The following is a 115343-nucleotide window of genomic DNA, read 5'->3' as shown; positions in this document are numbered from 1 at the left end:
GGTGTCGATCAGGCGTCATAGGTCGAGCCCGTCAGCGGGCGCGGGCGGAGGTGAGGAGGCCCGGTCGACGGCAGCTCGGCTCGTCGCAGTCAGTGCCATCGACGCGTCCCCGACGTAGAGCACGGTCGCGCCTCCTTCGAGGACCGTTCCGCGCACGGTGGGCCCGACGAGCGTCAGGAAAGCGACCGGCCGGAACGGGAACGCATCCCACAGCTGCGATCGGAGAACGTTGTTCTGCGCGACGAGGTCGCCGTGTCCCGCCAGCGCGAGCACCCGGTCCATGCCACGGGCCGACCTGACCTGTGCCCACGCCGTACTGATTCGACTGGCGATGTTGCCGGCGGCGAGAGTGTGCACCGAGGTTTCCGCGAGCGGAGCGGATGCCGGTTCACGTGAGAGAACTCTGAAGGCTCGGCTGACTGCTGATTGCGCCGCCTGCGACGTCGCGGCGCGCGCTGACGCGTCGAACGCGTCCACCGCCCGGGCGAGAACCCGCCCCGCCCCGAACGACGCGAGCCCCACCACCCCCATGGCGACGTTGAACCAGTCCTCTCCGTCGCCGCTCTTCAGGGCCAGCGCGAGGTCCGCGACGAGCGTCACGGTGCCCGCGACCACGGCCGCCGCCATGATGACCTGGCCGACGACGGGTACCCAGCCGAGCAGCAGCGAGGCGACGCCGAGGCCGGCGCTGATGTTCCCCGCCCACGTCGACACGGTCTGCGCGACGTCCGCACCCCAGTCCTCCCACCACCCGTCGTGGAGGGTGTCGTCCATGCCGGTGTCGAGCTCGTCCATGGCACGCGCGGCGGCGGCGTCACGGCGTTCGACGGCTTCGTCGAGGGCGAGCCGGGCGCGCGTGAGGTCGATCTCGGCGTCGGAGCGTTCCGTGCGGGCGGTGGTCAGGGCGCGCTGCTGGGTCGTGGTGTCCTCGCCGAGGTCGGTGGCGTCCTCGAGCAGGGTCCGCGAGCGGCGGACGGCGTCCTCGGCGAGGTCCAGGGAGTGCTGTGCGGACCGGGCGGTGTGCAGGGCGTCGAGGGACTGGGTCTGGGCGAGGTCGAGCTGGATCGAGTACCGCACCAGGGCGTCGCCCGCGGCGTCATACCTGGCGTGCGCCCGGCGGATGCGGTCGGCGACGGCGTGGGTGCGGTCGCGGATCGCGTCGACCGCTTCGGAGACTGCGTCCTGGGCGTCGACCAATGCGCGCAGGACCCGCTCGGCGTCGCCGATGGCGGTGGCGACCTGGCGGTAGTGGTCGCCAACGGAGCGGACGACCGCCGGGTCGCCGGGGACGGGGTCGCTGGATGCCAATGGGTACCAGGAGTACGGCCTGCTCACACGTCACCGCGCAGTGCTGCGGCGAACTCCGTGTCGATGCGCTCGAAGTTGTCGCCGATGCCGGTGCACGCGTCGGCGAGGCGGGCGATCTCCTCGAGCATCTCGGCACGGTGGCCGTCCCAACCGTGTGCGAAGTCCCGGACCTTGGCGGCCAGGCCCGGGTGCCCGACGGCCTCGGCGACGCCGTCGCTGGTCGCGTTGGCGTCCTCGAACTCGCGCGCCACGGTGCGCAGGTCGGTGCCGACGGCGATCAGCTCGTCGGTGCTCAGCCGCAGGTGCCCCATGGCCGGGGAACGTATCGGAAGAATCCGGACGCGCGGGGGCGTCGTCCACAGGTCCGAGGTGCCGCGGCTGGTGCTCGGCGATCAGCGCGACGTGGGGTAGCCGCGTGCGCACGGAGATCCGGCGCCGCCCGTGGCAAGGCGCGTCAGCAGTCTCGTCCCGTGGTGACGACGCTCACGGGCGCTGCCATGCCCGCCTGCCGGCCCGCTATCCACCGATCAGCGCCTATGGATGGATAACGCGCTGGCGAGCCCATCCCTCCCAAGGACGCGGGTGAGCCGGGGCGCACGTGGGTGCCGTGGCCGGCGGCGGCCGGGTCTCAGCAGTCCGGTGGCTTGGGCTTGTCGGTGCAGAGGTCGGAGACGAGGCGGCTGGTGCGTTCTTCGATGGTGAAGGGGTTGGTGGTGGCGGTGGTGGTGGCGGTGCCGTTGATGTCGCGCCAGGTGGGGTTGCCGTCGATCTGGTAGCGGCCGGTCCATTCGGCGGTGAGGGTGATGGCGGAGGTGCCGGGTTGTTCGTACTCGTGGAAGACGTCGTGGTCGGGGTAGGTGTGGCCGGGGGAGGTGGTGGTCAGGGTGTGGCCGTCGCCGTAGTCGTAGGTCCAGCGGGTGGGGGTGGCTTCGACGGTGATGCCGTAGCCGAGCAGGTCGGTGCGCAGGGTGATGGGTGCGGGGTCGGTGTAGGTGATGGTCTCGATGTTGATCAGGACCCACCCGCGGTCCGGTTGCATGGTCAGGGTCGGGGCGGGCAGGGGCAGGCGGCGGAAGTCCGCCTCGGTCAGCACGGGGAGCAGGTCGACGCCGCAACCGCCGGGGTCGATGTTGGTCCACTCGCTCCAGGCGGAGGCGGGGGTCGCGCGTTCGCGTCGCCACATCGGCATGACGACGGTGTCACCCTCCTCGCACTGCACGGGCGCCTGGGCCAGGTCCGCGCCGGTGGCGCAGGTGCCGTCGGCGAAGCCCATGACCCATGTCGCCGCGGCCTCGCGGCAGTACGGGGCGCGCTCGTACTCGACGAGTCGCTCCTCAGGCGGAAGTGCGCGCACGCGCTGGACGTCGCGTTCCCGGAGCCACGACAGGGCTTCGAATGCCTGAGTGTCGTCACTGACGCGGGCCTTGTTCCCCCGCTCCGGGGGTGCCGCCGACGCCTGCGGCGCCATGACGACGACGCCGATCACGAGAGCAACCGTGCCGCGCATCACGAGATGCTGCTGACGTCGACCGCGTCGACGGACCAGTCCGCGCCGGTCCACCGCATCGCGACCAGGCCGGTGAACCGGCCGCCTTCCGATGCCGCGACCGCCGCTCCGGATCCGTCCAGCTCTTGTGACGGGGCTTCGCTGAAGTGGACGAACACCGAGAAGAGCGCGCCGGCCTCGACCTCGTCGCTCTGTGCGTCGGTGATCTCGATGGCACCGCCCGTGACGCGGTGCCCGGCATCGGTCAGACGAGAGACATCGTCGCGCGTCTTGGAGCAGTAGATGCACGTCGGCGCGGCGAGCCTGTCCCACTCGGCGAGGTCGCCGGTCCAGTAGACGTACGGGTAGAGCTGGAGGAAGTACGTCGCGGTGTCCTGCGCACTGCCCGCGGTGGGTGAAGCTGCGTCACTGGGCGGTGATGGCGCCACGATCGCGTCTAGTGTCGTCGTCGACGCCGAGGGAGTCGGAGACGACGACGCGCCGGTCGCGGCGTTCGACTTCGTCGCCCCCGCCTCGGCGGGATCGGACCCGCCGGTGCACCCGGCAGCGAGCATCCCGATCAGCACCACCGCTGCAGCCGCGGACCACCTGCTTTGAGTGCGTACGCGCATGCCGGGAACCTACCGGTTCGTCCCATCCGTGGAGCAGCTCACAGCCACCCTGTGGACGACCCGGTCACCCCCCCACCCGCACCAGCCCTGTCTCGTACGCCACCACCACGGCCTGCACGCGGTCCCGCACCCCGAGCTTGGCGAGGATCCGCCCGACATGCGTCTTCACGGTCGCCTCGGACAGGAAAAGCCGGTCGGCGATCTCCGCGTTCGACAGCCCTTCGGCGACCTCGCGCAGCACCTCCACCTCGCGCGGGGTGAGCGCGGCGAGGCGGGGGTGCGGGGCCCCGGGATCGACGGCCTCGCCGGCCGCCGGCAGGTGCTCGGCGAACAGCTCGAGCATGCGCCGCGTGATCCGCGCGGACACCACCGCCTCGCCGGACGCGACGGTCCGCACGGCGGCGGCCAGCTCGGCGGGCGCCGCGTCCTTCAGCAGGAACCCGCTGGCCCCGGCGCGCAGCGCCGCGAACGCGTACTCGTCGAGGTCGAAGGTCGTGAGCACCAGGACGCGCACGTCGGGCTGCGCCTCGACGATGCGCGCGGTGGCGTCGATGCCGTTGACGCCGGGCATGCGCACGTCCATCAGCACCACGTCGGGACGCAGCGCGGCGGCCTGCTCGATCGCGGACTGCCCGTCCTGGGCCTCGCCGACGACCTCGAGGTCGTCGGCGCTCTCGATGAGCATGCGGAAGCCCATGCGGATGAGCGCCTGGTCGTCGACCAGCAGGACGCGGGTCATGCCTCTCCTTCGGTCGTCGGTGCAGCGGCGTGCGCCGCGGTGCCTGCCATGACGTCGGCGGGCTGCGGCAGCACCGCCCGCACGCGCCAGCCGGGCCCGTGCGGCCCGGCCTCGAGGGTCCCGCCGAACGCGGCGGCCCGCCCCGTCATCCCGACGACGCCCCGCCCGGACCCGGGGGAGGGAGCGACCTCGGTGCCCGGGCCGTGGTCGGTGACGACGACCTCGACCGCGTCGTCGCGCCGCCGCACGGCCACCTCGACGCCGGCGGTGCCGGGCGCGTGCCGCAGCGTGTTCGTCAGGGACTCCTGCACGATGCGGTAGACCGCGAGCTGCAGGGTCGCGTCGAGCGCGTCGAGCCCCGCGACGGCCAGGCCCGTGGTGCGCACCGGCAGGCCCGCGGTGCGGAAGCGGTCGACGAGGCGCGCGAGGTCCTCGACGCCGGGCTGCGGGGCCATCGGCACGGCGCCCGACGACGCGTCCTCGCCCGACGCGTCCTCAGCCGCAGGGCCCTGCGCCGCGTCCTGACGCCCGTCCCGGCCCGCGTCAGGCCCCGCGTGCAGCACCCCCAGGATCCGCCGCACGTCCTCCAGCGCCCCCCGTCCGGTGTCGACGAGCTCGTCGAGCGCGCGGCGCGCCTGGTCGGGTGACCGGTCGAGCGCCGCGGCGGCGCCCCCGCCCAGCGCGACCATCACGGTGATGGAGTGCGCGATGACGTCGTGCATCTCCCGGGCGACGCGGGCGCGCTCGGTGGCGTCGGTGACGCGGGCCCGCTGCTCCTCCTCGGCGGCGCGCGCGGCGGCGGCCTCGGCGAGCGCGGCGGTCCGCAGCCGGGCGGTGCGCACGAGCGTGCCGAACGCGATGCCGAGCAGCGCGAGCACCACGACGGGCAGGACGGTGACGACCCATGACGGCGGCAGCGCCTCGCCCAGCAGGCCGGGCAGGTGGAAGCGGCTGACGGGGTCCGTCTCGTCGGGGCCGTCGCCCGCCGCGAGGGCCCCGACGAGCGCGACGCGCGGTGCGACGCGTGCGGCGACGAGGACGGGGACGACGACGGCGGTGGCGACGGCCCACGTCGTGCGGGGGGTCCGCGCGACGGCGACGGCGAACAGCGTGGCCGCGATCGCGAGCTCGTACCCGTTGGCGGCCCCGGCGACGACGAGCGTCACGATCGCGAGCGCCCCGGTCAGGCCCGCGACGAGCACCGGACGGCGGTGCCGCGCGAGCAGGACGGCCGCACCGACGAACGTCAGGAGCACCGAGCCGACAGCCATCGCGTCGGCCTGCTGCTGCCCGACGTACCGGCTGAGCACGTACATCGACTCGGCGCCCACGGCGAAGACGACACCCCACGTCAGGAACACCCCGACCAGCGCGATCGTGCCCAGCACCCGCAGCCACGCGCGCGCGGGTGCGATGCGGTGCACGAAGCGGTCGGCGAGCCGCGTGACCAGGCGCCCGCGACGGGCGGGCACGGTGGCCCGCCCGTCGTGCGTCGTGTCGCTCATCTGCGCATCCTCCCAGGTCACGGGTCAGGCGTCCCGACGGCGCAGCAGCACCGCTGCGACGGTGAGCGTCACGGCGACCCACACGAGCAGCACCCCGTACCCGCCCCACGGGGTCAGGGTCGTGACACCCGAGCCCGTGACGATCGACCCGAGGGAGTCGGACGTGACCAGCCGTGCGCCCGCTGCCGTCGGCAGGTACGCGGCGAACTGCTGCAGCGGCTCGAACGGGATGTACGCGAACGCGGGCTCGACGACGAACACGAGCCCCAGCACCGACGTGATGCCGGCGGCCGCGCTGCGGATGATCGAGCCGATGCCGAACGCGAGGGCCGCCATGGCAGCCAGGTACAGGGGCACGCCGAGCATGAGGCGCACGTGCTCGGCGTCGGTGAGGTCGACGGTCATGCCGATCTCGTCGAACCACGGCGCGGCCGCGGCCCACCCGGTGAGCACGCCGACGGTCGACGTCGCGAGGACGACGCCGACGACGACGGTCAGCTTCGCCCACAGCGCCGGCAGCCGCGTCGGTGCGGCGACGAGCGTGGAGCGGATCTGGCCGGTGCGGTACTCCCCGGTGACCGCGACGACCGCCAGACCGCACAGGACGAGCAGCGCGAGGGTGACCCCGGAGGTCACGTACGCGGGCCCGACGAAGGAGCCGGGGGGCGCCTGGTCCGCGATCGTCGCGATGCTCGAGGACCGCATCGCGGCGAGCAGGGGGAAGAACGCGAGCGCGAGGGCGAGCGCCCACCACGTCGAGCGCAGCGAGCGCAGCTTCACCCACTCGGAGGCGACGAGCCGGGGGAACGTCACCGGCTGCAGCGGCGTCCGGGGACGTGTGCGGGCGGCGGGGGTGGGAGAGAAGGACGTGGTGCTCATCGGGGTGCTCCTGCCGTGTTCCGGGTGCGGGGGCCGGCGGTCGTGGAGCGGTACTCCACGTCGTCGCCGGTGAGCTGCAGGTACGCGTCCTCGAGGGACGCCTGGACGGGCGCGAGCTCGTGCAGCACGACACCCGCGCTCGCGGCCGCGGCGGCGACCTGGGGGGCGGTGGCACCGCTGATGTCCAGCAGGTCCGGGCCGGTCGACGTCAGCTCGACGCCGGGTGCGGTGGCCAGCAGCGCGGCGAGGCGTCGCACGTCCGGCGTGCGGACCCGCACCAGCGGCGGACCGGCCAGGGCCACGACGTCCGCGACGGGTGCGTCGGCGACGACCCTGCCGCGCCCGATGACGATCAGGTGGTCCGCCGTCAGTGCCATCTCCGACATGAGGTGCGACGACAGGAAGACGGTGCGCCCCTCGGCGGCCAGGCCACGCAGCAGGGTGCGCACCCACAGGACCCCCTCGGGGTCCAGGCCGTTGACGGGTTCGTCGAGGATGAGCGTCTGCGGGTCGCCCAGCAGGGCCGCCGCGATGCCGAGGCGCTGCCCCATGCCGAGGGAGAACTGCCCCGCACGCTTGCGGGCGACGGGGCCCAGGCCCGTCAGCTCGATGACCTCGTCGACACGCCGTCGGCCGATGCCGTGCGTCAGGGCCTGCGCCAGCAGGTGCTCCCGGGCGGGACGCCCGCCGTGCACGGCCTTGGCGTCGAGCAGCACGCCGACCTCTCCCAGCGGCGCGCGGTGCTGCGCGTACGGCCTGCCGTTGACGATGACACGGCCCGAGCTGGGGTGGTCGAGCCCCACGATCATGCGCATGGTCGTGGACTTGCCCGCGCCGTTCGGCCCCAGGAAGCCGGTGACCTTGCCGGGCTGGACCGTGAACGTCATGGCATCGACGACCGTCTTGTCGCCGTACCGCTTGGTCAGACCATCGGCCTGGATCATGCGTCCTCCTCGTTCGGGTGTGACTCGAACCTACGGAGGGGCCCGCGGCACCGGGACGCCCGTGAGGACCATCTGCCGGGGCCGTCGGCATACGCCGTGAGGATGACTTCGGCCACCGCAGGGGGTGTGACCTTCGTCCCTGGTCAGAGGGCTCATGCGGGCCGGTCGGGTGGCCGATGGGCCTCTGGTCCAGCCGCTCCGACGACATGCAGAGGTGACCACCAGCATGAGCACGAACGACTCCGGGATGGTTCCGCCACCCCCGGGCCAGACGGGCCCGGCCGGCCCTCCGCCGGCACCCGCGCCGCCCGCACCGGACCTGGTGGCTCCCGCCCCGGGCTCGGCGCCGCACGGCACGTCCGCCCCGCAGCCCTCCGCCCAGGAGCCGCACGCCGCCCCCGCGGCGCCGGCCTTCGGCTCTCCGGCGGCGTCCCCCTTCGGCGCGCCCGCGCCCGGCGCGCCCGCTCCCCAGCAGTACGGCGGTCACCCGTCGGTCCCGACGCTCCCGCCGCACGCCGCGTACGGCCCCGGCCCGGGTGGCGCCCAGGCGGGCCAGAAGAAGGGCCTCGTCATCGCGGCCCTCGTCGTCTCGATCGTCGCCCTGCTGCTGAGCTGGGTGCCGTTCGTCAACTACTTCGCCGCGTTCCTCGCGGTCGTCGGCCTCGTGCTCGGCATCATCGGGCTGGTCGGCGCCGTGCGCCACGGCCGGCCGGGCAAGGGCATGGCCATCGCGGCGGTCGCCGTCTCGGTCGTGTCGCTGCTGGTCGTCGTGCTCACGGGCATCGCCTACAGCCTCGTGATCGACGAGGTCGTGGGCGGCCTCGAGGAGAGCGCGGCGCAGCTCGAGACGCAGACGGACGAGCCCGCCGTCGCCGACGACGAGCAGGACGCCCCCGCTGCCGGTGGGTCCGCCGTCGCCGACCTCGGGGTCGTCGAGGCCGCGTTCGGGCAGAGCTCGTACGACCCCTCGACGTGGTGGTACGTGATCATCGTCGAGAACCCGAACCCCGAGCACGCCCTGCGCTTCGCCGGGTTCGACATCGAGGCGGTCGGAGCCGACGGCCTGATCCTCGACACGGGCTCGAACTACGTGGACGTGCTGCCGGGGCGCACCGCCCTGACGGGCATGTTCACCAAGGTCGGCACCCACACGATCGACCACCTCGAGGTCCGCGGCCCCGACATCGCCGAGGCGGAGCACGAGCCCGACCTGGGCGCGTTCACGGTCACGGACGTGGCGGGGACGAGCGACGAGTGGTCGACGACGGTCGGCGGCACGCTCTCGGGCACGTTCGCCGAGGAGCTCACCAGCGTGCGGATCGAGGTCGTGGTCCGTGACGCGGCCGGGCAGATCGTCGGGTCCGACAGCACGTACGTCGACCGGCTGCCGGCCGGCGGCCAGGCGCGGTTCGAGGCCATGTTCCTCGACCCGCTGCCCGAGGGCACGACGTTCGAGGTCTTCGCGCAGCTGTGACGGGCGCGCCCGTGCGACGGGGCGCACCGCGCGACAGCCGTCGCGCGGCGTGGCACCATCGGTGCCCACCGATGTGAGGGAGGTCACCGATGTCCGTCCCCGACGACACCGTCACCCCGACGCCCGACGAGGTCCCCGACCCGGTCGACGCCACGGCCCCGCGGGCCAAGCCGGCACCGGGTGAGGACGAGGACGCGCAGCCGGCCGAGCAGGGCACGATCCTGCCGATCCCGGGCAACCGGGCCAGCGGCGGCTTCGCCTGACACGTCCGGCACGACGACGGTGGCGCCCCCTGAGGGCGCCACCGTCTCGTCGTCCCGGGACGGGCTCAGGCGCGGCGCCGCAGCGCGAGCGCCGCCCCGACGAGCGCGGCCACCGCCCACGCGAGCAGCACGACGAGCGAGCGTGCCGGCATCGCGAACACGTCCTGCGCGAGCCCGGCGCGCATCAGCTGCGCCATCGGCTCGATCGGCAGCCACTCGTGCGCCGACTGCAGCCACGCGGGCATGCGCTCGGACGGGTAGGACACCGGCGAGAACAGCATGACGATGAACACCAGCGCCTGCGTCAGCAGCATCGCGAGCTGCGGCGGCAGCAGCGTGGCCATCGCGTAGCCGACGGCGGCGGCCGTCAGCGACACCAGCACGGTCGCGGGCGCGAACCAGGGGGCGACCGACAGGTCGACGTCGAACCGCAGGATGCCCGCCACGATCCCCAGCGCCATGCCCGGGAGCGCGATGAGGGTCCACACCAGCAGGTCGGACAGCAGGAACCCGACGCGCGGCACGGGCAGCGTCCGCATCCAGTCGAGCGACCCCTCGATCCGTGACTGCCCCACCATCTGCGGCACCATGACGAGCCCGATGGTGATGAGCGTGACGGTGGGTGCGCCGGTGGCCAGGTACAGCGCGACGACGGGGTCCGGGTCGCCGACGAGCAACCCGTACCCGACGACTGTCGCGACCGCCATGAACACCTGGACGACGACCATGAGCGGCAGGAACTGCGCCTGCCGGCGCAGCTGCCACTGCGCGAGCAGCAGGGTCTGCTGCGCACCTTCGGCGATCGCGGTCATGCGACCCGCACCTCCTGCTCCTGTCCCGCACCGACGAGCTGCACGTACACGTCCTCGAGGGACGCCGGGGCCAGCGCGTAGCGCTCGAGCCGCCCCGAGTCGACCTCGCCCTGCGCCCACCGCACGACGTCGGAGGCCGCGTCGGCCGGGACGGTCGCGGTGGCGCGCAGGTGCCCGCCGGCCGCACCCGTCGCAGCGGGGTGCCAGCGCACGGCCTCGCCGGGCGCCGTGTCGACCTCGATCGTCAGGCTCCCGCGCAGGCGGGAGGTCAGGCCGGCGGGGGTGTCGGCGGCAATGACGACGCCCTTGTCGAGCACTGCGAGGTGGTCGACGACGCGTTCGGCCTCGCGCACGTTGTGGGTGACCAGCAGGACACCGTGACCGGCGTCCGCCAGGCCGCGGATCTGCTGCCACAGCAGGCGCCGGCGCACGGGGTCGACGTCGTTGGTCGGCTCGTCGAGGACCACGAGGCGCCCCGGGTGCACCGCGGTCATGGCGAACGCGGTGAGGCGGGCGACGCCGCCGGACACCTTCTCGGCCGGGGTGTCGGCCCACGGGCCGAGGTCGAGCGCGTCGAGGAGGTCCCCGGCGCGGCGGCGGACGTCGGCCGGCGCGGCGCCGCGGATGCGCCCGACGAGCTCGACGGCCCGGCGGGGTGTCAGGCCGCTGATGGGGACGTTGGCCTGGGCCTGGATCGATACGAGACGTCGGGCCTGGTCGGGGTGCGCGACGGCGTCGACGCCCGTCACGGTGATCGTGCCCGCGTCGGGCCGGACGAGGCCGACCACCTGGTGCACGAGCGTCGTCTTGCCCGCGCCGTTGTGGCCGAGCAGGCCCACGACCTGGCCGGCCGCGACGTCGAGGTCGATGCCGTCGTTCGCCTGCACGCCGCGCCGTCCGCGGTACCGCTTGCGCAGCCCGCGCACGGTGAGCACCTCTGCCGGTCCCATGTCGCCTCCAACCAGATACCGATGAGTACATCCGCGACAGTACGGCTAAATACCGCCTGGTATCAACCGTTCGGTATATCGGCGCGTATCCTGGAGGCATGCCCGACGACCGCGATCCCCTCGGCGCGGCGAGCCGCGCGCTCGCCGACGCCGCCGCGCAGCTCAGCCGTGCGCTCGGCGCGCAGGCCCGCAACGCCGTCCCCGAGGTCAGCGAGGCCATCGCGCACGGCCTGCGCGAGGCCGCACGCGGGATCGCCGACGCCTCCGAGTCGCTCGCCGGATCGTCCGACGACACCGAGCAGCGTCGCCGCCGCAAGGTGGACCGCACCCGTGCCGACCTGCTCGACGCGGCGGCGCGGGTCTTCGCCGCCCGCGGCTTCGAGGGCGCGTCCGTCGACGACGTCGCGGCCGAGGCCGGCTACACCAAGGGCGCCGTGTACTCGCACTTCGGCTCGAAGCGGGAGCTGTTCCTCGCGGTGGCGCGCGACCGGCTCGCCGATGCACAGGAGCCGTCGGGCCCGGTGCTGCCGGGGGTGGGCGCCGACGGGGTCGACGTCGCTGCCCTGACGGACGCGCTCACCCGCAGCGCCGACGACCCCCGGCTGCTGCTCGCCGTCGAGTTCCTCGCCTACGCGCTGCGCCACCCGGGGGAGTCCGCCGAGCTGGCGGCGGTCTACGCCCGCGCGTTCGAGGCACTCGTCGAGCACGTCGCCGGCCTGCGTCGCGCCCGCGACGCACGTGACGGTCGCGCGTCGGACCCCGGCACCACGCAGGACGACCGCGACGCGGCTCTCGGCGTCGTCGCCGTCGTCAACTTCGCCCCGCTCGGCGCCCGGCTGCTCGGCGACGAGCACATCACCACGGCGTCCGGGGCGCGCCTGATCGCCAGGCTCCTCGCCTGACCGACGCGGACCGGGACCCCCGGCCCTGGCCTCCACCGCTCCCGCACGCCAGGATCGGCCCGTCGGCGACACGGGCAGGGGGCCACGATGGGTCGGTTCGCACAGTGGCAGGCGACGCGCCTGCGGCGGCACTACGCGGGTGGACGCGGGGACGCGTTCGCGCGCCTCGCCGCCCGCTTCTACGCCGCGCTGCACGGGACGTGGCTGACGCCCCGGCGCTGGGTGACCCTCGAGGTCCCCGGCCGACGCACCGGCAACCTCACGCGGTTCCCGCTCGGCATGGCCGACGTCGACGGGCACTGGTACCTGGTGTCGATGCTGGGGGAGTGCGCGTGGGTCTGGAACGTGCGGGCCGCCGACGGGCACGCCGTGCTGCGGCACGGCCGGGCGCGGCCGGTGCGGCTCGTCGAGGTACCCGTCGAGGAGCGGGCGCCCATGATCCGTCGGCTGGTGCAGGTGGCGCCCGGGGCGCGGCCGCACGTGCGCGTCGACCGGGCTGAGCCCGTCGCCGCGTTCGAGGCCGTCGCCGCCGACCACCCCGTCTTCCGGGTCCTGCCCGCGACACCGTAGGGCGGGTCGTCGGGGCGTGCCGCCTGGCGTCGCGGCGACGTGTGGGCGACGATGCGCAGCGGTGCCGACGACGCCGCCGCGTGGCCCGACCGACCGCGCCCGATCGCCCCGGCGGCACCCCAGGAGGCCCTCGTTGTCCGGACCCGACGTCCCCCTCGCTCCGCCCGTGCGTGCCGGTGACCCGGCCACGCGCCTCGACGGCCTGCCGGTCACCCGCCGCCACGTCCGGCTGCTCCTGGGGTCCGGCGTCGGCTGGACGTTCGACGCGATGGACGTCGGGCTCATCTCGTTCGTCATCGCGCAGCTCGCCGTCGTGTGGGGCACCGACGCGACGGCCCTGGGGTGGGTGGCGTCCGCGGGGTTCGTCGGCATGGCCGTGGGGGCGGCGCTCGGCGGGTTGCTGGCGGACCGCATCGGCCGGCGCCAGGTCTTCGCGCTGACGCTGCTCGTGTACGGCGTCGCGACCGGTGCGTCGGCGCTCGCGGGCAGCGTCGCGGTGCTCATGGTGCTGCGGTTCGTCGTGGGGCTGGGGCTCGGGGCCGAGCTGCCGGTCGCGTCCACGCTGGTCAGCGAGTTCGCGCCGCCGCGGATCCGCGGCCGCGCGGTCGTGGTCCTCGAGTCGTTCTGGGCCGTCGGCTGGATCCTCGCCGCGCTCGTGGGGTACCTCGTCGTGCCGTCCGGGGAGAACGGGTGGCGGTGGGCGCTCGCGCTCGGTGCGCTGCCCGCCGTGTACGCCGTCGTGGTGCGCCGTGGGCTGCCGGAGTCGGTGCGCTTCCTGCAGGCGCGCGGCCGGCACGCCGAGGCCGACCGTGTCGTGGCCGAGCTCGAGGCGTCACGGGCCGTCGGCCACGGCGGACTGACCGGCGCGCAGGTGCGTGACGGCGGCCGGAGCGACGGGGCGGGGGCGGGCGGCCCGGTGGCCGCAACCGCCGTCGAGACCGGCGCCGACGCCGCGGTCGCGCCCGCCGTCGAGACCGCGGCCGACGCCCCGGCCGCGGGTGGCCGCCCGCGACTGGCCGAGCTGTGGGCGCCGACGCTGCGCCGACGCACGGCTGCCCTGTGGCTCGTGTGGTTCGCCGTGAACTTCTCGTACTACGGCGCGTTCATCTGGCTGCCGTCGCTGCTGGCGGCCGACGGGCACACGCTCGTCCGGTCGTTCGAGTACACGCTGATCATCACGCTCGGCCAGCTGCCGGGGTACGCCGCGGCGGCCGTGCTCGTCGAGACGTGGGGCCGGCGACGCACCCTGGCCGCGTTCCTCGCCGGGTCGGCGCTCGCGGCGGGCCTGTTCGCGGCCGCGTCGGGCGACGCGCAGATCGTCGGTGCCGGGCTGCTGCTGTCGTTCTTCAACCTCGGGGCGTGGGGCGCGCTGTACGCCGTGACGCCCGAGCTGTACCCGACGCGCGTGCGGACCACGGGCGCGGGGTGGGCCGCCGGCATCGGGCGCACGGCGTCCGTGCTCGCGCCGCTCGCCGTGCCGCAGCTGCGCGAGGCGGGCGGCACGGGGCTGCTGTTCACGGTGTTCGCCGCGGTCTTCGTCGTGGCGGCCCTGGGTGCCCTGGCGCTCCCGGAGCGCACGGGCGAGACGCTCACCTGACGCGTCCGCCTGACGCGTCCGCCGCGAGCGCGGTACTCGACCATCGAGCGCGGGGGAAACGAGTACCGCGCTCGGCGGCCGTGTGCCGCGCTCGGCGGCTGGGGGAGGTAGGGGTCAGCGGCGCTTCTGCTTGTCGAGCTGGTCCTTCGCGGCGTCGACGATGCGGTCGACCTTCGCGTCCGTCGCCGGGTCCGTGCGCGTCTTGACCGCGTCGGCCGCCTTGTCCAGCGCGTCCTTCGCCTGCTCCTCGCGCCCGGCCAGCGCGCCCTTGGCCTTCTTCACCATGTCGTCGAGACCCATCGGTCCCCTCCGTCCGCTCCGCCGGGCGCCGACGGACCGGCGCCCGGACACAGTGTGCGTCCGCCCGCCGCGGACGGCGACCCGCCGCCGGCAGCGTGTGCCACGTCATGCGCCGCGACCCTCACGCAGATGGGTGAACGTGCCGATCAGCAGGGACGTGACGACACCAGAGGGACCCCCGCCGGGGTGGTACGACGACGGGGTGACCCCGGACGTCCAGCGTTGGTTCGACGGGACGGACTGGACCGAGCACACCCGGCCGCTGCCGGAGTCCGTCCTGCGGCAGGCGCGGGCGAGGTCCGCGACGCCCGAGGCGACGCGCCGAGCGGGCGGCGGCGCTGCGCACGCGGCCACCGGGTCGTGGGCAGGGGCGTCGGGCACCGTGTGGCTGCCCGCCGAGCCGTCCGACGAGATGGTCCCCGAGCCGGAGCCGGACGCGATGACCCCCGGCTGGTGGGGGCCGGGCGGCGCGAGCCCGTCCCTGGGACGGTCCCGCTTCGGGACGCTCTAGCCGCGGCCGTCGCCGGCGTCAGTCGCCGCGCTCGACCCTGCCGATCCTGTCGTCGGATCCCTCGCCGCCCGCGGTGACATGGCTGACGTCGGTGCCGTCGGCCTGCTCGACGTGCGCCGTCGGCTCGGGTGCGCCCTGGTCCTCCTCGTCGGTCCAGACGATGTCGTCCGGGTACTCCCCGTCGACGACCGCGGTGACCTCGGCCGTGCCCGCCGGGGGGACGTCGGCCGGCTCCTCGGGGTCGAGGGCGCCCGCGTCGGCGTCGGCGTCCTGCGGGCTCTGCGCGGCGTCGAGGTCCCGCGCGACGCGGTCGTCCTCCGTCGCGCCGTCCGGCGCGGCGTCCACGTCGTCGGCGACGGTGTCGTCCGGCGCGTCCTCGACGTCGTGCCGGAGCGCCTCGCTGCGGGCCTCGAGCTCGTCGCGCTGCTGCGCGATGGCCTCGCGGATGCGGTCGGCCTGCGTCGCGAGCTCCGTGCGCACGTGCTCGACGCTCGCGTCGACGGCCGCCCGCGCCTCGGCGTCGATCCGCTCGAACTCCTGCGCCAGCGCCTGCTCCTCGGTGCGCAGCGACCTGCGTACGCGCTCGAACTCCTCGTCCACGCCCATGGTTCCTCCGCCTCGTCGTCGTGCCGTCGCGCCGTGGTGGCCCACGGGCCGGCGCCATGCCCGACGCTACGTGCCCACGGGCGGCGCCACGACCGAGCGGGTGGTCAGTCCCACGAACGCGCCGAGCCGTTCGAGCGACTCGGGGCGGTGCGGCAGGGTCCGCGTGAGCCGCGAGGAGCGGACGACGAAGGCCGCCCACTGCCCGCGGGACACCGCGACGTTCAGCCGGTTGCGGTCGAGCAGGAAGTCGAGGCCGCGGGGCACGTGCGCCGGCGACGACGCGGCGGTCGTGACCAGCACGACCGGTGCCTCCTGGCCCTGGAACCTGTCGACCGTCCCGACGCGCGTGCCGGTGAACCCGGCCGCGTCGAGCGCCTGCCGGACCGTCCAGACCTGGGCGTTGTAGGCGGCGACCACGAGCACGTCCTGCGGCGCCAGGGCCCGCTCGGGCTGCGGGGCGCGCGGGTCGCGCCACGTGCGCCCGACGAGGTCGGCGACGAGCCGTACGACGACGTCCGCCTCCTGCGGGGAGGCGACGGCGTTGCCGTCGTGGTCGACGAGGACGCCGTGCACGCCGGGCGGCACGCCGTCGAGCGAGCGGTCCGCCGCGCAGGGGGCGGCGGTCAGGCGTCCCTCGTAGGCGAGCGTGGAGACCGCCTCGCACAGGACCGGGTGCAGCCGGTACGTCACGGGCAGGAAGTACCCGAGGTCGGCGGGCAGGGTGTCGTGCCCGTCCGTGAGCCAGCCGAGCGCGCTGCGGTCGACCGGCTCGGGGTGCGTGCCCTGGCTGACCTGCGGCAGCTGCTGCGGGTCGCCCAGGAGCAGGAGGTTGCGGGCTGCGCCGGCGACGGCGAACGTGTTCGCGAGGGCGAACTGGCCCGCCTCGTCCACGACGAGGAGGTCGAGCGGCGCGGCGGGCAGCCGCTTGGCGCTGACGAGGTCCCACGCGGTGCCGCCGAGCACGGCGCCGGCCCCCGGGGCACCGCCGCGGTGCGCCGCCCAGAAGGCCCCGAACCCCGCGTCCGGCACCCAGGTCCACGGGGCCGTCGGGTCGGCGGTGCGGCCGTCGGAGGAGCCCGGCGCCTTCTTGGCGATCGCGTCGGCCGGGACGCCCGCACCCGCGACGCCGCGCAGCATGTTCTCCACCACGGCGTGCGACTGCGCGACGACCCCCACGCGCCACCCGCGTACGACGAGCGCGGCGATGACGCGCGCGCCGGTGTACGTCTTGCCCGTCCCGGGCGGGCCCTGCACGGCGAGGTAGGAGTCGTCGAGGTCGAGCACGGCGCGCGTCAGGACGTCGACCAGGTCGTCGCCGGTCGGCAGCGGGCCGCCGGAGCGGGTGCGCGGCGGTGTGCGGCGCGCCAGGTCGAGGACGGCGGTGCGCGGCAGCGCCACGTCGGCGTCGTCGGGGACGGGGGTGCGCACCGCGGCGAGCACGTCCTCCGCGAGCCCGCGGATGGCCTCCCGCAGCGGGGCGGTGCCGATGGGACCCGACGGCGCGAGCGCCATCGGCAGCTCGGTGAACGGCGCCGACCCGCGCGGTCGGGTCTCGGCGACCAGCAGCACGTCGCGCACGCGGGACCCGTCCGCCTCGGCGGTGACGTCCAGCACCGTCATGCGCTCGCACCAGCCGCGCGGCGCGTCGACCGACCGCTTGACGCACTCCGGCAGCGGCGCGTCGTACAGGCCCACGGCCTGCGCACCTGGCCGCAGGTCGCTGCCCGGCTCCAGGCGGCCCGTCATGCGCAGCACGCGGCGCTCGACCTGCTTGCCGGGCGGCAGGTGCCAGTCCGTGACGACCTCGACGTCCCCCGGCCTGTCGGCCAGCAGCACGTTGCGCCGCTCGGTCCAGTCCGACGGGTGCGCGCCGAGCCGGTCGAAGTGGCCCCACCAGTACGGCTTGTCCTCCCGCTGGTGGTACCGCAGCGCGGCGCCGACCAGCGCGACGGCCTGCCGGCCCGGCGTGCGCACGACGCCCTCGCCGGGCCCGGGCCCCGCGACGGCGAGCAGGTCGTCCTCCACCGGGTCCGGCGCCGAGAGCTCCGCGGCGCGGGCCTCCGCCTCCGGGTCGAGCACGACGGCCCGGCACGGGGCCACGCCCACCTCGTCGAGCCGGGCCAGCAGCCAGTTGCGCAGGCCGAGCGTCGAGTCGCAGTCGTAGTGGTTGTAGACCTCGATGGACTTGATGCGCTCGGTCCAGTCGTCGAGGCGGCCCGCGTCACGGGCGGCGACGGCCTCGGCGTACTCCACGATCGAGTCGGCCGCGTTCGTCACGCCGTCGCCACGCCCCGTCGCCATGTACAGCGGCTCGAGCTTCTTCAGCGAGTAGGACCGCTGCCCGGTGCGCACGCCCGCCTTCACGGCGGCGTACAGGTCGACCAGCAGGCCCTCGCGCAGCATCGCGTCGACCTGGGCCTCGCCCTCGCCGTGGCGCGCGGCGAGGCGCCGCAGCGTCGACTTCTCGTACGCCGCGTAGTGGTAGACGTGCATGCCGGGGTGCTCCTGCCGGCGGCGCGCGAGGTAGGCGAGGAAGTCCCGCAGCGCGACGCGCTCGGCCGCGCGGTCGTGCGCCCAGAACGCGACGAACGGGGCCTCCGCACCGGGTGCGGGTGCGTTCTCCACGACGCCGAACAGGTACTCCAGGCCCCACGCGTCCGGCTCGCCCGCCATCGCCGCGTCGTACCACAGCGGGTCGCCCTCGAAGTCGAAGAAGATGTCGCCCGGGTCCGCCGGCGGCAGCAGCTCGGCGATCCGCTCGGGGTGCGTCACGGCCCAGGGGACGTCCGTGGGGTGCGTGGGATCGGGGTTGCGGCGTTCCTGCGCCAGCTGCAGGCGGGCCTGCAGCTGGGCCTTCTCGACGACCGCCGGGCTCAGTCCGTCGACCTCCAGGCCGTCCGGGGCGGCCGCGAGCGCGTCGATCGTGCCGATCCCGGCAGCCAGGAGGGCCGTGCGCTGGCGCTCGTAGACGCCCGCGACGAGCGTGACGTCGCGCCGCGCCTCGAGCTCGGCCGTGCACAGCGAGCACCTGCCGCACGCGGACCACCGGTCGTCGCCCCACGCGACGGGGCCGTCCTGCGCGCGGTGCGTGTCGAGGACCTCCTGCAGCCGTGCGCGCCGCTCCAGGTACACCGGGACGAGGTCGGCGACGGCGTGCCGCGTCACCGCACCGTCGCCGAGCACGAGCTGGACCTCGCGCGCCACCGGCAGGCCCGCGCGCACGAGCTGGTCGGCGTACGCGGCGACCTGCAGCAGCGCCGTCGGCTGGGCGTTGCGCGCCAGCTTGGCGTCGCGGACCGACCACGCGCCGTCGTCCTCGCGGACCAGGAAGTCCGCGCGGCCGACGAAGCGCCCGTCGAAGAACGCGGCCTGGTGCACGACGTCCGCCGAGGCGAGCCGGTCGGTGGTCGCGGCCTGCGCCGCCTCCAGGTGCGCGCGCACCGCGGGGTCGCCCGTGCCCGGCACCTGCGCGAGCCCGCCGCGCGCGCCCGGGTGCCACACGCCGTACTGCCGGACGAGCCCGCGCAGCACCCGCTGCTCGTGCTCGTCACCGAGGTGCGCGACGCGTGCGAGCACCACGTCCGCGTCCGGCTCGGCCGCCGGCCCGCGGCCCAGGTGCGCGTCGAGCGCACGCAGGACGGCGTACTCGCACTGCGCGGCGGACGTCAGGTCGCCGGCCGAGTACGTGAGGGTCGCGTCGTCGAGCAGGATCACACCGGCGAGGTTACGGCGCCCCGCCCACACCGGACGGCTCCCGGGATGCGCGCGGGCGCGCCATGGCCGACGGTGGACGCCGGGCGGCGCTCCCCGCCGCCGCGGGCCCCGGCCCGCGTTCCGAGCACCAGCAGGAGGACACATGGCCCGCACGGTCTCCGAGCTCATGACCACCCACCCCACCGTCGTCGAGGTCACCGACACGCTGCGCGCGGTGGCCGAGACCATGGCGACGCAGGACGTCGGCGCGCTCGTGGTCGCCGAGGACGGCGTCGTCACCGGCATCGTCACCGACCGCGACCTCGTGGTCCGGGGGCTCGCCACGGGCATCGGCCTGGACGCGCCGGTCGGTCAGCTGGCGACCGGCGACCCGCTCACCGTCGCCCCCGACGACGACCTCGTGGACGTCGTGCGGATCATGCGCGAGCAGGCGGTCCGGCGCGTGCCCGTCGTCGAGGGGGGCCAGGCCGTCGGCATCCTCAGCATCGGGGACCTCGCCGTGGCGCTCGACCCCGACTCGGCCCTGGCCGACATCTCCGAGGCGCCGCCGAACGACTGACCCGGCCCGCGCCCGCCGGCCACCGCCCGCACGGGGCGGTGGCCGGCGCCGTCCCGGTTCCACCCGCCGTCTCCGGATGCCGGGCGGCCGGCTTCCGACCACCATGGGGTGATGGCTGACCAGACGACACCCCAGGACCCGACCACCCAGCACCCCGACCCGGAGTCGCAGACCGCGGAGCAGATCGAGCACCCGGGGCGCACCGAGGACATGCGCCAGGAGCCCGACCACGGCGAGGAGTCGTACCGGGGCTCCGGGCGGCTCGAGGGCCGCCGCGCGCTCATCACCGGCGGTGACTCCGGCATCGGCCGCGCCGTCGCCATCGCGTTCGCCCGCGAGGGCGCCGACGTCGCGATCTCCTACCTCCCCGAGGAGGAGGAGGACGCGCGCGTGACGCTCGACTGGATCGAGAAGGCGGGCCGCCGCGGCCTGCTCCTGCCCGGCGACATCCGCGACGAGGCGCTCGCGCGCTCGCTGCCCGACCGCGTCGTCCAGGAGCTCGGCGGGCTGGACGTCCTCGTCAACAACGCCGCGTACCAGATGGCGCAGACCGGCGGGCTGGCCGACATCACGACCGAGCAGCTCGACCGCGTGCTGAAGACCAACATCTACGCGATGTTCTGGATCACGCAGGCGGCGCTGCCGCACCTGACCAGCGGCGCGTCGATCATCAACACCTCCTCGATCCAGGCGTTCGACCCCAGCCCGCCGCTGCTGGACTACGCGTCGACCAAGGCCGCGATCTACAACTTCTCGAAGGGCCTCGCCCAGCAGCTCGCCGAGGACGGCATCCGCGTGAACGCGGTCTGCCCGGGGCCGATCTGGACCCCGCTGATCCCGGCGACGATGAACTCCGAGAAGGTCGAGAGCTTCGGCTCCGACACGCCGCTGGGCCGCGCGGGCCAGCCGGCCGAGCTCGCGCCCGCCTACGTGTTCCTGGCGTCGCAGGAGTCGTCGTACGTGACCGGCGACCGGATCCTGGTGACCGGCGGGCGCTCCTGATGCGCGTCGTCGTCGTGGGCGGCCACGGCAAGATCGCGCGGCTCCTCGCGCCGCTGCTGGTCGCCCGCGGCGACGTCGTCGTGCCGCTGGTCCGCAAGCCCGAGCACGCCGACGAGCTGGCGGCGCTCGGCACCCAGCCGGCGCTGCTGGACATCGAGGCGTCCGACGCGGACGACTTCGCGGCCGTCCTGACGGGTGCCGACGCCGTGGTCTTCGCGGCCGGTGCCGGCGCCGACGGCCGCGCGGACCGCAAGCGCGCCGTCGACCTGGAGGGCTCGCTGAAGTCGCAGGACGGCGCGCGGCTGGCGGGCGTCCGGCGGTTCGTGCAGATCTCCGCGATCGGCGTCGACGAGCCGATCACGGACGACATGCGTGCCGTGTGGGCCGCGTACGTCGTCGCCAAGCGGGACGCCGACGAGGCGTTGCGCGACTCCGGCCTGGACTGGACGATCCTGCGCCCCGGCGGCCTGACCGACGAGCCCGGCACCGGGCGGGTCCGGCTGGCCGAGCACGTCGAGCGCGGCACGGTGCCGCGTGCCGACGTCGCGGAGGTCGTGGCGGCGGCGCTCGTCACGGACACGAGCATCGGCCGGCAGTGGGAGCTCGTCTCCGGGGACACCCCGGTCGCGGAGGCCGTCGCCACGGCGTGAGGTGCGCGCGGGGCGCGGGGGTGAGCCGGCCGCCGCTGCCCGCGCCTCCGTCGTCCTGACGAGGCGGTGACCCGCGGTTCCGTCGTCCGGAGGAGGCGGCATCCCCGGGGCGATGCCTAGCGTCGGCGCCATGACGGCGGCGACCACCACCACCACGCCCGGCACGGGCGTGCCGTTCCCGCGCACCGGCACCGCGCTGGCGGTGACCGGCGCGGTGGTCGCGGCCGCCGCCCTGGCCACCGTGCTCGCGGCCGCCCCCGACGGGCTGCGGGCCTCGGCCGACCCGGGCGCGCCGACCGTGCCGTACCTCGTGGTCCTCGGACCCACCGTGCTGGCGCTGGCCCTCACGTGGGCGCTGCCCCGGCGTGCCCCGGTGCTCGCGCCGCGCGTGGCCGACCGGCGCCGGGTGCTGCTCGCGGTGATGCTCCTGCTCGCGTGCGCGGCGGCCTTCCCGCTGGTGGTGGCGGCGACCGGGGTGGCGGCCTCGGCCGACTACCACCTCGTCAAGATCGTGCTGCTGGTCGCCGTGCCGGGGGGCGTCGTGCTCGCGACCCGGGGGCTGCGGACCGGGTGGCCCCGCGCCGCGTGGCGGTGGTGGGCCCCGCTCGTCGTCGTCGGCGTGTGGACGGCTGTCGCCCGGGCCGCTCCGTGGGTGCAGGAGCCGGACTACGGCGAGGTCCCGGTCGACCTCCTGGTCACGGCGGCGGTGGCCACGGCGGTCACGGCCGGCGTGGGGGAGGAGCTGTTCTTCCGGGTGTGGCTGCAGACGCGGCTGGAGGCGCTGCTGGGCCGCTGGGGCGGCATCACCGTCGCGACGCTCGCGTTCGCGCTGATGCACGTCGGGTCCCGGCAGCACGGGGGTGCCCTCGTCGAGGTGTCGGGGGCGATCGTCGTGCAGGGCCTCGGTTTCGGGCTGGTGGCGGCCTGCCTGTGGAGCCGGTACCGCAACGCGTGGCTCGTCGTGCTGCTGCACGTGCTGGCCAACGGGTTCGGCATCGCCGTGCTGCTGCTCGGCTGACGGGGCCGACGGTCAGGCCGGCGCCCGTTCGGCCACCAGCACGTGGTGCGGGTGCACGCGCCCGGCGTCGAGCCGCGTGGCGGTCACGGTCAGCCCGTCCTCGCGCAGCCAGCCGGCCATGACGGAGGGGTCGACGAACGTGAAGGTCGCCGACCCCTCCGTGATGCGCAGGACGCGTACCGACAGCGTCTCCTGCCAGCGGTTCCAGCGGACCTTCCACGCCGGGGACGCACCCATCTCCTTGACGACCAGACGTCCGCCCGGGGCCACCTGCGCCGCGGCGGCCGCCAGGAGGGCGCGCTGGGCGTCGGCGGGCAGCAGGTACAGCACGTCGACGACGACCACCGCCGCCCACGGCCCGGCGGGGACCGCGCCGTCGGGCGCGACCGTCAGCTCGAGGTTGGGCACCCGTGCGGCGGCCACCGCGCCCGCCGCGATCTTGTCCGCGTCGATGTCCACCCCGACGACGTGCCGCCGCTCGCCGGACAACGCCGCGTAGGCGCTGAACAGCCCGTGCCCGCAGCCGATCTCCAGCACCGGCCCGGCCTCGGGCAGCAGCGTCACGAGCCGCCGGAACGGGGCGCTCCACCACCGCACGTGCACATGGGCGCGCTCCTGCCACGGGGCGTCGCGGTACAGCGCGAGCGCGCGCCGGCCGGCGGCGTCGGGGCGTCGCCCGGTCACCGACGTCCTCCCGCGTCCGCGGCGCCCAGCCCTGCGAAGCCCGTCAGGCGGTAGCCGCACGCCTCGACGGTCGCGCGGGTGCGGGCCGACGTGAGCGCCGCCAGCTCGTCCGCCCACCGGTAGCCCCAGGCGAAGCGCGCGGTGTGCGGGTCGTCGGCGACGCCGGGGTGGGCGTTGACCTCCAGGGTGCGGGCGCCGCGCGCGGCGGCCGCCTGCAGGGTCGCCACCAGACGGTCCTCGTCCATCGCACCGGCCTCGTCGAGGCCCGCGTAGTCGTCGGTCGTCGCCAGGCCCGCGCGCTCGAGGCGTCGGCGCAGGCCGCGGCCCAGGACGCCGACGCCCACGCCGGCCACCCCGACCGCGCGGCTGCGCGGCAGGCGGACGGCCGGGACGCCCGCCGCGAGCGCGAGCTCGGTGACGACGCGCCCCACGACGGGCCACAGGTGCGTGTGCTGGTGGGTGTCGACGTGCGTGACGGGCAGCCCGACGCCCCGCACGCGCTCGAGCTGCGCGGTCAGCTCGCGCCGCACGTCGTCGGGGTCGATGCGTCCCGCGAGACCGCGCGCGACGACCGTGCGGTAGCCCAGGGGGAACCGGCCGTCGCGGTCGACCAGCGTCGGGACCTCGCGTGCGGACAGCAGCGGGGGGTCCTCGCCGACGAGCGCCAGGTGCGCACCGACCTCGAGGGTCGGGTGGTCGCGCAGGACGCGGGCGGCGTCGTCGAACGCCGTGCCCACGGCCAGCAGCGACGTGGCCGTGACGACGCCGTCGACGTGGCCGCGGCGCACCGCCTCGTTGACGCCGGCGGTGAGCCCGAGGTCGTCGGCGGTGACGACGAGCAGACGCGTCACGACGTCGGCCGCGGCGGCAGGGTCCGCAGCTCGCGACGCAGGGTCCACATCTCCGCGACCATCGTGCGGATCACCCCCCAGGACGACAGGGTCGACACCCCGCGGGTCCGCGGGAAGTAGTCGACACCGATCTGCAGCACCTGGAAGCCGGCCTTCTGCGCGCGCACCAGCAGCTCGGCGTCGATGAACGACCCCTCGCTGCGCAGGGCGACGTGGTCGAGCACCTCCCGCCGGACGAGCTTGAACGCGAAGTTCACGTCCCGCACCCGGGTGCCGAACAGTGTGCGGACCAGCCCGTTGTAGAGGAACGAGTAGACGGCGCGGCGCGGGCCCTCGCCCGTGCGGTCCAGGCGGTAGGCGCTGACGATGTCGACCTCGTACGTCTGCAGCACCCGCAGCGCCCGCACGAGCTCGCGCATCTCGAACGGCAGGTCCGCGTCGGTGTAGAGCACGACGTCGCCGGTGGCGGCCTCGAAGCCGGAGCGCATCGAGCCGCCCAGCTTGCGGTTGACCGGGTGGTGCACGACGCGCACGTGCGGGTCGGCGGCGGCCAGCGCGTCGGCGAGCTGCGGTGTGCGGTCCGTCGACGCGTCGTCGACGACGATCACCTCGTACTCCAGGACCTGCCCGGAGTCGACGAGCTCGCGGCAGGTCACGGACGCCGCCGTGACCGCGCGCTCGATGTACTCCTCCTCGTTCCACATCGGGAAGAAGATCGACAGGCGCTTGAGCGGTCCGGGACCGCGGGTGGACGTCATGAGACGGCGACTCCTCTGCCGAACAGGTACGTCAGGACGACGAGCAGGACCCCGCTCACGACGAGCGCGACGGGCACGGCCCAGCGGCGCTGCCGGGTCGCGAGGAAGTCGGCCGCGGCGGCCATCACGGGGAAGGCCACGAGCACGTAGCGCCCGGTACCCATGAAGTCCTTGGTGCCCAGGATCGGGATGAGGAGCACCACGGCCGCGAAGGCCGCGTACCCCCACCCGAACAGCCGCTGCACGCGTCGCATCAGCAGGACCGCGCACAGGCAGGCCAGGGCCTGGAGGGTCAGCAGCAGCGCGATGTCGTACGGCCCCTTCACCAGCGTGCCGAGGTAGACGACCTTGAACCACGTGCGCGGGCCGACGCCCTGGTTCCACCCGGGCGCGGACTCCACCTCGACGAACGCGAGCGGGTTGCCGAACTCGGCCCACAGGTAGACGCACCAGGCGAGCAGCCCGAGCCCCGACGCGAGGACCCCGGCGTGCCGCGGGCGCACGTCGCGCACCGCGGCGACCACGTCGCGCCACCCGGGCCACGTGCGCGCCACGGCCACGTCGTGCGCCTCCGGCCCGTCGTGCGCCTCCGGCCCGTCGTCCCCTCCTTCGGCGCGTGCCGCGCGACGGTCCTCCGCGACGATCTCGAGCGTCCGCACGACCAGGCCCACCGCGACCGCCACGCCGACCGGCCGTCCGGCCGTGGCGACCGCGCCCACCAGGCCCGCCGCGAGGTACCAGCGCCGCTCGAGCAGGGCGAACGCGCCGATGGCGCTGAGCAGGAACAGCGCGTCGGCGTACATGGGGCCGTAGAGGAAGAACGCGTAGGGATACAGCATCAGCACGGCCACCGCGAGGACGGCCGTGCGGCGCGGCAGCCGCCGGCGCGCCCACAGCGCGAACAGCACGACGGCGGCCAGCCCGCACAGCACGGTCAGCAGGTGGCCCGCGACCTGGTGGTCCCCGAGGACGTCGCCCAGGCCGCGCACCGTCAGCGGGTAGGCGGGGAAGAACGCGACGGACGACTGCTGCCCGGGCAGGTACGAGTAGCCCGCGCGCACGATCTCGAGGTACCACCCCGCGTCGTACTGGAACCACCCGTCCATCCACGACGGCCCGAGGAGCTCGGGGTCCTGGCGCACGTGCTCGCGCGCGGCGAGCGCGACGACCGCCGACAGGGCGACGACGAGGCCGGCGAACGCGCCGGCCACGGCCAGCGCGTACCGCCACACGTCCCGCCGCGTGCCGGAGGGCTGGTCCGTCCTCGTCATGGCCGACTGCACGCGCACCCCCGTCCTCCCGCTCGGACGCCCCCGGCGGCGGCCAGGGCGAGCATAGGGTGAGACGCACGGGCGCCGGGGAGGGTTGGGGCCCGACCGGGTGATCGTCCTGAGCCGGGGTCGTGCAGGTACGGAGGTGACGGGTGCTCGGTCTGCTCGCGGTCGCCGGTGCGGCGCTGTGCTCGGGGGCCGCGGTGGTGCTGCAGGCCGTCGCGGTGCGTCGTCTGCCGCGCGACGCGGGGCTGGGTGCAGGCCTCGGCCGGCTGCTCGCCTCGCCCGCCTACCTCGCGGGTCTCGCGCTCGTGGCCCTGGGGTTCGGGCTGTCGTTCGTGGCGCTGCGCAGCCTGCCGCTGTTCCTCGTGCAGGCCGGCCGGGCGTCGGGCCTGGCGGTCGCGGCGGTCCTGGCCGTCGTGGTCCTGGGTGCGCGGGCCACCGCGCGTGACGCGTGGGGGCTCGCCGCGCTCGGTCTGGGTCTCGTGGGCCTCGCGCTGAGCGTGGCCGCGGCGCCCGTGACGACGACCCCGGCGGGCGTCGGCGTCGGGCTGCTGGCCGCGGCCGCGGCGCTGGCCGTCGTGGCGTGGCGCGTCGCCGCGCGGCCGCCGTCGGTGCGCACGGGCCTCGCCCTCGCCGTCGCCGCCGGCTGCGGGTACGCGCTGCTCGCCCTCGCGGCGCACGTCGTCGACCTGAGCCGCCCGGTGCGCCTGCTGCTGGACCCGGCGCTGTGGGCGGGCGGGCTCGGCGGCGTCCTGGCCCTCGCGCTGACCGCCCTCGCGCTGCGTCGCGCGCCCGTCGTCGCCGTGACCGCTGCGACCGTGGCCACGGAGACGTGCGTGGGCGCCCTGCTCGGGGTGCTGGTGGGCGACCGGGCGCTGCCCGGGCGCGGGCTGCTGGCGGCGGGGGCGTTCGCGCTGGTGCTCACCGGTGCGCTCACCGTCGCACGGTTCGGTGCGCCGGAGTCGCTCGCGCAGGCCGAGCAGGTCAGCGCCCGGGACTGACCGGTGCACCACGTGCCGCCCTCCACGCGCTGCGCAGCACGTCGTCCAGGTCCCGCGCGGCCTGCCAGCCGAGCCGGTCGCGGGCGCGGCCCACGGCGGCGACGACGACCGCGGGGTCGCCGGCCCGTCGCGGCAGCACCTCGACCCGGGTCGGGCGCCCGTCGAGCGCGCAGAGCCGGTCGACGACCTGGCGGACCGACGCCCCCGTCCCCGTGCCGAGGTTGAGCACCTCGGTGGCCGCAGGCCCGGCCGCGACCTCGAGCGCACGCAGCGCGGCGAGGTGCGCGTCGGCGACGTCGCGGACGTCGACGAGGTCGCGGACGCACGTGCCGTCGGGCGTGGGGTAGTCGGTGCCGTTGATCTGCGGCGGCTCCCCGCGCGCGAGCCGCCCCAGCACCGTCGTCACGAGGTTGGCCTCCTCGTCGTCCCGCAGGCGCCACGACGCCGCACCCGCGACGTTGAAGTAGCGCAGCGCGAACGAGCGGATCCCCTGCGCCGCACCGGCCGCGACGAGCGCCTCCGCCTGCAGCTTCGTGGACCCGTACGGGCTGACGGGGTCGGGCAGCACGTCCTCGTCGACGGAGGCGACGTCGGGGGAGCCGTACACGGCGGCGGACGACGAGAACACCAGGTGCGCGACGCCCGTGGCCGTCATGGCCGCGAGCACGTGCGCGGTCCCGCCCACGTTCTGGGAGCGGTACCACGTCGGCCGTGCCACGGACTCGGCGACCTTCTTGCGCCCGGCCAGGTGCACGACGGCCGTGACGCCCCAGCGCTCGACCGCCGCGACGAGGACGGGCACCGCGTCGGGGGAGGCCAGGTCGGTCTGCACCAGCGGCACCCCCGGCACCCGGTCCGCCCGCCCTGTGGACAGGTCGTCGACCACCACGACGTGTCGCCCGGCACCGAGCAGCGCATCGACCACGTGCCCGCCGATGTAGCCCGCACCGCCTGTCACCAGCACGCTCACGAGGCGAGAGTAGGGGCGGGGCATGGCCGGCGAGTCCTCCTCCAGGAGGACAACGGTCGTGTCAGGGGATGAAGTCGCGCGCCCGCCGGAGCACGGCGTCCAGCATCGCGGGGGTCAGGCGCCCCGTGAAGGTGTTCTGCTGGCTCACGTGGTAGCACCCGAGCAGCGTGAGCTCACGCGGCTCGGCGCCGTGGCGCAGCGTCACCTCGACGCCGTGCCCGAACACGGGACGCGGCCGCGGCACGGACCAGCCCTGCTCGGCGAGCGTCGTGAGCAGCGCCTGCCAGCCGAAGCCGCCGAGGACGACCGCGACCCGCGGCGCCACGAGCTCGAGCTCCCGCGCGAGCCACGGGCCGCAGGTCCGGCGCTCGGCGGGTGTCGGTGCGTTGGCCGGGGGAGCGCACCGCACGGGGGCGGTCACGCGCGCGTCGTGCAGGGTCAGGCCGTCGTCCGCGGACGTCGACGTGGGCTGCGACGCCATGCCGACCCGGTGCATGGCCGCGAACAGGAAGTCCCCGGACCGGTCGCCGGTGAACATGCGGCCGGTGCGGTTGGCGCCCTGCGCGGCCGGTGCCAGGCCGACGACCACGACGCGCGCCCGCGGGTCCCCGAAGCCGGGGACGGGCCGCGCCCAGTACGTCTGCCCGCGGTACCGGGCGGGCGGGTCCGCCGCGACGGCCTCGCGCCACGCGACGAGCCGGGGGCAGGCGCGGCACGTCGTCGACACGCGCTCGAGCGCCGCGAGGTCCCCCGCGGACGCCGCCGCGGCGACCACGTCCGCCGGCGACGTCGGCACGCCACCGTCGGGTGCGCCGTCGGGCGTCACGACGAGCCCCGCCTCAGAACCGCGACGCGTCGCCCGCGCCCTCGCGGACGACCTCGGGGGCGCCGGACGTCCAGTCGACGACCGTCGTCGGCTCGGTGCCGCGGTCGCCCGCGTCGACCACCGCGTCGAGCACGTCGTCCAGCTCCTCCTTGATCTGCCAGCCCTCGGTCATGGGCCAGTCGTGGCCGGGCATCAGCAGCGACGACGACAGCAGGGGCTCGCCCAGCTCGCGCAGGATCGCGCCGGCCACCGGGTCGTCGGGGATGCGCACCCCGACGGACCGCTTCTTGGCGTGCGCGAGCCGGCGCGGGACCTCCGGCGTCGCGGGCAGGATGAACGTGTACGGCCCCGGGGTCGCCGCCTTGATCGCGCGGAACGCGCTGTTGTCGAGGTGCACGAGCTGCCCGAGCTGGGCGAAGTCGCAGCACACCAGCGTGAAGTGGTGGCGGTCGTCGAGGTGCCGGATGCGGCGGATGCGCTCGGCGCCGTCGTGGTTGTCCATGCGCGTGCCCAGGGCGTACATCGAGTCCGTGGGGTACGCGATGACGGCGTCGTCCCGCAGCATCGCGACGACCTGCGCGATCGAGCGCGGCTGCGGGTCGGTGGGGTGCACGTCGAGGTACCGGGCCATGCGTCTCAGCGTAGGAGGCCGTCGGGCGGTGCGCCCGCCTACCCGGCCGCGCCCAGCAGCCGTCCCGTCAGGCCGGTGAGCAGGGCCGGCTGCGCCGCGAGCGCGAGCCCCGCGCCGAGGACCACGGCCCCCGCGACGGAACCGACGTGGCGCAGACGTGCGGACATGGTGCGGACCTCCGGCTCGGAGCCGCCCACGTGGCGGCGTCGGGACCAGCGTGCGCGTGACGGCGTGTCCCGCACATCGGGGACGACCCTGCGTCCGACCCCGGTCTGCCCCTGGGACGCGGCCCCCCGGGACGGGCCGCCGGAGCGTGTGCGACGCCGTGACCAGGACGTACGTCCTCGGGGTGTCCCCTGAGAGACGTGTGCCGGCGGATCAGGGTCGGTTCCGGGTCGGGCCCGGGTCCCCCGGCGTCCGTCACTGGAGGACGATCGTCCTGTGACCACCACCGACAGCAGCCCGGCCGACGCCCCGATCGCCACCGCCCGGGGCCTCGTCCGTACCTACGGGTCCGGCCCGACCGCCGTGCACGCGCTCGCGGGCGTCGACCTCGACATCCAGCGCGGCCGCCTGACCGCCACCATGGGCCCCTCGGGGTCGGGCAAGTCGACCCTCATGCACTGCCTGGCGGGGCTCGACCGTCCGACGTCGGGGACCGTCGTCGTCGACGGCCAGGAGGTCTCGGCGATGTCCGAGCGGCACCTGACCCGGCTGCGGCGCGACCGCATCGGCTTCGTCTTCCAGGCGTTCAACCTGGTGCCCACGCTCACGGCGCTGGAGAACATCACGCTGCCGTTCGACATCGCCCGCCGTCCCGTCGACCGCGACCACCTGGACGCGGTCGTGCAGGCCGTGGGCCTGGCGGACCGGCTGCACCACAAGCCCGGCGAGCTGTCGGGTGGGCAGCAGCAGCGCGTCGCGTGCGCGCGGGCGCTCGTCACGCGGCCGGCGGTGGTGTTCGCCGACGAGCCGACCGGCAACCTCGACTCGACGTCCGCGCACGAGGTGCTGTCGTTCCTGCGGCGCAGCGTCGACGACCTGGGGCAGTCCGTCGTGATGGTGACGCACGACCCCACGGCCGCGTCCTACGCCGACCGTGTGCTGTTCCTCGCCGACGGCCGCATCGTCGACGAGCTCGCGGACCCCACGCCGGACACCGTGCTGGAGCGGCTCGCCGCGCTCACGCGCCGCCCGTCCGCGGCCCCCGTCGAGGTGCGCTGATGCTCCGCGTCACGCTGCGCGGCGTGCGCGCCCACGCGGTGCGCTTCGCCCTGTCGGTGCTCGCGGTCGCGCTCGGCGTCGCCTTCGTCACCGGGACGTTCTCGCTGCGCACCATGCTGTCCGGCACGTTCCACGGGATCATCGACGCGAGCGCCCCTGCCGACGTGTACGTGCAGGGTGACGAGACGGTGCCCGGAGGCACCTCGATGGGCGGCGGCCTCATGGTCGGCGAGCAGCGCACGGGCGTCCCGTACGAGCTGGCCGACGAGCTGTCCGCGGTCGACGGCGTGGACGTCGCGATCGCCGACGTCACGGGCCAGATCGTGCTCGTCGGCGCCGACGGCACGGCCGTGCAGTCCACGCAGGCGCCGTCGTTCGGGCTGGCGTTCGACGAGCGCGACCCCGGGCTGTCCCTGCTGGACGGGCGCGCACCGACCGCCGCCGACGAGATCGCGGTCGAGTCCGCCACGCTCGCGTCGTCCGGGCTGGCGATCGGGGACGGCACGCGGGTCGTGCTGGCCGGCGAGGTGCACGAGGTCACGGTCGTCGGCGAGGTCGACGGCGGCGGCCCGATGGCCGGCGCGACCCTCGTCTTCCTCCCCGTGGACGTGGCGCTGGCGACCTACGCGCCCGAGGGCACGGTGTCGACCATCGCGGTGTACGGGCCGGGGGACGTCGACGAGGAGGCGCTCGCCGCCACCGTGGGTGCCGCGCTGGCCGACGGGACGCTCACCGGTGCCGACGGCGCCGAGGCCGTCACCGGCCAGTCCTTGCGCGACTCCCTGACGTCCGACATCGACGAGATGCTGGGCTTCGTCACCGCGTTCCTGCTGATCTTCGCGGCCATCTCGCTGTTCGTCGGCGGGTACCTCATCACCAACACGTTCGCCATGTCCGTGCGTCAGCGGGTCCGGGAGTTCGCGCTGCTGCGGGCCGTGGGCGCGTCGCCCGCGCAGGTGTTCGGCGTCGTCGTCGGCCAGGCGGCCGTCGTGGGGCTCGTGGGCTCCGCGCTCGGCGTGGCCGGCGGGCTGGGGCTGGTCAGCGTCCTGCGCGTCGGCCTGGAGCAGGTCGGCATGGACCTCGTCGGGGACATCCCGCTCGAGACGTCGACCGTCGTGCTGTGCCTCGTCCTCGGGACCGTCGTGTCGATGGTCGCCGCCGCCGTGCCCGGCCGCCGCGCGGCGCTGGTCGCCCCGGTCGAGGCGATGCGCGGGGACGTGTCCGTGCCGGAGCGCTCGCTGCGCCTGCGCGGCGTGCTCGGCGGCGCCGTGGTCGCCCTCGGCGCGCTCGCGGTCGGGGTCGCGGCCCTGTGGCCCGACGCGACGGGGGCCGAGCCGCTGCTGGGACTGGGCGCCGCCGTCACGGTCGCCGGCGTGCTGGTCGCGGCCCCGGCGCTGGCGCGCTCGGTGCTGCGGGTGCTCGCCGTGCCGTTCGTGCGGTGGCTGCCGCCGCTCGGCCGGCTCGCGCGCGGCAACGTCGTGCGCAACCCGCGCCGCACGGCCAGCACCGCCGGTGCGCTGGTCATCGGCATGACGCTGGTCGGTGCGGTGTCCGTCATCGCGGCGACGGGGCAGGCGTCGCTCTCGCGCGTCGTGGAGAGCACGACGAACGCGGACCTCGTGCTGCGGTCGGTCACGAACGTCGTGCCCGAGGGCGCCGTCGACGACGTCATGGCGCTGCCCGAGGTCGGCCGCGCCGACGCGCTGGCGTTCACCATCGGTGGCACGTCCCCCGAGCCCGGGGTCGCCCCGGCGCCCGAGGACATGGGCGTGATCGCCGCCGTCGGGCCCGGCGTCCTCGGCGGCTCCGTCGTCGTGGACGTGGTCGCGGGCGACGTCGACGACCTGGACGACACGCACGTCGTCGTCAACCAGCGCGTCATCGGCGAGGGCTGGGACGTCGGCGACGAGGTCACGGCCGCCACCGCCGCGGGCACGCGGACGTTCACGGTCGCCGCGGTCATCGACACGCGGGTGCTCGGCGGGGCGGTGCTCGTCACGCCGGCCGTGCTCGACGAGCTGGCGCCCGGTGCCGCGCAGTCGACGGACACGGTGTTCGTCGACGCGGGCGCGGGCGTCACGGTCGACGAGCTGCGGGCCGCGGTGGCCGACGCCGTCGCGCCGTACGTGGTCGTGTCCGTGCAGGACCGCGACGAGTTCGTCGACCAGATGGCCGGACAGGTCGACCAGGTCCTGGTGATCCTGTACGCGCTGCTGGGCCTCTCGCTGGTGATCGCGGTGCTCGGCATCGTCAACACCCTCGCGCTGTCGGTCATCGAGCGCACCCGGGAGATCGGGCTGCTGCGCGCGGTGGGCCTGGGGCGGCTGCAGGTCGCCGGGGTGGTGACCGTCGAGTCCGTGCTGACGGCCGTGTTCGGCACCGTCGTCGGCCTCGCCCTCGGGGTCGGACTCGCGTCCGTGCTGCCGCGCGTGTACGCCGAGGAAGGGCTGGACCAGCTCGTCGTCCCGTGGGGCGGGCTCGGGCTCATGCTCGCGCTGGCGGTGGTCGTCGGCGTCCTGGCCGCGGTGTGGCCCGGCGCCCGCGCCGCCCGCCTGCGCGTCCTCGACGCCATCGCCACCCCGGACTGACCCCCACCCCGCCGAGCGCGGTACTCCGCCGCCGAGCGCGGTACTCGTATGTCCCGCGCTCGGCGGTCGAGTACCGCGCTCGGCGGGTGGGTCAGGGCTTGTGGGGGGCGACGCCGCGGACGTCCGCGGACGGGAAGCGGCGGTGGGAGTCCGCGAGCTTCGCGCGGGCGGCCGCACCCAGGTCGACGCCCAGCACGTCGGCCAGCCGGACCAGGTAGACCAGCACGTCGGCCATCTCCTCGCCCGCCCGCGCGCGCCGGTCGGGCACGGCGAACCGGTCGACCGCCTCGTCCGCCGGGACCCACTGGAACAGCTCGGCCAGCTCCCCGACCTCGCCCACCAGCGCGAGGACCAGCGACTTCGGGTCCTGGAACTGCTCCCAGTCCCGCTCCCGCGAGAACTCCCGCACCGCCGCCGTCAGCTCCGCGATCTCCGTCACGCGCCCATCATCGCCGCGGGCGGGCGCGCGCGTCACGCGGGGGTGAGGTGCTCCGGGCAGGGGGCGTAGTGGTCGTGGGCGACGACCAGGCTGCCGCGCCCGCCCGTCAGGGAACGCAGGTCCAGCACGTAGCGCTGCAGCTCGGCCTCGGGGACGGTGGCCTCGACGACCACCTCGCCGCCGTCGAGCGACACGGTGTCCGTGATGCGGCCGCGCCGCGCGGACAGGTCGCTCATGACGTCGCCCTGCGCGGACGTGGGCACGGTGATCTGCACCCGGCACACCGGCTCGAGCACGACGGTGCCGGCGGCGGCCAGCGCCTCCTTGAGCCCCACCGCCGCGGCGGTGCGGAACGCCATGTCCGACGAGTCGACCGAGTGCGCCTTGCCGTCGTACACCTCGACGCGCACGTCGACGACGGGGAAGCCGTGCGGGCCGCCCGCGGCCATCGCCTCGCGCACGCCGCGCTCGACGGCCGGCAGGTAGGACCGGGGGATCGCGCCGCCGACGACCGAGTCGACGAACTCGAACCCGGACCCCGGGGGCAGCGGCGACACCCGCAGCTGCACCACCGCGTACTGCCCGTGCCCGCCCGACTGCTTCTTGACCTTGCCCTCGGCCTCCACCGGCTTCGCGATCGTCTCGCGGTACCCGACGGGCACGGGCGACGTCGTGACGTGCACCCCGAACACGCGCGCGAGCCGCTCGAGCGCGACCGCCAGGTGCGTGTCGCCCAGCCCGCGCAGGACGGTGCGCTCACCCGTGCGGTCGACCGTCAGCGTCGGGTCCTCGGCGACGAGCCGGCCGAGGGCCGCGGACAGGCGGTCGTCGTCGGACTGGGTCACCGGGTCCAGCGCCAGGGCGTAGACGCCGGGCCGCTCGCGCGCCGGGCGCGCGGTCATCCCGACGCCCGGGGTGCCCTTGGCCGCCAGCAGCGACCCCGTGGGCGTGCCCGTGAGCTTGGCGACGGCGGCGACCTGCCCGGCCACGGCGACGTCCAGCGGCGTGTGCTCCTTGCCCCGCAGCCGGAACAGCCCGGGCACCCTCTCCTCGGTGCGGGTGGTGGTGTTGACGAGCCGGTCACCGGGCCGCAGCGTGCCGGACAGCACCCGCAGCACGGTGACCTGCCCGACGAACGGGTCGGCCACGGTGCGGAACGCGTGCACGAGCGTCGGCCCCCGGGGGTCGGGCGCGACCTGCACCTCGACGTCGCCCGCGAGGACGGTCGCCGGGCGCGCGCCGGGGCCGGGGCACAGCTCGCAGACCAGGTCGGCGAGCCGGTCGACGCCGACGCCCGTCGTCCCGGACGCGACGAGCACGGGGACCGCGAGCCCGTCGCACACCTCCTGCGCGAGGGTGTGCTCGAGGTCCGCGACCGACGGGACGTCGCCGGCCAGGTACCGCTCGAGCTGGTCGTCGTCGTGGGCGACGATGTCCTCGGTGACCGACTCGTGCAGCCGGTGCTCCTCCTCCGCCACGCCCGAGGGCAGCGGGCCGTCGTGGTGCCGGCCGTCGGCGTCGTAGACGTAGCCTCCTTCCGAGAGCACGTCGGCGACGCCGGTGAACCCCGCCTCGTCGCCGAACGGCAGCTCCAGGGGCACCAGCACGTCGCCGAACGCGTCGCGCAGCTGCGCGAGGACGCGGTGGAAGTCGGCGCGCGCGCGGTCCTCCTTGGTGACGACGACCAGCCGCGGCACGCCCGCCTCGCCGGCCGCCCGCCACGCCAGGTGCGTGCCGGCCTGCACGCCGTCGACGGCGCTGACGACGATCACCGCGAGGTCGGCGGCGCTCAGCGCCGCGTCGACCGCGCCGGCGAAGTCGAGGTACCCCGGGGTGTCGAGCAGCGTGACGTCGTACGTGCGGCCGTCGTCCGTCTGCCATCGGAACGGCGCGACGCCGAGCGCGAGCGAGATGCCGCGGGCGATCTCCTCGGGCTCGTGGTCGCTCACCGTGGTGCCGTCCTCGACGCGCCCGGCGCGGGGGATCGTCCCGGCGCGGTGCAGCAGGGCCTCGGTGAGGGTGGTCTTGCCGGATCCCGACGCGCCCAGCAGTGCGACCGTGCGGACGGCGGGCGACGGTGCCTGGTCCATGTGGACCCTCCCACAGGTGGGTGAACTTCTTCGGCCCAGCGTAGGACGACGCGCCCCACGGCGGCAGGACGAGGGTCCCTGGTGCCGACGACGACGGGCCGGACCCCCTCCCGGTGGTGGGAGGGGGTCCGGCCCGTGCGTCAGGTGCGGTGCGTCAGCTGGCCGCGATGATGTCCACGACGAAGACGAGGGTCGAGCCCGGGGGGATGCCCTCCTTCTCCTCGTCGCCGTAGCCCTTGTCCGGCGGCACGACGAGCATGACCTGGCTGCCGACCTTCTGGCCGACGAGGCCCTCGTTCCAGCCGGCGATGACGCCCGCCTGGCCGACGTTCTCGACGGGGAAGGGCATGCTGCGCTCCCACGAGGAGTCGAACTGCGTGCCGTCCCAGAGCCAGCCGGTGTAGTGCACCAGCGCGGTCTGGCCGGCGGCGATCTCCGGGCCCTCGCCCTCGATCAACGGCTGCGCGACGAGGGTCGTCGGCGCGTCGCCCTCGGCCGGCTCGAGCGCCGGTGCGCCGTTCTCCGCGAGCGTCACGGTGGGCAGGCCGTCCACGGGGGCGACGGCCGTGCCCGTGGCGCGCCCGGGCCGCTTGGCGACGATCTCGGCGACGGCCACCGTGGTGACGTCCTCACCCATCGGCTGGCCGAAGACGAAGCGCATGCCGACCTTGCCGTCGACCAGGATGTCGGCGAGCACCGGGGCCAGCGACGCCTCGGAGACGACGAGCTGCTCGGGCGCGGACGCCCACGTCGACTGCTGCGTCGTGCCGTCGGTGCCGTTCACCCACACCGAGTGCAGGTCGATCAGGTCGCCGTCGGCGACGGTCTCGCCCGTGCCCTCCTCGAGCACGAACGCGGTGGGCGCCGACAGGCTGAACGGGGTACTGGGGAGCACCACCTTGGGCTCCGCGCCGGCGGCGCCCTCGACGGCGACGGACTCCAGGGCGGCGATGTCCTCCGCCGACGCGGTCGGCTCCGCCGTGGAGGCGGCCGAGTCCTGCGCGGTGGGCGTCGTCGCGTCGTCGCTCGGTTCGTCGCCGGCGCAGGCGGCGAGGGTGAGGCTGAGCGCCAGCGCTGCGGCTGCGGCACGCAGCGCGGTGCGGGTCGTGGGGCGTCGCACGGAGGTCCTCCGGGGGTCGGGAGACCGGCCCGGAACGCCGGGACGGCCTCCGGCACCGTACGTGACGTTCCTGGACGTCGCCTGGGACAGCCGAGGACCGAAACGCTTCAGTGACGTGCCGGACGAGCAGGGCGGGGCCGCGCGGCCCCGCCCCGTCGACGCGTCGGCGCCGGTCAGAGCATGCGCCGGGAGCCGGGGTGCACCACGCGCAGCCACCGGCACCCGTACCCGTCGAGCTCGATCTCCACCCGGCCCTGGTCGTCCGTCGTGCGGTCGTCGTCCTCCAGGAGGTCGATGAGGCGGGTGCCGGCGCCGGCGTCGTCGAGGTGCAGCGGCACCCGCACGGCCTCCGAGCCCAGGTTGTGCAGCGCGACCATCGACGCGTCCTGCCACGTCGAGCGGTGCGCGAGGACCGCGGCGTGCGGCTGGTCGAGGATCTCGACGCGGGTCGTCCAGCCCAGCTCGGGGCTCTCGCGGTACCGGCGCGCGAGCTTCTGCACGAAGTTCAGCAGCGAGTCGGGGTCCCGGCGCTGGTCGGACACGTTGACGTGCTCGGGGGCGAAGGCCCCCTCGGTCACCGGCCCGGACAGCCGCGACGCGGCCGCCTGGGAGAACCCGCCGTTCTTGCCGGACGTCCACTGCATGGGCGTGCGGACCGCGAGCCGTCCCTCGGCGGCGAGGTTCTCGCCCATGCCGATCTCCTCGCCGTAGAACAGCACGGGCGTGCCCGGCAGGCTGAACAGCAGCGAGTAGACCATCCGCACGCGGCGCGGGTCGCCCTCGAGCATCGGGGGCAGGCGGCGGCGCAGCCCGCGGTCGTACAGCTGCATGTCCTTGTCGGGGCCGAAGGCGTCGAACACCTCCTGCCGCTCGTCGTCGGAGAGCTTGTCGAGCGTCAGCTCGTCGTGGTTGCGCACGAACGTCGCCCACTGGGCGTCGTGCGGGATCTCCGGGCGCGTGCGCAGCGTGTCCGCGATCGGTCCGGCGTCCTGGCGGGCCAGCGCCAGGTACATCTGCTGCATGAGCACGAAGTCGAACTGCAGGTTCAGCTCGGCGCCCTCGTGCTTGCCGTCGCCCGTGTGGTCGCCGAAGAACGTGCGCTGCTGCTCGTACGGCAGGTTGACCTCGCCCATGAGGATCGAGGCGCCCGTGCGCCGCGACAGGAACGCGCGCAGCTGCTGCAGGAACTCGTGCGGGTGGTCGACGTCGTCGCCCTTGCCCTTGTGCGCGTCGGCGAGGAAGAACGGCACGGCGTCGACGCGGAACCCGTCCAGGCCCATCTGCGCCCAGTAGCCCACGACCTTCGCGATCGCGTCGCGGACCTGCGGGTTCGCGGTGTTGAGGTCCGGCTGGTGCCGGTAGAACCGGTGCCGGTACCAGGCCTCCGCCTGGTCGTCGTACGTCCAGATGCCGTCCTCCTTGTCGGGGAAGACGACCTCCTTCGACGTGTCCGGCGGGGCGTCCTCGCGCCACACGTACCAGTCGCGGTACGGGCTGTCCTTCGAGCGCCGCGCGGAGCGGAACCACGGGTGGCGGTCCGACGTGTGGTTGACGACGAGGTCGGCGATGACGCGGATGCCGCGGTCGTGGGCCGTGCGGATCAGCTCGACGAGGTCACCGGCGTCACCGAGGCGCGGGTCGACGCCGTAGTAGTCGGTGATGTCGTAGCCGTCGTCGCGGTCGGCCGTCGGGTAGAACGGCATGAGCCACAGGCACGTCACCCCGAGCTCGGCGAGGTGGTCGATGCGCTGCACGAGGCCCGGCAGGTCGCCGATGCCGTCGTCGTCCCAGTCCATGTAGGTCTCGACGTCGAGGCAGTAGATGACGGCGGACTTCCACCACAGGTCACCGGTGTCGCGGATCCTCACGCGTGGGCCTCCTTCAGGGCGGGGAGCACGTGCTCGGCCGCCATGTCGACGAACGCCTCCAGCGACGACGACGGCCGCGTGGCCGTGGCGGCGGCGTCGGGGTGCTTGTCGTCGGACGGGACGACGTCGGTCGCGATCTGGTGCAGGTAGACGGCGTCGAAGCCGAGCTCCGCCAGGGCGACGAGCCGGTCGGCGAGCCGCTGCGGGTCGTGCTCGACGAGCACCGAGCCGCGCAGCAGGTCGTCGCTGACCTTGTCGGCGATCTGGTCGAACGCCTCGGGGGTGTCGAGGTCCCACGCGACGGGCGGGCCGATCGCGTTGCCCGCCCACTGCTCGCGCGCCAGTCGCAGCGCCTCGGCGTCGGTGGGGGCGAACGAGACGTGCACCTGCAGCGCGATCTCACCGCGTCCGCCGGCGTCGCGGTACTCGGCGATGATGCGCCGCAGCTTGTCCTCGGGCTGGTTCACGGTGACCAGCCCGTCGGCCCAGCGGGCGTGGTTGCGGGCCGTGGCGACCGAGACGGCCGGGCCGATGAGCAGCGGCTTCACGTCGGGGAGCGTCCACAGCTTGGCGCGGTCGACCTTCACCAGGCCGTCGTGCGTGACCTCCTCGCCGTCGAGCAGCGCGCGGATGACCTCGACGCACTCCAGCAGGCGCGCGTCGCGCACGGGCTTGGGCAGCCACCCGTCGCCGGTGATGTGCTCGTTCATGTTCTCGCCGGACCCGAGCGCGACCCAGAACCGGCCCGGGTACATCGCGGCCAGCGTGGCCGCGGCCTGGGCGATGATCGCCGGGTGGTACCGCTGGCCGGGGGCGTTCACGACGCCGAACGGCAGCCGGGTCGTCGCCAGCGCCGAGCCCAGCCACGTCCACGCGAACCCGGAGTGGCCCTGCGTGGACTGCCACGGTGCCCAGTGGTCGGAGCACATCGCGGCGTCGAACCCGCGCTGCTCGGCCAGCCGGGTCGCGGCGAGCAACGCGGAGGGATGGACCTGCTCGTGTGAGTTGTGGAATCCGACGCGCACCATGGGGCACTTTCCTACCGGTTGGACGCCTGTCCCGCTCGGTGAGCGGACGACGCGTGTGCGTCGTGGCTCAGCGCCGCGCGTCGCGCGCCAGCACCCCCGCCTGCAGTCGCGTCCGCACGCCGAGCTTGCCCAGCACGTGGCTGACGTGGGACTTCACCGTCGTCTCCGACACCACGAGCCGCGCCGCGATGTCCGCGTTCGACAGCCCGTCGCCCAGGGCGTCGAGGACGTCGCGCTCGCGCGCGGTCAGGGCGGCGAGGCGGTCGTCGGCCTCTGCTGGGACCGGGGCTGCGGGGACGGGTTGCGACGCGACCGCGTCGAGCAGGCGGCGCGTGACCTCGGGCGCCAGCACGCCCTCGCCGGCGGCCACCCGGCACACCGCGTCGACCAGCTCGTGCGCGCCGACGGTCTTCAGGAGGAACCCGGCGGCCCCCGCCCGCACCATGCCGAGCACGTACTCGTCGAGGTCGAACGTCGTCAGCGCCACCACGTCGGCCAGCCGCTCGCCGACGATCGCGGCCGTCGCGGCGATGCCGTCGGTCCCCGGCATGCGCACGTCCATCAGCACGACGTCGGGGCGCAGCGCACGCGCCTGACGCACCGCGACGTCGCCGTCCGCCGCCTCCCCGACGACCTGCACCCGGCCGGACTGCTCGAGCATGATCCGCAGGCCGGCGCGGATCGCCGCGTGGTCGTCGGCCAGCAGCACCCGGACGGCGGGGTGTGCAGCGTTCGGGACCTCCAGCGTCACCACCGCTGCACACTCCCTCGTCGCAGCGGCAGGTGGGCGCGGACCCGCCAGGTGTCGCCCCGCGGGCCGGCCTCGACGGCGCCGCCCAGGGCCGCCGCGCGCTCGTGCATCGTCTGCAGGCCCGCCGACGACGTCAGGGCCGGGTCCACCGGGCCGGCGTCGGTGGCCAGCGGGTTGTCGACGACGAGCACGAGAGCGTCGTCGTCGGCCGTGACGCGCACCGCCGCGCGCCCGCCGCCGTGCTTGTGCGCGTTCGTCGCGGCCTCCTGCAGGATGCGGAACGCCGCGTGGTCGACGGCCGTGGGCACTCCCGTCGGCACGTCGCCGACGACGTCCACGTCGAGGTCCGCGACCCGCGCCAGACCGGCCGGTGCGGTGGCCGCGTCGGCGTCCGCGCCCTCGCGCAGCACGAGGATCATCGAGCGCATCTCCGCCAGCGCGTCGAGCGACCCGGCACGCGCCGCCGTCAGCGCCGCGCGGTCCCGCGACTCGTCCGGTGGGGCGGCGAGCGCGGCCTCGGCGTGGATGGCGACCGCGGACAGGTGCCCGGCGACCACGTCGTGCAGGTCGCGGGCCACACGCGCGCGCTCGTCCTGCACCGCCCGGTCCCGGTCGAGCGCGGCGATGCGTGCGACGTCGTCGGCGTGCGCGCGGGCCAGGTCGGCCCGGGCACGCTCGGCGTCGGCGCGACGCGACTGCTCGGCCGTCAGCACCTCCGAGCGGCGCACGTCCGAGCCCCACCACCACGGCGGCAGCAGCAGCGACCCGGCGACGAGCGTCAGCTGGACGACGTCCCGCGCCGACATGCCCGCCACGACCGTCGCGACCATCACCCCGAGCACGAGGGCGACCAGCACCCCCAGCACGACCGCGCGGGCACGCGGTGCCGCGCCACGCGCCACCGTGAAGAGCGCGTCGAACAGCACCAGGTACATGCCCAGGCTGCCGCCGAGCACCACGTCGACCGCGAGCAGCGCGGTGACGACCACGAGGACAAGCACCGGGTGCCGGCGCTTGTACAGCAGCGCGGTCGTCCCCAGCAGGAGCACGCCCACCTGCCACGGCAGCGTGCCGCCCGGCACGTCGGCGAGCGGCTGGTCCACGCCGAGCATGCGCACGTCGAGCACCAGCAGGACCAGCCCGACGACGAGCAGCGCCACCGAGTACGCGCGGTCCGCCGCAGGCCCGCGCGGCGGCGTGCGCACCCACCGCGCGAGGGCGGCGAGACGGGAGGTCATGCACCCATCCCAGCACGTCCGTGACCTGCGGCTCTCGTCCGAACGGACGAGACGGCGCGCGCGGTTCGGTCCGAACGCCGGACGCGCCCGCCCGGGCCGCCGCGGGACCGTCGGGGCATGGAGATCGTCGAGTGGGTCCGCGACCACCCCGTCGCCGCGCTGGTGATCACGTGCGAGGTGGCCTTCTGGGTGTTCCTCGCCGCGGCCGTCGTCGCGCGCTACGTGCTCCGCCGCCGGCGGCTGTCGACCGTGCTGCTGCTGTGCGAGCCGCTCATCGAGGTCGTCCTGCTGGTCGCCACGGTCACCGACCTGCTGCGCGGCGCCGAGGCGACGTGGACCCACGGGCTGGCGGCGCTCTACCTCGGGTTCACGGTCGCGTTCGGCAGGTACACCGTCCACAAGGTCGACGGGTGGGTCGCGTGGCGGCTCTTCGACGGGCCGCGACCGCCGCGCGTGCCGTCGGGCGGGCGCGCCAAGGTCGTGCACGAGTGGAAGCTGTGGCTGCGGGTGCTGCTGGCGTGGGCCGTGGCGGTCGCGGTGCTCGGGGTGCTCCTGCTCATCGCCGACGACCCCGCGCAGCGGCAGGTGCTGCTCGGCTGGGCGGGACGGGCGACGCTCGTCATGGGCATCTGGTTCCTCGCCGGACCGGTGTGGCAGGTCTTCGCCGACTCCGCGGGCGAGGACGACGCCCCGGACACGGACGACGCCCCGGAGACGCCGGCCGACCACCCCACCTCCCACCCGGCCCACCCCACCCCCTGACCCCGCGCCCCCGGGCGCACCCCGTCGACGGAGATGTCCACCCACCGGGACGACGCTCCCGCGAGACCGGGCTCAGGTCGCTCGAGCCCTGCCATGAACGACCTCAGCCCGGTCTCGCGGGGCCGGCGTCCCGCGAAGCGGACGACGGGGGACGGGGCCGGGTGGGACGGAGGGACGGCGTCAGCGGGTCGGGGTCGTGGCTCGGCGGTCCCTCACAGGGCGTCGGACCAGGGCTCCGCGGCCGTCGTCACCGGCTCGCCCGTCCGGGCGGACTCCTCGATCGCCAGGCCCAGCAGGTGGTCCTGGCAGCCGTCGGCCAGCGGGTACGGCGGCGGTGCGTCGCCGCGCAGCCACGCACCGGTGTCGTCGAGCAGGTGCGCCACCGCGAGGTCGTCGTCCGCGAGACGCGCCCCGACGAACGGGTTGCGGTACAGCACGCGCCCGTCCATCGACAGGTGCTCGAGGTCGAAGCCGTCGAGGTTCTGCTCGATGCCCGACTGGCGCCGCACGATCGACGACGTCAGCACCGTGCGCTCGTCGACCCACCGCGTCACGGTGTCGTCGACGATCTCGCCGTGCGATCCGCGCACCACGACGCGGTTGGTGCGCAGCGGGTTGTACCACTGGTTGTCCGTGAAGTCGTAGAGGACCGACCGGCCGTCGCCCAGGTCGAGGGTCGCGAGGACCGACCGCACCGGTGCGGCCCCGCCGGAGTCCGTCCAGCCCTCGCGCCCGACCGGGTCGACGAGCGGCGCGGTGAACGCCTGCGCGCGCACCGTCACCGGTCCGCGGCCGGCGCCCAGCAGGTACCGGCCCAGCCCGACCGCGTGGTACAGGTGCGTCGAGGAGACCTGCACGCTCGTCGGCGCGCCGATGACCCCGGCCTCGACGACGGCCCGCCGCGCGCGGTGCGCGGGCATCGACGGCGAGTGCTCCGCGACCTGCACGAGTCCCGTCGCGCCCACGTCGGCCCACAGGTCGCGCAGGCCGGCGGCGTCGGGCGCGGGGGGCGTCTCGGCGAGCACGGGGACCGCCGCGTCGACGATCTCCCGCACCGCGTCGGGCGTGACGGGCCAGGGGGTCGCCGTGACGACCAGCTCGGGCCGGTCGGGTGCCGCACCGGCACCCGGCAGGGCGCCGGTGACCAGCTCCTCGATCGTCCGGACCGTCGGCACGCCCCACGCCGCCTCGACCTGCGCACCGCGCTGGGCGGTGCGGGTCACGACGCCGACGCACCGGAACCGGTCCGGCATCAGGCGCGCGACGCGCACGAAGAACTCGGCCCGCCACCCGGACCCCACCACGCCGAACCGCACCGGCTGCTGCGTCACACGGACCTCCTCGTCGCCGTCGACGACCCTAGCCCGCACCCGCGCTCTCGGGATGCCGGTGCGTGCCGCGCGGGTCATCCTCGTGTCGTGACGCGCTTCGGGTACACCCTCATGACCGAGCAGTCCGGTCCGCGCGAGCTCGTGGGCTACGCGCAGCACGCGGACCGGCTGGGCTTCGACTTCGCCGTGTCCTCGGACCACTACTTCCCGTGGCTCGACGCCCAGGGCCACGCACCGTACGCGTGGAGCGTGCTGGGTGCCGTCGCCCAGGCGACCGAGCGCCTCGAGCTCATGACGTACGTGACCTGCCCGACGATCCGCTACCACCCGGCGGTCGTCGCGCAGAAGGCCGCGACCATGGCGCTGCTGTCCGAGGGCAGGTTCACGCTCAACGTCGGGGCGGGGGAGAACCTCAACGAGCACGTCGTCGGCGAGCGCTGGCCGGCCGTGGGGGAGCGGCACGACATGCTCGAGGAGGCCCTCGAGATCATCCACCGGCTCTTCGACGGCGAGCGCGTCACCTACGAGGGCGCCCACTTCCGCGTCGACTCCGCGCGGCTGTGGGACCTGCCGGACACGCGGGTGCCGATCGGCGTCGCCGTGTCGGGCGGGCAGTCGGTGTCACGGTTCTCCGGGCTCGCGGACCACCTGGTCGCGGTCGAGCCCGACGCGGACCTGGTCCGGCGGTGGGACGAGGCCCGCGCGGGGCTGGGGTCGCTGGAGGTGGTCGGGCCGTCCCGCAAGATCGGGCAGGTCCCGATCTCGTGGGGCCCGGACCGTGACGAGGCGGTGGCCCGCGCGCACGACGAGTTCCGGTGGTTCGGCGGCGGCTGGAAGGTCAACGCCGACCTGCCGACGACCGAGGCGTTCGAGGCCGCGAGCCAGTTCGTCCGCCCCGAGGACGTGGCCGCGTCCATCCCGTGCGGGCCGGATCTCGACGCGGTCGTCGAGGCCGTCGCCGCGTACTGGGAGGCGGGCTTCACCGACGTGGCCGTCGTCCAGGTGGGCGACGCGCTGCAGCAGCAGTTCCTGGACGAGGCGGCAGGCCCGCTGCTCGAGCGGCTGCGCGCGGCCGCACCCGCCGACTGACAGGGCCCTCGACGGAGGACGACCGACGACCACCCGACGAGAGGACCACCACCATGGCGGTGACCGCCTTCCAGGACCTGCCGCTGGCCGACCGCGACCGCGAGTGGGACGGCGCGGCCGCCGAGAAGCGGGTGCGTGCCTGGGCGGACGCGCAGGACGAGCCGAACGAGCGGTACCGCGACGCGCACGTCTGGTACGACGCGGACAAGAAGGAGAACTTCACGGCGTACAAGCTGCTGATCGCGGACGTCGTCGACGACCGGCTGGTCGCGGTGCCGCGCGGCGTGTTCGCCGCGGCGGCCGTCATGCAGGGTTCGCGCGGCGGCGTCGACCTGCCCGCGAAGGACCGCGACCGTGTGCGCTCCCACCTGGCGAAGTACTACGCGCGGCTCGACGAGACGCCGCCCTGGGACGACTGACGGCCCGGGCGGACCTGACGGCCCGGGCGCCGACCCGTCCCGTCAGGGCCGCCGCAGGACCCCGAGCTCGTGCGCCCGGCGCAGCGCGGCCTGCCGGTCGTGGACGCCGAGCTTCGCGTAGATGCGCAGCACCTGCGTGCGCGCGGTGCCGACGGACACGGCGAGCACGTCGGCGACCTGCTGGGTCGTGCCGTGCCGGTCGAGCAGCGACAGCACGGTGCGTTCCCGCGGGGTCAGCGGCAGCCCGCGCGCGGGGTCGGACCCCGCCGGTCCCGTCGCGTCGAGCCGCGCCTGCTCGTCGTCGTCGAACGGGAGCCCGGACTCCTCCACCAGCGCGTCGCGCACCGGGACCGGCAGGTGCGCGAAGCTGCGCAGCGTGTCGTGCTGCGCCGCCAGCCGTCGCGCGCTGCGGAACGACCGGACCGCCAGCGCCGGCTGCTGCGCCTCGTGCGCCGCCCACGCCTCGAGGACCAGCAGGTCGAGGCGGTCCGCGAGGTTCACCCGGTGGCGGCGGCCGCCGACGGCGGCGGCGCGCAGCGCGACGAGCGGGTCGCCGGTCAGCAGGAGCCACCGGGCGCGGGGCACGTCGCTCCACAGGCCCGTCGGGTCGGTGTCGGCGAGCAGGTCGGACACGCGCTCCGGCTCGCCGAGCGCCAGCAGGAGCTCGGCCCGCAGCCGCAGCACGATCCGCTGCACCAGCGGGGCGTGCGTCAGCCAGACGTGGTGCATCCGCTCGACCTGCTCGAGCTCGGCGAGCCCCGCCTCCGCGTCCCCGAAGAGCACGGCGCGGCGCACGCGGGCGCGCATGACGAACGGCCAGCTCACGTCGGGCGACTGCATGCGCAGCCCGACCCGCGCGAGCGCGGCGTCCGCGGCGGGCAGGTCGAGCCTGTCGGTGGCGACCATCGCCTCGGCGACGTCCGCGGCGACGTCGGGGACGCGCTCCTCCCACTCGGGCTGCAGGGTCTCGACGTGCCGCACGAGCCACCGCTCGGCGTCCGCCAGCAGGCCGTCGAGCGCGTGGACGAGGGCGACGTGCCCGGCCGCTGACGCGCGTACGTCGGGGGCGTGGAGGGGGTCGGCGAGCTCGTAGGCGCGCATCGGCAGGTCGAGCGCCGACCCGATGTCGCCGTCGAGCAGGGCCGTGCGGCCGCCCTGCACCAGGAACCACCAGTAGGACCGGGACGACGTGCCGCCGTGCACGCCCGCCCTCGCCGCCGCGATCTCCGTCTCGCGCATCACCGCCATGGCGCGTGGCATGTCGCCCCGCGCCCGGGCCGCGACGAGCGCCGCCGCCGCGCCCGTCCAGCGGCCCGCGGGCGTCAGGCTCCGCCACTCGCCGGCCAGCGCGAGGGAGCCGAGCTCGGTCATGAGCCGCAGGACGAGGGTGGGTGCGTCGTCCTGGGCGTCGTGCCCACGACGGGCGGCGGCGCGCGCCAGCTCCAGGACGGTGGACGTCTGCGCGACCTCCTGCGGGACCGCGGCGTACACGGCATCGACGTCGGGGCCGCCCATCGCCACGAGGTAGGTCCCGAAGTCGATCCAGCACGTCTCCAGCAGCGGCCAGTCGCGCGCCCGCGCGGCGTGCTCGACGGCGACGCGCAGGTCGGGCGGCACCGCGTCGAGCGCGCGGCGGGCCAGCCGGCGGTGCAGGTCGGTGGCGAGCGCGGGGGACCGGTCCTCCAGGTCGCGGCGCAGGACCTCCCGCAGCAGGCCCGGCACGTGCCAGCGCGACGCGGACTGCTCGGCCGTCAGCCGCCGGGCCACGCCGAGGGCCTCGAGCGCGAGCAGCACGTCCACGTCGCCCGTCGCCGGCGCGTGCCCGGTCTCCTCGAGGAGCAGACGCACGGTGTCGCCCGTCGGGTCCGCCGCGGTCGCGACGAGGGCGGCGACGTCCAGCAGGCCGGCGGCCCGCAGGACGGGCAGCGCGGTGCCGCGCGCGTACGCGTAGCCGGCGGCGGTGGCCGGGCCGGCGTCCTGGGGCCGGGTGTCGTCGAGGACGGTGCGGGCGAGGCCGGCCCAGCCGCCCGTGAGGTCGTGGAGCCGCGCCACCGTGCCGTCGTCCACCGGGTGCCCCCACCCGGCGGCGGCGTCCCGCAGCTCGGTCGGCGTCAGCGCCAGGTCACGGGCGGTCAGCGTGACGGCACCGGGCAGCCGGTCGACGGCCGCCACGACCGGCTGCACCGCGGCGCCGGACAGCGGACGCGGGCCGGTCCCGGTCACGACGAGCACGCGCAGCGCCGAGCTGGCGGTCAGCAGCGCCGCGACCGCGAGCGCGTCCGGCCCGAGGTCGTCGGCGTCGTCGAGGACGAGCGCGACGGGCGCACCGCTCGCGTCGACCGCCGCGGCGAGCACGGCCGGTGAGGCGTCCGCGGGGACGTCGGCGCCCGCGTCCCTCAGGGCCGCGGCCAGCGCGTCGCGGACCGCCGGCCAGGCGCTCGTCCCCTCGCCGGGCGCCGGGGGCGTCGGCCAGGCGACCGGACGGCCGTGCGCGCGCTCCCGGTCGGCCCACCCGCCGGCCAGCGTGGTGCGGCCGTACCCGGGCACCGCGCGCAGGACGACGCCCCGGGCGTCGAGCCGGTCGAGCAGGCGCGCGCGGGGCACTGCGCTCACGGGACCCCGCGGTGACGCCTGCGCCGGCGTCCCCACCGTCCCCCTGCCGTGCCCGGGGTGAGCGGGCGACGGCCCCTCGGTCGTCACGTCGCCAGTATCGGGTGCGAACCGGACACGCGCACCCGCGCACGAGCCCGCGCGGCGGGCGTTCGGCCGGCCGAAACGCGGCGTGCCGGGCACCGGCACTCGGGCGCCGCCCGTTATCGCAACCCCGCCGCAGCCTCTAGCGTGCCGCTGCACGCCCCACCCGACAGCGACCACCGGAGCCCGATGACCACCCCCACGCCCGAGCGGGCCGGCAGCGCCCGCCCGACGCCCGCCCAGCTGCGCCGCTGGCGGCGCAACCTGGCCGACGAGCGCGCCGAGGGCGCCGTCTACCGGGACCTCGCGGCGCGTCGCCAGGGCGAGGAGCGCGAGATCCTGCTCGCCCTCGCGGAGGCCGAGCGGCGGCACGAGTCGCACTGGCTGGAGCTGCTGGGGGACGACGTCGGCCGCCCGCTGCGCGGGGACTGGCGCACGCGGGTGCTCGGGTGGCTCGCGCGACGGTTCGGGTCCGTGTGGGTCTACGCGCTCGCGCAGCGCGCCGAGGCCCGCTCCGGGTACGGGCAGGACGCCGAGGCGACGGCGCGCATGGCCGCGGACGAGCAGATCCACGAGGAGGTCGTCCGCGGGCTGGCGATGCGCGGGCGGCAGCAGATCTCCGGCACGTTCCGAGCGGCGGTGTTCGGCGCGAACGACGGGCTGGTGTCGAACCTGGCGCTCGTCCTGGGCATCGGTGCCAGTGGCGTCGCGACGCAGACGGTCCTGCTCACGGGCCTCGCGGGGCTGCTCGCCGGTGCGCTGTCCATGGGCGCCGGGGAGTACGTGTCCGTCCGCTCGCAGCGCGAGCTGCTGGAGGCGTCGCGTCCCGACGCGGACGCCGCGGCCGCGCTCGCGGACCTCGACGTCGCCGTCAACGAGCTCGCGCTGGTCTACCGCGCGCGCGGGATGAGCGCCGCCGACGCGCACGCCCGCGCCGACGTCGTGCTCGCCTCGCTCGCGCAGTACGAGGCGCAGCAGGCCGTCGACGCGTCGCTGCTGCGCACGTCGACGACGCTGCCGCCGGGGGACGGTGCGGCACCGGCCGTGCCCGCCGACGTGCGTCCCGCCGAGGTCGAGCGCGACGAGCACGAGGCGATCGGCACCGCGTGGGGCGCGGCCCTCGCGAGCTTCTGCTTCTTCGCGTCGGGCGCGCTGATCCCCGTCGTGCCGTACCTCCTGGGGGCGTCCGGGACGACGGCCGTGCTGTGGTCCGCCGGGCTCGTGGGTGTCGCGCTGCTGGGCACCGGCTCGGTCGTGGGACTGCTGTCCGGGGCGTCACCCGGCAGGCGCGCGCTGCGCCAGCTCGTCATCGGGTACGGCGCCGCGGCCGTGACGTACCTGCTGGGGCTCGCGTTCGGCACGACGGCCGTGTGACCGCGCCCACACCCTCCGCGACACCTTCACGTCCCCGCCCCACCGACCCGCCCCGCGCACCGGGGGCGCGGTCCTAGCGTGGCGACGTGCCCGACGCCCCTCGGCCCGGACCCCGCCACGCGCGCGTCCCGGTCACGGCCCCGCGAGGACCCGTGCTCGTCCTCACGGCGGTCGTCGTCACGCTCGCCTCCGCGGCCGCCGCGGTGTACGTCGACCTGCGCTCCCAGCTCGACGTCAGCGACGCCGCGGGCCTCGTCCTCGCGACGCCCGCCCCCGTCGCGACGACCCGGGCGCCCGACGACCCCTTCGCCGGCGCGGCCATGAACGTCCTCGTCATGGGCACGGACCTGCGGGACGAGGAGAACGCCGCGCTCGCGGGCGACGCGGAGGGGATGCGGTCGGACTCGACGATGCTCGTGCACGTCGCGGGCGACCGGACGTGGGCCGAGGTCGTGTCGATCCCTCGCGACTCGCTCGTCGAGGTCCCCGAGTGCCTGCTCCCCGACGGTGGCGTCACGCGCGCCCGCCGCACGATGTTCAACGAGGCGTTCTCCATCGGCGCGGGCCCGCAGGGGGACCCGGACCACGCGGCGGCGTGCACCATCGGCACCGTGCAGTCGCTCACGGGCGTCACGGTGACGCACCACGTGGTGGTGCGGATGACGGGCGTGATCGACGTCGTCGACGCGCTCGGCGGCGTGCGGATGTGCCTGCCCGAGCCGGTCGACGAGGACCCGGACTACGGCGACCTGCACCTGCCGGCCGGCGAGCAGCGCCTGGACGGCCGGCAGGCCATCGGCTTCCTGCGTGCCCGGCACGGCACCGGGATGGGCCTGGAGCTGGGCAGCGACCTCACGCGGATCACGCGGCAGCAGGCGTTCGTCCAGGCGGCGGTGCGCGAGCTGCTCGCCAAGGACCTGCTGGGCGACGCCGACCAGCTGTACGACGTCGCGCGCGCCGTGCTCGGGTCGCTGCGCGCCGACCCGCAGCTCGCCGACCCGGTGCGGCTGGCTGCCTTCGGGTACTCGCTGCGCGGGATGGACCGGGCGCGGGTCGTGTTCACCGGTGTGCCGGTGGCGGCCGCCGCGAGCGACCCCAACCGCGTGGAGTGGACGTCGGCCGCGGACGAGATCTGGCAGCGGCTGGCGTCGGACACGCCGCCGCCGTCACTGGCGCCGCAGCCGGGGGCGGGCACGCAGACGGGAGCGGAAGCGGGGACGGAGGCGGGCGGCGGGGAGCCGGACGCGACACCGGACGCCGCGGTGCCTCCGGACGTCACGCCGCCGCCGGACTCCGGCACCGGCGCCGACCCCCTGGGCGCGGAGCTCCTGCCCGGGGTGTGCGCCACCTGATGGGCAGGGTATTGCGTGATCAGGTAAGCCTCACCTTATAGTGGCGGCGTGACCGAGGCCACGGCGACGACCGTCGAGACGACCGCACCCCCGGCGTCCCCGTTCCGGATGTTCCACGTGCGCGTCGTCGCGCTGCAGCGGCTGTGCCCCAGCCTGCTGCGCGTCACGTTCACCGGCGACGACCTCGACCGCTTCGCGGACAACGGGTTCGACCAGCGCATCAAGTTCTTCCTGCCGGTCACGGGTTCCCCGTACGCCGACCTCATGGACCTCGGCCGCACGGGCGACTGGTACGGCACGTGGCGCGCGCTGCCCGACGACCGCCGTCACCCCATGCGCACCTACACCGCCCGCGGCGTGCGTCCGCACCCCCGTGAGCTCGACGTCGACATCGTGCTGCACGGCGACGCCGGGCCGGCGTCGCGCTGGGCGACGACCGCGCAGGTCGGCGACGAGCTGGTCGTCATGGGCCCCAACGCCGACCACGTCGGCCCGCACGGCGGCGTCGACTTCGTCCCCCCGGCCCGCACCGACCGCCTGCTGATCGCCGGAGACGAGACCGCGCTGCCCGCCATCGCCGGCATCGTCGAGCGGTTGCCGCGCGACGCCCGTGGCGAGGTGCTCGTCGAGATGCCGTGGTCCGACGACCGGCTCGCGCTCGACGCCCCTGAAGGGGTGCGCATCCACTGGCTCGGCCGCGACGGCCGCGCCCACGGCGACCTGCTCGTGCCCGCCGTCCAGGCCGCGTGCGCCCGCCTGCTGCCGGGTCAGGCGCCCGTCCCCGACGCCGTCCTCGAGGACGTCGACGTCGACCACGACATGCTGTGGGAGGTGCCGATCGACTACACCACCGGCGCCGCCCTGGCCGCCGAGGCGCACCTGTACGCGTGGCTCGCGGGCGAGGCCGGCGTCATCAAGACGCTGCGGCGGCACCTGGTGCGCGAGTGCGGCGTGGACCGCAAGGCCGTGGCGTTCATGGGGTACTGGCGGCAGGGGAAGTGCGAGGGGATCTGAGCCCGAGGCCGCCGGAATCCTGACGGAGGCGGGTGACGCGGGGTCAGCGGGTGACCGCTGAGGCTCCACCCAGCGCGTCCGCCGTGCGGAACCACGGCGCGCGGCGCAGGACGTCGACATCGACCGCGACGGGGTCGGCGCTCGTCAGCAGGACCGCAGCGCCGAGCCGGACGTCCTCGCCGGCGTTGCCGTCGCGTCCCACCCGGAACACGTGCACCTCGACCTCGCTCCCGAGGGCCCGAGCGACGTCGGGGACACCGGCCCAGCGCTGACCCGGCTCCACCGGCAGCCACAGCCAGCCGGCATGGAGCCCGCCCGAGCGGTCCGGCTCCGGGACGGGCAGCCCCGCCTGGAGCCGCAGGTGCGCGACCTCGAGCTGGGTGCCGGCGTGCACGCGTGCGAGCTCGGAGACGGCGGCGCCGGGAGCGCGCGCGGCGGTCTCCAGGACGACGAGCCGACCGTCGGGCGTCGTCGCGAACTCCGTGTGGACGACGAAGTCACCGTCCGACCCCAGGGCGGCCACGACGCGCTCGTTCAGCTCGTGCGCCGCCATGGCCTGCGGGCTGTCGGCCGGCAGGGTCCACCCGCCCAGCACCCGGCCGCGCTCGAACCCGAGCAGCGGCCCCAGGTAGCGCCCCGCCTGGACGGGGCGGACGTCGCCCTGGTGGACGAGCGCGTTGACGTGGCCGAGGTCCCCGGCCACGAACTCGTCGACCTGCCACCCCGCCTCACCGTCGTGCCGGGCGAGCCACGCGCGGACGGCCTCGGCGTCGGCCAGCACCTCGACGCCTCGCGAGTTCGCCTCGCGGCGCGGCTTCACCACGGCGGGCAGGCCGACGGTCCCGACGACGCGGTCCGCGACGGCGCGGGAGGACGTGACGGTCGGCTCGAAGGTCAGGTGCCGGGGGACCGGGACGCCCGCGGCCTCGAGCCGCCGCTTCATGAGGACCTTGTCGCGGTACCCGTCGAGGCGCGCGGGGTGCCGTGCGGGCAGACCCGTTGCCGCCCGCAGCCGTGCGCACTCGACGAGGCAGTACTCGTCGTTGCTGACGACCTCCGCGCCACCCGCCGCCCGCACGACGGCCTCCCACGCGTCCCGCCCGGCGTGCACGACCTCGACCGACGCCGCGACGTCCTCGCGGAGCACGGTCGCGGGGTCGGCGTCGGTCAGGACGACGACCTCGAACCGGTCGCGCGGGAACGCCTCGGCCGGGTCCGTCGTGAGGGGCTGGCGCGAGTGGAGCACGAACACGCGCGGGCGCCCGTTCAACGACCCGGCCGAGGAGTCAGCCACCGGTGCCTCCCGACGGCACCGGCAACCGACCGGCGGCGAGCGCGCCGGCAGGGTCCGGTCGTCCTGGGACGACCTGCGGCACCCGGTCGCCGCGTCGAGCGCCGTCGCCGCGACCGCGCGCGGCGGTCGCGTCACGGCCGAGTGTGGTGGTGGTCACCGTCATGGCGGTTGCCTGGGCCTCACGGTCGGGGGTCGAAATGTGGCACGACTCTAGGTGCAGGAAGCGACGAACCGGATCGATCGGTCACCCCGGTCGCCCGGTCGGAGGCGCGCGTGGCGCGCGTTCCACCCTGGTCCCGGAGTCGTCGCGCTCATCCACTCCGAGGGCGGGTGCCGCCACCGGCCCCGGGACGCGAGGCCCTGGAGGCAGCCGCGCCACGCGGTGCGCTCTGCGGTGACCCCTGCAGGAGCGCGCGCGCGAGGGAGTGGCTGCGCCGGAGGCGGTCGTTCCACTCGGTCCCCGGTGCGGTCCGGACGGACCAGAACGTGTGCCGCAGGATGCTGAGGGCCAGGCCCGCCGCCATCTGCGCCTGCTCCGCGATCTCCGCCGCGGTCAGGTCGCCGCGCCGTCGCAGCCGCCGGGCGACCACGTCCGCCTGCCACGGGGCCACCTCCGCGCGTCGGGCCTCCCGGGCTCTGAGCCGGGCGTCGCTGTCGACCAGCTCGAACCTGCGGCGGAAGAGGGCGAGGTCGCTCACGGCGTCGCGGGCGCCCACGGTCAGGAGCGTCAGCAGGTCCCCGAGCAGGGGCCCGTCCGCCTCGACGAACGCGTCGACCGCTTCGGGCGAGGGCACCGGCGGTCGCCCCAGGATCGCCGCGTCCTTGCTGCCGAAGTAGGTGAAGAAGGTGCTCTGCGCGATCCCGGCGGCTGCGCAGATCTGCGCGACGGTGACGGAGCCGTAGCCGTGCTCCAGGCACAGGTCGACGGCGACCTGCTCGACGCGCGCCCGGGCCGTGGCGCGCTTGCGCTCCCGCAGCCCGAGCGGCTCGTCGTCCCGGTCAGGGAGCATCGTCGACACCCAGCCGGGACATGACCGCCTGGGCGTCGGCGTCGATCGTCGCCTGGTCCACCCCGTCGGTGACCGGCACCCGCGAGGCGACCTCCTCGACGACCCGGCCGGCCTGGCCGCTGTCGAGCCACTCGGCCCGCAGCTCCGCGATCGCCGCGTCGACGAGAGCCGAGAAGTCGGCACTCGCCTCGAACCGGGTCACGAGCGCGTTTCCTCCCATGGCTTCTGGTCCCCGTCCGCCGCCCGGTGCGCCGGGCCGTGCGCCCTCGGGCAGCTCGACACCCTCCGGCGGAGCCGGCAGGGCGGCGCCACCAGGCGCGCCCGGTCGGACCGAGCCGTCGCCGCCACCGGGTCCGCCGCCCGCGCCCGGCATCGACATGCCGCCCAGGGCCAGGTTCAGGTCCCACGAGACGACGCTGATCAGCCCGGTGCCCAGGTCGTGGTACAGGTAGGCGTTCCGGCCGGGACCCGAGAACGTGTCCATGTTCCCGAGCACGTCCTGGGTGGCCAGGTAGGTCGCGAACGACCCGACGTCGACCCACTGGTCCAGCTCCTGGGCGAACTCCTCGTCGGACGCACCGTCGAGCCACTCCAGGAAGGACACGATCGGCTGCAGGTCGTGGCTTCCCCGGAGGTTGACCTGGGTGAAGTCGTCGGCGTACGCCGTCTGGTCATCGCCCTGGTAGGTGAAGGAGCTCGTGGACAGCACCTTGTAGAGCACTCCGTCGCCCTCGAGGCCGGCGGCGTACTGCGGGTCGGGGTTCTGCACGACCAGGCGTGTCGTCGCGGGGCGGTCGTTCACGGCGTAGGTCGTGTACGCGTAGTCCTGCGTCGGTTGCCCGGACCGCTTCGTCAGCTCCAGCGCGACCGCCTCGTTGAGCGACGACGCGGCTGCGGCGCTCGCCGGGCGGATCGCCAGCTCGGTCATGCCCTGGTAGGCGCGCCCGGGCCGGTTCTCGTCGAAGCTGACGAGCAGCGGCAGGTTCTCCGGCTCCTGCGTGCTCAGCGCGAGTCCCGTACCGGCGAATCCGCCGCCCGGGCCTCGTCCGCCGCCGCCCGGCATCTGTGGCATCTCTCCGCCTCCGCCCGGCATCTGACCGCCGCTCATGCCGCCGAGCCCTCCTGGGGCGCGCTCGCCCTGGGTCGCGGACCCCTCCCGGTCGTCGACCAGGGACGAGAGGGTGGAGTTGCCTTTCAGGCGGATTGCTGCGGAGTCGATCGTGGTGCCGTCGATCGTGATGTCGGCGGTCATCCACTCCTTCTCGCCCTCGGTGAAGTAGGCGTCGAGCATCCGGTCGTAGTCGTCCTGGGAGTAGGACAGCGCGATCTGGTGCTCGGCGGTGGCATCGAAGAGGTCGACCGTGCCCTCGACGTCCTCGGTGACGCGTTCCTCGTCGGGGACGGCGGCCGTGCTCGTGGAGTAGGGCCGGATCGTCACGTCACCGAAGACCGTGAGGGCGACGGCGATGCCTGCCAACCCTGCTGCCAGCGGCTTCCAGTGCTGACGCAGCGGCACGGGGAGACGCCTGCGGAGGTCTGCGCGACTCATGCTGCCCCGTCCTCACATGTCCGACTGGTCGTACCCGGTCAGGACGGTGACCTTCTGCCCGGAGTTGATCTCGCTCAGCGCGCCGATGATCTCCGTGGTCGTGACGCCCGGCTTGAGGCGTACCGAGTAGAAGAGCTCGGTCAGCGCACCTCCCCGCACGGTCTCCACGCTCACCAGCTCGAACTCCAGGGTCATGCGGACGAGCACGTCGGCGACGTCCTGCTGGTAGCGCGCCTCGGGAGGTACCTGCACCTTGACCACCTGGCGCTGGATGTCGAGCTTGAACCAGTCGAAACGCTGCATGAGGAAGACGACCAGCAGGATGAAGGCCGTCGCCACCGCCGCCAGCAGGTAGAAGCGTGTGCCGACCGCCATGCCGATCGCCATCACGAGGAAGATGAACCCGACGTCGCGGGTCTCCTTGATCGCGTTGCGGAAGCGGATCACCGAGAGCGCGCCGACCAGCGCGAACGCACGCGCGATGTTCGACCCGACGACGAGCATGATGACGGCGACGACCATGCCGATGACGACGAGGGTCTGGACGTAGGACTGGCTGTAGGAGATGTTGCGGTGCGTCCGCTGGTAGACCCAGCCGATGGCGGCGGACAGGACGAACGAGAGCGCCAGCGTCGCCGCGACGTCGAAGACGGAGAAGGTACCGCTCAGGTCGGTGAGGTTCATCGGGTGGGTGCGCCTTGTCGGGTCGGGGCGTCGTCGACGCCGGTCGGGGTGGTCGGGCGTGCCGGTGTGACGTGGAGTCGGCCGAGGGCCTCGTCCGGAGCGGGGCGCAGGAGGTCGTCCACCCCGTCGGGGACGTGCATGAGGGAGCGGGGCGCGAGACCGAAGGCCTGCACGCTCTGGCAGTACTTGGAGATCCGGACCAGGTCCAGGTCCATCCGGGCCGCCGCGTCCGTGACCCACGCCGGGACGCGTTCGTCGGCCTTCACCTCCAGGATCGACAGCCCCGGGGGCAGCGTGAGGCGGTTCAGGCTCTCCGAGGAGAGGTGGAAGTCGCGATCCCGCCCGCGCAGCCGGCTGTCGAGCGTGATGCGCAGGCCCAGATCGGCTTCCCGTCCCACCCACGCCTCGCGGTGGTAGGCCGTCGTCACGGTCGGGCGCAGCTCGAGCTCACCGACGAGGGTGGCCACCTCGTCCAGGAAGGCGCGTTCACGGCTGCTGGTCCCGCCGACCGGCGCGTACCCCTGCGGTGAGCACAACCGCAGGGCGTCACGGTAGGGCAGGCACACCCGCCGCTTCTGGGTGACCCGGTTGACCCGCTGCTTGATCTCGACGAAGACCGTCGAGTCCGCGGTCAGGTCGTCCGCCGTGCCGTAGTGCCGGACCCGCAGCTTGCGCCGGAACCTCAGCCCCTCGATCTTCTCCCAGTAGAACCTCAGGCCCCGGGTGTCGTAGTAGAGGCTCGTGATCGGGTAGCCGCTCGCGCCGGAGTAGGCGTCCTCGTCCATGTGCCGACCCAGCTCGGCCCGGATCTCGTCGGCCTGGGTCTGCGGCACGAGGTACTTGATCTCGAACCGGTTGAACGCGTGCAGGCGGCTGGCGGTGTCGGTGCGGGCGGTGCTGGCGACGGTCGCGACCGGACCGTCGTCCGTCGCGTCCGGCCCGGCACCGGGGGTCTCGGCTGCGCGTCGGTACAGGCGTCGCACGGGCGCGGTCCTCTCGGTCCGGCCGGCGGTGAACGGTGACGCGCCGGCGGATGAACATCGGGAGTCCGCAGCATGTGGGTCGACCCTTTGAGGCTCCTGAGAACGTGGAGACGGACCGGCATCCACTCCAGCGAGGGGTCGATGCCGGTCCGTCGTGTCGCCTGCGGCGACGGCGGGAGAGCCGCGGCTGCGTCAGCGGGCCCGCCGCGACGAGCGGTCCCAGAGGGTCAGCGGCCCTGTGGCTCTAGTGCCCGACGAGCACCGGGCCCTCCGCCTCGACCTCCGCAGGCTTCCGCACGAACAGCGTGAGCACCACGGCGACGCTGGCGATGACCGCCCCGACGACGAACGCGCGGTGCACGCCGGCCGCCATCGCCTCGGCCGGGTCGGCACCCGTGGCTGCCGCACCGGCGGCTCCGACGGACATCAGCGTGACGAACAGCGCGGTGCCGGCCGCGCCGGCGACCTGCTGCAGGGTGCTGGTGATCGCGCTGCCGTGGGAGTACAGGGCGCGCGGCAGCGACCCGAGCGCCGAGGTCAGCAGCGGGGTGAAGACGAAGCCGAGCCCCAGGTTGAGGGTCATGTGCACGGCCACGATCCACCAGATGGCCGTGTCCATGCCGAACGTCGTCATGCCCCACAGCGCGGCCGCGGCGACGACCATGCCGGGCAGGACCAGCGGCCGCGGCCCGTAGCGGTCGAACAGCGCCCCGACCACGGGCGCGATGACGCCCATGAGGACGCCGCCGGGCAGCATCATCAGGCCGACGGTCAGGGTGTCGAGCGCGAGCGCCTGCTGCAGGTACAGGGGCAGGAGGATGAGCGAGCCGAACAGCGCCGACATCACGACGACGACGAGCACGACGGCGAGGCTGAAGGACCGCGACGCGAAGGTGCGCAGGTCGAGGAAGGCGGAGTCCGTGCGCTGCAGGGTCAGCTGACGCCGCACGAACACGATGAGCGCGACGACGCCGACCGCGACCGGGATCCCGGGCGCCACGGGCGCGTGCCCCGAGGCCGACTCCCCGACGAGGCTGAGCCCGTAGATGAGGCCGCCGAACCCGGCCGCCGCGAGCAGTGCCGACAGCGGGTCGAACGTCGCCGGCGACGTCTCGGTGACGTTGCGCACCCACACGGCGCCGAGCGCGATGGCGAGCAGCGCGATGGGCAGCACCAGCCAGAACATCCAGCGCCAGTCGAGCGCGGACAGGATCGCGCCGGCCACCGTCGGGCCGATCGCCGGGGCGACGGCGATGACGATGGAGATGACGCCCATCATGCGCCCGCGGTGGGTGGCGGGGACGACGTTGAGCACCGTGGTGAACAGCAGCGGCAGCATGATCGCGGTGCCGGACGCCTGGACGACGCGTCCGGCGAGCAGCACCTCGAAGCCGGGCGCGAGCGCCGCGACGAGGGTGCCGGTGGCGAACAGCGACATCGCCGTGAAGAACAGGCCCCGCAGGGGGAACCGCGCCAGCAGGTAGCCGGTGCACGGGATGACGATCGACATGGTCAGCAGGAAGCCGGTGGTGAGCCACTGCGCGGTCGCGGCGGTGACGTCGAGGTCGACCATCAGCCGGGGCAGGGCGACGCCCATGATCGTCTCGTTGAGGATGACGACGAACGCGGAGGCCACGAGCAGCGCGATCACGGGGCCGGTGCGGATCGCGGGGGCCCCGCTCGGGGTGGAGGGCCGGCCGGGACGGAGGTCGTTCTCGAGCGTCATGAGGTCTCTCTGTCGGCGGTGGGGGTGTGGACGGCGTTCCTGGGGAACCGCGGACGTCCGGCGGACGAGTCTATGGCAGTGACTGCCACAATCGTCGCGGGGTGGGAGGATGAGCAGATGCTCGACCCGGAGGGCCAGCAGCGCGGCGTCGTCACCCACGGCCCGGACGCCGACTGCGGGCTGCGCGAGCACCGCCGCCGCGAGACCCGTCGTGCCATCACCGACGCCGCGCTCGACCTGTTCGAGCGCCAGGGCGTCCCGGCCACGAGCGTCGAGGCGATCGCCGACGCCGCCGGCATCGCCCCGCGCACCTTCTACCGCCACGCGGGGACGAAGGAGAACGCGCTGTTCGTCGACGACGACTCGATGGAACGGCTGATCGCGAGCTTGCGTGGCGTCGACCAGCGGGGTCCCGCCGTCGTCCGCGCGATCGAGCAGGCGTTCCTCGCGCAGATCGACGCCTTCGACGCCCAGCCGGCGGCGAGCCACGCGCGCGTCCTGCGGGTCCGCCGGCTCGTCCTCGCCGACCCGGACCTGCTCGCCCGCGCCCTCGCCCGCGACGCCGAGCAGGTGCAGGAGCTCACCACGATCGTGCTGCACGCCAGCGACCATCCCGACGAGCTGCGCGCCCGCACCGTCGTCACCGCGATCGGCACCGCCGTGCGCCTGGCGTACGACGAGTGGGCGCGCCGCGCCGAGCGCGGTGAGGTGGTGCCGAGCCGGTCGCTCTACCTGCAGGTGCGGTCGGGGCTGGTCGAGTACTTCACGGGCGCTGCCGACGGATAGACGGGACCGAACCGGTCGGTCGGGCTGCTCGGTCGCTCTCAGGCCGCGGGGACGACGCTCACGAGGTGGGCGTCTGCCGGGTGGAGCGATCGACGGAGCTTGGCATCGAGCGTCGCGAGCGTGCTGCCGGTGCGGCGCGCGAGCCCGACGAGGTGGAAGTCGGTGACCTGGCGCGGTCCGACCATGCGCGTCAGGTCGATCGTGGTGTCCGCGAACGACGCGTCGTCCGGGAGGAAGCGGTGACCCGGGACCGTCCGCATCTGCCGCAGCGCCGCGACCGCCTCGATGGGAAGGACCGTCCGACCGAGAACGGCCGGGGTGGACAGCAGGCGCACGAACGCCGACTCGGTGACCGGGGTCGTGGCCCACGCCGTGACGTCGGCGAACCACCGGTGCGCGGCGCGATGGTGCACGTGCGCGTCGGCGGCCAGCGCGAGGAGGACGTTCACGTCGAGCAGGTAGCAGGGTTCAGCCGTCACGGTGCTCGGCGACCATCTCGTCGGTGATCACGTGGCCCGCCGGGCCGTGGAAGACCGGGAACCCCCGGACGGTCGACGCGGGCGCGGTGCCCTCGAGGGCACGCTCGGCGAGGTCGGAGATCGCGCGTCCGATCGACACGTTCTGCTGCTCGGCGATCGCGCGCGCGGCGGCCAGCACCCGGTCGTCGATCTCGAGCGTCGTCCTCATGCGCATCACGGTATCACCGCATCACCGAGACCTGTCCGTGCGCGGCTGAGCACGACGGAGCCCGGCCCGCACGCATGCGGACCGGGCTCCGAGACGCCTGTGGGTCAGGGGACGATGTGCCCCGCGGCCCGGAACAGCTCGTACCACTCGGCCCGGGTGAGCGGCAGGTCCGACCCGAGGGCCGCCCCTGCGACGCGCTCCGGCGTCGTGGTGCCGAGGACCACCTGCATCTGCGCGGGGTGCCGCGTGATCCACGCCGTGGCGATCGCGATGGCCGGCACGTCGTACTGCGCGGCGAGCCGGTCGATCACGGCGTTGAGCTCCGGGTACTCCGGGGAGCCGAGGAACGTGCCGGTGAAGAACCCGGCCTGGAACGGCGACCACGCCTGCACGGTGATGTCGTTCAGGCGGCAGTAGTCGAGCAGCCCGCCGCCGTCCCGGGTGACGGACTGGTCCTCGGCCACCATGTTGCCGGCGACACCCTGGGCGACCAGCGCGGCGTGCGTGATCGACAGCTGCACCTGGTTGGCCACGAGCGGCTGGCGCACGGACCGCTTGAGCAGGTCGATCTGCCGCGGCGTGTGGTTGGAGACGCCGAACGCCCGCACCTTGCCGGCGGCCTCGAGCTCGTCGAACGCCCGCGCCACCTCGTCCGGCTCGACGAGCGCGTCGGGCCGGTGCAGCAGCAGGACGTCGACGTGGTCGGTCCGCAGGGCCTGCAGCGATCCCTCGACCGACGCCATGATGTGCTCGTACGAGAAGTCGAAGTACGGCCCCTCGGGCACGATCCCGCACTTGGTCTGGATCGTGATCTCGTCGCGCTGCGACGGCGTGAGCGCCATGGCGTCGGCGAACCGGCGCTCGCACTCGTGCTTCTCGCGGCCGTACACGTCGGCGTGGTCCACGAAGTCGATGCCCGCGTCGCGGGCGGTGCGCACGAGCTCACGGATCTCGTCGTCCGACTTCTCGGCGATCCGCATGAGCCCGAGCACGACGTTGGGGGCGACGACGTCGGTCCCCGGGAGAGTGAGAGTCTTCATGCTGCATCCTGCACCGTCCGCCGCCGCGACCTGTGGAGGCAGCGGCCTGTGCGGCGTCAGCGTCCCAGGACGGCCCCGCCGTTGACGCTCAGCACCTGGCCCGTGACCCAGCCGGCGTCCGCGGACGCCAGGTAGTGCACCGCACCCGCGACGTCCGACGGCGTCCCGGCGCGACCGAGCAGGGTCTGGGCGACCAGTGCGTCGTGGCGCCGCGACCGGCCCTGCGTGCTGAAGAACTCGGTGTCCTGGACGTAGCCGGGGGAGACGGTGTTGACGGTGATGCCGTCCGGGCCGCCGCGGCCGGCGAGCTCGGCGCCCCAGGCGACGAGGCCGGCCTTGGCCGCGCCGTACGCGCCGCCACCGCCGCGCTGCGCGGCGATCGAGCAGATCGTGACCACGCGGCCGCCGGGCCGCGCGAGGGACGGCCACAACGCCTCGGTGAGCAGCATCGCCGAGAGCAGGTTCTGGTCGACGGTCCGGCGGTAGCTCTCCAGCAGGCCGTGCAGGCCGGGGTCCGGGGCGCCGCCGACGCCGCCGGCGTTGTTGACGAGCACGTCCACCGGCCGGCCGTCGAGCGCCTCGACGACGCGCAGCACCGCATCGGGGTCGGTGAGGTCCGCCGGCACGACCTGGACGTCGGACGTCGGGTGGTCGTCCCGCAGCCGGTGCAGCGGCTCGGCGCGACGCCCGAGGGCGACGACCGTCGCACCGTCGGCGAGGAAGCGTTCGGCCACGGCGCGGCCCATGCCCGTCCCGGCGCCGGAGACGACGACGGTGCGGAGGGCCCGGGTGGCCTCGACGGTGGTGTGGTCGGGCAGGGTCACGGGGCACGTCCGATCGGCTGGGGAGGTGGGGACACGTGGCCGCGCCGGTGAGGGCGGAGTCCGAGCGCGCCATGATGCCGCGTGGGGCGCGGGCGCGCACGTGCGCACCGGGCGGTCGTGTCGGTGGGCGGCGGGATGATGGTTCGACCGCCGCCGGGGTCGGTCCGGCGGCACGGCTGCAGGGGGTCGGCGATGGAGTGCAGGCTGGAGCTGGTGATCCTCCCGGTGAGCGACGTGGACCGGGCCAAGGCGTTCTACGCGGAGCAGGCCGGCTTCGTCGTCGACCACGACAGGCGGGTGAGCGACGACCTGAGGTTCGTCCAGCTCACGCCGAAGGGGTCGGCGTGCTCGATCGCGTTCGGCGAGGGCCTCACCGACGCCGCGCCCGGGTCGGTCCAGGGGTTGCAGGTCGTCGTCGACGACGCGGACGTGGCGTACGCGGACCTCGTCGCGCACGGGGTGGACGCCCCACCCGTGGAGGACCTCGCGTGGGGCCGGTTCACGGGGTTCACCGACCCCGACGGCAACCGGTGGTCGGTGCAGCAGCTCCCGCCGCGGGCCTCCTGACCGGCCGAGGGCTCAGAAGAGCGTCAGGTCGTCCTCGGCGTCGTCCTCGACGTCCACCGCGGCGGCGGTGACCGCGACCGGCACGCGCGCCGGTTCCGGGGCGCGTGCCACGACGGCGCCCGGGGCGTCGGCGACCGCGTCGTCGCCGGCGGACGCGAGCACGCGGGCTGCGAGCCACTGCAGCGAGTGGAACTCGACCCGGGCGAGTGCGTCGTGCAGCCCTTGCGGGTCCACCGGCAGCAGCCCGGGGCCGGACGCCGCGGTCAGGTCCATCTCCAGGTCCAGGTCGGTGCGCATCGTCATCAGCTCGACGTTCTCCCAGAACGCCGCGCGCCCGTCGGGGTCCGCGAGCTTCTTCACGCACGCCTTGCCGAGGACCTCGGCGACGCGCGCGCCGCCGTTGGTGTCGACGTCCGCGAACGCGGCCTCGACGGATCCGAAGGCGTTCAGCAGCGCGATACCGGTCTTCTCGCCGATCCCGCGGATGCCGGTGAGGTTGTCCGACGCGTCCCCGCGCATCGCCGCGTACTGGCGGTACTGCCCGGCGTCGATGCCGAGCAGGATGCGCAGCCGCTCCGGGGTCAGCACGGGGGAGGCCTCGACGCCGCCGTTGATGATCCGCAGCACCGACGTCGAGTCGTCGACCAGGGCGAACGCGTCGCGGTCGGAGGTGCAGACCACGGTGTGCCAGCCGGCCGCGGTGGCGGTCGACGCCGCCGACGCGAGCACGTCGTCGGCCTCGAGGCCGTCCGGGATGACGACGTGCAGCCCGGCGGACCAGAACACGTCCACGGCGAGCGAGAGCTGGGTGACCAGGTCCGCCGGCTTCTCGGTGCGGTGCGCCTTGTAGTGCGGGTGCGCGGTCTTGCGCCGGTTGTTGCCCGCGTCGTCGAACCCGATGACGACGGCGTCGGCGGCGACCCGGTCGACGGCCCCGAGGATCTGCGAGAGCGCGCCCTTGACCGCCCACGTGGCCTGCCCGTCGCGGGTCCGCAGCTGCGAGCCCGCCAGCGCGTGGAAGGACCGGTGGAGGAGCGAGTTGCCGTCGACGGCCAGCAGGGTCTTCGTCATGGGTGGTCGCGCCGGGTCCTTTCTCGGATGCCCCCAGGCTAGGCCGTCGGCGACCTGGTCCGCGTCCACGACCCGGGACACCCCCGCCGCGAGACCGGGCTCAGGTGGCTCATGGGCGCCCGTGCGCGACCCGAGCCCGGTCTCGCGACGGACGCATCTCGTCAGGTGGACGCCAGCACGGCGAGCACGGCCCCCAGCACGAGCTTCGGCACGATCGCGGCCGGCAGCGACATCGAGAACGACTCGGTGATGACCTGGGGCGCGTACTGCTGGGCCAGGTCGAGGACGACGACGTAGACGAACACGTCGACGACGTGCTCGGGCGCGATGCGCAGCCGGCGGACGCCGTCGACGGGCGGCGGGCGGCGGGCGGTCGTGCGTGCCCGCTCATCGACCGACGGTAGCGCGACCTCCCGCGCGCCGGAGGCGGCACGGCGCGGCCGTCCCCACCCGTCGCCCACAACCCTGGACACCCGGGGCGGCGTGCCGGGATAGTCGTCGCATCAACGGTCGCGCCGGGGCACACCGGCACGACACGCGCCTGCGGCCCGGTACCCGGCCGCGCACCTCGCACCAGCTCGTGACATCGACGCCGGAGAGGACTGCGCCATGACGAACGACGCCCCCGACACGGTCGTGCTCGTGCACGGACTGTGGATGACCCCGCGTGGCTGGGAGCACTGGGTCCCGTACTACGAGGGCAAGGGCCTGCGGGTCCTCACGCCGGGCTACCCCGGGTTCGAGATCGAGGTGGAGGCGCTGCGGGAGGACCCCGACGTCATCGCCCGGCTGGGCGTCCCCGAGACGGTCGACCACCTGGCAGCCGTGATCGAGGCCCTCGACGCACCGCCGATCATCATGGGCCACTCGTTCGGCGGGACCCTCACGCAGCTGCTGCTCGCGCGCGGCCTCGGGGCGGCCGGGGTCGTCATCAACTCGGCGCCCACCGAAGGGGTGCGCGTCACCCCGCTGTCCCAGGCCCGCTCGCTGTTCCCGGCCCTGCGCAACCCCGCCTCGCGGCACCGCGCCGTCGGCCTCACCCCGGAGCAGTTCCACTACGCCTTCGCCAACACCCTGAGCGAGGAGGACTCGCGCGCGGCGTGGGAGCGGTACGCCATCCCCGCGCCCGGCGCGTGGATCTGGACGTACGGGCTGCTGGCCAACTTCACGCCCGGCCACCAGGAGACGTGGGTCGACTACGCGGGGGACCGCGCGCCGCTGCTGTTCCTCGCCGGCGAGGCCGACCACATCATGCCGGCGAGCGTGAACAGGTCGAACGCCAGGCGCTGGGGCGCGTCGCCCGCGATCACGGAGTTCCACGCCTTCCCCGGGCGTGACCACTGGACGTGCGCCGCGCCGGGCTGGGAGACGGTCGCCGACCGGGCGCTGACGTGGGCCCTGGAGCACGCGGGCGCGGCGCGCCCGGCCTGATCCGCCGACGTCGTCGCGTCCGGCGGGGGCGCGTCGGCGACCGCCCGGCCGGCACGGGTGGTCGGGCCGCCCGGGTGCCCGACGCAGGTGGGCGTGCGGACGTGCCGAGGGGCGCGACGGGGCGCCGCGGACGGGTGCGCGTGCGCGAGGATGTGCCGGTGAGCCCCCGCCCCCGCCTCCGCTCCCGTCGCTCCGCATGAGGACTCCCACCTGGCTGCGGTGGCTCGACCCGCTCACCGCGATGATCCTCGGCGTCCTCGTCCTGGCGCTGGTCGTGCCCGTCCCCGACGGGGTCGGCGCGGGTCTGGACACCGTGCGGACCGGCGCGATCGTCCTGCTGTTCTTCCTGTACGGCGCGCGGATGCCGACGCGGGAGGTCGTCGACGGGCTGCGGCGGTTCCGGCTGCAGGGGTCGATGCTCGCGGCCACGTACCTGGTCTTCCCGGTGCTCGGCCTGGCGGTCCAGCTGCTGCCCGACGCGGTCCTCGACCCCGACCTGCGCCGCGGCCTGCTCTACCTGTCGGTGCTGCCGTCGACCGTGCAGTCGTCGGTCGTCATGACGTCGATCGCGCGGGGCAACGTCGCCGGGGCGATCACCGGCGCGACCATCTCCAACGTGCTGGGCGTGCTGCTGACGCCGCTGCTGGTCGCCGTGCTGCTCGGGGCCACCGGTGGTGGGCTCGACGGCAGCGCCGTGAGCGGGATCCTCGTGCAGCTGCTGCTGCCGTTCGTCGTCGGCCAGTGCGTGCAGCCGTGGATCGGCGGGTGGCTGCGGCGGCACGGCAGGCTCACCAAGGTGACCGACCGCGCGACGATCCTGCTGGTCGTGTTCACCGCCGTCAGCGAGGCGCAGTCCGAGGGTGCCTGGGACGACCTGACGGTCGGGACGTTCGTGGCGCTGCTCGTCGTGTGCGGCGTCGTGCTCGCCGTGATGCTCGCGCTGACGTGGTGGGGCGGCGCGCGCCTCGGCCTCGACCGCGGCGACCGCATCGCGCTGCTGATGTGCGGGTCGAAGAAGTCCGCGGCGACGGGCCTGCCGATGGCGGCGGTGCTGTTCGCGCCCGCGGTCGCCGCGAGCGTCGCGCTGCCGGTCATCGCGTTCCACCAGCTGCAGATCGTCGTCTGCGCGGTCCTCGCCCGCCGCCTCGCGGGCGCGGCTCCCGACCCGGCCTGACGCTCCGCGCCGGTCAGCGGGTCCCGCGGACCGCCCGCAGGGCGGCGAGCGCCAACTCGCCGACGTCGCGGGTGTCGCCGGAGCAGAGCCACTCGTGCGTCGCGGCGTCGAGGCAGGCCTCGCCGACCCCGGCTCCGCCCGGGTGCGGCGGGTGTCAGGAGGTCGTCAGGGGTCCGGGCGCGGGCGTATGGGTTCCGTGAGGACCGGGTCCGCGCGCCGCGCGGAGGTGTTGCATCGCTGCGGGTGCCCGGGCGGGTGCCCCGGCACCCGCCGCGGCGGGGGTCGATCCCGAAGTGGAGACCGGCGTGCTCGACATCGTCTACCTGCTCGGCACGGCTGCCGTGTTCGCGCTGACCGCCTGGATCGGCAGGGCGGTGGAGAAGCTGTGATCGTCCTCGAGTTGATCGCGGCCGTGCTGGCCGTCGCCGCGGTCGTCTACCTCGTCGTCGCGCTCGTGAAGCCGGAGCGGTTCTGATGACGGCCCCGCTGGCGCTCCTGAGCCTCGGAGCCGTCCTCCTCGTCCTCGCGGCGCTGTACCGCCCGTTCGGCGACTACATGGCGCACGTCTACAGCACCGACCGGGACTGGAGGGTCGAGCGCGGCGTCTACCGCGTGCTCGGCGTCGCCCCGCGCACCGAGCAGACGTGGCCCGCCTACCTGCGCAGCGTGCTGGCCTTCTCGTTCGTCGGGATGGTCGTCGTCTACGCGCTGCAGCGCACGCAGCAGTGGCTGCCCTGGTCCCTGGGGCTGCCGGCGCCCTCGGAGCACCTGTCGTTCAACACCGCCGCGTCGTTCGTCGGCAACACCAACTGGCAGTCGTACTCGCCCGAGGTCACGCTCGGCTACACCGTCCAGGCCGCCGGGCTGGTGGTGCAGAACTTCGTGTCCGCCGCGGTCGGCATGGCCGTCGCCGTCGCCGTCGTCCGCGGGTTCGCCTCCCGACGCTCGGGCACGATCGGCAACTTCTGGGTCGACCTCGTGCGCGGCTGCCTGCGGATCCTGCTGCCGGTCGCGACGGTCGCGGCGCTCGCGCTCGTCGTGGGCGGCGTCGTGCAGAACGTCGCGGGCTTCACGGACGTGACGACGCTCGCGGGCGGCACGCAGAGCATCCCCGGCGGGCCCGTGGCCTCGCAGGAGGCGATCAAGATGCTCGGCACCAACGGCGGCGGCTTCTTCAACGCCAACTCCGCGCACCCGTTCGAGAACCCGACGCAGTGGACCAACCTGCTGCAGATCCTGCTCATGCTCGTCATCCCGTTCTGCCTGCCGCGCACGTTCGGCCGCATGGTCGGCGACCACCGCCAGGGGTACGCGATCGCCGGGACGATGGCCGCGATCTTCACGGTGTCGTTCCTCGCGCTCGTCGCGCTGGAGTCGGCCGCCATGGGCACCGCCCCGCAGCTCGCGGGCGCGGCGACCGAGGGCAAGGAGACCCGCTTCGGGATCGTGTGGACCGCGCTGTTCGCGACGACGGGCACCGGCACGTCGACGGGCGCGGTGAACTCCATGCACGACTCGTACACCGCGCTCGGCGGCATGCTGCCGATGCTCAACATGATGCTCGGCGAGGTCGCGCCCGGCGGTGTCGGGTCCGGCCTGTACGGGATGCTCGTGCTCGCGGTCATCGCGGTGTTCGTCGCGGGCCTGCTCGTGGGCCGCACGCCCGAGTACCTGGGCAAGAAGGTCGGCCCGCGGGAGATCAAGCTCGCGAGCCTGTACATCCTCGTGACGCCCACGCTCGTGCTCGCGGGCACCGCGCTGAGCTTCGCGGTCCCCGCGCTGCGGGACAGCGTCGAGGGCACGTCGATCTGGAACCCGGGCGTGCACGGCATGTCGGAGGTGCTGTACGCCTTCACGTCGGCCGCCAACAACAACGGGTCGGCGTTCGCCGGTATCACCGCCAACACGCCGTGGCTGAACACGGCGCTCGGCGTCGCGATCCTGCTGGGCCGGTTCGTGCCGATCGCCCTCGTCCTCGCGCTCGCCGGGTCGCTCGCGGCGCAGGACAAGGTCCCGTCGAGCGCCGGGACGCTGCCCACCCACCGCCCGCAGTTCGTGGGGCTGCTCGCGGGCGTCGTCGTGATCCTCACGGTACTGACCTACTTCCCCGTTCTCGCGCTGGGTCCCCTGGCGGAAGGGCTGATCTGATGTCCACCACCCTCACGCGTCCCGCCGAGCCGACGGCGTCCGCCGCGGCACCGGCCCCCACCCCGAGCGGTGCGTTCACCTGGACGCAGGTCCGGGCAGCCGTGCCCGGGGCCTTCCGCAAGCTCGACCCGCGCGGCATGTGGCGTAACCCCGTGATGTTCATCGTGTGGGTCGGCGCCGCGCTGACCAGCGTGATCGCCGTGGTCGAGCCCTTCGCGGGCGGTCCGGCGCCGTCCGGCGGCACGCAGGTGCCCGCCGCGTTCACCGCCGTCATCGCGGTCGTCCTGTGGCTCACCGTGCTGTTCGCCAACCTCGCCGAGTCCGTCGCGGAGGGGCGCGGCAGGGCCCAGGCCGACTCGCTGCGCCGCACCCGCACCGCCACCGCGGCGCAGAAGGTCGCGGCGTACGACGAGGTCGCGGACCCCGACGCCACGCGGGCGCGCCTCGTCGAGGTGTCGTCGGCGGACCTGCGGCTCGGCGACGTCGTCGTGGTGACGGCGGGCGAGCTGGTGCCCGGTGACGGCGAGATCGTCCAGGGCATCGCGTCGGTCGACGAGTCCGCCATCACGGGGGAGTCGGCCCCGGTGATCCGCGAGTCCGGCGGCGACCGGTCCGCGGTCACCGGCGGGACGCGCGTGCTGTCCGACCGGATCGTCGTGCGGATCACCTCGAAGCCGGGCGAGACGTTCGTCGACCGGATGATCGCGCTGGTCGAGGGCGCGAGCCGGCAGAAGACCCCCAACGAGATCGCCCTGTCGATCCTGCTGGCGTCCCTGTCGATCGTGTTCGTCGTGGTGGCGCTCACGCTGAACCCGATCGCGTCGTACGCGGCGGCGCCGGTGAGCGTCGCGGTGCTCGTCGCGCTGCTCGTCTGCCTGATCCCGACGACGATCGGTGCGCTGCTGTCCGCGATCGGCATCGCCGGCATGGACCGGCTCGTGCAGCGCAACGTGCTCGCGATGTCGGGGCGGGCCGTGGAGGCCGCGGGCGACGTGACCACGCTGCTGCTCGACAAGACCGGCACGATCACCCACGGCAACCGGCAGGCGGCCGAGTTCCTCGCCCTGGGCGGTACGCCCCAGGCCGAGCTCGTGCGGGCCGCGGCGGTGTCCTCGCTGGCGGACCCGACGCCCGAGGGCACCTCGATCGTCGACCTCGCGCGGCGCAACGGCGTCGACGTCGGCCAGGGCGTCGCCGGCGACATCGTGCCGTTCACCGCGCAGACCCGGATGTCGGGCCTGGACGAGCCGGACGGCACGCAGATCCGCAAGGGTGCCGGCACGGCCGTCACCGCGTGGCTCGAGGCGGGAGGCACACCCCTGGCCGACGACCTGCGTGCCGAGATGACGGCGGCGGTCGAGCACGTCGCGCAGTCCGGCGGCACGCCGCTGGTCGTCGCGGTCAAGGCGCCCGGGCAGCCGGGTCGCGTCCTGGGTGTCGTGCACCTCAAGGACGTCGTCAAGGAGGGCCTGGCCCAGCGGTTCGCCGAGCTGCGCTCCATGGGCATCCGCACCGTGATGATCACGGGCGACAACCCCCTGACGGCGCGCGCCATCGCCGCCGAGGCGGGCGTCGACGACTTCCTCGCCGAGGCGACGCCCGAGGACAAGCTCGCACTGATCCGCAAGGAGCAGGAGGGCGGCCACCTCGTCGCCATGACGGGCGACGGCACCAACGACGCCCCCGCCCTGGCGCAGGCGGACGTCGGCATGGCGATGAACTCGGGCACGTCGGCCGCGAAGGAGGCCGGCAACATGGTCGACCTCGACTCGGACCCGACCAAGCTCATCGACGTCGTGCGCATCGGCAAGCAGCTGCTCATCACGCGCGGCGCACTGACGACGTTCTCGATCGCCAACGACGTCGCCAAGTACTTCGCGATCATCCCCGCGATGTTCATGGGCGTGTTCCCGGGGCTGCAGGCGCTGAACGTCATGGGCCTGAGCTCGCCGTCGTCGGCCGTGCTGTCCGCGATCATCTTCAACGCGCTGGTCATCGTGGCGCTCATCCCGCTCGCGCTGCGCGGTGTGCGGTACCGGCCGCTCGACGCCTCGGCGATCCTCGGCCGCAACCTGCTGGTCTACGGCGTCGGGGGCATCGTCGCGCCGTTCGTGGGCATCTGGCTCATCGACCTGGTCGTCCGCCACCTCCCCGGCTTCTGACCGGGCTCCCGACACGGCTTCCGACCCGGCTTCCTGACATGGAGACACCGCACATGAGCACCACGACCCGCAGCGTCGGCCGCACCCTGGCCGTCGCGGCCCGCGCGATGATCGTCCTCACGCTCGTCCTCGGCGTCGGCTACACGGCCGTCGTCACGGGGGTGGCGCAGCTCGTCGCCCCAGCCCAGGCGGACGGCTCGCTCGTGGCGGGGCCCGACGGCGAGGTCGTCGGGTCCGCGCTGATCGGCCAGTCGTTCACCGGCGCCGACGGCGAGCCGCTGCCGCAGTACTTCCAGCCGCGCCCGTCGGCCGCGGGCGACGGGTACGACGCGGGCGCGTCGTCGGGGTCCAACCTCGGTCCGGAGAACCCGGACCTGGTCGCCGCGATCGAGGACCGGCGCGCGCGGGTGGCCGCGCTCGAGGGCGTCGACCCGGCCGACGTGCCGGCCGACGCCGTCACGGCGTCGGCGTCCGGACTGGACCCGCACATCAGCCCTGCGTACGCCGCGCTGCAGGTCGCGCGGGTGGCCGACGCGCGCGGCCTGGACGGGGAGACCGTCACGGCGCTCGTCGCGCGGCACACTGGGGGACGCGGCCTGGGGTTCGTGGGCGAACCGACCGTCAACGTGCTGCGGCTCAACCTCGCCCTCGACGACCTGGAGGGCTGAGCATGGCGCGTGGACGGCTCCGCGTCCTGCTCGGGGCGGCACCGGGCGTCGGCAAGACGTACGCGATGCTCGAGGAGGGCCGCCGCCTGCGCGACGAGGGACGTGACGTCGTGGTCGCGGTCGTGGAGACCCACGGCCGCGCCGCGACGGCCGCCATGGTCGACGGGCTCGAGGTGGTGCCGCGCCGCGTCGTGCGGCACCGGGGGGTCGAGCTGACCGAGGTCGACGTCGACGCCGTGCTGGCCCGCCGGCCGGACGTCGCGCTGGTCGACGAGCTCGCGCACACCAACGCCCCGGGCCTGGCGCACACCAAGCGCTGGCAGGACGTCGACACGCTGCTCGACGCCGGGATCGACGTGCTGTCGACGGTCAACATCCAGCACATCGAGTCGCTCAACGACGTCGTCGAGAAGATCACGGGCGTCGTCCAGCGCGAGACCATCCCCGACGCGGTGCTGCGTGCGGCCGACCAGATCGAGGTCGTCGACCTCGCGCCGCAGGCGCTGCGCGACCGGCTCGCGGGCGGGCACGTGTACCCGGCCGAGCGCATCGACGCCGCGCTGTCGAACTACTTCCGCCTCGGCAACCTCACGGCGCTGCGCGAGCTCGCGCTGCTGTGGCTGGCCGACGAGGTCGACGCCGCCCTGCGGCTGTACCGCACCGAGCACGGCATCGACAGCCCGTGGGAGGCGCGCGAGCGGGTCGTCGTCACGCTCACCGGCGGGCCCGAGGGGGAGACGCTCATCCGCCGGGGCGCGCGCATCGCGGCCCGCTCGGCCGGGGGGCAGCTGCTCGCCGTGCACGTGACCAGCCAGGACGGGCTGCGCGGCGCCGCACCCGGCGCGCTGGCGCACCAGCGCGAGCTCGTCGAGCAGCTCGGCGGGACGTACCACCAGGTCGTCGGTGACGACGTGCCCCGCGCGCTCGTGGAGTTCGCGACCGCGGTGGACGCCACCCAGCTCGTCATCGGCGTCTCGCGCCGTGGGTGGCTCACCACCGCGCTCAGCGGGCCGGGCATCGGGGCCACGGTCACGCGCGAGGCGGGCAAGATCGACGTGCACGTCGTCAACCACGCCGCTGCCGGCGGGCGGCCGCGGCTGCCGCGCATCGGCGGTGCGCTGACGCTGCGACGCCGCGTCGCGGGGTTCGCGCTCGCGGTCGTCGGCGGGCCGCTGCTGACGTGGGTGCTCGTGGCGGCCCGCGGCGAGGACACGGCGAGCACCGACGTGCTGGCCTACCAGCTCCTGGTCGTCCTCGTCGCGCTCGTGGGCGGGGCGTGGCCCGCGGTGTACGCCGCCGTGCTGTCGGGTCTGACGATCGACTACTTCTTCGTCGAGCCGTACCGCACGGTCACCGTCGCCGACCCGGTGCAGCTGCTGACGCTCGTGCTGTACGTCGTCATCGCCGTGCTGGTCAGCGTGGTGGTGGACCGCGCGGCCCGGACGACGCGCGCGGCGCACCGCGCCGCCGCGGAGTCCGAGCTGCTGGCCACCGTCGCGGGCGGCGTGCTGCGCGGGCAGGACGCGGTGCAGGCGCTCGTCGACCGCGCGCGCGAGGCGTTCGGCATGACGGCCGCGCGGCTCGTCGTGGACGGCACGGTGCTCGCGTCGGACGGCGACGTGCCGCCGGGGGAGCCGTCCTCGACCGTGGCCGTCGACGAGCGCGCGGTGCTCGAGCTGTACGGGTCGGACCTGGCGGCGTCCGAGCGACGGCTGCTCAACGTCATCGCGGTGCAGCTGCGTGCCGCGCTCGAGCACAGCGACCTCGCGTCGGTGGCCAGCGCGGTCGACCACCTCACCGAGTCCGACCGCGTGCGCAGCGCGCTGCTGTCCGCGCTCAGCCACGACCTGCGCCGCCCGCTCAGCGCCGCGACGGCCGCCGTCGGGGGCCTGCGCACGGCGGGCGACCGGCTCAGCGCCGCCGACCGCGCCGAGCTGCTGGACACCGCCGACGAGAGCCTGCGCGCGCTCGCGACGCTCATGACCGACCTGCTCGACGTCAGCCGGCTCGACGCGGGCGTGCTGGCGTTCGCGCGCGCGCACGTCGACGTCGCCGACGTCGTGGTGCCGGCCCTCGACGAGCTGGGGCTGGGCCCGCACGAGGTCGAGCTCGACCTGGACCTCGAGGTGCCGCCGGTCGTCGCCGATCCCGTGCTGCTGCAGCGCGTCATGGTGAACCTGCTGGCCAACGCGACGCGCCACGCGCCGCCGGGCACGCGGGTGCGCGTCGCGACCAGCGCGTTCGCCGGGGCCGTGCAGATCCGCGTCGTGGACCACGGCCCGGGGATCCCGCGCGAGCGGCGCGACGACGTCTTCGTGCCGTTCCAGCGCCTCGGGGACACCGACAACTCGACCGGGCTAGGGCTGGGGCTGGCGCTCTCGAAGGGGTTCGTCACGGGGATGAGCGGGACGCTGACACCCGAGGACACACCGGGCGGCGGGCTCACGATGGTGGTGGCGCTGCCGGCCGTCGCGGCCCCGGGTGGCACGGGTGGCACGGCGCGCACGGCGGAGGGTGCGGCATGAGGATCCTCATCGCGGACGACGACCCGCAGATCCTGCGCGCGCTGCGCATCACGCTCGCGGCGCAGGGGTACGAGATCGTCACCGCGAGGTCCGGCCCGCAGGCGATCACCCAGGCCGTCGACCACCGGCCCGACGTCCTCATGCTCGACCTCGGCATGCCCGGGCTCGACGGCGTCGACGTCATCCACGCCGTGCGCGGCTGGTCCCAGGCGCCGATCCTCGTCGTGTCGGGGCGCACGGGCGCGACCGACAAGGTCGAGGCGCTCGACGCGGGTGCCGACGACTACGTGACCAAGCCGTTCTCGATCGAGGAGCTGCTGGCCCGCATCCGGGCGCTGACGCGGCGCGTCGGGCACGGCGTCGACGCGGAGCCGGTCGTGCGGTTCGGCGACGTGACCGTGGACCTGTCGGCGCGCACCGTGCTGCGCGGCCCGGACGGTGCCGGGGTGCCCGTGCGCCTGACGCCCACCGAGTGGCAGGTCCTCGAGCGGCTCGTGCGCAACCCCGGGCGGCTGGTCACCCGTCAGACCCTGCTCACGGAGATCTGGGGCTCGCAGCACGTCACCGACACCGGCTACCTGCGGCTGTACGTCGCCCAGCTGCGCAAGAAGCTCGAGCCCGAGCCCGCGCGCCCCCGGCACCTGCTCACCGAGGCGGGCATGGGCTACCGCTTCGCGCCCGACGACGGGGCGTCGCCCGACGCGTGACGTCCCGCGCGCAGGTGCTCACGGCTGGTCGGGCGTGGACGGCGCCGGTCGCAGGTCCGCCGTCCAGCGCTCCTCGACGTGGCCGAACCGCCACACCGCCAGGGACACGGCCCAGGTGGCGACGAACAGCCCTACGACGACGAAGCCGACGTACCCCAGGTCCAGGCCACCGATCCACGCCACCGGCCCGGACTCCAGGCCCAGCTTCTCGGACAGGACCGACATCACCTCGATGCCCCCGATGAGCAGCGCGACGGCCACGGACAGCCCGGTGACGGTGATGTTGTAGTACACCTTGCGCACGGGCGTGGAGAACGCCCAGCCGTAGGCGAAGTTCATGAAGCACCCGTCGATCGAGTCGAGCAGGGTCATCCCGGCCGCGAACAGCACGGGCAGCGTGAGGATCGCGTACCAGGGCAGCTCGAACGCGGCGGCACCGCCGGCGAGCACGAGCAGCGAGACCTCGGTGGCCGTGTCGAAGCCCAGGCCGAACAGCAGCCCCACGGGGTACATGTGCCACGGCTTGCGCACCGACTTCGTCGCCCCCGACAGGATCCGGTTCATCAGCCCGCGGTTGGCGAGGTGCTGCTCGAGCGCGGCCTCGTCGTACGCGCCGGTGCGCATGTCCCGGAACACCCGCAGGATCTGGCGCAGCACGACGAGGTTGATGACGCCGATGAGCAGCAGGAAGACCGCGGAGACGGAGATGCCGATGAGGCCGGTCGTCTGCTGCAGCGTCGACGTCTCGTCGGACACCTGGCCGGCGAGCGCCCGGACGCCGAAGGCGAGCAGGGCGCACAGCAGGAACACGATGGTCGAGTGGCCGAGGGAGAACCAGAAGCCGACGGACACCGGCCGCTGGCCGTCCGCCATGAGCTTGCGGGTCGTGTTGTCGATGGCGGCGATGTGGTCGGCGTCGAAGGCGTGCCGCATGCCCAGGGTGTAGGCCGTCAGCCCGAGGCCGACGCCGAACACCGTCGTCGAGTCGACCTGGAAGTGGGCCGGCGCGACGACGAGGACGAGCACGCCCCACCCGACGACCGTCAGGGCGAGGACGACGGACGCCATCACGGAGATCGACACCCACTCGCCGCGGCTCAGCCGTCCGCGCAGCGGTCGTCCCCGGCCCGGTCGTCCCTGGCCGTCGACGTCCCCTGCGCGAGTGCTCGGTGATGCGGACACGGCGTTCCCCCCGGAGTGCGTGGCACCAGCGGGGGACAGGTGCGTGCGGCCACCGCCACGCTACTGCGACTCGGTCGTGACTGCATCAGATGGGGCCACACCCGGCGTACCGCCCGTCCTACAGTGGACCCGGACGAACGGGACGTGGTCGTGCGCCCGTGCCGCCCGTCGCGAGGGGACGGTGAGGTCGATGGCCGGCGAGGAGTCACGGCCCGCGGCGCCGGTGGTGCAGGTGCCGGACGCAGGGCCCGCGCCGACGTCCGCCGTGGACGTGGTGGCGACCATCGCCCGCGTCGGCGTGCTGCTGCGGGCCCGCGGGGAGCGCATGACCCGCGCCCGCCGAGCGGTGCTCGACGTGCTCGCGCGCGACGGCGGCCACCTCGGTGCCGAGGAGGTCGTCGCGCGCGTGGCGGGCGTCGTCCCCGGGGTGCACCGCGCCACCGTCTACCGCACGCTCGACGCGCTCGGCGAGCTCGGGGTCGTCCAGCACGTGCACGTCCGGCGCACGGGCACCGCGTACCACCTGGCCCACGGCGGCCGCGAGCACCTGCACGCCGAGTGCCGCCGGTGCGGCGCGGTCCAGGACCTGCCGGCGGACCTGCTCGACGGCGTGGCGGGTGCCGTGGTGCGTGACCTCGGGTTCGTCGTGGAGCCGACGCACGTGGCGCTGTCGGGGCTGTGCGCGTCCTGCGCGACGCCGGACGCCCGCACCGTCAGCGCGCGAGGAGGTCCTCCGTCGTCGTCCCCGGCAGCGACACCGTGACCTGCGTGTCCCAGGGGTCGCGCACGGAGACGGACCGGCCGTCGTCGGCGAACGCCAGGCCGCGCGCCCGCAGCCTGCCCACGAGCGCGTCGAGGTCGTCGCGCGCGGGGACCGTCACCGCGACGTCGCCGAGGCCGAGCGTGGACGCGCGCGGGCCGGCGCCGCGGCTGTTCCACGTGTTCATCGCGACGTGGTGGTGGTAGCCGCCGGCGGACGCGAACAGCGCGCCGGGGTAGCCGCGCACGGTGGCCTCGAACCCCAGGGCGTCGAGGTAGAACGCCTCGGCGGTCGCGATGTCGCCGACCTGCAGGTGCACGTGCCCGACGCGCCCGGCCAGTGCGGGGCCGGCGTCGACGGCCTCCTGCGTGAGGTGCTCGCGCAGGTAGGCGTTCGGGTCGAGGTGCTCGGTGCCCATGACGACGTTGCCGTCGCGGTGCAGCCACAGGTCGCGGTCGCGGTCGGTGTACAGCTCGATGCCGTTGCCCTCGGGGTCCGTGAAGTAGAACGCCTCGGACACCAGGTGGTCGCTCGACCCGACGAACCGGCTGCGCGGGTCCTGCGCGGCGCGGTAGACGGTGGCCGCGAGCCCGGCCGCGTCGTCGAAGAGGAACGCGGTGTGGAACAGGCCGGCCTGCCGCGGGTCGACCGCCGGCAGGCCGGGGGTGTGGACCAGGCGCAGCAGGGGCGTGGCGCCGCGGCCGAGGACGCGGTGCACGTGCCGTCCGCGGCCGCGCTCCTCGAGCGGCTCGAGCGCGAGGGCGTCGGCGTAGTACGTCGCCATGCCCTTGAGGTCGCCGACGTGCAGCGTCACCGCGTCCATGGCCGTGGCGGGCGCGAGGACGTCGTCGTGGGTGCGTGCGGTCGGCGTGGGCATCGTCGTCTCCTAGATAGTTGTCAAGACAACTGAAGGCTAGACGCGTTCCGTTCAACCGTCAACCAAGTGGCCCGGGTGCCGTCAGGACTCCGTCGCGACGTACCCCTCCGGGAGCTTCTCGGGCCCCGACTCCGGCGGCCGCGACTCGTCCTCGGGGAAGGCACGCATGGCCAGCAGGGCCACGTCGTCCTCGTGGGAGGGGGTGAGCTCGTCGAGCACCGCGTCGCAGAACTCCTCCAGCGGGAGGTGCGCCAGCCGCTCGACGCTCGCGCGCAGCCGCTCCAGGCTCACGTCCAGGCGCTCGCCCCGGTGCTCGACGAGGCCGTCGGTGTAGAGCAGGACGGTCGCCCCGGGGGCGATCACCTCGGTGTGGTCGTGCCGCACGGCGTGCCGGCGCAGCCCGAGCAGGACGTCGCTCGGCCGGCGCAGCAGCTCGGCCCGTCCGTCAGGACGGACCAGCAGCGGCGGCAGGTGGCCCGCGTTCGACCAGCGCAGCAGCCGCAGACCGCGCTCCGCCAGGTCGGGCGGCTGCTCGATCCGGGCGAGCACCGCGGTGCTCAGGGCGTCGATGGCCAGGTCCTGCGCGGCCCAGTCGAAGGCCGACAGGATGGCCGCGGGCGGCTGCACGACCGCGTGCGCACCGCCGCGCAGCACGTTGCGGATCTGCGCCATCTTCACCGCGGCCTGCAGGTCGTGGCCCGTCACGTCACCGATCACCAGGCACGTGCAGCCGTCGCGCAGGAGGAACGCGTCGTACCAGTCGCCCCCGATCTGCGTGCCGGTCGAGGCCGGCACGTACCGCGCGACGAGGTGCAGGTGGTCCGGCTCGGGCAGCTCGGTGAGCAGGCTGCGCTGCAGCTCCTCGGTGAGGTCGCGACGCGCGGAGTGCAGGTGCGCGTTGTCGAGCGCGAGGCCGATCTGGGCCGTCACGTCGCGCAGCGCCGCGACGTCGGTGTCACGGAACGCGTCGCGGTCGGCGCCGCGCGCGAGCGTGACGACGCCCCGCGTGCGTCCCCGCCCGCGCAGGGGCAGGACCATCAGCGTCTCGGGCGCGAGCCGCGCGAGCAGGTCGCGCACCGGGCCGGGGTTGACGATGTCCTCCAGCGACGGGGAGCCGTAGCGCAGCGCCGGCCGCGACGTCGTGAGGACCTCGGCAACCAGCGAGGTGCGGGACAGGGCGGGCACCCGCAGCGAGCGGTACTCGTCGAGCAGCGGCTGCGTGCGCGGGTCGGCGTGCAGCGCCGCCACGTCGCGCAGCCGCGTGCGCCACGGGGCCGTGCCGTCGTCCAGCAGGCTGGCGATCGCGAAGTCGGCGACGGCGGGCACCAGGTGCGGCAGCACGGCCTCCAGCGCCTGCACCGGCTCCACGGCGTCGGCCATCACGGCGGCGACCCGGGCGAGCAGGTCCGCCCGCGCGCGGCCCTCCTCGGCCTGCTCGAGGGCCCGGCGGCGCTCGGTGACGTCCGTGAAGTACACGGCGACGCCCCCGCGCTCGGGGACGGCCCGCACCTCGTACCAGGCGTCGAGCGGCGGCGGGTACCAGGCGTCGAACACCCGGGGCTCCCCGGTGCGCGCGACCGCGCGGTAGTGCTCCTCGAACGGCGTGCCGAGGGCGGCGGGGAACAGCTCCCAGATCGAGTTCCCGAGCAGGTCGGCGCGGGTGGTGGCGAGGATGAGCTCGGCCTCGGCGTTGACGTGCCGGAACAGCCAGTCCTCGTCGAGCCAGAAGTAGCCGGTCGACATGCCCTCGAGGACCTGCTGGACCTGCAGGTCCCGCTCCCGCAGCGCGGTGGTGTCGGTGGTGACGCCGATGAGGTGCGTGGCCTGCCCCGACGGTCCGGCCAGCGCGCGCCCGCGGGCCGACAGCCAGCGCACCGTGCCGTCGGGCCGGACCACGCGGAACTCGGCCTCGTACACGCCGCACGTGGCGATGGCCGTGTCGACGGCGGCCGACACGGCGCTCGCATCGGCCGCGTGCAGCCGCGCGTCGAACGCGGCGATCGTGCCGCCGAACGTGTCCGCGTCGTAGCCGAAGACCTCCAGGAGCGCCGCGTCCCAGTGCAGCGCGCCGGTCGTGAGGTCCCACTCGAACGTGCCGAGCCCGGCGGCCTGGGCGGCGGAGTCGAGCAGCGCGAGGCGCGCCTCGCGTGCGTCGACGCGGAGAGGCTCGTGCTCCTCGCCGTCCGGCGGTCCCTGCAACGTGGCCTCCTCGTCGGTCCTTCGTCCCCGGAGCGTGCCACGCGCGGGTGGGCGCGGCGAGGCGAGGGGTGACGACGGGAGGCATGTCACACGTCCGCCCTACGCTGGTCGCGCCCGCCCGACCTGGAGGACACATGAGCCCGTCCCCGCCCGGCACCCGCGCCGACAGTCACGACCTCATCCGTGTGCACGGCGCACGGGAGAACAACCTCCAGGACGTCAGCATCGAGCTGCCCAAGCGGCGCCTCACGGTGTTCACGGGGGTCTCGGGCTCCGGCAAGAGCTCCCTGGTGTTCAGCACGATCGCCGCGGAGTCCCAGCGGCTCATCAACGAGACGTACAGCGCGTTCGTCCAGGGCTTCATGCCGACGCTCGCGCGTCCGGACGTCGACGTCCTCGACGGCCTGACGACCGCGATCATCGTCGACCAGGAGCGGATGGGCGCCAACTCGCGCTCGACCGTCGGCACCGTGACGGACGCCAACGCGATGCTGCGGATCCTGTTCAGCCGGCTGGGGGACCCCCACATCGGATCGCCGCAGGCGTACTCGTTCAACGTGCCGACCGTCCGCGCCAGCGGGGCGATCTCGGTCGACCGCGGGCACAAGCGTGCCGAGAAGGTGTCGTTCGAGCAGATCGGCGGCATGTGCCCCCGCTGCGAGGGCATGGGCAAGGTCAACGACTTCGACCTCACCGCGCTCTACGACGACAGCCTGTCGCTCGAGGAGGGCGCGCTGACCGTCCCCGGGTACACGATGGACGGCTGGTACGGGCGCATCTTCCGCGCGAGCGGCCTCTTCCCGCCCGACCGGCCGATCCGCGAGTTCACCGAGAAGCAGCTGCACGGACTGCTTTACCAGGAGCCGACCAAGCTCAAGGTCGAGGGCATCAACGTCACCTACGAGGGGCTGATCCCGAAGATCCAGAAGTCCTTCCTCGCCAAGGACGTCGACGCGATGCAGCCGCACATCCGCGCGTTCGTCGAGCGGGCGATCACGTTCCAGACGTGCCCCGAGTGCGCCGGCACGCGGCTGAACGAGGGTGCCCGTGCGTCGCGGATCGGCGGCCGCAACATCGCCGACCTCTGCGCGCTGCAGATCACCGACCTCGCCGCCTGGGTCCGCGACCTCGACGAGCCGTCCGTGGCGCCGCTGCTCACGGTGCTGCGCGAAGCCCTCGACTCGTTCGTCGAGATCGGGCTGGGCTACCTGTCGCTCGACCGGCCGTCCGGCACGCTGTCCGGCGGCGAGGCGCAGCGCACCAAGATGATCCGGCACCTCGGCTCGTCGCTGACGGACGTCACCTACGTCTTCGACGAGCCGACCGTCGGGCTGCACCCGCACGACATCGCGCGCATGAACGACCTGCTGCTGCGCCTGCGGGACAAGGGCAACACCGTGCTCGTCGTCGAGCACAAGCCGGAGGCCATCGCGATCGCCGACCACGTCGTCGACCTCGGTCCCGGCGCGGGCACCGACGGCGGGCACGTGGTGTTCGAGGGCACGGTCGAGGGCCTGCGGAGCAGCGGCACCCTCACCGGGCGCCACCTCGACGACCGCGCGACGCTCAAGCCCGAGGTCCGCACACCGACCGGCGCGATCGAGATCCGCGGCGCGTCCACGCACAACCTGCGCGACGTCGACGTCGACGTGCCCCTGGGCGTGCTGGTCGTCGTCACGGGCGTGGCCGGGTCGGGCAAGAGCTCGCTCATCCACGGCTCGCTCGCCCCGCGCGACGAGGTCGTGACGGTCGACCAGGGCGCCATCAAGGGCTCCCGCCGTTCCAACCCCGCGACCTACACCGGGCTGCTCGAGCCGATCCGCAAGGCGTTCGCCAAGGCCAACGGCGTGAAGCCCGCGCTGTTCAGCGCGAACTCCGAGGGCGCGTGCCCCGTCTGCAACGGCGCCGGCGTCGTCTACACCGACCTCGGCATGATGGCGGGCGTCTCCACCACGTGCGAGGTCTGCGAGGGCCGCCGCTTCATGGCCGAGGTGCTGGAGTACCGGCTCGGCGGGCGGGACATCAGCGAGGTGCTCGCGATGCCCGCCACCGTCGCCGAGGAGTTCTTCTCGGCCGGCGAGTCCCGCATCCCCGCGGCGCACGCGATCCTGCAGCGCCTCGTCGACGTCGGGCTGGGGTACGTCACGCTCGGCCAGCCGCTCACCACGCTGTCCGGCGGCGAGCGCCAGCGCCTCAAGCTGGCGACGCACCTGGGCGACAAGGGGGGCGTCTACGTGCTCGACGAGCCGACCACGGGCCTGCACCTGGCCGACGTCGAGAACCTGCTCGGGCTGCTCGACCGGCTGGTCGACGCGGGCAAGTCGGTGATCGTGATCGAGCACCACCAGGCCGTCATGGCGCACGCGGACTGGATCATCGACCTCGGCCCCGGTGCCGGGCACGACGGCGGGCGCGTGGTGTTCGAGGGGACGCCGGCCGCGCTGGTCGCCGACCGCTCGACGCTGACCGGGCGGCACCTGGCGCAGTACGTGGGCGCCTGACGGCGTCGTCACGTTCGACCGACGCACGGTTGGGCGGGGGCGGCCTGCAGGCTGCGACGGGCGCCGCACCACACGAAAGGTGGACGCGCGTCCAAGGAGAAATGTCTAGTTTGAGGTGATGGCGACCGTCGCGGATCGCAGGTACCCCGTCCCGCAGCGTCGCGGCGCCGCGCACCACGCCCGTGACCCCGCCTGGGTCCGGCCCCCGCACCACACGCGTCCGGCACGCCGTGCGCGCGCGATGCGCCACGCGTCGGCGCACGGTGGGCGCCACCTGCTGCGGGACGTGACGCTGGCGCTGCTCACGCTCGCGCTCGCCGGAGGTGTCGTCGTCGGCATCCTGCACCTGGACCCCGCGCTGCGCGACGAGGTGCTCGACCTGCTGCGGCAGGCCGAGGCGGCGGTGCGCGCCCGGGTCGACGCGCTACGCCCGACGTGACCACGCGGTCCTGACGGCGCGGTCCCGCCGCGCAGCCTGACCGGCACGCCCGGCGCGCCGCCCGGGTCAGCGCCGCAGCTCGAGCCCGATCTGGATCGCGTCGAGCTCGGCCAGCGCGCGCCGGAGCGTCGACGACGGGTACGTGCCCAGGTCGCGCAGGCGCAGCAGCTCGTCGCGCTGCGCCTGCAGCATCACGAGGAACACCGCGAAGCCCGCGTCGTCGGCCGGCTGCGTGTCGTCGTCGGCCTCGACGGCGGTCTCGATCGCGGAGAGCCGCTCACGGGCGCGGGCCACCGTCGCCGGGGGGAACGGGGAGCCGTCGGGCTGCCGCAGCCGCGGGTCCTGCAGGCGGGCGAGAGCGGCACGCCGCAGCTCGCCGCGCAGGGCCGCGAGCCCGGCGGCGTCGTTCTCGGTGCGGCCCGTCAGGCCGAGGCGGTGCGTGAGCCACGGCAGCGTGGCGCCCTGCACGAGCAGCGTGCCGGCGGCCACGACGAACGCCACGAGCACCAGCAGCGAGCGCTGCGGGGTGTCCGACGGCAGCGACTGCGCGGCGGCCAGCGTGACGACGCCGCGCATGCCGGCCCACACCAGCACGACGCCCTCGCGCACCCCGAAGCGCTCGGCGGTGAGGTAGTCGATGTCGGCGATCCGGCGCCGGACCTGCCGGCCCACGGCCTCGGCACCCTCGACGGCGGTCCGTCCCCGACGCCCGCCGGGCGCGCGCACCGGCTCGCCCGCGTCGAGCCGCGCCTGGGCGTCCGTGAGCCGGTCACGCACCTGCGGGTCGCGCTGGGAGCGGCGCGACAGCTCCCACACCGACCACGCGACGAACGCCGACCGCAGCGCCAGGACGAGGGTCGCGGTGAGCGCGCCCAGCACGACGGCGGTCGACACGCTGCCGTGCACGCGCTCCACGTCCTCGACGAGGGCGAACACCTCCAGTCCCATGAGCAGGAAGACCGCTCCCTCGAGCAGCAGCTCGATCGTGCGCCACACCGCGTGCTCGGCGACCCGGTCGCCCGCGCGCAGCGCCCGGGGTGCCGCGTGCCCGGTGACGAGCCCGGCCGTGACGGCCGCGACCAGCCCCGACGCCCCGAGGTGCTCGGCCGGCAGGTACGCGACGAACGGCACGACGAACGACAGCGCGACGTTCGACGTCGTCTGCGCGAGGTGCCCCCGGGCCCACACGTGCAGCCGCCCCACGACGTACCCGACGACGACCGCGACGACCACGGCGAACACGAAGTCCCCGGCGACGCCCCACAGGGACACCGCCCCGGACGTCGCGACGATCGCCGAGCGCAGCAGCACCAGCGCGGACGCGTCGTTGAGCATGGACTCGCCCTCGAGCACCGTCACGATGCGCGGTGAGACGCCGGCCTTGCGGACGACCGACGTCGCCACCGCGTCCGTCGGGCTCACGATCGCCCCGAGCGCGATCCCGGTCGCCAGGTCGATCCCCGGCACGAGCCGGTCGAGGACGAACCCCACGACGACGGCCGACACGACGACCAGCACGACGGAGAAGGCCGAGATGGTCCGGAAGTCGCGCCGGAAGTCCATCGTCGGGATGTTCCTGGCCGACGAGTAGAGCAACGGCGGGAGCACCACGCCGAGGATCAGCTCGGGCTCGATCTCGATCGCCGGGACGAACGGCAGCAGGCTCACGCCCATCCCGATGAGGACCAGCAGGAGCGGCGCGGCCACCCCGACACGCGGTGCGAACGACGTGACGCCGACGATGACCAGCACGGCGAGGACGGCGAAGGCCAGGGGGTCCATGCGTCAGCGGGCGTCGGGCGGCACCGTCACCGCGTCGTCGTCGGCCGCGCGGGCCGGCCCGGCGAGCAGCCGGTTGACCACGTACAGCACCACGCCGATGCCGAGCAGCAGACCCGCCCGCGCGTACACGTCGGCGTCACGCCCCGTCAGCGGGGAGGCGAGGACCAGCGACACGACGGCACCGAGCACCGGCGCCCACGTCGGCGCCCGGAAGCCGCGGGGCGCGTCCCCGTCGACCTGCGCGTCGTCCGCCGTGGACTCGCGGCGCAGCACCAGCACCGCGACGTTGACGACCGCGAACACGAGCAGCAGGAGCAGCACGGTCGTGTCCGCCAGGCCCGACAGGTCGCCCGTGCTGACGAGGGTCAGGGCGATCACGGTCGTGAAGAGGATCGCCACCCACGGCGTCTGCCGGCGGCGGTCGACGCGCCCCAGCCAGCGCGGCACGATGCCCTCGCGCGACATCCCGTAGACCACGCGCGACGCCATGATCATGTTGATGAGCGCCGTGTTCGACACCGCGACCAGCGCGATGAGGGCGAACAGCCAGGGCGGGAACACCAGCCCGGCGACACGCACGACCTCCAGCAGCGGGCCCGTGGACTCCGCCAGCGTCGTGGTGTCCACGAGCATCGACGTCGTGAACGCGACCGCCAGGTAGATCACGCCCGCGATGGCGATCCCCGCGAACAGCGCCCGGGGGAAGTCGCGACGCGGCTGCCGGCACTCCTCGGCGAGGTTCACGGAGTCCTCGAAGCCGAGCAGCGCGTAGAAGGCGAGCGCGGTGCCGCCGAGCAGCGCCATCCACACCGGTCCGTCCGTCGTCAGCGTCATGGCCCGTCCCGGGTCGCCCTCACCGGCGAGGAACGCGCGGGCGCCGATGACGAGGATGATGACCAGGCCCGTGACCTCGATCGCCGTGAGGACCAGGTTGACCCGCACCGACTCGGAGATGCCGACGGCGTTGACCGCGGCGATCAGCAGGACGAAGACCCAGGCGGCGACCAGCGTCGGAACGGTCACCAGCTCCGCCAGGTAGTCGCCGCCGAAGGCGCGGGCGGCGGCGGACGCGCTCGTGATGCCGCTCATGAGGACGGCGAACGCCACGAGGAACGTCACGAACGGCCGGCCGAACGCCCGGTGCGCGTACATCGCGGCGCCCGCCGCGCGCGGGTACCGGCTGACGAGCTCGGCGTAGGCGGTGGCCGTCAGCGCCGCCAGCCCGAACGCGAGGAGGAACGGGATCCAGATGGCGCCGCCGACCTCGGCGGCGACCTTGCCGGTGAGCGCGTAGATGCCGGCACCGAGGATGTCCCCGACGACGAAGACCAGCAGCATCCGGCGGCCGACCGTGCGCTTGAGCGTCGCGGTCGGGGCGGGCGAGGTGGCGACCATGGCGACCTCCGGGTCGGCCGGCCGGGTGGCCGGATGCGGCCAGTCTCGCGCCGCGGGCGCGGCTCCGCGCGTCGAGCACGGGTGCCGCGCGCGCCCGGTTCGTCCCGTCTCGCCGCGCGGTCACGCGCCCGCGCGCCTACGCTCGGTGGCTCCGGCGACGTCGCCCGGTGGGTGCGTGCACCCCCCGGCGCCGCCCGCTGCGACCACACGACCACACGACCACCGGTCCGCAGGGCCCGGTGCGAAGGAGGACACCCATGAAGGGCAAGCTCGCGTTCGTCGTCGGTACCGGGGTCGGCTACCTGCTGGGCACCCGTGCCGGCCGTCAGCAGTTCGAGAAGATCAAGTCCTGGGCCTCGGACACGTGGAACGACCCGCGCGTGCAGGGCTACGTCAAGGACGCGGAGCACGCGGCCGCGGACTTCGCCAAGACGCAGGGCGGGGCGCTGAAGGACAAGGCGGTCTCGACGGCGAAGTCGACGTTCTCCGGCGGCGGCTCGTCGCAGGAGGAGTCGACGACGCAGGAGGAGCCGACGACCTGGGAGCCCACCGACGGCGCCCTCGTCGACGCGGACGACGCGAACCCCGACACCCCGCGGCACTGAGCCCGCCGTCCGTCGGGGCGCGGCCGTCCTCGACGCGGCCGGCTCCGGCGGCCCGGTGGGTCGGCGTCCGGGTGCCGGGCCGGCGTCCGGGTGCCGCCCTCCGGGCCGCGGGATGGCAGGGTGTGCGCGTGGACGTCGAGCATCTGGTGGTCATGGGAGTGTCCGGGACGGGCAAGTCGACCGTCGGGCGGGCGCTGGCGGCCCGGCTCGGCCGCCCGTTCCTCGAGGGTGACGAGCTCCACCCCGAGACGAACGTGGCGAAGATGAGCGCGGGGATCGCCCTCGTCGACGACGACCGCTGGCCCTGGCTGGAGCGCGTCCGCGACGAGATGAGCCGCCACGCGGCGGCCGGGACGTCGACGGTCGTCGCCTGCTCGGCGCTGCGCCGGATCTACCGCGCGGTGCTGCGCGAGGCCGAGGGGAACGTGCGGTTCGTCCTCCTGGACGTGCCGGCGGACGTGCTGCGGGAGCGGGTCGCGCACCGGGCCGGCCACTGGATGCCCCCGAGCCTCCTGGAGTCGCAGCTCTCGACCCTCGAGGCCCTGCAGCCGGACGAGGACGGGGTGACGCTCCCGGTCACCGGCAACCCGGACGCCGTCGTCGCGGACGCCGTCGCCGCCCTCGCCTGAGGGCGCCGCACCCGCCACCGCAGGCACGCGTGCGACTGGATCGCTCTCTCACGCCCACATGGGGGAGGGGAGGGACCGACCAGCCCCGGGCGTGAGAGAGCAATCCGGTCGTCAGGCGGGGCGAGTGACCGCACCCCCCTCGGGGCGTGAGAGAGCGATCCAGTCGTCAGGCGGGGCGCGTGACCGAACGTAAGGTGCTCCGGTGCGTTCGCTGCTCGTCGACCTGACCCCGGTCCGTGTCAGCCCTCCGTTCCGGCGGCTGTGGGTCGGGCTGTCGGTCGCGAACCTCGGGACGCAGCTCACGGTCGTCGCCGTGGGGCTGCAGGTCTACGCGCTGACCGCCTCCACGCTGGCCGTCGGGGTCCTCGGCATCTGCGCGCTCGTGCCGCTCGTCGTGTTCGGGCTGTACGGCGGCGCGATCGTCGACCACTACGACCGGCGCACCGTCGCGCTCGTCGCGTCGGTGGTGTCGTGGCTCGCGGTCCTCGCGCTCGTCGCGCAGGCCGCGGTCGGCAACGAGCACGTCGGGCTCCTGTACGCGCTGGTCGCGGTGCAGTCGGCCGCCGGCGCGGTGAACTCGCCCGCGCGCTCGGCGATCATCCCGCGGCTGCTCGAGGCGCGGCTCATGCCCGCGGCCAACGCGCTGCAGACGATGGGGTGGAACGTCGCGCTGACGCTCGGGCCGCTGACCGGCGCCGTGCTCGTCGCGGGCGTGGGGTACGTGTGGGCGTACGCGGTCGACGCCGTGCTCTTCACGTTCGCCCTCGCCGCGCTGCTGCGCCTGCCACCCGTGCCGCCCGAGCCGTCGGCGCACCGACGCGCGCGCGTCGGGCTGGGGTCCGTCGTCGACGGCCTGCGGTACCTCGGGACGCAGCCGAACGTGCGCATGACGTTCCTCGTCGACGTCGTCGCGATGGTGACCGCGATGCCGCGCGTGCTCTTCCCGGCCGTCGGCGTGCTGTACCTCGGCGGGGGCGAGACGACGACGGGCGTGCTGACCGCCGCGGTCGCGGTCGGCGGGATCCTGGCCGGGCTGTTCTCCGGAGGGCTCGCGCGCGTGCGCTGGCAGGGCCGGATCATCGCGGTCGCGATCACCGCGTGGGGCCTGTCGATCGTGGCGTTCGGCCTCGTGCTGGTCGTCGCGGGCCCGACCTCGCCCGACGGCGTGCTGCCGGTCGCGCTCGCGCTCGCCGTCGTGACGCTGGCGCTGGCCGGCGCGTCCGACACCGTCTCGTCCGTGTTCCGCCAGACCATCCTGCAGACCGCGACGCCCGACGACATGCGCGGGCGCCTGCAGGGGGTGTTCGTCGTGGTCGTCGCCGGCGGCCCGCGCCTGGGCGAGCTGGCGCTCGGCGCCCTGTCGACGCGCGTCGGGGAGGGCTGGGCGGCGGTGCTCGGCGGCACGGCGTGCGTCGTGCTGCTCTGGGTGCTGGTCCGCGCGCAGCGGACCTTCTGGCGGTACGACGCGCGGCACCCGACGCCCTGAGGGCGGACGGGGGAGCGGGTCAGCGGCCGGTGTCCCCGAGCCGCCGCCCGGTGCTCTCCTGGGCGATCTCGCAGGCGGCGACGGTCGCTCCCGCGGTGGCGCTCGGCGGCTCGTCCTCGACCGCCGTGGCGTCCCGGCCCGACCGGGCCGCGGCCTGGGCCGTCCGCGAGGCCGCGTGCCGGCGCAGCGCCGGCAGCGCGGCCAGGGTCGCGAGCAGCGCCGCCGCCCCGGACACCACGACGACGAGGTAGCCGGCGTGCGACCCGGCCGCGTCGATGCGCGTCCCCGCGGCGGACGAGCCGATGGACACCCCGATGCTCACGCCCGTGCCGACCCAGGTCAGGCCCTCGGTGAGCCGGCCGGCAGGCACGAGCTCGGCGACGAGCGCGTTGCCGTTGATGATCGACGGCGCGATGGCGAACCCGACGACGAACATGACCGCCGCGAGGACCCACAGCGACTGGGCGAGGAAGAACGCGCAGACCCCCACGGCGAGCGCGACCACACCGATCGCGAACCGGCGGTGCAGCGGGGAGACCCAGTGCCGGGCGCCGTACAGCAGCCCGGAGATGAGCGACCCGAGGGCGAACACCGCGAGGATCACGCCGGCGAGCTCCTTGCGGCCGGACTCCTCGGCGAACGCGACCGTCGCGACGTCGGTGGCCCCGAAGATCGAGCCGATGGCGACGAACACCAGCAGGAGCACGACCATCCCCGGGCGGCGCAGCACCGAGCCGCGCGGCCGCGGCTCGTGCGCGGGGGCCGTCGGCGGTTCGGTCGCACGCTGCGAGAGGAACGCCAGGCCGCCGACGACCATCGCGACGACCGGCACGATCAGGCCGGCGACGGGCGACACGCTGGTAGCCAGGACGGTGGCGGCGACGGGGCCGATGACGAACACCAGCTCGTCGAGGGCGGACTCCAGGGAGTACGCGGTGTGCACGCGGCGGGGGTCGTCCCCGAGCGCGTGGTTCCAGCGTGCGCGCACGAGCGAGCCGAACGAGCCGATGGTCGCCCCGACGAGGACGGCCGTGACGTACAGCCACACGGCGGGCGCCTGCGTCGTGGCGGCGACCACGAGCGCGACGAGGCTCGTGGCGGACACGACGACCGCCGGGCGCATGATGCGCGCCTGGCCGTGCCGGTCGATGAGCCGGGCGATCTGCGGCCCGCACACGGCCTGGGCGATGACGAGGGCCGCCGACACGCGCCCCGCCAGGCCGTAGGAGTCGTACACGGCCGACACCAGCAGGACGATCCCGATGCCGACCATCGACATGGGCAGGCGTGCGACGACGGCGGTGGACGAGAAGGCGAGTGCGCCAGGGCGCGCGAGGACGTCCCGGTAGGGCTGGAGCATGGCTCCACTGTCGCACCTGCGGGGGACATCCGCGGACGTCGTCGCGCCGTGCCCGCGCGCGTCGACACCGCGCTGGCCGCGCCGGCGTCATGGTCCCCGCGCGGACCCGTCACGACGTCCGTGCGCCGTGCCGGAAAACGCGCCAAAACGGCACAGTCGAGTGCCTCGCGACCATTGCCGTAAATACGGACAGACGGGTGTTCTCCAGGAATTCCATGAGCGGCGCGCTCTGTGTGATGCTCATCACTTTTTCGGGGTCGGCAGTGCGCTGACCTGCGACGCGATACCAGGCGACTGACCTGGGACGTCACCCGATTTGTCGCACCCGACCTGGACAAATGTCCGATGAGTCGTTTCAAAGTGTTTAGTCCGGAAGGACTTTTCTTTCACCCGAACGAGCGGCAGGGTGTGACCACCGACGACGCGCCGCACACCGGTGGCGCTCAGCACCGGCGCACGACGAGAACGGGTCGCCCCCGCCCTCCGCGCCACCGCTCCCCTCGGACCTGCGGCCCTCGGGTCGCCTCGCCGGGCCACGCCCGGACCGTCCTCCCGCTGCATCGCCGACGGCGTCGGTCAGCTCGTCCCCACGTCAGGTCTGCAACAGGAGACCCATGTTCATCTTCATCCTCCAGCTACGCCACATGTTCGAGGGCCAGAACGAGATCTACCTCTTCGCGGTGTTCTCGACCCTCGTCTGGGCGCTCTGGGTCCTCAAGGTGGTGCTCTCGCGCCGCTACCGGCCCGTCACCGCGCCCTTCGACATCAGCACGAGCGTCGTCATCCCCGTGGTCGACGAGCCGCTCGACCTGTTCCGGGACGTCCTGCGCCGCATCGTCGACCAGCAGCCGGACGAGGTCATCGTCGTCATCAACGGCGCCCCGAACCCCGGGCTGGAGGCGGTCTGCGACGAGTTCGGCCCCCTCGTGCAGCGTGTCCACACCCCGATCCCCGGCAAGCGGAACGCCGTCATGATCGGCACCCAGATGTCCCGCGGCGACGTCACCGTGCTCGTCGACTCCGACACGGTGTGGACCGACGGCGCCCTCCCCGAGCTCCTCAAGCCCTTCGCCGACCCGAAGGTCGGCGGGGTCACCACCCGCCAGCGCATCCTCGAGCCGAACCGCTCCTGGATCACCCGCTGGGCCGACTGGCTCGAGAACACCCGCGCGCTGTACTCGATGCCCGCACAGTCCGTGCTGGGGCAGGTCGGCTGCCTGCCGGGCCGCACCATCGCGTTCCGGCGGCACATCCTCATGCAGGTCATGGACAAGTTCATGACCGAGAAGTTCCTGGGCGTCTTCCTCGAGGTCTCCGACGACCGCACCCTGACGAACCTCACGCTGAAGGCCGGCTACCGCACCGTCTACCAGCACACCAGCCTCGTCTACACCGACGCACCGCTGGAGCTGCGCAAGCTCTACAAGCAGCAGCTGCGCTGGTCGCGCGGCAGCCAGTACAACACCCTGCGCATGCTGCCCTGGATGCTCGGGCACGCCCCGGTGCTGGCGATCTTCTTCCTCGTCGACATCATCCTGCCGTTCCTGCTCTTCGGGACGATCGCCGGCTGGGTGTACCGCGCCGTGTCCGGCACGGGAGTGAACCTCTACCAGGCGCTCCTGCAGACCACGACCGGCCTGCAGGGCTGGGCGTGGGTCATCGGCCTGATGGTCGTCTCGTCGGTGCTGTCCATGGCGATCCGGCAGATCCGCCACCTGCAGGAGAAGCCCTCGGACTTCCTGCGGCTGCCCGTCTTCATCATCGTCTCGACGCTGTTCCTCATGCCGATCCGGCTCATCGGGTTCTTCCGCATGGCGCACGTCGCCGGGTGGGGGACCCGCGCGGGGGCGTACACGGCCGGGCAGCAGGACGCGGGAGACGCGGACCTCATGGCCGAGCTCGAGAGCGCCGGCGCGCACAGCGCGCCCGTCGACGTCGTCGACCGTCCCGGCGCGTCCGCACCGGGCGAGCCGGCCGCGGCACGCACGTCAGCCCTGCGTCCCGTGTACGCACCGGGCCGGGTCGCGCTGCGCACCGACGCCCGCACCCGCCCCCAGACGCAGGCCGCCCCGGCACCGCGCCGTCGGCCCAACCCCCTCGCCCTCGTCCCCTACACGATCGGTCTCCTGATGTTCGCACTCATGGCGGTGGTCTATGTCTGAGCGCACCGGCACGCACTGGTGGACGCTGACCGGACGCCTCGGCGTCGTCGGCCGGCTCGTCGCGGTGGTCCTCGCGCTCGCGCTCGGGGCCGTCACCGGCATCGTCTGGCTCTCCCCGTCCGGGACGGTCCCCGGGCCGCTGCGGACGGAGGCAGAGAAGCAGCTCCAGCAGGAGAACGCCGATCTCGCGGCGATCCTCGCGGACCGCGACGAGGAGATCGAGAACCTCAAGCGCTCGCAGGACAAGGCGGCGGCCGAGCGGGCCGCCGGCACCCAGAGCGGCAAGGAGAAGGCGGCGGCCGAGAAGGCCGCCGCGGCCGAGAAGGCAGCGGCCGACAAGGCCGCGGGCGAGCGGTCCGGCAGCGCGAAGGCCGCTGCCGAGAAGGTGGCCGCCGAGCAGGCCGGCAAGCAGAAGGCCGCGAGCGAGAGGTCCGCGGCCCAGGCGCGTGCCCAGCAGAAGGCCAGGCTCGAACGTCAGCTCGCCGAGGCGAAGGGCGACGCCGAGGGCGCCGCCATCCGCGAGGCGAACGCGCTGGCGCAGGTCGAGTTCGCGCGGCAGGCGGCCGCCGCACGTGCGGAGGCCGCGATGCCCGTGCGCCCGACGCCGCCCTCGAGGGACGCGATCGTGCACCCGACGGACCGGTACTTCGGCCTCTACACCGCCCAGTCACCGTTCTCCTGGTCGGAGCACGACCAGGTCGCGTCGACGGTCGGCGTGCAGCCGGACCTCGCCGGGTACTTCCAGGGCTGGGACACGCCGTTCCGGGCCGACGCCGTCACGCGCTCGTGGACCAAGGGCACGCTGCCCATGGTCACGTGGGAGTCCCGGCCCATGGACGCGAGCAACGGCGAGTCCGAGGCACCGGAGTACTCGCTGCCGCGCATCCTCGACGGCGCGTTCGACGACTACCTGCGTCAGTACGCACGGGACGTCACGGCGCTGGGCCTGCCCGTCGCGATCCGGCTGAACCACGAGATGAACGGGTCCTGGTACCCGTGGGCCGAGCTGGGCGTCAACGGCGCGCAGGTCAACGGCAACAACCGGGGCGACTTCGTCAAGGTGTGGCGGCACGTCCACGACATCTTCGAGGCCGAGGGTGCCAACGAGTACGCCGTCTGGGTGTGGTCGCCCAACATCGTCAACCGGCTGCCCAAGCTCAACCAGCCGCTCGAGTACACGCGGAGCCTGTACCCCGGCGACGAGTACGTCGACTGGGTCGGCCTGTCCGGCTACTACCGCCCGCCGTACGACGCGGACCAGACGCCGACGTTCTCGTGGACGTTCGACGCCTCGCTCGACCAGCTGCGCGCCATCACCGACAAGCCGATCCTCCTGGCGGAGATCGGGGCGTCGGAGTCCGGCGGCAACAAGGCCGCGTGGGTGACCGACCTGTTCGACGCGCTCGCGCGGCCGGAGAACGCCGACGTCATCGGGTTCGCCTGGTTCCACCACACCGTCACGACGGTCAGCGAGGGCCAGCTGGTCACCAACGACTGGCGCATCACCTCCCGCGGGGACTCGCAGCAGGCCTTCGTCGACGGCATCCACGACCCGACCGCCGGCTTCGTCCCCGGATCCTGACAGTCCTCACGCACGGGAGAGACACCATGAGCACCAAGCGCACCTCTACCACCACCCCCGCCGCAGAGTCCGCCGCGCAGCCCTTGCGACTGACCGTCTTCGGCACCGGCTACCTCGGCGCGACGCACGCCGTCGCCATGGCCGAGCTCGGCTTCGACGTCATCGGCGTCGACGTCGACCAGGCGAAGGTCGACGCGCTCGCGGCCGGCAAGGTGCCGTTCTTCGAGCCCGGGCTGCCGGAGCTGCTCGAGAAGAACCTGCAGACCGGCCGTCTGCGCTTCACGACGGACGCGGCGTCGGCCGTCGCCGGGGCGGACGTGCACTTCGTGTGCGTCGGCACGCCCCAGCAGCGCACGTCCCACGCGGCCAACCTCGCGTTCGTCGAGGCCGCGACCAGCGTCATCGCGCAGAACCTCACCCAGGACGCGGTCATCGTCGGCAAGTCGACCGTCCCGGTCGGCACGGCTGCCCGCCTGCGCGAGCTGGTCGCCGGGCTGGTCCCGGCGGGGGTCCAGGCGGAGCTCATCTGGAACCCCGAGTTCCTGCGCGAGGGCAAGGCCGTCGACGACACGCTCCACCCGGACCGGATCGTGCTGGGCGGGGCGTCGGCCAAGGCCGAGGCCGTCATGCGCGCCGTGTACGCCGGGCCCATCGCGGAGGGGTCGCCGGTCGTCGTCACGGACCTGCCGACGGCCGAGCTCGTCAAGGTCAGCGCCAACGCGTTCCTCGCGACCAAGATCTCGTTCATCAACGCGATCGCCGGCGTCTGCGAGGCCGCGGGCGCGGACGTCACGGTCCTCGCCGACGCCCTCGGCCACGACTCGCGGATCGGCCGGCAGTTCCTCGACGCGGGCCTGGGCTTCGGCGGGGGCTGCCTGCCCAAGGACATCCGTGCGCTCATGCACCGCGCCAACGAGCTCGGGGCGCACCGCGCCGGCGCGCTGCTGCAGCAGGTCGACGAGATCAACATGGGGCAGCGCGAGCGCGTCGTCGACATGGCGCTCGAGGCCTGCGGCGGCTCGGTGCTCAACAAGCGCGTCGGCGTCCTGGGTGCGGCGTTCAAGCCGCTGACGGACGACGTGCGCGACTCGCCGGCCCTCAACGTCGCCGCCGCGCTGCACCTGCGTGGTGCGCAGGTCACGGTGTACGACCCGGAGGCCGGGGACACCGCGCGGCGGGCCTTCCCGACGCTCGGCTACGGCGTGAGCGTCGAGGAGGCCGTGGAGGAGTGCGACGTGCTGCTGGTGCTCACCGAGTGGGACCAGTTCGTCGGCGCCGACCCGCAGCGCCTGGCGGGGCTGGCCCGCACCCCGCGCGTGATCGACGCCCGCGGCAAGCTCGCGGCCGCCGAGTGGCGCGCCGCGGGCTGGGAGTTCACGGGTCTGGGCCGCCTCGCGGCCTGACCCCCACGACCGCCGGGCCGACCTCCCGCCCCCCGCAGGAGGCCGGCCCGGCTCCCCCCTGGTGAGAGAGCAATCCAGTCACGTCGTCGAACTGGATTGCTCTCTCACCATCTGGGGGTGGGACTGGATTGCTCTCTCGCCCCCGCCAGGAAGCCGGCCCGGCTCCACCCCTGATGGTGAGAGTGCAATCCAGTCACCTTCGCCGGACTGGATTGCACTGTCACCACCAGGGGTGGGACTGGATTGCACTGTCACCACCTGGGGGTGGGCTGGATTGGTCTCTCACCACCTGGGGGTGGGCTGGATTGCTCTCTCGCCAGGTGGTGAGAGAGCAATCCAGTTCCAGGGGGTCAGGACTGCAGGGCCTGGGAGACGACGTCCTTGGCGGCCTCCTGCACCTGGGCCAGGTGCTCGGGGGAGACGAAGGACTCGGCGTAGATCTTGTAGACGTCCTCGGTGCCCGACGGTCGCGCGGCGAACCAGGCGTTGTCCGTCGTCACCTTCAGCCCGCCGATCGCGGCGTCGTTGCCCGGCGCGGCGGTCAGCTTGGCGGTGATCGGCTCACCGGCGAGCTCGGTCGCCGTGACCTGCTCGGGCGACAGGGCGGCGAGCGTGGCCTTCTGCTCGCGCGTGGCGGCCGCGTCGACGCGCGCGTACCAGGACTGCCCGAACCGGTCGACGAGCTCGGCGTGGTGCTGCGACGGGCTCTTCCCCGTGGTCGCGAGGATCTCCGAGGCGAGCAGCGCCGGGACGATCCCGTCCTTGTCGGTCGTCCACACCGTGCCGTCCGTGCGCAGGAACGACGCCCCGGCGGACTCCTCGCCGCCGAACCCGACGGACCCGTCGATGAGGCCCGGCACGAACCACTTGAACCCGACCGGCACCTCGAGCAGGCGGCGGTCCAGCGACGCGGCGACGCGGTCGATGAGCGACGACGACACCAGCGTCTTGCCGATGGCCGTCGCCGCGGGCCAGCCCGGGCGCGCGCCGCCGTACAGGTACGCGATCGCGACGGCGAGGTAGTGGTTGGGGTTCATCAGCCCCGCGTCGGGGGTCACGATGCCGTGCCGGTCGGAGTCCGCGTCGTTGCCCGTCGCGATGTCGAACGGCGCGCGGCCGTCGGCGCCCGGCTGCATGCGCTCCAGCAGGGACGCCATCGCGTACGGCGACGAGCAGTCCATGCGGATCTTCCCGTCCCAGTCCAGCGTCATGAAGGACCACTGCGGGTCGACCTGCGGGTTGACGACCGTGAGGTCGAGCCCGTACCGCTCGCCGATCTCGCCCCAGTACTCGACCGACGCACCGCCGAGGGGGTCCGCGCCGATGCGCACGCCCGCGGCGCGGATCGCCTCGAGGTCGACGACGTTGGCGAGGTCGTCGACGTACGACGTGAGGTAGTCGTGCTTGCGCGTCGTGTCGGCGGCCAGCGCCCGCTCGATGCCGACACGACGCACGTCGCGCCACCCGGTCCGCAGGATCTCGTTGGCGCGGTCGGCGATCCAGCCGGTCGCCTCGGAGCCCGCGGGGCCGCCGTGCGGCGGGTTGTACTTGAAGCCGCCGTCGCGCGGCGGGTTGTGCGACGGGGTCACGACGATGCCGTCGGCCAGCCCCGGGCCGTGCGTCCGGACGCCGGCTGCCGTGCCCGCGCCGTTGTGCCGCAGGATCGCGAGCGACACCGCGGGCGTCGGCGTCCACGAGTCGCGGGCGTCGACGTGCACCTCGACGCCCGCGGCGGCCAGGACCTCGAGGGCCGTCGTGAACGCGGGCTCGGACAGCCCGTGGGTGTCGCGGCCGATGAACAGGGGGCCGTCGGTGCCCTGCCCGCGGCGGTACTCCACGATCGCCGCCGTGATCGCCACGATGTGGGCCTCGTTGAACGCGCCGTCGAGCGACGAGCCGCGGTGGCCCGACGTGCCGAAGGCCACCCGCTGGGCGGGGTCGTCGAGGTCGGGAACGCGGTCGTGGTACGCCGTGAGCAGGGCATCGAGGTCGACGAGGTCGGAAGGCTGGGCGGGGGTGCCGGCGCGCGGATCCATGTCCTGATCCTCCCGCAGCGCGGGGTGTGCGCGCACCCTCGGCGGTCGAACGGTGAACAGGTCGGTAGGGTGCACGCATGGCCAAGAACACCCCCGAGTTCGTGCTGCGCCCGTTCGAGGGCCTGCCCGGTGAGCCCGACTGGGTCGCGCTGCGCGAGCTCGTCCCCGCTGCGACCGCGACCGCCCGCACCACCGCCGAGCACGGCGCGCGCGACGTCGTCGTGACGACCGTGCTGCCCAACAGCTGGGCCGCGCTGCACCGCGCCGACGGGGTCGTCCTCGTCGCGCTGCAGACGGGCACGAGCTCGGGCGACGCGAGCCGCGACGTCGCGACGGCGCTGCTCGAGGCGCTCGACGCCGAGCCGGGCACCGCCGTCGAGACGATCGGCCTGCCCACCCCGGGCCCCCGCCTGCAGGACGTGCTCGACCTGTCGGTCCCCTTCGAGGTGACGGTCCACGACAGCTTCTCCTACTGGCTGGACCCGAGCACCGAGGTCACCCCCGAGCTGCAGGCCGCGATGGAGGAGGCCGACGCCGGCATCGTCGACACGCGTCGCCTGACGTCCGCCGAGTCCGCCTACTGGTGCCGCATGGGTGCCCGCGAGTACCTGCGGTGGGCGCAGCCCGCCGACGAGCAGGTCGTCCTCGACGGCCTGTCGCGGCTGCACGCACGCCGGGAGTCCGGCTTCGACGACGCCAAGTTCATCGGCTACTTCCGTGCCGCCGGCATCGTCGTGCCGGTGTGGGAGCTGGCCCGCGGGTCCGAGGCCGACGACATCGAGAAGCCCGTCGCCGACTTCGTGCCGCGCCTCCAGGCCGCGATGGCCGACGAGACGCCGCTCGACGCGAACGCACGTCGCGCGCGTGCCGGGCTCGTGGCCCGGCAGGTCACGCTGCGCTGAACGGGCGTGGCGGGCGTCCCGTGAGGCGATCTGCTGCCGGGGGTCGATAGGGTGGGCACCGTGACACGCACGGGGAGCGAGGACGGCCGTCCGGTGGCCGACGCGGCCCCCGGCACACCTCCCGACGCCTCCGACGAGCGCGCGGCCCGCGTGGCCCGCGGTCACAAGCAGCGTCAGCGCGTCGCCGTGATCATCCCGGCCAAGGACGAGTCGCGGCGGATCGCCGCGACCGTCCGCTCGGCGCGCGCCATCCCGCACGTGGACCTCGTCCTCGTCGTGGACGACGGCTCGGAGGACAACACCCAGCACGTCGCGCGCGAGGCCGGGGCCGTGGTCGTGCGGCACTCGCACAACCGCGGCAAGGCCGCGGCGATGGAGACGGGTGCCGCCGTCGTCGCGATGCGTGACGCCCCGGACCGCCCGCCGCGCCACCTGCTGTTCATCGACGGCGACCTCGCCGACACGGCCGTCAACACCGCGCCCCTCGTGGCGCCGGTGCTCGACGGCATCGCGGACCTGACCATCGCGCTGCTGCCGCCGCAGCCGGGAGCCGGGGGACGGGGCATCGTCGTCGGCGCCGCGCGGCGTGCCATCGCGTCGATGACGGGGTGGACCCCCACGCAGCCGCTGTCCGGCATGCGCTGCCTGACGCGCGAGGCGTTCGAGGCGGCGACCCCGCTCGCCCGCGGGTGGGGCGTCGAGACGGGCATGACGATCGACCTGCTGCGCCTCGGGTTCCGCGTCCTGGAGGTGCCGTGCGAGCTGCGCCACCGGCCGTCGGGCAGCGACCTCAAGGGCCAGCTGCACCGGGCGGCGCAGTACCGCGACGTGCAGCTCGCCGTGAGCGCCCGCCGGGCACGCGCGGCCGCGTCGAGCGTCAGGCAGACGGTCGCGCCGCGGGAGCGTCCCGGACGCTGACCTCGGCCTCCTCCGGGCGGGTGTCGAGCCGCCACTGGGCGGCCGCGGCCACCAGGCAGGGAACCGCGAGCGCGATGCCGGTCGCCGGGACCACGATGCCGGAGTCGTTCATGAGGAAGCCGACCGTCAGGGCGGCACCGGTCGCGGCCACCGCGGGCCGCAGCAGCGGCACCGAACGCTGCAGGCCCGCCAGCGGTGACCCGGCGCCCAGCAGCCCGCCGCCGCGCGCGCGGGGGCCGGCGAGCACGAGCCACGTGAGCGCGACGCCCCCGATCGCGAGCACGAGGTAGCGCCACGAGCTGAGCACGCGCAGGTTGGCGGACAGCTTGCGCCCGAGGACGTCCCACAGGCCGCCGTCGAGCACGGTCGCCAGGAACCGGCCGAGGTGGGTGCGGTCGGACACCGGCCGCATGTAGTCGAAGAACGCGAAGCCCAGGACCACGGCGGCACCGACCGCCCCGACGAGGAGCACGAGCCGCCACGAGACGCGGCGCCCGCTGACGGCCACCGCCAGCATGGCGAACGCGAGGATGATCGCCGGCGGCCCGCCGAAGTCCGCACCCCACATGGGTGCGCCGTCGACCGCGACGACGACCGCGCCGAGCGCGACGACCGCCCAGACGGCGAGGCGGTGCCGACCGGTGCGCACCAGCCAGTCCGCCACGACGACGGCGAGCAGCACGCCCGCGGCGGTGATCAGCGCGAACGCCTGGTTGCTCATGCCGTAGAACCGCGCGGCCATGATGCGGTGCGCACCCATCGGGGAGTCGATCACCAGGTTCGACCCGGTGACGGCGTCGACGGCCAGCGTCACGACGGTGACGCCGGCGACCACGCCGGCAGGGCCGAGCACGTGCCGGCGCCAGGGGCCGGCCAGCGCCGCCACCGTGATCACGGCGACCCACCCCAGCAGGGCGGACCAGAAGCCGACCCCCGGGCGGTCCGCGCGCCACCAGGGCACGAGCCCGACGAGGAACGACGCGACGGGGGCCGCACCGAGTGCCAGGGCGCTGACCTGCAGGACGCGCAGCGCGGGGCGCAGGGGGGCGCGGTCGGCGCGGCCCCGCGTGACGAGCAGGATCGCGGCGGCGACGAACAGCACGGCCTGCGCCAGCACCAGCCACGCCCAGTAGGAGCCGGACACGCGCGTCACGGCGCCGGCCTCCTGCTGCACGTCGAGCAGCCGCGCGACGCGTTCCGCGCCGGTGGCGGCGCCGGGCACGGGCACCATCTGCGCACCGGGCAGGGCGGGCGCCTCGTCCTGCAGCAGGAGCAGCGACAGCAGCGTGGGGGTGACGTCGGTGACCTGGACGACGCCCGGCTGACGCGTCGAGCCCGACGTCAGCTGGTCGGCCTCGTACGGGGGGCCGAGCGGCCGGGGCCCGAGCGCGACCGCGAGCTGCAGCCCGTTGCGGCCCGAGTCGGCCAGCGAGACGACCAGCACGGTCGCGTCGTGGCCGGCCAGGCCGTCGAGCACCGCGCCGATCCGTGCGTCGACCCGCACCGCCTGCTGGGCGCGCGTCGGCTCGACGATGGACTCGGCTCCGGGCAGGTCGTCGTCGCCCCCGTCCAGCCCGGGCAGGTCGGCGTCCGGCGCGGCCGAGGGGGAGCTGGTGGGCAGGCGGGCGACGGTCGCGTACCCCGGGTCGCGGATGACGCCGGCGTCGACGACGAGCAGGTCGGAGCCGGCGGCGGCCCGCACGGCCTGCTGGAGCGCGCGCGGCTCGGAGGGGACGGGCTCGTGCACGCCGGAGGGTGTCCCGTCGGACGTCGCGAGCGCGATCGCGGCGCCGGGGCCGAAGCCGGTCGCCTCGGTGCCCGTGCGGGCCAGCAGGTCACCCAGGAGGCCCGGCCGGGCACCGTACGACGCGGACCCGGCGGCGGCGAGGTAGTCCTCCCAGCCGGGCACGACCCCGGACTCGCCCGGGTCGCGCAGCGTGCGGCACCTGCGGTCGTCGGCCTCGACGTCGGCCGCGCGGTTGCCGGACGACACCGCGAGCCAGCCGTCCGCGGGGCACCCGCGCGCGCGGACGGACCGCGTGGCGACCACCCCGACGGACCCCTCGCGCGACAGGTCCCACAGCGCGGGCGTCGTCAGCGCGCCGACGTCGTCCCACCGCAGCCCCGCGACGCCGACGAGCACGACGGGTCCCGGGACGGGCTCGGGCACGGCGGGGTCGAGCGCCTGCGCGGGCGGGCCCAGCAGCACCGCGACCGCGGCGAGCAGGGCAGCGGCGAGCGCGCGCAGGGAACGGGGCACCGTCCCAGGGTACGTGCGCCGACTAGGCTCGGCGGGGCCGCGCGCGCGGTCCCGCCACGTCCGGCGCCCTCGGGTGCCGCGCGGCGCACGAGCCGACGGGCGCCGCCCGCGGGTGGGGAGGTCGATCGCCGTGCTGCGCTACGCGTACCTCGGGCCGGCGGGCACGTTCACGGAGGAGGCGCTGCGTCAGGTCGCGTCCCCCGACGACGCCGTGTACCTGCCGCAGACGGACGTCGGCTCCGCGATCGCCGCCGTCCGCTCCGGTGAGGCGGACCGCGCGGTCGTCGCGATCGAGTCGACCGCCGAGGGCGGCGTGACGGCCACCCTGGACTCGCTCGCCACGGGTGCGCCGCTGGTGCTCCTGCGCGAGGTGCTCGTGCCCGTGCAGTTCACGCTGGTGGGGGCGCCCGGCACCCGGCTCGCGGACGTCCGGCGCATCGCGGCGCACCCGCACGCCTGGGTGCAGTGCCGGCGCTGGCTCGCGGCGCACCTGCCGGGTGCGGTGCACGTGCCCGCGACGAGCAACACCGCGCCGGCGGCGCTGCTGGCCGAGGCCGGGGACGACGCCGCCGCGCTGCGGGCGCTCGCGTTCGACGCGGCGCTCGTGCCGCCCGCGGCCGTCGGCACGTACGGGCTCGAGCCGTTGGCGGAGCGGGTCGCCGACAACCCCTCGGCGCTCACGCGGTTCGTCGTCGTGGGGCCTCCCGGCGACGTGCCGGCGCCGACGGGCGCGGACAAGACCACCCTCGTGGTGCACCTGCCGGACAACGAGGCCGGCGCGCTGCTGGCGATGCTCGAGCAGTTCGCCGTGCGGGGCGTGAACCTGTCACGCATCGAGTCGCGCCCCATCGGTGACGCCCTGGGGCGGTACTCGTTCTCGATCGACGCCGAGGGGCACGTGACGGACGAGCGCATGGGCGAGGTGCTCATGGGTCTGCACCGCAGGTGCCCGTACGTGCGCTTCCTCGGGTCCTACCCGCGCGCCGACGCGGTCGCGCCGTCCGTGCACGTCGGGACGTCGGACGCCGACTTCGTCGAGGCGCGGGCGTGGCTGGACCGGCTGCGCACGGGCGACGGGACCTGAGCGGAGGACGCCGACCGACCGGCCGGCGTGGGCCTCAGCCCGCGACGCGTACGACGAGGGCGCCGGGGTCCACCCGGGCCGTGACCTCGCTGGCCCGGCCGACGATGTCGCCGTCGACCTGGACGTGCTCACCGCCGGGCACCACGATCCGCACGCTGCGGGCGCGCGAGTGGTCGATGCGGCCCATCTTGGCCGGCAGGTCGTTGCGCACGCCGACGCCCTGGAGCACGACCTCGCCGAACAGCTGTGCCCACCCCGCGATGCCGCCGCGGGTGTCGATGGCGGCGATGTCCAGCACGCCGTCGTCGAGGATCGCGTCGGGCAGCAGGGTGATCCCGCCGGGGAGCTTGCCGCAGTTGCCGATGAGCAGGCTGCGGGCGCGCAGCTGCTGGACCGGCTGGTCGTCCAGCGTGAGGCGGATCCGCAGGCGGCGCCCGTGCAGGTGGCGCACGCCCGCCATGAAGTACGCGATCCAGCCGACCTTCGCCTTGAGGTTGTCGTCGGTGTCGGCGACCATCGCGGCGTCGAACCCGAGGCCGGCGATGACCAGGAAGATGTGGTCGCGCGGCACCTCGGCGTCGTCCGGCAGGTCGTCGGCGGCCTCGGCGATGTCGTCGTCGAGCTCCGACTCCCAGCGCTCGGCACGCAGCCAGCCGACGTCGATGGGCTTGTCGGTGCCGTCGAGCGCGAGCTGCAGGGCCGCGAGCGGGTCGTTGAGGGGCACGTCGAGGTTGCGGGCGAGCAGGTTGCCCGTGCCCAGCGGCATGAGGCCCATGGGGACGCCCGTGCCGGCCAGCGCCTCGGCGACCGCGCGCACGGTGCCGTCGCCGCCCACGGCGACGACCAGGTCCGCGCCGGCCTCGACGGCCTGCCGCGCCTGCCCGACGCCGGGGTCCTCCACCGTCGTCTCGAGCCACATGGGCTCGGGCAGGTACTGCTCGGAGGCGGCCTTGCGGACGGCGGCGCGCAGCTCGGCCACGTCCGGCTTCGACGGGTTGGCGACGAACGCGACGAGCTGGCCGGGCGGCTGCTGGGCCGCCGCGGCGACCGCGGGTGCCGACCCGGCGAGCCCCGCCCGGAGGCGTCGCTGCTGCTGCCAGACCCACAGGCCCAGCCCCACGGCGACGAGCGCCAGCACACCAGCGACCACCGCGACCCACGCGACCCATGACATGGCGGGCAATCTACGGGTGCGCGGGACTTCCCGCAGGCCGGGCGGGCCACCTCACGGCGGGCGAGCGCGACGGGCGGGCGGCCGGCAGGGGATGTCGGCGGGAATGGGGTGGTCGCGGTCGGTAGTGTCGGGGGGTGATCGATCTGCAGCTTCTGCGCCAGGACCCCGACCTCGTGCGAGCCAGCCAGGTGGCGCGCGGCGAGGACCCGCACCTCGTCGACGAGGTGCTCGACGCCGACGCGCTGCGCCGCTCCTCGCTCACCGAGTACGAGACGCTGCGGGCCGAGCAGAAGTCGCTGGGCAAGCAGGTCGCGGCCGCGTCGGGCGACGAGAAGCAGGCTCTGCTCGCGCACACCAAGGACCTCGCGGCCCGCGTCAAGGCGCTCCAGGCCGACGCGTCGGCCGCCGAGGAGCGCGCGGTGGAGCTGGCGCGCCGGATCGGCAACGTCATCGAGGACGGCGTGCCCAGCGGCGGTGAGGACGACTACGTGGTCCTCGAGCACGTCGGCACGCCGCGGGACCTCGCGGCCGAGTACGGGCCGGACTTCGTCGTGCGGGACCACCTCGACCTGGGCGAAGGGCTGCGCGCGATCGACACCGAGCGCGGCGCCAAGGTCTCGGGCTCGAGGTTCTACTTCCTCACCGGCGTCGGCGCGCGGCTCGAGCTCGCGCTGCTCAACGCCGCGATGGACCTGGCGCTGCGCAACGGCTTCACCCCGACCATCACCCCGACGCTCGTCAAGCCGGAGATCATGGCCGGCACCGGCTTCCTGGGCGCGCACGCCGACGAGATCTACCGGCTCGAGGCGGACGACCTGTACCTCGTCGGGACGAGCGAGGTCGCGCTCGCGGGCTACCACTCGGGCGAGATCCTCGACCTGGCGGACGGTCCGCTGCGGTACGCCGGCTGGAGCGCCTGCTACCGCCGCGAGGCCGGGTCGTACGGCAAGGACACCCGCGGCATCATCCGCGTGCACCAGTTCCACAAGGTCGAGGCGTTCGTCTGGACGCGCCCCGAGGACGCCGCCGACGAGCATCGGCGGATCCTCGCGTGGGAGAAGGAGATGCTCGCGCTCGCCGAGCTGCCGTACCGCGTCATCGACACCGCCGCGGGCGACCTGGGCTCGAGCGCCGCGCGCAAGTTCGACTGCGAGGCGTGGCTGCCGAGCCAGCAGCGGTGGATGGAGGTCACGTCGACGTCCAACTGCACGACGTTCCAGGCGCGGCGCCTAGGCGTGCGCGAGCGCACGCAGGACGGCACGCGCACGGTCGCCACGCTCAACGGGACGCTCGCCACGACGCGCTGGATCGTGGCGGTCCTCGAGAACCACCAGCAGGCGGACGGGTCGGTCCGGGTCCCGGAAGGGCTGCGGCCGTACCTCGGGGGTCTCGAGGTCCTGGAGCCGGTCCGGTGAGCCGCACGCGGCTCGTCGCGCTCGACGTCGACGGCACGCTGATGTCGTACGACGGGGTCATCAGCGACGACGTGCGGACCGCGGTGACGGCCCTGGTCGACGGCGGCGTCCACGTGGTGCTGTCCACGGGGCGCGCGGCGCACTCGGCGACCGCGGTCGCCCGCGACCTGGGCCTGACCGGCGGCTGGGCGGTGTGCTCGAACGGAGCCGTCACCGTCCGGCTGGACGCCGACGAGCCCGCCGGCTGGACGGTGGTCCGCTCCGTGACGTTCGACCCCGGGCCGGCGCTGCGCGCGATCGCCCTCGAGCTGCCCGACGCGCTGTACGCGGTCGAGGACCTGGGCGTCGGGTTCCGCGTGTCGGCGCCGTTCCCGCCCGGCGAGCTCAGCGGTGAGCACACCGTCGTGAGCTTCGACGAGCTCGCCGCGACGCCCGCCACGCGCGTCGTCATCCGCGCGCCGCAGAGCACGCCCGAGGAGTTCCACTCGCTGGTCGAGCGGGTCGGGCTGCACGAGGTCACGTACGCCGTCGGCTGGACGGCGTGGCTCGACCTCACACCCGGCGGCGTCTCGAAGGCGTCCGCGCTGGAGGACGTGCGCCGCGAGCTGCGCGTCGAGCCGCACCAGACGCTCGCCATCGGCGACGGCGAGAACGACGTCGAGATGCTGCGCTGGGCCGCGTGCGGGGTCGCCATGGGGCACGCCGGCGACACGGTGCGCGCGGCGGCGGACGAGGTCACGGGCACGATCGAGGACGACGGCGCGGTCGCGGTCCTGCGGCGCGTCCTGGCCTGAACGCACCGCCGACGCGCGCGGAACCGCCCCGTGTGACCGAATCGTGACCCGATCGTCCGGTGATTTGGCTTGCGGCGACGTCGCGGACGGCGTTGGGTCGTCTCGCCGGTATCCGAGACGACGACGTTGGGGGATCGATGAGGCAGATGCGCAAGCGCGCGGGCGTGCTGGCCGTGGGGGCCGTGGCAGCGCTCGCGCTGACGGCCTGCACCACGGGCGACGGTGACACGCCGGGCGGCACCGCGGACGGCGGTGCCGAGGAGGTCGAGGTCGACTGCACCGACTTCGAGCAGTACGGCGACCTGAACGGCAAGACGATCACGATCTACGCCGGGATCGTCGCACCCGAGGACACGCCCTACATGACGTCGTTCGAGCCCTTCGAGGAGTGCACGGGCGCCACGGTCGACTACCAGGCCGACAAGCAGTTCGAGCAGCAGATCCTGGTGCGCGCGCAGGCGGGCAACACGCCGGACATCGCGATCGTCCCGCAGCCCGGTCTGCTCGCCCAGCTCGTCGCGACGGGCACGGTCGTGCCCGCACCCGAGGGCGTCGCGGCGAACGTCGACGAGTTCTTCGGCGAGGCGTGGAAGGACCTGGGCACGGTCGACGGCACGTTCTACGCCGCACCGTCCGGTGCGAGCGTCAAGTCGCTGGTCTGGTACTCGCCGACCCAGTTCGAGGAGAACGGGTACGAGGTCCCCGAGACGCTCGACGACCTCATGGCCCTGACCGAGCAGATCGCGGCGGACGGCAACAACAAGCCGTGGTGCGCGGGCATCGCCTCCGGCGAGGCCACCGGCTGGCCGCTGACCGACTGGGTCGAGGACTTCGTCCTGCGCGTGGGCGGGCCCGACGTGTACGACCAGTGGGTCGCCCACGAGATCCCGTTCAACTCCGAGGTCCCGACCCAGGCGCTCGACGCCGTGGGCGAGTACCTGAAGAACCCGGACTTCGTGAACGGCGGCATCGGCGACGTGTCGACGATCGCGACGACCGCGTTCCAGGACGCCGGCCTGCCGATCGTCGACGGCCAGTGCTCGCTGCACCGCATGGCCTCGTTCTACGCGGCGAACTTCCCCGAGGGCACCGAGGTGGCGGAGGACGGCGACGTCTTCGCGTTCTACCTGCCGTCGGAGGACACGTCGACGAAGCCCGTGCTCGGCGCCGGTGAGTTCGTCGTGTCGTTCGCGGACCGCCCCGAGGTGCAGGCGCTCCTCGAGTTCTGGTCGACCGACACGTGGGCCAACCTCAAGGCGGCGGCGTCGTCCGAGGAGACCGGCGGTGGCTGGATCACCGCGAACAGCGGCCTGGACACCGCGAACCTGGTGAACCCGATCGACCTGCTCTCGGCCGAGATCCTGCTGGACCCGGCGTCCGAGTTCCGGTTCGACGGCTCCGACCAGATGCCCGCCGCCGTCGGCACGGGTGCGTTCTGGCGCGAGTCGACCGCGTGGATCACGGGGCAGTCCACCGCGGACACCCTGACGAAGATCGAGGCTGCCTGGCCCTGATCGGCGACGTGACCGGACTGCTCCTCCGGCCCCGGGCGACCACGCCCGTGGCACGGGGGAGCGGTCCGGTCCGCGCTGGGCTCGGCCCGTCCTGACCCTCGTAGGTGCCCGGGAGGTGCGATGAACGTCGCGGACAAGCTCGTCGCGATGGTGCTGGCGCTGGCGGCGTTCGCCGTCGTGATCGGTCTGGTCCTGTTCGTCGTCTCGTTGCTGGAGCGCCGGGGCGCCCGGCGGGTCGCCTGGTTCTTCGTCGGCCCGACCGTGCTGCTCCTCGTCGTCGGCCTGCTGTACCCCGCCGGCCGCACGGTCGTCCGCTCGCTGTACGACGCGGCGGGGTCGTCGTTCATCGGCATCGCGAACTACGCGGACATCTTCAGCTCGGCCGACCAGCTGGTCGTGCTGCGCAACACCGTGCTGTGGGTGCTGGTGACGCCGTTCGTCGCGACGGTCGTGGGCCTGCTGTACGCGATCTGGGTCAACGGCGCCCGCGGGGAGGCGGTCGCGAAGGCGCTCATCTTCCTGCCGATGGCGATCTCGTTCGTCGGTGCGGCGATCATCTGGAAGTTCGTCTACGAGTACCGGTTCTACGACCCGGACGTCGCGGTGAACCCCGAGCAGATCGGCCTGCTCAACCAGCTGCTGGTGTGGGCCGGGATGCAGCCGCAGCAGTTCCTGCTCAACCAGCCGTGGAACAACCTGTTCCTCATCGTCGTGATGATCTGGATCCAGGCGGGCTTCGCCATGACGATCCTGTCGGCCGCGATCAAGGCCATCCCGGCGGAGATCACCGAGGCCGCCCGCCTCGACGGCGTCTCGGCCTCCCAGCTCTTCCGGTTCGTCACCGTGCCGGCGATCCGCCCGACGCTGGTCGTCGTCCTCACGACCATCGCGATCGGCTGCCTCAAGGTCTTCGACATCGTCCGGACCATGACCGGCGGCCTGTACGGCACGAGCGTCGTGGCCAACGAGTTCTACACGCAGAGCTTCACGGCCGGGAACCAGGGCCTGGGTGCCGCGCTCGCGGTCCTGCTGTTCGTCCTGGTGATCCCGATCATCGTCTACAACGTCCGGCAGCTGCGACAGGCGGAGGCACGATGACCACCACCCCGCCCCCCGTCCAGGTCGTCGCGCCGGCCTCGACCGGCGGTGACGTCGCGGCCACCGTGCGCGCGACCAAGCGGCGCCTGACGTCGCCCTGGGCCACCGTCGCGGCGATCGTCCTCGCGGCCGTGTGGACCGTGCCGACGCTCGGGCTGCTCGTCACGTCGTTCCGCCCGGCGGCCGACATCAACTCCACCGGCTGGTGGACGGTCCTGACGAACCCGAACTTCACGCTCGAGAACTACCAGACGGTGCTCGCGGTCGACTCCTCGCAGTCGCTGCTGCCGTTCGTCATCAACTCCGTCGTCATCACGATCCCGTCGGTCGTGCTGCCGATCTTCCTGGCCACGCTCGCCGCGTACTCGTTCGCCTGGATGCAGTTCAAGGGGCGCGACGCGCTGTTCGTCGCGGTGTTCGCGCTGCAGGTCGTGCCCATCCAGGTCACGCTCATCCCGCTGCTGACGCTGTACGCCGACATCGACATCGCGGGCACGTTCTGGGCGGTGTGGATCTCGCACACCATGTTCGGCCTGCCGCTGGCGGTGTTCCTGCTGCACAACTTCATGCGGGAGATCCCGGCCGAGCTCGTCGAGGCCGCGCGCGTCGACGGCGCCGCGCACGTCACCGTGTTCTTCCGGCTCATGCTGCCGCTGCTCAAGCCCGCGCTCGCGGCCTTCGGCATCTACCAGTTCCTGTGGGTGTGGAACGACCTGCTCGTCGCCCTGACCTTCGCGGGCTCGTCGAACCAGGTCGCGCCGATGACCGTCGCGCTGTTCAACCTCACCGGGACGCGCGGCTCGCAGTGGTTCCTGCTGTCCGCCGGTGCGTTCGTGTCGATCATCGTGCCCGCGGTCGTGTTCCTGTCGCTGCAGCGGTACTTCGTCAAGGGCCTGCTGGCCGGGTCCGTCAAGGGCTGACGCCCACCCCGTCCGTGCTGGGGGAAGAGGCACGCAGGGCGTCGTAGCCTGGCGGCGTGCCCGCGCCCCTGCTCTTCGTCGTCTCGGGGCTGACGCAGTACCTGGGGGCGGCGCTGGCCGTCGGGCTGTTCGCGGTGGTGCCCGCGGGGACGGTCGCGTGGCTGCGGGTCGCGGTCGCCGCGGTGCTCCTGCTGGCGTGGCGCCGGCCCTGGCGGGTGCGCGAGCTGTGGGGACGCGGTCGGCTCGGGGTGACGGTGCTGTTCGGCGTGGTCCTCGCGACGATGAACGTCGCGTTCTACGTCGCGATCGAGCACCTGCCGCTGGGGACCGCGGTCGCCCTGGAGTTCCTCGGCCCGGTGACCGTCGCCGCCGTGACGGGGCGGGGCTGGCGGGACCGGGTGGCGATCGCTGTGGCCGCGGTGGGCGTCGTGCTGCTCGCGGGCGTCAGCCTCGAGACCGGGCCGGGGGCCGTGACGGGACTGGTCGCGATCGGCGTGGCCGCGGCGTGCTGGGGCGGCTACATCGTGCTGGGGCGCAAGGTCGCGCGGGCCGGCGGCCCGGGTGCGAGCGGGCTCGCCGTCGCGATGGCCGCGGGCGCGCTCGTCCTGGCGCCCTTCCTGGCGGGTGCCTCCGGGCCGGTGCTGCACGACCCGCGGCTCGCGCTCGTCGTGGTCGCGATCGCCGTGTGCTCCTCGCTCGTGCCGTACGTGCTCGAGCAGGTCGTGCTGCGCCGGGTGAGCACCGCGACGTTCGCGATCCTGCTCGCGCTGCTGCCGGCGACCGCTGCCGTCGTCGGGGCGGTCGTCCTGGGGCAGTGGCCGCACGGCCTCGAGCTCGTGGGCCTGGTCCTGGTCTCCGGTGCGATCGCCCTGACGGCCCGCGAGCAGGAGGCGACGTGACGGGGCCGGGGCGCCGTGCGTCCGCTACAGGTACTGACCGGTCGACGGGCGCAGGTCGTCCGGTCGCTCGTCACGCGCGACCGGCACCACGAGGCCCCCGGGCCCGGGCGCGACGCCCGGCGGGAGGGCGCGTCGCATCTGCGTGAGCTGCGCCTGCGCGGCCATCTGCTGCGCGACGAGCGCGGTCTGGATGCCGTGGAACAGTCCTTCGAGCCAGCCGACGAGCTGCGCCTGCGCGATCCGCAACTCCGCGTCCGACGGCGCCTGGTCCTCCGTGAACGGCAGCGTGATGCGGTGCAGCTCCTCCAGCAGCTCGGGGGACAGGCCCTCCTCGAGCTCCCGCAGGGACCGCTCGTGGATCTCCGCGAGGCGGGCCCGCGCGGCCTCGTCGAGCGGGGCGGAGCGCACCTCGTCGAGCAGCTGCTTGATCATCGTGCCGATCCGCATGACCTTGGCGGGCTGCCCCACCATCCCGGCCAGGTCCTCCTCGCCCTCCGGGCCGGGAGCGTCCTGCCCCGCGGGCCCGGGCGGCACCACGACGACGCGCGGCGCGCCCCCCGGGGGGGCCGCACCGGCGGGCGCACCGGCCCGCGGTCGCTGCGTCGCGTGCTCGCCGTACCGCTCGTCCTGGTCCACCCGGCCATCATCGTCCAGACCGGCGCAGCCCGCAGGGGGACCCGCGTGGCTAGGCTGCCCGTATGGCGTGGCTCAGCACCCCGGCGCACGACCGTTGGCTCGAGGCGGAGACCGACCGGCTCTGGCGGTTCGGCCACGCGTCGCGGCGCGCGGGCGGCGGCTTCACCCGGCTGGACGACGCGGGCAGGCCCTTGCCCGGGTTCCTCGAGCTGTGGATCACGTGCCGCATGACGCACGTCTACGCGCTCGCGCACCTCGCGGGCCGGCCGGGCGCGGCGGCCGTCGTCGACCACGGGCTGGCGTCGCTGACCGGGCTGTTCCACGACGACGAGCACGGCGGCTGGTTCGCGCAGGTCGGCGCCGACGGCACGCCGCACGACGCCACCAAGGCCGCGTACCCGCACGCCTTCGTCGTGCTCGCGGCGGCCAGCGCGACGGCGGCGCGCCGCCCCGGGGCGCGCGACGTGCTCGACGAGGCGCTCGCGGCGCAGGAGCGCTGGTTCTGGGACGAGTCGGCCGGCATGGTCGTCGAGGAGTGGGACCGCGGGTTCACGCACCTGGACCCGTACCGCGGCGTCAACGCGAACATGCACACCGTCGAGGCGTACCTCGCGGCGGCCGACGTCACGGGCCACCGCATCTGGCTGGACCGGGCGCTGCGCGTCGTCGAGCGCGTCGTCCACGGCTTCGCGTGCGGCAACCGGTGGCGCATCCCCGAGCACTTCGACGCCACGTGGACCCCCGACCTGGAGTACAACGCCGACACCCCGGCGCACCCGTTCCGGCCGTACGGCGCGACGGTGGGGCACTGGCTGGAGTGGGCGCGGCTGACGCTGCACGCGCGGGCCGCGCTGACCGCGCGCGGCGACGTGGCGCCGGCCTGGATGCTGGACGACGCGGTCGCGCTGTTCGACGCCGCGGTCCGCGAGGGCTGGGACGTGGACGGTGCGCCGGGCTTCGTCTACACGGTCGACTGGGAGGGCCGGCCCGTGGTGCGCGAGCGCATGCACTGGGTCGTCGCCGAGGCGGTGGCGGCGGCCGCCGCGCTGCACGCCGCGACCGGTGAGGCGCGGTACGACGACCTGTACACGCAGTGGTGGGACTACATCGGCGAGCACGTCCTGGACGCCGACGGCGGCTCGTGGTGGCACGAGCTGGGGACGGACAACCGTGTCTCGCGGACCGTGTGGCTCGGCAAGGCGGACCTCTACCACGCCGTGCAGGCCACGCTCATCCCGCGGCTGCCGCTGACGCCCGCGCTCGCACCCGCGCTGGCCGCCGGCCTGCTGGACTGAGGCGGCGCTCAGGGGACCAGCAGCAGCTTGCCGAACACCTCGCCCGACTCGAGCATCTCGTGGGCGCGCGGGGCGTCGACCAGGGGCAGCCGCGCGTGCACCACCGGACGCACCCGCCCGGCGAGCACCAGCGGCCACACGTGCTCGCGGACCTCCGCCATGATGCGGGCCTTCTGCGCGAGGGGACGGTCGCGCAGGGTCGTGGCGACGACGGACCCGCGGCGCGCCATCAGCGCCGGCAGGTCGAGCTCGCCGCGGCTGCCCTGCTGGAGGCCGATGACGACGAGCCGCCCGCCCTCGGCGAGCAGGCGCACGTTGGCGGCCAGCGCGCCCCCGCCCAGGACGTCGAGCACGACGTCCACGCCGCGGCCGCCCGTCGCCGCGTCCACCGCCTCGCCCACGTCCTGCGCGCGGTGGTCGACGACGACGTCGGCACCGAGCGCACGCACCCGGGCGCACCGCTCGGCGCCGCCGGCCGTGGCCAGCACCCGGTGGCCGAGGGCGTGCGCGAGCTGCACGGCGACCGACCCGACCCCGCCCGAGCCGCCGTGCACGAGGACCGTCTCCCCGGGCGCGAGCGCCGCCGCCCGGAAGTTGGACCACACGGTCGCGAGGGCCTCCGGGAGGCCCGCCGCGTCCTGGAGCGCGCTCCCTGAGGGGACCGGAAGAGTGAGGGAAGCGTTCACCGTCACCCGTTCGGCGTAACCTCCGCCCGCCAGGAGTGCGGCCACCCGGTCGCCCGGGCGCGGGACGGCGGCGGCGGGGCCCGGGGTGCCGGGGCCGCTGGCGGCGCCGTCGGCCGGTCCCACGCCGACGACCACCCCGGAGACCTCCAGGCCGGGCCACGGCGGCGCGCCGGGCGGTGAGGGATAGCGACCACGGCGTTGCAGCAGGTCAGCGCGGTTGACGCCGGCAGCGGCGACCTCGATCAGCAGCTCGCCCGGCCCCGGCACGGGGTCCGGGACGTGCTCCACGCGCAGGGCGTCCGGCCCCCCGGGCGAGGTGACCACGACGGCGCGCACCCGCGGACCGTACGACGCCGACGTCCCGGGCGCCGCGCAGGCGCGCCGGTCCGCCCACGGGGCGCTGCGGCGATTTGCGTCGTACATGGCGTATCGGGAGGGGTGAGGTCCGTGGCAAACTCGGGCGGCGGGCTAATGGTCCGGTGTCCAGGTACCGATGAAGCGCAGACGGCAGTCACCTGCGGTGGCTGCGTGACGGACGCGAGCGGTAACCGCAGCGAGCGTCCGACGTCGGGCGAAGGGAAAGGATCGACATGCTGCGACGGCTCGGCATCCGCGCCAAGGTGCTGGCGGTCCTCGCCGTGCCCATGATCGTCCTGCTCGCCGCGGGCGCGTACATCTCGTTCGGCGCGATCCAGGATCTCCGGTACGCGCGGACGACCCAGACCGTGGTGCGCACGCTCGACGCGCTGAGCCCTCTCACGGCGGCGTTCCAGCAGGAGCGGATCCTCTCGCTGACCGGCGCGTCCCCGGAGCAGATCATGGCCGCACGCGAGGTCACCGACGACGCGCTCGAGGACGCGCAGGCGGTCACCGGCCAGCTCGACCTGAGCCAGTTCCCCGACTCCGTCGTCCAGGACTTCCGGGACCAGCAGGACCTCTACAACACGCGCCTGCCGCAGCTGCGGCAGCGCGTCGACGAGGGCGCCCAGCGCATCGTCCTGAAGAACAGCCTCCAGAACGTCATCGAGGGCCAGACGCTCGTGCTCGAGGGCGTGGCCAACGCGCTGCGCGACCGCGAGCTCGCCCAGTACGTCTCGGCGAACCGTGAGCTCTCGCTGCTCACCGACTCCCTCGTGAACGAGTACATCAGCGGCATCGACCTGAAGGCCGCCGGGGTCGACAGCCCCGCCGCCGCCCGCAACTTCCAGGCGCAGACCACGGTGACGGAGCTGGCGCGCGAGCGCAGCCGCAACGCCGTGTCGGACCTCGAGCTCGAGGACGTCGCGCTGAGCACGGGTGACCCGACGCAGGACCTGCTGTCCATGCGTGCGCTCTTCACCCAGGGCACCGCGGGCTCCATCGCGGCGATCGACCTCGCCGAGTGGTCCGAGCAGTCCAGCAAGCAGATGTCGATGATCGGTGAGGTGAACGCGGAGGTGCTCAGCGGCGCCAACGCGGTGGCCGAGCAGGGCGTGTCCGACGCGCGCGACACCGCCCTCGTGACCGTCGCGCTCGCCCTCCTCGCGCTGATCGCGTCCTTCGTCTTCGCGGTCACCGTCTCCCGCTCGATCGTCGTCCCGCTCCGCCGGCTGACGAGCGCGGCGGCCGACGTCCGCGAGCAGCTGCCGCGGCTCGTCGAGCAGGTGTCGACGCCGGGCGAGGGTCCCGAGATCACCCTGGCGCCCATCCCCGTCCGCTCGAGCGACGAGGTCGGCCGCCTGGCGCAGGCGTTCAACGCGGTCAACGCGACGACGGTGCAGGTCGCGCAGGAGCAGGCCGCGCTGCGTGGCTCCATCGCCGAGATGTTCGTCAACGTCGCCCGCCGTGACCAGGTCCTGCTCAACCGGCAGCTCTCGTTCATCGACTCCCTCGAGCGTGCGGAGGAGGACCCCGGGACGCTGGCCAACCTGTTCCGGCTCGACCACCTCGCCACCCGGATGCGCCGCAACGCCGAGTCGCTCCTCGTGCTCGCGGGCATCGACTCGGGCCGCCGCCTGCGGGACGCGATGCCCCTGTCGGACGTCATCCGCACGGCGTCCTCCGAGATCGAGCAGTACGACCGCGTCCAGCTGGACCTGCAGGTCGACCCGCACATGCTCGGCTTCAACGCCCTGTCGGCGGCCCACCTCATCGCCGAGCTCCTCGAGAACGCCACGGTCTTCTCGGAGCCGGAGACCCCGGTGATGGTCACGACGGGCGTCAACGGCGCCTCGGTCGTCGTCCGGATCACCGACCAGGGCCTCGGGATGACGGAAGCCGAGATCGAGGCGGCCAACCGCAAGATCGCCTCGGTCTCCGCGGGTGACGCGCTCGGTGCGCAGCGCCTCGGCCTCTTCGTCGTCGGCCGCCTCGCGCAGCGCCTGGGCGCCGAGGTGACGCTCCGCAAGCGCGTCGGCGGCACCGGCACCGAGGCGTTCGTGCAGTTCCCCAGCACCCTGTTCTCGGCCAACGAGGTCAGCGTGTACGGCAGGCCGTCCGCCGCGGCGGCGGCACCGCAGATCGAGGCGCCGGCCGTCC

102 protein-coding genes (1 of these 102 only partly in view) are annotated in these 115343 nt (G+C 74.5%); 49 read left to right on the top strand and 53 right to left on the bottom strand.

Annotation, left to right across the window (positions count from 1 at the left end):
* Window positions 1–15: 15 nt before the first annotated feature.
* The 8 genes from NP075_RS17415 to NP075_RS17380 all read right to left on the bottom strand — a co-directional run bounded on the left by NP075_RS17415 (window position 16) and on the right by NP075_RS17380 (window position 7493).
* A complete protein-coding gene (locus tag NP075_RS17415) occupies window positions 16–1335 on the bottom strand; it encodes a putative T7SS-secreted protein (RefSeq protein WP_227563357.1) in 1320 nt (439 codons plus the stop codon).
* The gene (locus NP075_RS17410; protein ID WP_227563356.1) at window positions 1332–1619 is read right to left on the bottom strand and encodes a hypothetical protein; all 288 of its coding nucleotides are present in this window, start codon (window positions 1617–1619) and stop codon (window positions 1332–1334) included. The genes NP075_RS17415 and NP075_RS17410 overlap by 4 nt, the downstream gene beginning before the upstream one ends.
* Window positions 1620–1936: 317 nt before the next feature.
* Window positions 1937–2815, bottom strand: a complete 879-nt coding sequence (locus NP075_RS17405; protein ID WP_256791282.1) for a PKD domain-containing protein — start codon at window positions 2813–2815, stop codon at window positions 1937–1939.
* On the bottom strand, window positions 2815–3384 hold the full coding sequence (locus NP075_RS17400) for a DUF6318 family protein (RefSeq protein ID WP_256791281.1): 570 nt from the start codon (window positions 3382–3384) through the stop codon (window positions 2815–2817). Before NP075_RS17400 ends, NP075_RS17405 begins: the two co-directional genes overlap by 1 nt.
* Window positions 3385–3490: 106 nt before the next feature.
* Window positions 3491–4165, bottom strand: a complete 675-nt coding sequence (locus tag NP075_RS17395) for a response regulator (protein WP_227565977.1) — start codon at window positions 4163–4165, stop codon at window positions 3491–3493.
* Window positions 4162–5670: a sensor histidine kinase gene (locus NP075_RS17390; RefSeq protein WP_227565975.1), complete on the bottom strand. Its 1509-nt coding sequence runs from the start codon at window positions 5668–5670 to the stop codon at window positions 4162–4164. The genes NP075_RS17395 and NP075_RS17390 overlap by 4 nt, the downstream gene beginning before the upstream one ends.
* A gap of 24 nt (window positions 5671–5694) precedes the next feature.
* Window positions 5695–6549 (bottom strand): ABC transporter permease, encoded by an 855-nt coding sequence (locus tag NP075_RS17385; protein ID WP_227565974.1) that lies wholly within the window; start codon window positions 6547–6549, stop codon window positions 5695–5697.
* A complete protein-coding gene (locus NP075_RS17380) occupies window positions 6546–7493 on the bottom strand; it encodes an ABC transporter ATP-binding protein (protein WP_227565973.1) in 948 nt (315 codons plus the stop codon). The genes NP075_RS17385 and NP075_RS17380 overlap by 4 nt, the downstream gene beginning before the upstream one ends.
* A gap of 226 nt (window positions 7494–7719) precedes the next feature.
* On the opposite strand from NP075_RS17380, the gene NP075_RS17375 reads away from it, so the two are divergent.
* On the top strand, window positions 7720–8967 hold the full coding sequence (locus NP075_RS17375) for an FxLYD domain-containing protein (protein ID WP_227565972.1): 1248 nt from the start codon (window positions 7720–7722) through the stop codon (window positions 8965–8967).
* An 89-nt stretch (window positions 8968–9056) separates the two neighbouring features.
* Window positions 9057–9230: a hypothetical protein gene (locus tag NP075_RS17370; RefSeq protein ID WP_227565971.1), complete on the top strand. Its 174-nt coding sequence runs from the start codon at window positions 9057–9059 to the stop codon at window positions 9228–9230.
* Window positions 9231–9295: 65 nt separating this feature from the next.
* Here NP075_RS17370 and NP075_RS17365 read toward each other — a convergent pair whose 3' ends face one another.
* Window positions 9296–10042, bottom strand: a complete 747-nt coding sequence (locus NP075_RS17365; protein ID WP_227565970.1) for an ABC transporter permease — start codon at window positions 10040–10042, stop codon at window positions 9296–9298.
* Window positions 10039–10992 (bottom strand): ABC transporter ATP-binding protein, encoded by a 954-nt coding sequence (locus tag NP075_RS17360; RefSeq protein ID WP_227565969.1) that lies wholly within the window; start codon window positions 10990–10992, stop codon window positions 10039–10041. The genes NP075_RS17365 and NP075_RS17360 overlap by 4 nt, the downstream gene beginning before the upstream one ends.
* Before the next feature lie 98 nt (window positions 10993–11090).
* On the opposite strand from NP075_RS17360, the gene NP075_RS17355 reads away from it, so the two are divergent.
* The 3 genes from NP075_RS17355 to NP075_RS17345 all read left to right on the top strand — a co-directional run bounded on the left by NP075_RS17355 (window position 11091) and on the right by NP075_RS17345 (window position 14061).
* Window positions 11091–11894 (top strand): TetR/AcrR family transcriptional regulator, encoded by an 804-nt coding sequence (locus NP075_RS17355; protein WP_227565968.1) that lies wholly within the window; start codon window positions 11091–11093, stop codon window positions 11892–11894.
* 87 nt (window positions 11895–11981) lie between these two features.
* A complete protein-coding gene (locus tag NP075_RS17350) occupies window positions 11982–12464 on the top strand; it encodes a nitroreductase/quinone reductase family protein (RefSeq protein WP_227565966.1) in 483 nt (160 codons plus the stop codon).
* Between the two features lie 133 nt (window positions 12465–12597).
* Window positions 12598–14061 (top strand): MFS transporter, encoded by a 1464-nt coding sequence (locus tag NP075_RS17345; protein WP_227565964.1) that lies wholly within the window; start codon window positions 12598–12600, stop codon window positions 14059–14061.
* Window positions 14062–14175: 114 nt separating this feature from the next.
* Here NP075_RS17345 and NP075_RS17340 read toward each other — a convergent pair whose 3' ends face one another.
* The gene (locus NP075_RS17340) at window positions 14176–14361 is read right to left on the bottom strand and encodes an antitoxin (protein WP_227565963.1); all 186 of its coding nucleotides are present in this window, start codon (window positions 14359–14361) and stop codon (window positions 14176–14178) included.
* Between NP075_RS17340 and NP075_RS17335 the strand changes: the two genes are divergently transcribed.
* Window positions 14345–14872, top strand: coding sequence for a DUF2510 domain-containing protein (locus NP075_RS17335; RefSeq protein WP_227565962.1), 528 nt, complete (start codon window positions 14345–14347; stop codon window positions 14870–14872). The two genes, NP075_RS17340 and NP075_RS17335, sit on opposite strands and share 17 nt — an antisense overlap.
* Window positions 14873–14890: 18 nt before the next feature.
* Here the strand turns inward: NP075_RS17335 and NP075_RS17330 are convergent, their stop codons facing one another.
* Together NP075_RS17330 and NP075_RS17325 are read right to left on the bottom strand one after the other, a co-directional pair.
* Window positions 14891–15478, bottom strand: coding sequence for a hypothetical protein (locus tag NP075_RS17330; RefSeq protein WP_227565960.1), 588 nt, complete (start codon window positions 15476–15478; stop codon window positions 14891–14893).
* Window positions 15479–15544: 66 nt separating this feature from the next.
* Entirely contained in the window at window positions 15545–19192 is a 3648-nt protein-coding gene (locus NP075_RS17325; RefSeq protein WP_227565958.1) for a TM0106 family RecB-like putative nuclease, read from the bottom strand.
* Between the two features lie 142 nt (window positions 19193–19334).
* Between NP075_RS17325 and NP075_RS17320 the strand changes: the two genes are divergently transcribed.
* From NP075_RS17320 to NP075_RS17305, 4 genes are all read left to right on the top strand, one after another.
* On the top strand, window positions 19335–19751 hold the full coding sequence (locus NP075_RS17320) for a CBS domain-containing protein (RefSeq protein ID WP_227565956.1): 417 nt from the start codon (window positions 19335–19337) through the stop codon (window positions 19749–19751).
* 111 nt (window positions 19752–19862) lie between these two features.
* Window positions 19863–20753 (top strand): SDR family oxidoreductase, encoded by an 891-nt coding sequence (locus NP075_RS17315; protein WP_284439901.1) that lies wholly within the window; start codon window positions 19863–19865, stop codon window positions 20751–20753.
* Window positions 20753–21403, top strand: coding sequence for an NAD(P)H-binding protein (locus NP075_RS17310; RefSeq protein WP_227565954.1), 651 nt, complete (start codon window positions 20753–20755; stop codon window positions 21401–21403). The genes NP075_RS17315 and NP075_RS17310 overlap by 1 nt, the downstream gene beginning before the upstream one ends.
* 130 nt (window positions 21404–21533) lie before the next feature.
* The gene (locus tag NP075_RS17305; protein WP_227565952.1) at window positions 21534–22421 is read left to right on the top strand and encodes a CPBP family intramembrane glutamic endopeptidase; all 888 of its coding nucleotides are present in this window, start codon (window positions 21534–21536) and stop codon (window positions 22419–22421) included.
* A gap of 12 nt (window positions 22422–22433) precedes the next feature.
* Here the strand turns inward: NP075_RS17305 and NP075_RS17300 are convergent, their stop codons facing one another.
* The 4 genes from NP075_RS17300 to NP075_RS17285 are packed head-to-tail and all read right to left on the bottom strand — an operon-like array spanning window position 22434 to window position 25985.
* Window positions 22434–23105, bottom strand: a complete 672-nt coding sequence (locus tag NP075_RS17300; protein ID WP_227565950.1) for a class I SAM-dependent methyltransferase — start codon at window positions 23103–23105, stop codon at window positions 22434–22436.
* Window positions 23102–24004: a carbohydrate deacetylase gene (locus NP075_RS17295; RefSeq protein WP_227565949.1), complete on the bottom strand. Its 903-nt coding sequence runs from the start codon at window positions 24002–24004 to the stop codon at window positions 23102–23104. Before NP075_RS17295 ends, NP075_RS17300 begins: the two co-directional genes overlap by 4 nt.
* On the bottom strand, window positions 23953–24714 hold the full coding sequence (locus NP075_RS17290; protein WP_227565948.1) for a glycosyltransferase family 2 protein: 762 nt from the start codon (window positions 24712–24714) through the stop codon (window positions 23953–23955). Before NP075_RS17290 ends, NP075_RS17295 begins: the two co-directional genes overlap by 52 nt.
* A complete protein-coding gene (locus tag NP075_RS17285; RefSeq protein WP_227565946.1) occupies window positions 24711–25985 on the bottom strand; it encodes a glycosyltransferase family 39 protein in 1275 nt (424 codons plus the stop codon). The genes NP075_RS17290 and NP075_RS17285 overlap by 4 nt, the downstream gene beginning before the upstream one ends.
* Before the next feature lie 152 nt (window positions 25986–26137).
* On the opposite strand from NP075_RS17285, the gene NP075_RS17280 reads away from it, so the two are divergent.
* Window positions 26138–26989 carry a hypothetical protein gene (locus tag NP075_RS17280; RefSeq protein WP_227565944.1) on the top strand — a complete coding sequence of 284 codons (852 nt, stop codon included), beginning with the start codon at window positions 26138–26140 and terminating at the stop codon, window positions 26987–26989.
* Here NP075_RS17280 and galE read toward each other — a convergent pair.
* From galE to NP075_RS17260, 4 genes are all read right to left on the bottom strand, one after another.
* Window positions 26973–27959, bottom strand: a complete 987-nt coding sequence (gene galE / locus NP075_RS17275) for a UDP-glucose 4-epimerase GalE (RefSeq protein ID WP_227565943.1) — start codon at window positions 27957–27959, stop codon at window positions 26973–26975. The two genes, NP075_RS17280 and galE, sit on opposite strands and share 17 nt — an antisense overlap.
* 61 nt (window positions 27960–28020) lie before the next feature.
* Window positions 28021–28785, bottom strand: a complete 765-nt coding sequence (locus NP075_RS17270; RefSeq protein ID WP_372456744.1) for a uracil-DNA glycosylase — start codon at window positions 28783–28785, stop codon at window positions 28021–28023.
* A 13-nt stretch (window positions 28786–28798) separates the two neighbouring features.
* Window positions 28799–29416 carry an L-threonylcarbamoyladenylate synthase gene (locus tag NP075_RS17265; RefSeq protein WP_227565941.1) on the bottom strand — a complete coding sequence of 206 codons (618 nt, stop codon included), beginning with the start codon at window positions 29414–29416 and terminating at the stop codon, window positions 28799–28801.
* A 38-nt stretch (window positions 29417–29454) separates the two neighbouring features.
* Entirely contained in the window at window positions 29455–29583 is a 129-nt protein-coding gene (locus NP075_RS17260; RefSeq protein ID WP_255630554.1) for a hypothetical protein, read from the bottom strand.
* A gap of 274 nt (window positions 29584–29857) precedes the next feature.
* On the opposite strand from NP075_RS17260, the gene NP075_RS17255 reads away from it, so the two are divergent.
* Window positions 29858–30640, top strand: coding sequence for an ABC transporter ATP-binding protein (locus NP075_RS17255; protein ID WP_227565939.1), 783 nt, complete (start codon window positions 29858–29860; stop codon window positions 30638–30640).
* Window positions 30640–33228, top strand: a complete 2589-nt coding sequence (locus NP075_RS17250; RefSeq protein ID WP_227565938.1) for an ABC transporter permease — start codon at window positions 30640–30642, stop codon at window positions 33226–33228. Before NP075_RS17255 ends, NP075_RS17250 begins: the two co-directional genes overlap by 1 nt.
* 91 nt (window positions 33229–33319) lie before the next feature.
* Here NP075_RS17250 and NP075_RS17245 read toward each other — a convergent pair whose 3' ends face one another.
* The 7 genes from NP075_RS17245 to NP075_RS17215 form a co-directional block, all read right to left on the bottom strand.
* Window positions 33320–33667: a nucleotide pyrophosphohydrolase gene (locus NP075_RS17245; RefSeq protein WP_227565937.1), complete on the bottom strand. Its 348-nt coding sequence runs from the start codon at window positions 33665–33667 to the stop codon at window positions 33320–33322.
* Window positions 33668–33699: 32 nt separating this feature from the next.
* On the bottom strand, window positions 33700–35757 hold the full coding sequence (locus NP075_RS17240) for an elongation factor G (RefSeq protein WP_227565936.1): 2058 nt from the start codon (window positions 35755–35757) through the stop codon (window positions 33700–33702).
* A 154-nt stretch (window positions 35758–35911) separates the two neighbouring features.
* Entirely contained in the window at window positions 35912–36877 is a 966-nt protein-coding gene (locus tag NP075_RS17235; RefSeq protein WP_227565935.1) for an FKBP-type peptidyl-prolyl cis-trans isomerase, read from the bottom strand.
* Window positions 36878–37050: 173 nt separating this feature from the next.
* Entirely contained in the window at window positions 37051–38745 is a 1695-nt protein-coding gene (locus NP075_RS17230) for an alpha-amylase family protein (protein ID WP_227565934.1), read from the bottom strand.
* Window positions 38742–39773: a TIGR03885 family FMN-dependent LLM class oxidoreductase gene (locus NP075_RS17225; protein WP_227565933.1), complete on the bottom strand. Its 1032-nt coding sequence runs from the start codon at window positions 39771–39773 to the stop codon at window positions 38742–38744. The genes NP075_RS17230 and NP075_RS17225 overlap by 4 nt, the downstream gene beginning before the upstream one ends.
* Before the next feature lie 67 nt (window positions 39774–39840).
* On the bottom strand, window positions 39841–40527 hold the full coding sequence (locus NP075_RS17220) for a response regulator (RefSeq protein ID WP_227565931.1): 687 nt from the start codon (window positions 40525–40527) through the stop codon (window positions 39841–39843).
* Window positions 40521–41762: a sensor histidine kinase gene (locus NP075_RS17215; protein WP_227565930.1), complete on the bottom strand. Its 1242-nt coding sequence runs from the start codon at window positions 41760–41762 to the stop codon at window positions 40521–40523. Before NP075_RS17215 ends, NP075_RS17220 begins: the two co-directional genes overlap by 7 nt.
* Window positions 41763–41879: 117 nt before the next feature.
* Between NP075_RS17215 and NP075_RS17210 the strand changes: the two genes are divergently transcribed.
* Window positions 41880–42524 carry a hypothetical protein gene (locus NP075_RS17210; RefSeq protein WP_227565927.1) on the top strand — a complete coding sequence of 215 codons (645 nt, stop codon included), beginning with the start codon at window positions 41880–41882 and terminating at the stop codon, window positions 42522–42524.
* 212 nt (window positions 42525–42736) lie between these two features.
* On the opposite strand, the gene NP075_RS17205 is transcribed toward NP075_RS17210, so the two are convergent.
* A complete protein-coding gene (locus NP075_RS17205; RefSeq protein WP_250788382.1) occupies window positions 42737–43933 on the bottom strand; it encodes a Gfo/Idh/MocA family protein in 1197 nt (398 codons plus the stop codon).
* 9 nt (window positions 43934–43942) lie between these two features.
* Here NP075_RS17205 and NP075_RS17200 point away from each other — a divergent pair, with 9 nt between their 5' ends.
* Together NP075_RS17200 and NP075_RS17195 are read left to right on the top strand one after the other, a co-directional pair.
* On the top strand, window positions 43943–44944 hold the full coding sequence (locus NP075_RS17200; protein ID WP_227565925.1) for a TIGR03557 family F420-dependent LLM class oxidoreductase: 1002 nt from the start codon (window positions 43943–43945) through the stop codon (window positions 44942–44944).
* A 53-nt stretch (window positions 44945–44997) separates the two neighbouring features.
* Window positions 44998–45363, top strand: a complete 366-nt coding sequence (locus tag NP075_RS17195; protein WP_227565924.1) for a hypothetical protein — start codon at window positions 44998–45000, stop codon at window positions 45361–45363.
* Window positions 45364–45405: 42 nt separating this feature from the next.
* Here the strand turns inward: NP075_RS17195 and NP075_RS17190 are convergent, their stop codons facing one another.
* Window positions 45406–47976 (bottom strand): helix-turn-helix transcriptional regulator, encoded by a 2571-nt coding sequence (locus NP075_RS17190; protein ID WP_227565922.1) that lies wholly within the window; start codon window positions 47974–47976, stop codon window positions 45406–45408.
* 270 nt (window positions 47977–48246) lie between these two features.
* Between NP075_RS17190 and NP075_RS17185 the strand changes: the two genes are divergently transcribed.
* From NP075_RS17185 to NP075_RS17175, 3 genes are all read left to right on the top strand, one after another.
* On the top strand, window positions 48247–49431 hold the full coding sequence (locus NP075_RS17185; RefSeq protein ID WP_227565921.1) for a VIT1/CCC1 transporter family protein: 1185 nt from the start codon (window positions 48247–48249) through the stop codon (window positions 49429–49431).
* An 86-nt stretch (window positions 49432–49517) separates the two neighbouring features.
* Entirely contained in the window at window positions 49518–50783 is a 1266-nt protein-coding gene (locus tag NP075_RS17180; RefSeq protein WP_227565920.1) for an LCP family protein, read from the top strand.
* 48 nt (window positions 50784–50831) lie between these two features.
* A complete protein-coding gene (locus NP075_RS17175; protein ID WP_372456743.1) occupies window positions 50832–51797 on the top strand; it encodes a siderophore-interacting protein in 966 nt (321 codons plus the stop codon).
* Between the two features lie 43 nt (window positions 51798–51840).
* Here NP075_RS17175 and NP075_RS17170 read toward each other — a convergent pair whose 3' ends face one another.
* The 6 genes from NP075_RS17170 to NP075_RS17145 form a co-directional block, all read right to left on the bottom strand.
* Window positions 51841–53091: an ATP-grasp domain-containing protein gene (locus NP075_RS17170; protein ID WP_227565919.1), complete on the bottom strand. Its 1251-nt coding sequence runs from the start codon at window positions 53089–53091 to the stop codon at window positions 51841–51843.
* 311 nt (window positions 53092–53402) lie between these two features.
* A complete protein-coding gene (locus NP075_RS17165) occupies window positions 53403–54101 on the bottom strand; it encodes a TetR/AcrR family transcriptional regulator (protein ID WP_227565918.1) in 699 nt (232 codons plus the stop codon).
* The gene (locus NP075_RS17160; protein ID WP_227565917.1) at window positions 54091–55650 is read right to left on the bottom strand and encodes a CotH kinase family protein; all 1560 of its coding nucleotides are present in this window, start codon (window positions 55648–55650) and stop codon (window positions 54091–54093) included. Before NP075_RS17160 ends, NP075_RS17165 begins: the two co-directional genes overlap by 11 nt.
* A gap of 12 nt (window positions 55651–55662) precedes the next feature.
* Complete coding sequence (locus NP075_RS17155; protein ID WP_227565916.1) at window positions 55663–56334, bottom strand: DUF4956 domain-containing protein; 672 nt, start codon at window positions 56332–56334, stop codon at window positions 55663–55665.
* Window positions 56331–57317 carry a polyphosphate polymerase domain-containing protein gene (locus NP075_RS17150; RefSeq protein WP_227565914.1) on the bottom strand — a complete coding sequence of 329 codons (987 nt, stop codon included), beginning with the start codon at window positions 57315–57317 and terminating at the stop codon, window positions 56331–56333. The genes NP075_RS17155 and NP075_RS17150 overlap by 4 nt, the downstream gene beginning before the upstream one ends.
* Before the next feature lie 244 nt (window positions 57318–57561).
* Window positions 57562–59043, bottom strand: a complete 1482-nt coding sequence (locus tag NP075_RS17145) for an MDR family MFS transporter (protein WP_227565912.1) — start codon at window positions 59041–59043, stop codon at window positions 57562–57564.
* Between the two features lie 78 nt (window positions 59044–59121).
* Here NP075_RS17145 and NP075_RS17140 point away from each other — a divergent pair, with 78 nt between their 5' ends.
* On the top strand, window positions 59122–59829 hold the full coding sequence (locus tag NP075_RS17140) for a TetR/AcrR family transcriptional regulator (RefSeq protein ID WP_227565910.1): 708 nt from the start codon (window positions 59122–59124) through the stop codon (window positions 59827–59829).
* A 38-nt stretch (window positions 59830–59867) separates the two neighbouring features.
* Here the strand turns inward: NP075_RS17140 and NP075_RS17135 are convergent, their stop codons facing one another.
* The 4 genes from NP075_RS17135 to NP075_RS17120 all read right to left on the bottom strand — a co-directional run bounded on the left by NP075_RS17135 (window position 59868) and on the right by NP075_RS17120 (window position 62380).
* Window positions 59868–60308: a TA system VapC family ribonuclease toxin gene (locus tag NP075_RS17135; protein WP_227565908.1), complete on the bottom strand. Its 441-nt coding sequence runs from the start codon at window positions 60306–60308 to the stop codon at window positions 59868–59870.
* Window positions 60298–60516, bottom strand: coding sequence for an antitoxin (locus NP075_RS17130; RefSeq protein WP_207339584.1), 219 nt, complete (start codon window positions 60514–60516; stop codon window positions 60298–60300). Before NP075_RS17130 ends, NP075_RS17135 begins: the two co-directional genes overlap by 11 nt.
* A 104-nt stretch (window positions 60517–60620) precedes the next feature.
* Window positions 60621–61556 (bottom strand): aldo/keto reductase, encoded by a 936-nt coding sequence (locus tag NP075_RS17125; RefSeq protein ID WP_227565906.1) that lies wholly within the window; start codon window positions 61554–61556, stop codon window positions 60621–60623.
* A 56-nt stretch (window positions 61557–61612) separates the two neighbouring features.
* On the bottom strand, window positions 61613–62380 hold the full coding sequence (locus NP075_RS17120; RefSeq protein WP_227565905.1) for an SDR family NAD(P)-dependent oxidoreductase: 768 nt from the start codon (window positions 62378–62380) through the stop codon (window positions 61613–61615).
* 192 nt (window positions 62381–62572) lie between these two features.
* Here NP075_RS17120 and NP075_RS17115 point away from each other — a divergent pair, with 192 nt between their 5' ends.
* Window positions 62573–62947, top strand: a complete 375-nt coding sequence (locus NP075_RS17115; RefSeq protein ID WP_227565904.1) for a glyoxalase superfamily protein — start codon at window positions 62573–62575, stop codon at window positions 62945–62947.
* A gap of 12 nt (window positions 62948–62959) precedes the next feature.
* Here the strand turns inward: NP075_RS17115 and NP075_RS17110 are convergent, their stop codons facing one another.
* On the bottom strand, window positions 62960–64018 hold the full coding sequence (locus NP075_RS17110) for a 5'-3' exonuclease (RefSeq protein ID WP_227565903.1): 1059 nt from the start codon (window positions 64016–64018) through the stop codon (window positions 62960–62962).
* A 161-nt stretch (window positions 64019–64179) separates the two neighbouring features.
* A complete protein-coding gene (locus tag NP075_RS17105; protein WP_227565901.1) occupies window positions 64180–64491 on the bottom strand; it encodes a hypothetical protein in 312 nt (103 codons plus the stop codon).
* A gap of 136 nt (window positions 64492–64627) precedes the next feature.
* Here NP075_RS17105 and NP075_RS17100 point away from each other — a divergent pair, with 136 nt between their 5' ends.
* The 8 genes from NP075_RS17100 (at window position 64628) to NP075_RS17065 (ending at window position 74833) form a co-directional block, all read left to right on the top strand.
* A complete protein-coding gene (locus NP075_RS17100) occupies window positions 64628–65449 on the top strand; it encodes an alpha/beta hydrolase (protein WP_227565886.1) in 822 nt (273 codons plus the stop codon).
* Between the two features lie 196 nt (window positions 65450–65645).
* Window positions 65646–66623, top strand: a complete 978-nt coding sequence (locus tag NP075_RS17095) for a bile acid:sodium symporter family protein (RefSeq protein WP_227565885.1) — start codon at window positions 65646–65648, stop codon at window positions 66621–66623.
* 385 nt (window positions 66624–67008) lie between these two features.
* A complete protein-coding gene (kdpF, locus tag NP075_RS17090; RefSeq protein ID WP_227565883.1) occupies window positions 67009–67098 on the top strand; it encodes a K(+)-transporting ATPase subunit F in 90 nt (29 codons plus the stop codon).
* Window positions 67098–68771, top strand: coding sequence for a potassium-transporting ATPase subunit KdpA (kdpA, locus tag NP075_RS17085; RefSeq protein ID WP_227565882.1), 1674 nt, complete (start codon window positions 67098–67100; stop codon window positions 68769–68771). The genes kdpF and kdpA overlap by 1 nt, the downstream gene beginning before the upstream one ends.
* Complete coding sequence (gene kdpB / locus NP075_RS17080; RefSeq protein WP_227565880.1) at window positions 68771–70933, top strand: potassium-transporting ATPase subunit KdpB; 2163 nt, start codon at window positions 68771–68773, stop codon at window positions 70931–70933. Before kdpA ends, kdpB begins: the two co-directional genes overlap by 1 nt.
* 53 nt (window positions 70934–70986) lie before the next feature.
* Window positions 70987–71601 (top strand): potassium-transporting ATPase subunit KdpC, encoded by a 615-nt coding sequence (gene kdpC, locus NP075_RS17075; RefSeq protein WP_227565879.1) that lies wholly within the window; start codon window positions 70987–70989, stop codon window positions 71599–71601.
* Window positions 71602–71603: 2 nt separating this feature from the next.
* Window positions 71604–74126 (top strand): DUF4118 domain-containing protein, encoded by a 2523-nt coding sequence (locus NP075_RS17070; RefSeq protein WP_227565878.1) that lies wholly within the window; start codon window positions 71604–71606, stop codon window positions 74124–74126.
* Window positions 74123–74833 carry a response regulator gene (locus NP075_RS17065; RefSeq protein WP_227565877.1) on the top strand — a complete coding sequence of 237 codons (711 nt, stop codon included), beginning with the start codon at window positions 74123–74125 and terminating at the stop codon, window positions 74831–74833. Before NP075_RS17070 ends, NP075_RS17065 begins: the two co-directional genes overlap by 4 nt.
* Window positions 74834–74851: 18 nt before the next feature.
* Here the strand turns inward: NP075_RS17065 and nicT are convergent, their stop codons facing one another.
* On the bottom strand, window positions 74852–75916 hold the full coding sequence (nicT, locus tag NP075_RS17060) for a Nickel transporter NicT (protein ID WP_227565876.1): 1065 nt from the start codon (window positions 75914–75916) through the stop codon (window positions 74852–74854).
* Between the two features lie 289 nt (window positions 75917–76205).
* On the opposite strand from nicT, the gene NP075_RS17055 reads away from it, so the two are divergent.
* Window positions 76206–76778 (top strand): Fur family transcriptional regulator, encoded by a 573-nt coding sequence (locus NP075_RS17055; RefSeq protein ID WP_227565869.1) that lies wholly within the window; start codon window positions 76206–76208, stop codon window positions 76776–76778.
* Here NP075_RS17055 and NP075_RS17050 read toward each other — a convergent pair.
* On the bottom strand, window positions 76729–77652 hold the full coding sequence (locus NP075_RS17050) for a VOC family protein (RefSeq protein ID WP_227565867.1): 924 nt from the start codon (window positions 77650–77652) through the stop codon (window positions 76729–76731). The genes NP075_RS17055 and NP075_RS17050 overlap by 50 nt on opposite strands.
* A gap of 81 nt (window positions 77653–77733) precedes the next feature.
* Entirely contained in the window at window positions 77734–79851 is a 2118-nt protein-coding gene (locus NP075_RS17045; RefSeq protein ID WP_227565865.1) for a SpoIIE family protein phosphatase, read from the bottom strand.
* Window positions 79852–79985: 134 nt separating this feature from the next.
* On the opposite strand from NP075_RS17045, the gene NP075_RS17040 reads away from it, so the two are divergent.
* Window positions 79986–82352, top strand: a complete 2367-nt coding sequence (locus NP075_RS17040) for an ATP-binding cassette domain-containing protein (RefSeq protein WP_227565864.1) — start codon at window positions 79986–79988, stop codon at window positions 82350–82352.
* Between the two features lie 118 nt (window positions 82353–82470).
* Window positions 82471–82791 (top strand): hypothetical protein, encoded by a 321-nt coding sequence (locus NP075_RS17035; protein ID WP_227565863.1) that lies wholly within the window; start codon window positions 82471–82473, stop codon window positions 82789–82791.
* A gap of 66 nt (window positions 82792–82857) precedes the next feature.
* Here the strand turns inward: NP075_RS17035 and NP075_RS17030 are convergent, their stop codons facing one another.
* Together NP075_RS17030 and NP075_RS17025 are read right to left on the bottom strand one after the other, a co-directional pair.
* A complete protein-coding gene (locus NP075_RS17030; RefSeq protein ID WP_227565862.1) occupies window positions 82858–84573 on the bottom strand; it encodes a cation:proton antiporter in 1716 nt (571 codons plus the stop codon).
* A 3-nt stretch (window positions 84574–84576) separates the two neighbouring features.
* Window positions 84577–85968: an APC family permease gene (locus NP075_RS17025; RefSeq protein WP_227565860.1), complete on the bottom strand. Its 1392-nt coding sequence runs from the start codon at window positions 85966–85968 to the stop codon at window positions 84577–84579.
* A 257-nt stretch (window positions 85969–86225) separates the two neighbouring features.
* Here NP075_RS17025 and NP075_RS17020 point away from each other — a divergent pair, with 257 nt between their 5' ends.
* From NP075_RS17020 to NP075_RS17010, 3 genes are all read left to right on the top strand, one after another.
* Window positions 86226–86573 carry a BAR domain-containing protein gene (locus NP075_RS17020; protein WP_227565855.1) on the top strand — a complete coding sequence of 116 codons (348 nt, stop codon included), beginning with the start codon at window positions 86226–86228 and terminating at the stop codon, window positions 86571–86573.
* 128 nt (window positions 86574–86701) lie between these two features.
* Window positions 86702–87202: a gluconokinase gene (locus tag NP075_RS17015; RefSeq protein ID WP_227565854.1), complete on the top strand. Its 501-nt coding sequence runs from the start codon at window positions 86702–86704 to the stop codon at window positions 87200–87202.
* A gap of 202 nt (window positions 87203–87404) precedes the next feature.
* Window positions 87405–88688: an MFS transporter gene (locus NP075_RS17010; RefSeq protein WP_227565852.1), complete on the top strand. Its 1284-nt coding sequence runs from the start codon at window positions 87405–87407 to the stop codon at window positions 88686–88688.
* A gap of 19 nt (window positions 88689–88707) precedes the next feature.
* Here the strand turns inward: NP075_RS17010 and NP075_RS17005 are convergent, their stop codons facing one another.
* Entirely contained in the window at window positions 88708–90048 is a 1341-nt protein-coding gene (locus NP075_RS17005; protein ID WP_227565850.1) for an MFS transporter, read from the bottom strand.
* Between the two features lie 614 nt (window positions 90049–90662).
* On the opposite strand from NP075_RS17005, the gene NP075_RS17000 reads away from it, so the two are divergent.
* Genes NP075_RS17000 through NP075_RS16990 form a run of 3 tightly spaced genes read left to right on the top strand, consistent with a single transcriptional unit; the run spans window position 90663 to window position 95195 of the window.
* Window positions 90663–92210 carry a glycosyltransferase family 2 protein gene (locus tag NP075_RS17000; RefSeq protein WP_227565848.1) on the top strand — a complete coding sequence of 516 codons (1548 nt, stop codon included), beginning with the start codon at window positions 90663–90665 and terminating at the stop codon, window positions 92208–92210.
* Window positions 92203–93792, top strand: coding sequence for a glycoside hydrolase family 26 protein (locus NP075_RS16995; protein WP_227565846.1), 1590 nt, complete (start codon window positions 92203–92205; stop codon window positions 93790–93792). The genes NP075_RS17000 and NP075_RS16995 overlap by 8 nt, the downstream gene beginning before the upstream one ends.
* A gap of 26 nt (window positions 93793–93818) precedes the next feature.
* On the top strand, window positions 93819–95195 hold the full coding sequence (locus NP075_RS16990; protein WP_227565844.1) for a UDP-glucose dehydrogenase family protein: 1377 nt from the start codon (window positions 93819–93821) through the stop codon (window positions 95193–95195).
* 350 nt (window positions 95196–95545) lie between these two features.
* On the opposite strand, the gene pgm is transcribed toward NP075_RS16990, so the two are convergent.
* Window positions 95546–97231, bottom strand: a complete 1686-nt coding sequence (pgm, locus tag NP075_RS16985) for a phosphoglucomutase (alpha-D-glucose-1,6-bisphosphate-dependent) (RefSeq protein WP_256791275.1) — start codon at window positions 97229–97231, stop codon at window positions 95546–95548.
* Between the two features lie 77 nt (window positions 97232–97308).
* On the opposite strand from pgm, the gene NP075_RS16980 reads away from it, so the two are divergent.
* Both NP075_RS16980 and NP075_RS16975 read left to right on the top strand, forming a co-directional pair.
* On the top strand, window positions 97309–98133 hold the full coding sequence (locus NP075_RS16980) for a DUF5926 family protein (RefSeq protein WP_227565842.1): 825 nt from the start codon (window positions 97309–97311) through the stop codon (window positions 98131–98133).
* 60 nt (window positions 98134–98193) lie between these two features.
* Window positions 98194–99051 carry a glycosyltransferase family 2 protein gene (locus NP075_RS16975; RefSeq protein WP_372456742.1) on the top strand — a complete coding sequence of 286 codons (858 nt, stop codon included), beginning with the start codon at window positions 98194–98196 and terminating at the stop codon, window positions 99049–99051.
* On the opposite strand, the gene NP075_RS16970 is transcribed toward NP075_RS16975, so the two are convergent.
* Complete coding sequence (locus NP075_RS16970; RefSeq protein WP_227565841.1) at window positions 99011–101311, bottom strand: hypothetical protein; 2301 nt, start codon at window positions 101309–101311, stop codon at window positions 99011–99013. The genes NP075_RS16975 and NP075_RS16970 overlap by 41 nt on opposite strands.
* Before the next feature lie 133 nt (window positions 101312–101444).
* On the opposite strand from NP075_RS16970, the gene pheA reads away from it, so the two are divergent.
* The gene (gene pheA / locus NP075_RS16965) at window positions 101445–102395 is read left to right on the top strand and encodes a prephenate dehydratase (RefSeq protein ID WP_227565984.1); all 951 of its coding nucleotides are present in this window, start codon (window positions 101445–101447) and stop codon (window positions 102393–102395) included.
* A 34-nt stretch (window positions 102396–102429) separates the two neighbouring features.
* Here the strand turns inward: pheA and NP075_RS16960 are convergent, their stop codons facing one another.
* Entirely contained in the window at window positions 102430–103569 is a 1140-nt protein-coding gene (locus NP075_RS16960; RefSeq protein WP_227565840.1) for a diacylglycerol/lipid kinase family protein, read from the bottom strand.
* A 134-nt stretch (window positions 103570–103703) separates the two neighbouring features.
* Between NP075_RS16960 and serS the strand changes: the two genes are divergently transcribed.
* From serS to NP075_RS16930, 6 genes are all read left to right on the top strand, one after another.
* A complete protein-coding gene (serS, locus tag NP075_RS16955; protein ID WP_227565839.1) occupies window positions 103704–104984 on the top strand; it encodes a serine--tRNA ligase in 1281 nt (426 codons plus the stop codon).
* Window positions 104981–105778 (top strand): HAD family hydrolase, encoded by a 798-nt coding sequence (locus NP075_RS16950; RefSeq protein ID WP_227565838.1) that lies wholly within the window; start codon window positions 104981–104983, stop codon window positions 105776–105778. Before serS ends, NP075_RS16950 begins: the two co-directional genes overlap by 4 nt.
* A gap of 137 nt (window positions 105779–105915) precedes the next feature.
* Entirely contained in the window at window positions 105916–107292 is a 1377-nt protein-coding gene (locus NP075_RS16945; protein WP_227565837.1) for an ABC transporter substrate-binding protein, read from the top strand.
* Between the two features lie 120 nt (window positions 107293–107412).
* Window positions 107413–108390 carry a carbohydrate ABC transporter permease gene (locus NP075_RS16940; protein ID WP_227565835.1) on the top strand — a complete coding sequence of 326 codons (978 nt, stop codon included), beginning with the start codon at window positions 107413–107415 and terminating at the stop codon, window positions 108388–108390.
* The gene (locus tag NP075_RS16935; protein WP_227565833.1) at window positions 108387–109310 is read left to right on the top strand and encodes a carbohydrate ABC transporter permease; all 924 of its coding nucleotides are present in this window, start codon (window positions 108387–108389) and stop codon (window positions 109308–109310) included. Before NP075_RS16940 ends, NP075_RS16935 begins: the two co-directional genes overlap by 4 nt.
* Before the next feature lie 56 nt (window positions 109311–109366).
* A complete protein-coding gene (locus NP075_RS16930) occupies window positions 109367–110209 on the top strand; it encodes an EamA family transporter (protein WP_227565832.1) in 843 nt (280 codons plus the stop codon).
* Window positions 110210–110233: 24 nt separating this feature from the next.
* Here the strand turns inward: NP075_RS16930 and NP075_RS16925 are convergent, their stop codons facing one another.
* Window positions 110234–110845: a bacterial proteasome activator family protein gene (locus NP075_RS16925; RefSeq protein ID WP_372456741.1), complete on the bottom strand. Its 612-nt coding sequence runs from the start codon at window positions 110843–110845 to the stop codon at window positions 110234–110236.
* 62 nt (window positions 110846–110907) lie between these two features.
* Between NP075_RS16925 and NP075_RS16920 the strand changes: the two genes are divergently transcribed.
* Window positions 110908–112140, top strand: a complete 1233-nt coding sequence (locus NP075_RS16920; protein WP_227565830.1) for an AGE family epimerase/isomerase — start codon at window positions 110908–110910, stop codon at window positions 112138–112140.
* A gap of 8 nt (window positions 112141–112148) precedes the next feature.
* Here the strand turns inward: NP075_RS16920 and NP075_RS16915 are convergent, their stop codons facing one another.
* Window positions 112149–113162 carry an NAD(P)H-quinone oxidoreductase gene (locus NP075_RS16915; protein ID WP_227565828.1) on the bottom strand — a complete coding sequence of 338 codons (1014 nt, stop codon included), beginning with the start codon at window positions 113160–113162 and terminating at the stop codon, window positions 112149–112151.
* A 254-nt stretch (window positions 113163–113416) separates the two neighbouring features.
* On the opposite strand from NP075_RS16915, the gene NP075_RS16910 reads away from it, so the two are divergent.
* Window positions 113417–115343, top strand: partial view of an ATP-binding protein gene (locus tag NP075_RS16910; RefSeq protein ID WP_227565826.1) — the 5' end (the start) only. 2459 nt of this gene lie beyond the right edge of the window; only the first 1927 of its 4386 coding nucleotides appear in the window; it begins with the start codon at window positions 113417–113419; its stop codon lies off the right edge, out of view.

This window comes from Cellulomonas wangsupingiae (assembly GCF_024508275.1).
In the GTDB taxonomy this organism is placed as follows: Bacteria; Actinomycetota; Actinomycetes; order Actinomycetales; family Cellulomonadaceae; genus Cellulomonas; species Cellulomonas wangsupingiae.
The sequence above is the reverse complement of the archived record's forward strand: the minus strand, read 5'-3'. Positions and strand labels throughout refer to the sequence as shown.

Excerpts from the sequence above, each read along its gene's own strand:
- NP075_RS16960 (WP_227565840.1), bottom strand. The coding sequence starts at position 103,569 with ATGTCATGGGTCGCGTGGGTCGCGGTGGTCGCTGGTGTGCTGGCGCTC.
- kdpC (WP_227565879.1), top strand. The coding sequence starts at position 70,987 with ATGAGCACCACGACCCGCAGCGTCGGCCGCACCCTGGCCGTCGCGGCC.
- NP075_RS17365 (WP_227565970.1), bottom strand. The coding sequence starts at position 10,042 with ATGACCGCGATCGCCGAAGGTGCGCAGCAGACCCTGCTGCTCGCGCAG.
- NP075_RS17225 (WP_227565933.1), bottom strand. The coding sequence starts at position 39,773 with ATGGTGCGCGTCGGATTCCACAACTCACACGAGCAGGTCCATCCCTCC.
- NP075_RS17205 (WP_250788382.1), bottom strand. The coding sequence starts at position 43,933 with ATGACCCGCGCGGCACGCACCGGCATCCCGAGAGCGCGGGTGCGGGCT.
- NP075_RS17395 (WP_227565977.1), bottom strand. The coding sequence starts at position 4,165 with ATGACCCGCGTCCTGCTGGTCGACGACCAGGCGCTCATCCGCATGGGC.
- NP075_RS17130 (WP_207339584.1), bottom strand. The coding sequence starts at position 60,516 with ATGAGGACGACGCTCGAGATCGACGACCGGGTGCTGGCCGCCGCGCGC.
- NP075_RS17350 (WP_227565966.1), top strand. The coding sequence starts at position 11,982 with ATGGGTCGGTTCGCACAGTGGCAGGCGACGCGCCTGCGGCGGCACTAC.
- NP075_RS17330 (WP_227565960.1), bottom strand. The coding sequence starts at position 15,478 with ATGGGCGTGGACGAGGAGTTCGAGCGCGTACGCAGGTCGCTGCGCACC.
- pgm (WP_256791275.1), bottom strand. The coding sequence starts at position 97,231 with ATGGATCCGCGCGCCGGCACCCCCGCCCAGCCTTCCGACCTCGTCGAC.
- NP075_RS16945 (WP_227565837.1), top strand. The coding sequence starts at position 105,916 with ATGAGGCAGATGCGCAAGCGCGCGGGCGTGCTGGCCGTGGGGGCCGTG.
- NP075_RS17100 (WP_227565886.1), top strand. The coding sequence starts at position 64,628 with ATGACGAACGACGCCCCCGACACGGTCGTGCTCGTGCACGGACTGTGG.
- NP075_RS17215 (WP_227565930.1), bottom strand. The coding sequence starts at position 41,762 with ATGACCTCCCGTCTCGCCGCCCTCGCGCGGTGGGTGCGCACGCCGCCG.
- NP075_RS17210 (WP_227565927.1), top strand. The coding sequence starts at position 41,880 with ATGGAGATCGTCGAGTGGGTCCGCGACCACCCCGTCGCCGCGCTGGTG.
- NP075_RS17185 (WP_227565921.1), top strand. The coding sequence starts at position 48,247 with ATGACCACCCCCACGCCCGAGCGGGCCGGCAGCGCCCGCCCGACGCCC.
- NP075_RS17285 (WP_227565946.1), bottom strand. The coding sequence starts at position 25,985 with ATGACGAGGACGGACCAGCCCTCCGGCACGCGGCGGGACGTGTGGCGG.
- NP075_RS17025 (WP_227565860.1), bottom strand. The coding sequence starts at position 85,968 with ATGGTCGCCACCTCGCCCGCCCCGACCGCGACGCTCAAGCGCACGGTC.
- NP075_RS17315 (WP_284439901.1), top strand. The coding sequence starts at position 19,863 with ATGGCTGACCAGACGACACCCCAGGACCCGACCACCCAGCACCCCGAC.
- NP075_RS17265 (WP_227565941.1), bottom strand. The coding sequence starts at position 29,416 with ATGGCCCGGTACCTCGACGTGCACCCCACCGACCCGCAGCCGCGCTCG.
- kdpB (WP_227565880.1), top strand. The coding sequence starts at position 68,771 with ATGTCCACCACCCTCACGCGTCCCGCCGAGCCGACGGCGTCCGCCGCG.
- NP075_RS17160 (WP_227565917.1), bottom strand. The coding sequence starts at position 55,650 with ATGAGTCGCGCAGACCTCCGCAGGCGTCTCCCCGTGCCGCTGCGTCAG.
- NP075_RS17310 (WP_227565954.1), top strand. The coding sequence starts at position 20,753 with ATGCGCGTCGTCGTCGTGGGCGGCCACGGCAAGATCGCGCGGCTCCTC.
- NP075_RS17125 (WP_227565906.1), bottom strand. The coding sequence starts at position 61,556 with ATGAAGACTCTCACTCTCCCGGGGACCGACGTCGTCGCCCCCAACGTC.
- NP075_RS17260 (WP_255630554.1), bottom strand. The coding sequence starts at position 29,583 with ATGTCCGCACGTCTGCGCCACGTCGGTTCCGTCGCGGGGGCCGTGGTC.
- NP075_RS17405 (WP_256791282.1), bottom strand. The coding sequence starts at position 2,815 with ATGCGCGGCACGGTTGCTCTCGTGATCGGCGTCGTCGTCATGGCGCCG.
- NP075_RS17040 (WP_227565864.1), top strand. The coding sequence starts at position 79,986 with ATGAGCCCGTCCCCGCCCGGCACCCGCGCCGACAGTCACGACCTCATC.
- NP075_RS17240 (WP_227565936.1), bottom strand. The coding sequence starts at position 35,757 with ATGGACCAGGCACCGTCGCCCGCCGTCCGCACGGTCGCACTGCTGGGC.
- NP075_RS17380 (WP_227565973.1), bottom strand. The coding sequence starts at position 7,493 with ATGATCCAGGCCGATGGTCTGACCAAGCGGTACGGCGACAAGACGGTC.
- NP075_RS17050 (WP_227565867.1), bottom strand. The coding sequence starts at position 77,652 with ATGCCCACGCCGACCGCACGCACCCACGACGACGTCCTCGCGCCCGCC.
- NP075_RS17020 (WP_227565855.1), top strand. The coding sequence starts at position 86,226 with ATGAAGGGCAAGCTCGCGTTCGTCGTCGGTACCGGGGTCGGCTACCTG.
- NP075_RS16935 (WP_227565833.1), top strand. The coding sequence starts at position 108,387 with ATGACCACCACCCCGCCCCCCGTCCAGGTCGTCGCGCCGGCCTCGACC.
- NP075_RS17030 (WP_227565862.1), bottom strand. The coding sequence starts at position 84,573 with ATGGACCCCCTGGCCTTCGCCGTCCTCGCCGTGCTGGTCATCGTCGGC.
- NP075_RS17335 (WP_227565962.1), top strand. The coding sequence starts at position 14,345 with ATGTCGTCGAGACCCATCGGTCCCCTCCGTCCGCTCCGCCGGGCGCCG.
- NP075_RS17290 (WP_227565948.1), bottom strand. The coding sequence starts at position 24,714 with ATGACGTCCACCCGCGGTCCCGGACCGCTCAAGCGCCTGTCGATCTTC.
- NP075_RS17070 (WP_227565878.1), top strand. The coding sequence starts at position 71,604 with ATGGCGCGTGGACGGCTCCGCGTCCTGCTCGGGGCGGCACCGGGCGTC.
- NP075_RS17110 (WP_227565903.1), bottom strand. The coding sequence starts at position 64,018 with ATGACGAAGACCCTGCTGGCCGTCGACGGCAACTCGCTCCTCCACCGG.
- NP075_RS17095 (WP_227565885.1), top strand. The coding sequence starts at position 65,646 with ATGAGGACTCCCACCTGGCTGCGGTGGCTCGACCCGCTCACCGCGATG.
- NP075_RS17005 (WP_227565850.1), bottom strand. The coding sequence starts at position 90,048 with ATGCTCCAGCCCTACCGGGACGTCCTCGCGCGCCCTGGCGCACTCGCC.
- NP075_RS17000 (WP_227565848.1), top strand. The coding sequence starts at position 90,663 with ATGTTCATCTTCATCCTCCAGCTACGCCACATGTTCGAGGGCCAGAAC.
- NP075_RS17305 (WP_227565952.1), top strand. The coding sequence starts at position 21,534 with ATGACGGCGGCGACCACCACCACCACGCCCGGCACGGGCGTGCCGTTC.
- NP075_RS16995 (WP_227565846.1), top strand. The coding sequence starts at position 92,203 with ATGTCTGAGCGCACCGGCACGCACTGGTGGACGCTGACCGGACGCCTC.
- NP075_RS17145 (WP_227565912.1), bottom strand. The coding sequence starts at position 59,043 with ATGACGCTCGAGAACGACCTCCGTCCCGGCCGGCCCTCCACCCCGAGC.
- NP075_RS16980 (WP_227565842.1), top strand. The coding sequence starts at position 97,309 with ATGGCCAAGAACACCCCCGAGTTCGTGCTGCGCCCGTTCGAGGGCCTG.
- NP075_RS17065 (WP_227565877.1), top strand. The coding sequence starts at position 74,123 with ATGAGGATCCTCATCGCGGACGACGACCCGCAGATCCTGCGCGCGCTG.
- NP075_RS17320 (WP_227565956.1), top strand. The coding sequence starts at position 19,335 with ATGGCCCGCACGGTCTCCGAGCTCATGACCACCCACCCCACCGTCGTC.
- NP075_RS17375 (WP_227565972.1), top strand. The coding sequence starts at position 7,720 with ATGAGCACGAACGACTCCGGGATGGTTCCGCCACCCCCGGGCCAGACG.
- NP075_RS17370 (WP_227565971.1), top strand. The coding sequence starts at position 9,057 with ATGTCCGTCCCCGACGACACCGTCACCCCGACGCCCGACGAGGTCCCC.
- NP075_RS17115 (WP_227565904.1), top strand. The coding sequence starts at position 62,573 with ATGGAGTGCAGGCTGGAGCTGGTGATCCTCCCGGTGAGCGACGTGGAC.
- NP075_RS17410 (WP_227563356.1), bottom strand. The coding sequence starts at position 1,619 with ATGGGGCACCTGCGGCTGAGCACCGACGAGCTGATCGCCGTCGGCACC.
- NP075_RS17035 (WP_227565863.1), top strand. The coding sequence starts at position 82,471 with ATGGCGACCGTCGCGGATCGCAGGTACCCCGTCCCGCAGCGTCGCGGC.
- NP075_RS17155 (WP_227565916.1), bottom strand. The coding sequence starts at position 56,334 with ATGAACCTCACCGACCTGAGCGGTACCTTCTCCGTCTTCGACGTCGCG.
- NP075_RS17355 (WP_227565968.1), top strand. The coding sequence starts at position 11,091 with ATGCCCGACGACCGCGATCCCCTCGGCGCGGCGAGCCGCGCGCTCGCC.
- NP075_RS17250 (WP_227565938.1), top strand. The coding sequence starts at position 30,640 with ATGCTCCGCGTCACGCTGCGCGGCGTGCGCGCCCACGCGGTGCGCTTC.
- NP075_RS16990 (WP_227565844.1), top strand. The coding sequence starts at position 93,819 with ATGAGCACCAAGCGCACCTCTACCACCACCCCCGCCGCAGAGTCCGCC.
- NP075_RS17340 (WP_227565963.1), bottom strand. The coding sequence starts at position 14,361 with ATGGGTCTCGACGACATGGTGAAGAAGGCCAAGGGCGCGCTGGCCGGG.
- NP075_RS17385 (WP_227565974.1), bottom strand. The coding sequence starts at position 6,549 with ATGAGCACCACGTCCTTCTCTCCCACCCCCGCCGCCCGCACACGTCCC.
- kdpA (WP_227565882.1), top strand. The coding sequence starts at position 67,098 with ATGACGGCCCCGCTGGCGCTCCTGAGCCTCGGAGCCGTCCTCCTCGTC.
- NP075_RS17055 (WP_227565869.1), top strand. The coding sequence starts at position 76,206 with ATGGCCGGCGAGGAGTCACGGCCCGCGGCGCCGGTGGTGCAGGTGCCG.
- NP075_RS17390 (WP_227565975.1), bottom strand. The coding sequence starts at position 5,670 with ATGAGCGACACGACGCACGACGGGCGGGCCACCGTGCCCGCCCGTCGC.
- NP075_RS16920 (WP_227565830.1), top strand. The coding sequence starts at position 110,908 with ATGGCGTGGCTCAGCACCCCGGCGCACGACCGTTGGCTCGAGGCGGAG.
- NP075_RS17360 (WP_227565969.1), bottom strand. The coding sequence starts at position 10,992 with ATGGGACCGGCAGAGGTGCTCACCGTGCGCGGGCTGCGCAAGCGGTAC.
- NP075_RS17195 (WP_227565924.1), top strand. The coding sequence starts at position 44,998 with ATGGCGGTGACCGCCTTCCAGGACCTGCCGCTGGCCGACCGCGACCGC.
- NP075_RS17165 (WP_227565918.1), bottom strand. The coding sequence starts at position 54,101 with ATGCTCCCTGACCGGGACGACGAGCCGCTCGGGCTGCGGGAGCGCAAG.
- NP075_RS16940 (WP_227565835.1), top strand. The coding sequence starts at position 107,413 with ATGAACGTCGCGGACAAGCTCGTCGCGATGGTGCTGGCGCTGGCGGCG.